Source organism: Aureivirga sp. CE67 (genome assembly GCF_015767245.1).
Taxonomy (GTDB): domain Bacteria; phylum Bacteroidota; class Bacteroidia; order Flavobacteriales; family Flavobacteriaceae; genus Aureivirga.
Genome location: NZ_JADOTV010000004.1, coordinates 1 through 115,343 on the forward strand (window position 1 = coordinate 1; position 115,343 = coordinate 115,343).

Consider the following 115,343-nt stretch of genomic DNA (forward strand, 5'->3'; position numbering starts at 1 on the left):
TAAACCTGCTCGAGTTCCTGCTTTTCTTCGAGGATCTTCTATTTTTGATAAATGGTCAAATAAGGACAATAGTTCTTCTTTTTTGCGAATATAATAAATAATTAAACAAACGTGACAGCCCTGCTCTTGAGAGGGGTTAGGGGTGTGTTAATATTAAATTGCTGAAAATCACACTAAAAAATAACAAACAAACATTTAAAGAATAAATATTTGAATTAGACATAAAAAGAAAACCACAGCTAAAAACTGTGGTTTTTTTACTAACTCAATTTCAAAAATTAACTCTCACTTTTTATTTCTCTACTGGAGTAGCTGGTCTTAGCTTTTCCGCTTTTTTATGTTTGCGGATTTTCTCCATTTTTTTATGTTTTTTAATTTTTGCAGCTTTATGTTTTCTTTCTTTAAACATTTTTTTCTTTACTTTTTTCCACTGCTCGAATTGCTCTTGAGAAAGAATATCTTTCATTTCATTTTGTATAGCAATTTGTTTATCCAACTTTGTGTTGATCAATTCAAATTTTTGATCATCTGTAAGCTTGATACCTTTTGCTTTGTTTTCTTTCCACTTCGCTTTGTTTTCAGCTCTTTCGTGTGCAAGATCCGTGTTGATTTTTAATATTTTGTCTTGCTGACTTTTATTTAAGTCCAAAGCAAGAGTCATTTTTTTAGTTTTAATAATAGCTTGTTGCTCTGGAGTAAAATCCGCTTTTTTGTGTTTATGATGAGGTTTCTTGTCCTGTGCGCTTACTGTTACCGTAACAAGTAAAACGATTATTGCGATTAATTTCTTCATTTTATTCTTATTTAAAGTTTTCTGATTCTATGACCCTATGAAATTAAAAAGGTTTAAATTTGGTTTGATTTTAATATAACTTTAAGAAATCCTATAAATGAAAAAGGCATTATTTTTTTTGTTGTTTTTGGTAACTTTTTCTGTTTTTTCTCAAGAAATAAAAACAGATTTAAGTAGCCCGAGAGCCACTGTTTATAACCATTTACATTATTTACAACCAGAAAATTTTAACGAAGCACAAGCTTCAAAATCTTTTTTGTTAGAAGATTTAAAGAAGGCTGGAGAAAAAGCTGTTAAACTTCAAAAAATTATTGAAGGAAGAGGTTTGCATGTAGACATTCAGAAGATTCCGAACGATGCAAATCATAAAGATACGATTGGGTATAATGTAAAAAATTCCTACACACTTTTTCCTGTTCGAATGCCAGAAATTGGCGTAGAAAAAGTAGATGGAAAATGGTATTATTCCAAAGAAACTATCAATAGTATCGATAAATTATATGACGAAGTTTATCCATGGTATATTGCTTCTGTGCAAAAATTTATTCCTGCAAAATTCGGAAATAAAAAGATTCTTGGCTTAGAACTTTGGCAACATACAATTGGAGGAATACTAACTGTTTTTATCATTTTATTCTATTTTATTTTTAAGAGAATTGCTTATTTATTACTGAGAAAAGGACAAGTTCTTTTAGCCAAAAAAATAAAAGTGCAAGCAAATGATATCTTATTAAAGATTGCTAGAAGTTTTACTTTAATCATGATTATCATTATTTTGAAAAAAGTAATTCCTTCTATACAATTAGCTTTTTCGGTAAACTCGATTCTGTTTATGATTTTGAATATTACAGAAACAGTTTTCTGGATTTATGCTTTCCTGAAAATTGTAAAATACGGAATGTGTGTTTATGAACAAGCAACCTTAGAAAGTAAAAGTAAATTAGATGATCAGTTAGTTCCGATTTTAAATAAATTCTTAAAAGGAATTGTAATTTTTGTTGGAGGTTTAAATCTTTTAACGGTTTTTGGAATTAGTCTTACTACGGTACTTGGAGCTGCTTCTATTGGAGGTCTTGCTTTTGCATTTGCCTCTCAAGATACGGTGAAAAACCTGATAGGTACTTTTATGATTTTCTTGGATAAACCTTTCCAGATTGGTGATTGGATTGAAACAGATGGTGTTGTTGGTAGAGTAGAAGAGGTAGGTTTTCGTTCTTCAAGAATTCGTGCGGCAGATGCTTCTATATTTCAAATTCCGAATAGTAGATTATCGGAAATGATTGTGCAGAATAATAAATTATTGAAAAATTTAAGACGTTACCAAACAGAATTAGGAGTTCGATATGATACACCACCAAAATTATTAGAATCTTTTATTGAAGGAATTCGAGAAATAGCAAGAAAACAAGAAAACGTTCATGATAAATTAATCAATATTGAATTTTCAGGTTTTGGAGATTCTGCATTATTGATTTTGGTAAATGTGTATTTTCACAAAACAGATTGGGGAGAAGTAGAAGCAGAAAAACATGAGTTTCATTTAGCTATTTTGAATTTAGCAAATAACATGGGAGTAGAATTCGCATTTAACTCAACAACATTAATGATTGAACAATTTCCAGAAAAACAAAGCATGTTACCACACTACAAAAGTTTAGCTGAAGTAGAAGAAATCAAAAGAAAAACTTTAGATAAAGAATTAGTAGAATAATAAAATATATAATCAAAACCTGGCGCACTTTTGTAAAGTGTGCCCATTGTTTCTAGAATTTGTGTGGTCACGAGTTACAAACTCGCGCCAGCGATCATCAAAAATCGATAAATAAAACTAGGACTTAACAGCCCTGCCTCTTGAGAGAGGTTAGGGTGTTTTGAAATCTTAAGTTTTTAAAAATAAGAGGATAATATTTTATAAAGCACAAAAAAAAAGCTTCCAATTAGGAAGCTTTTTTATTTATAATTTTTTCAGAAATTAAACTGTAAAAAGAGCAGAAATTTTTTCTTTCTCTTCAGCAGCTAAATGTGCATCTACTAAAATTCTTCCACTGTGCTCATCGATGATGATTCTCTTTCTAGCTGCAATTTCAGCTTGACGTTGTGGTGGAATTGTAAAGAAAGATCCTGCAGAAGCTCCTCTTTCAATAGAAACTACAGCTAATCCGTTTTTCATTTTCGAACGAATTCTTTTATAAGCAGTTAAAAGCTTCTCGTCGATTAATTGGCTATACTCTTCAGATTTAGAAGCTAATACTTCTTCTTCTTTGTGAGTTTCTGCCATGATTCCATCTAATTCCGATTTTTTGTGGCTTAAATGGTCTTCTAATCTTTTAAGATCGCTTTCTGTTTTCTTAATTACTTCTTTCTTTTGTTCAATTTTCGCTTTGAACTCTTTAATTCTTTTTTGTGCTAATTCAATTTCCAATTCTTGAAACTCAGCCTCTTTAGTTAAAGAATCAAATTCGCGGTTATTACGAACATTTTTTTGTTGTTCTTTGTACTTTTTTACAAGAGCTTTCGATTCTTCAATAGCATTATTCTTATTGCTAATCTCCGTTTGGAAATCAGAAATATCTTCTTTGAATCTAGAAATTCTAGTGTTTAAACCAGTGATTTCATCTTCCAAATCTTCTATTTCTAAAGGAAGTTCTCCACGCATGTTTTTAATTTCATCAATTCTTGAATCAATTAATTGTAAATCATATAGCGCTCTTAATTTTTCCTCAACCGTTACTTCTTTCGTTTTAGCCATGTTTATATATAATAAATTGGATTTGTATTTATATCTGATAAGACAACTGCAAAATTAGGAATTTTTTTTGTAAGATATTCAACTAAAAGGTTTTTTGTGAACTGTTCACTCTCAAAATGTCCAATATCGGCAATTAAAATGCTGTTTTCGGCCTTAAAAAACTCGTGATATTTAAAATCTGCCGAAACATATGCGTCTGCTTTTGCTCTTTTTGCAGCATCTACAGCAAAACTTCCTGCTCCTCCAAGAACTGCTACTCTTTTGATTTTCTTTCCTCTAAGTTTTGTATGACGAACACAAGCAGTGTGCATTTTTTCTTTTAGATAAATCAAAAACTCCATTTCATCCATTTCTTCTTGTAATTCTCCGACCATACCCATTCCGATATGTTGGTGAAGATTTTCTAAAGAAATAATTTCATAAGCTACTTCTTCATATACATGACTTTTTTTCAAAGCTTTGATAATTTTTCCTTCCAAATGCTTTTCAAAAGTTACAGAAATCAAAGTTTCTTTCTCTGTATGTTGTTTTCCTTTCTCTCCAATCTTCGGATTTGAGTTCTCATTTCCTTTAAAAGTTCCTTCTCCATCCATGTTGAAACTACAACAATCATAATTTCCAATTGCTCCAGCTCCAGCATTAAACATCGCATTTCTTACTTTTTCTGCATTTTCAATTGGTGCATATGTTGTAAGTTTTTTGATGGTATTTTTTTGTGGAATTAAGATTTCAGGATTTTGAATTCCGATTACTTCACACATTTTTGCACTTACACCAACAAAAGAATTGTCAAGAGCTGTGTGCATAGAATAAATAGCAATATTGTTTTGAATTGCTTTAATTACCACTCTTTCTACATAATTTTTTCCGTTTAATTTTTTTAAACCAGAAAAAACAATTGGATGAAAACTAACAATTAGATTACAGTTTTTTTCAATTGCTTCGTCCACAACATCTTCTAAAGTATCCAAAGTCACTAAAACTCCAGAAACTTCGGTGTCATAAGAACCAACTAATAAACCTACATTGTCAAAACCTTCTGCGTATGGAAGAGGTGCAATTTCTTCAATAATATTCGTAATTTCTCTTATCGTCATATAACTAATTTTGAAAATCAAATGTAAACTAAAATTACAAAAGATATCTTAGAGCTTGTTTAAATTTATATCAAAAAGTTTTATACACTTCTTAAAAATTCTTTTTTATCTTTTTTTTCGACCATAGCGATGCTATGAACTCTAAAAAAGCTTTCAAAATAGTTTTTTAATAAGCTACAAAACAATTCTGATACAATTTTTAAACAAGCTCTTAACGCTTTCCGTTATTTTGGACTTATTTTTAAATGAATGATTTAAAAAAGAGGAAATTTTGAAAATATTATGAAATGCCGAAAAATGACTGTTCAAAAACAGCCATTTATTCCTAGTATTAAAAATACCAGAGCATATTAAACGTAATTTTTATTCTTCATGAATTTCTTTGTTTAAATTGTTTTGAGATTTAAGATCTAAAAGAATAATTCCGATTCTGGCAATCAAGAAAATTACCAACCCAAAAGTAGGAGCAACCAAAGAAACTTTCAGTCCGCCAGCTAAAATGGAAGTCGATACTTTTCCGACTTTGTCAATAGTGTCAAAAGCCGAAATTAGTCCTAAAAGTTGTCCAAGAAATCCCCAAACAATAGCGAAAGTTCCAAGATTTGAGATTAAACTTCTATTTTTTTGTGTTTTTCCTTTAGGATTTACAAAGCTTTTTACAATTAAAATAATAATTAAGATCAGAATAATTAAAGCTGGATACATGAAAATTGGCCCGCCTACTTCTAAAAAATTTAATATCATGACTTTTTTATTTTTTGATTTCTATTTCAAAAGTAGCTGTCAGTTTCATATTTTTTTTGAAAATGCGACCAACAACCTTTTTTCAACGGATTTTAACAGAAAAAATACTTTGAAACACAAAAACATGGAAAATACGTCAAACTGAAGAAGTTTTCTGTATTTCATCGAAAAATTTACTTTGCAAAAAATAAAATTCAGAACTTGCTAGAATGAAAATTCTAGCAAATAAATTATATTCTTCCATTTTCGGACATCTTCTTTTTTGGATAGCTGTCTATCTTTTTTATGTTTATTTTTTTAGTTACAATGCTTCGGATACAAATTATATTGTTTGGTTTTCAGGTTTTTTATTACCAATTACGATGCTGACAACTTATTTTGTGATTTACTTTTTGATTCCGAAATATTTAATCCTAAAGAAGTATTTCAAATTTGCTTTATATAGTTTATACACACTGATAATTTCTGCATATCTGATTATTTTAAGTATTTATTTTTCACTGATTTTTCTTTCTAATTTAAATATCGGAGCGATGCCACCAATGAGTAAAAATTATATTTTTATTCTGATTTTGGTTTATTTAATTGTTTTTTTCTCAAGTACATTAAAGCTTTTTCAGATTCAGTTTCAAACAACTTCTGAGCATGAAAAATTGAAATCAGAGATGTTAGAAAAAAGTCTTCATTTTAAAGAACAAGAAATGAATTATTTGAAAAAACAGATTCATCCACATTTTATGTTTAATGCTTTAAATGTGATTTATGGTTTTGCTTTAAAACAAGATTTGAAAACTCCTGAAATCATTCTGAAATTCTCAGATTTGTTGGATTACATTTTGTATCAAGTGGATCAAAAAGAAGTTTCGATAGAAAAAGAAATCAGACATATTGAAAATTATATTTTTTTAGAAAAAATGCGTTTTCAAGAGCAGTTGGAAGTTCGTTTTGAAAAAGAAATAGAAAACCCAGATTTTCCGATTCCACCTATGTTGCTTTTACCTTTTATTGAAAATAGCTTTAAGCATGGAAAGTTTGTAAACGGAATTTTAAACATAGAAATATTTTTAAAACTAAAAGAAAATAAATTGTCTTTTCAGATTCGAAATAATCGAAATGTTATACAAAATGAAACTACTGGAATTGGACTTCAAAATATTGAAAAAAGACTAGAACTTTTATACCCTAAACAACATTCTCTGGATATTTTTAAAAATGAAAATATTTTTGAGGTGAATTTAAATTTAAAAACGATTTATGAAAAAGCTTAATTGTATTATAGTTGATGACGAACCGATTGCAAGAGAAATTATTCAAACTTATTTATCGAAATTTCCAGATATAGAATTAATTGCGTCTTGTAATAGTGCGATGGAGGCTTTTCCGATTTTGCAAGAAAAAGAAATTGATTTATTGTTTTTGGATATTCAAATGCCTGAAGTTACAGGTTTGTCTTTTGCTAAACTTTTGAAAGGAAATGTAAAAATTATTTTCACAACTGCTTATAGAGAATATGCACTTGATGGTTTTGACTTGCAAGCCGTAGATTATTTGCTAAAACCAATTTCTTTTGAACGTTTTATGCAAGCAATTCAGAAAGTACAGAAAACATTTTCGGAGAAAAAATCCAATTCCGAAAAAGAAAGAAAACAAAATGTTTTGGATAATTCTATTTTTGTTCGAGTTGACAGAAAAATGCAAAAAGTAGCTTTGGATTCTATTTTATATGTAGAAAGTTTGAGTGATTATATAAAAATTCATTGTGAAAATCAGGTTTTAGTTACGAGAGATACCATGAAAAATGTAGAATCTAAACTTCCAAAACATCTTTTTTTGAAAGTCCATCGTTCCTTTATTATTTCTATTTCTAAAATTGATTCTTACACCAAAGAATATTTAGAAATTAATCAAAAAGCAATTCCAATTAGTAGAAATATGCGAAATGAGGTATTAAGTATTTTAGAGTATTAGGTTTAAATAAAGTGTTGAAATTCACAAAATATTAGAATAAGTTAAATTATTAACAAATAAAACTATATTTGCCACTGAATAATTTTAAAATATAGATTAACAATGAGTAATTTTAAAACAATTATTTTAAGTCTTACAATTGTAGCAGTTTCATTAATTTTTATGAGTAGTAAGAAAGGAACGATTACGCCAACTGTGGAGTACAAACAAATTACGGTGGTAGAATCGATTGTTCCTATGGGGTTAGGTAGATCAAGAATTATCGAACACCAAGAAATTACAGATTATACTCCTTTTACTACAAAAAGAACTTCTGACGGAAAAATCAAAAGTAGCAAGAAAAGAAAGGATGCTAAGATTGATAATTTAGACGAAACTTTATTATTAAATTTTTACAGTGGGGTAGGAATTAATTTTCAAAACATTGCTTCAAACGATGCTTTAATTTCTTCAAAAATCAATGAAATGGTAAAAGAAGGATGGGAAATTGCTTTTGTAAATAGTGGTGTAGAGAGTGATTCTGGTGATAATGACGGAAAAGGAATTTTTATCACAAGATATATTTTTAAGAGAACGATTTAATCATTTTTCATCTGATTATATTTTAAAAGTCCAAAGAGTTTATTCTTTGGGCTTTTTTGGTTTAAAATTTAAAGTTTAATTTCTTCTTTTGGTCTTATTTTTGTTTAAAAAGTCAAAAATTAACTGAAATAAAAATTAAAATGAAAATTGCACAAAAATTATTGTTTTTAATAGTAACCTCAATTTTACTTACTTCTTGTTATGCACCTCTTGCTGTGAGTAATTTGACACCTTTAGAAAAACAAGAAAAAAAATGGCATTTTGGAAAAGAAAAAGTAACTAATTCACACAGTGGAATATCTGTAGAATGTATGTTTCATAGAAGTATAGAAACAAAATTGTTTTTTGAAGTAGAAATCACGAATCAGAGCGATAGTACGATTTTGATTGATCCTTATGATTTTTATTATACTTCTTATACAAAAGATACGCTGACTTTGATACAATTTGTACATGCTAATGATCCAGAATTAGAGCTATTGAAAATTGATAAAGCACTTTCTATAAATTCAGCTAAAGCGAAAAATAATAACTCAGCAGATTTGTTGAATTCTACAATGCATTTGGCTGCTGATGTTGCAGAATTGACTTCGGATAAAAATATGTCAAGAACTAAAAGAAGTCTTTCAAACCAAAAACAAAGTATAGATAATAAACGTGTTTATTTTGCTAATAAAAATATGAGTTTAAATGATCAACGAAATTTTTGGGAAAATAATTTAATCAGAAAAACAGAGCTTCCTCCAGGATATACTTTAAAAGGTTTGGTAGTTTTTAAGAGAAGTCCGAAAGCTAAATTCTACGGATTTAATTTTAAAATAGAAGATAAAACTTATGAGTTTGATTATACACAAGAAATGATTTACCCATAAAAAAAGAAAACATAAAGCTATTTGATTTTTTGAATAGCTTTATGTTTTTATCAAATTTAAAGGTTTTTATAAGAAAGAATCTTTAAAACTTTTTTGAATTCTTATTCTTTCATTGCATTCTTCTTGATTAAGGAATCAGGGATTGAGAAAATAGGTACATCTGTGTGGTTTACCATTTGCTTAGAAATACTGCTCGAAAAGATTTTTTCAATAATATTTTTCTTGTGAGAAAGCATTGCTACAATATTGATGTTTTCTTTCTCACAATATTTTTCTAAACCTTCCTCCATATTATTAGTATCAACAGTTTTGAAAGAAACATTCGCAAAATCTGTGTAATATTCATCTTTCCAGATATTATTCATGTCTGAAACATGATATTCTTCTTTGTCCGTATTGAAATGAATACAATGTACTTCTGCTTTGAAAGCATCGGCGAAATAAACTACTTCGTCTAAGGCTAGAGTATCTTCTTCTGTGTAATTTGTTGTAAAAACAATTTTCTGAATTTTATCTAAAAGCGTCGCTTCTTCAGGAATAGAAATTACAGGAATATCTAAAATATCCATGACACCAGTAGCGTTTGAACCTAAGAAAAGTTCTTTTAATCCAGTAGCACCTTTGGTACCCATTACTACAAAATCAGCTTTTTCACCTTCGGCTACACGTTTTACAGTAGGAACAATTTCTCCTTGAATTAATAATTTTGAAATAGGAATATGCTCTTTACCGTCTTTTTTTGCTATCTCATTTAGAATTTCAATAGACTTGTCGAAAGCTTCTTTTTCTTCTCGTTTTCTTTCTTCAAAGATTCCTTGTACAGTTACTCTCAAGCTAGAACCTCTCAGGTCTGGCTGGTCATAAACGTGTAAAAGAATTATCTCACCTTGAATTCTATTTGCTAACCTTAAAGCATAGATAAAAGCATTCTCTGCTATTTTCGAAAAATCAGTAGGGAAGAGTATTTTTTTCATAATATATAGTTCTTTATTCGATTGTTTAAATATAATTAATCAAAATAAGAGAATAGCTGATTTTTGTCATGTTGTATGTTTTCTTAATAAAATGATAACAATTTTCAATGTTTTTTAATGTTTTAATTAAGGGTTTTTATGATTTATTTTAATTGTTTAAATATTGTTTAGGTGATATAGTGGAGTTTCTTTTAATCTTTTAATAGATGAATTGTAAGTGAAATTGTTTCAAAAATGATTAATATGTGACTAGATAATATTCTATAATTAAAAATATAAAGTATTGGTTTGGTTTCTTAGGTAATTGGTATTGTAACAGATATAATCGATTATTAGCGTCTTTCGTTATTCATTCGAAGACGAGCGAGGCCCTCACGCCAACTAGATATATTCCTTGAAAATAAAAGAACGCTAGCATTTTCCATTTTTAATAAATCACAACTAATTCCAAGATCTTCTATAAATTTTAAATAATATGATATAAAACTATTATCATATAAGTATAAAGCAAAAGTATCTTTCGTTGTAGTAGGTGTTGTTTCTCCTAAAATATCATCTAAATTAGTAAATCTAATTTTAGCTTTATTTAATTTAAATAATTCAGCTATTTTTAAAATTACCTGCATACTCAAATAACCAACTTCAATTGTAAAATCGATTAAAATTTCATAGGTAATTTCCTCCATAAATTCTGATGTATCAGTAAAAATAATTTTTTGACTTAATTTTTTTTTCATTTCGGAACTTAAACCTGATACTTCATTATAATTTAAAGCTTTATACTCATTTGTATTCTTATCAATTAGAATCACACCTTTATCTAAAACTCTTGAATAGTTTTCATTAATTAATGGATAAAATAATCTATGATTGTAACAAAATAAATAACTTTTAGAAATTGTTTCAAATTTCTCATAATATATGAATTCACGATTAGGAAATAAATCTCTAACTATTGAATCATATAATTTCTCTGTTTTTATTCTTTTTTTCATTCTATTGGTTTTTTTACATCATAAAGCTTAGCTGTAATAGACATATAATTGATTCTTTGTGGAAGTTTTAAATATAATCTAGCTGGTAATCCCCCGCTAGCGCTCGAATTTTTTCGAGTGTCACACAACAGTACTACATAATATTTTAAGCATAAAAAACAGTACTTAAAATTAATAAAATACTAGTTTTGTTTTCTTGAAAAGCTGGTACGGTACTCGATACAATCGAGCGCTAGCGATTATTTATTCTTGCGCCATCTGGGGAGGGGATAAATATATTGAAGTAAAGTTGTAATCAATTCCTGATACTTGCTTTTCTTTTAGATAAAGAAAAAATTTCTCAGACAAATAGAACCTATTATTATAAGATATTATATCGTTCATATTCAAATTATTTATTAAAAACAAAGGACTTTGAATTACAATTTTTTCAAGAGCTCTCAAATCTAATTTTAAATCAGTAAATGCTGCTTTATTTTTTATTGTAACTTTCTTAATATCTTTAGTTAAAATATTTTTAACAGCCCACAAAGTGAGGTTATAATCAATCTCTAATTCAGCTTTGTCAAGATTACAATAAAAATAATCAAACACAGCCTTATTATCATCGAATAATTTTACTTTCCGTATTTTAAATAGGTTTTCAACGCCGTAAGAAATAAGTATTTTATAAAAATATTCACTTATCAATAAACCTCTGCTTTTGTCAAGACCCTCAGAAACTAAATCAGTTCTAGGAACTCCTTTTTTCAATTTAAAATTTTCAACTACATCTTGTAAAACACTACTATAGTTTAGAATTTCCACCTGAGGATATTTTTCTCCGATTAACTCGACTAGTTTATAATACTTAATCATAGCAATAATATATAAATTTAAAAAGCAGCATTTTTTAGTCTAAAATGCTGCTTTTTAATTGTTTTTTGATTTATTCAATCGTAACAACTTTCAGTTTTTTGTTGTCAATTCTAGTTTTTAGCCAATCTCTAAGTTTGATTTCTTTCGTTTCTAAATTCGTTACATTTTTATGCCATTTGATAGAAATCACAGGGAAAGTATCCACATGTTGAAAGTTCGACTGAATCACTTTTGAATAAGAAATTTCATCCAAACCTTCATAGTTGATTTTCGCTTCTTTACTAATTTGACTAAAAGGAAACTCTTGTGCTCGATATACTTTAAGTTCCTTTCTCAGTTCTTTAATTTTATTTTCTTTAGCTCGAATTTCTTCATCTCTTGTAGAAATAATTTTCTGATTTTGTTTATACAAATCGGTCAAATTTTCTACCTGCTTACGAATATCCGAGTTATCTTCTCCTTGTCTAAAATTTAGCTTCACACCATGTAAACCACGATTTTCCAAAGCTTTTTCCCATCTTTCTTGCTCTTCTTCTGTGATGATTTTACCAAGAATCGCTAAGTTTATTTCTTTATTTGTGTAATCAATACTTTTTTCATCTTCTCCTAAAATATTGATTCCATCACTTTTTAATTCTTTGATAAAAGCCATCGCGCTTTGTTTGAATTTATTTTCAACTAATAATTCGTAGAACAAATAAATACTAAAAGAAAAAACCACAATTGCTACAATCGAAGCAGTTTGTGCAATCATTTTTCTCTTAGAAGAATTGAAATAACGAACTACTGGGAAATTCAAGAACTTAATCGTTACGAAAGTTGCTAAAGCAATGAAAATTGTATTAATCATGAACAAGAACATCGCTCCTCCAAAATATGCAAAATTCCAAGTTGCTAAACCATAACCTGCCGTACAAAGTGGCGGCATTAAGGCTGTAGCAATCGCGATTCCTGCAATAGTATTTGTTAACTCTTTATGTCTTGTCAATGCAATAATCAATGCCAAACCTCCGGCTATTGCAATAAATACATCACGAACATCTGGTTTTGTTCTTGCCAAAATTTCAGGAGTTTCTTCTTGGAAAATCGGGAAACTGAAAAGTAAAAATGAAGTTACCAAACTCAGTCCGATCATCACTCCCAAATTGGTCATCGAGCGTTTTAAAGTATCAATATCATTAATAGCAAGCGAAAGTCCAACTCCGACAATCGGTCCCATTAAAGGGGAAACAAGCATGGCTCCAATCACAACTGCGGTAGAACTTACGTTTAGACCAATCGAGGCAATCAGGATAGACATAATCAAAATCCAGGCTGTGTGACCTTTCATTGAAATGTTTCCTTTAATATCTTCAATGGTTCTTTCTCGGTTCGTACCTTCTCGAATGTCCAGAAGTTCTATTAAAAATTGTTTTACACTTGCCCATAAACCTTTAAAGTCGTTTTTAACATCCGAGGCAGAAACTTTTTCTTTTTCGGTCGTATTTTCATCATTATTTGTTTGACTTTCAGAGTTGGTAGTGTCTTTTGGTTTTTCGTTCTCTGCTTTATTATTTTGCTTATTGTTTTCTCCAGAATTCCCGTTATCAGGATTTTGGTTAGGATCGTCTATGTTTTGATTATCTTCCATATTACTTTTTTGCCTATGCTCTAAGGCTTTAAAAATATATATTTTTTTGTGTTATTCACATTTTTTTAAAAATAAAAGTAAAATTAGCAATGTTTTTTGATTATGGAATTCTGTTAATATTGTTTTTTTGTTTAAAAATTGAAAAGAAATGTAAAATTTATTGATTGGAAGCAAACCGAAATTCTTGCGAAAGAGATTGGAGTGGATAGCTTTTGTTTTTTCAGAAATTTAGAAAATCTTTAAAAACGGAGGCGACCTTAGAAGCCCACGGATTTTTTTAGATTTCTTTTTCTGAAAAACAAAACTAGGAACGAAAAGCTCGACCCTGTTCCCGAAGCGGAGTCGGAGGGCAGGGATTCGCCCAAATAATATTAAAAAATAAAATGCTTCCCCATTTCTGAGAAAGCATTTTAAAACTACATTAATAAACTTACTTTATGTTAAAAAATTATGATTGCAATTTGTTTATTGCTTTTTGAATTTTTTCTTTTTCTTCTTTAGAAGCGTATTTCAATGCTTTTTTATAATATTTTAAAGCATTTTTGTTGTCTTCAATTTTTGTGTATCCCCAAGCTACAGCATTATATGCACTAGCGTTTTTAGGATAATTTTTGATTCCAACTTTTAGAGCATCCATACCTTCTTTGTTGTTTTTCTTTAAAAACTCGTAGTATGCAAATCTTGTTAAATCGTTAACAGTTGCTAAAGAAAATGCTTTTTCTTTCTCTGTTTTTGCTTCTTCTGTTTTACCTAAAGTTTTTAATAATTTCGACTTTAAAAGTGTGTTCGAAAAGTTTTCTTGATTTCTGATCGATCTGTTTACCCATTCTAAAGCTTGGTCTAAATTCACATTGTTATCATAACAATATTCTGCTGCTTTATAAGGTCCAGTCCATCCCCACCAAGGTCTGCTGTTCAGTTGTTTTCTGAAAGATTCAACAGCAAGTTTGTCCGTATCTGCCTCGATTTTGAATGAAACTTCTGTAGTTTCCCAAGACATGTTTAAAACAGCGCTGTTTTTCTGAACATCTGTAAAATCATAAGTAACTTGTTCTGTAAATGGAATCTCTTTTGGACTCACTTTGAAACGAATTACATCTTTTCCTTCTTCATAAAAATAACTTCCCCATGCAGAATTTTCTTGGTTTAAAATCATTGTCCACTCATTTTCTGTAGGAATGATGTGTAGACCATATTTTCCCGCTGGAACCGTTTTTCCGTCAATTTTTACTTCTGTAGTGAAACTAATCGTTGTGTTTGCGTTAGCTCCAGCTCTCCATACTTGTCCGTAAGGGACTAATTTTCCAAAAATCTTTCTTCCTCTTACTGAAGGACGGCTATATTCTACATCAACTCCAGTAACTCCAACTGTTTGAAACACGGATGCTAACTGACTTTGTTGTGGAACTTCTACAGGAAATTCGAATTGTGCGTAAGTTTTAGCAGAACCGAAGAAAAGAAAAGCTGCTACTAAGGGTAAAAATTTAATCTTCATAATTTGGTTTTTATATTCAATTATTAGTCGATATGAGGAAGTCAAATTACAAAGAATGACTGCTAGAAATATTAATGTTTTGTTAAAATGTTAATGTTTTGATAATGAAGTTGTAATGATTGGTTCCTGTGTAGAGAATAACAAGTTCCCCTCTTGAGAGGGGCTAGGGGTGTGTTTAGTTAAAAACAAAATTCCATTCTAAAATTTGACCAAAATTATGTTCTATAAGTTAATAAAAAAAGAGCAACATTTCTGCTGCTCTTTCTGTTTTTATATTTTTTCAAAAGTTGGTCTTTCAAATTTATCCCAAAACTCTTTGTTGTATTTTATTTTTTTAAGATTTATTTCACTTCCTCTTTCCTTATTTCGATGCCTAATTTTTGTTACGTTTTCAAATTCATAATCATAAAAAGCTATTTCTGCAAAAATATTTCCAGGATGAATTTTTTCATTTATATCTTTATATTTAAAAGAGTTTTTTACAATTTTTTTATCCATTACATATTTACCTTTGACTTTTTTAAATTCTACTACCAATTTTTCTGAATCATAAAAATAGGATAGATATTCACTTTGATCTTCTAATTCAATTATGGTAGGATTATTAAATTTCCAAAAATATTCTATTCTGATAATAGCAAGATCTTTTTTATTAATAAAAATATTTCCATAAAAATTGCAGTCAACCCATTGTTCCGTATATTTTCTATTTTTTCTGTCTGTTTGAAATGAGATTTTATATATTTCTTCATTATTTATTAAAGTATCATTTTCAAGTTTTAAAGAGTATTTTTTCATTCTACTTCTTTTTAAAACTTTTGAATCTAAAGTGAAATATTGCCACAAAAAATAACTAGGAACATATTCAGGTTTTTCCTTTCCTTTATTAAAATGAAACTCTTTTATATTAATTGAAGAACGAAAAGTAGAATTAGGTTTATTTACATAAGAGTCCATTACAACTTCATAATCTATATATTTTTTTTCTTTAAATTCAGTGTAACAATGCATATAGTTTTTTACATTATGTTTTTTTGTTGCATTGTTGTAATTTATTTTTCGAAGTGCTTTTTTTAATATTTTATAAGGATTCTGTTTTGCCATAATAACAACTTCACTAAGCTGATTAGGAGCTTCTTCAAGTTTGATTTTCGCACTATTTCTAATTGCTACTTTTTTAAATTTAAAACCTGTTGCATCTACTTGAATAGAATCTGTTTTTCTTAAATAATTAGGTTTTTCTAAAGTATATTTTCCATCCTTATCACTAAAACTTACATTATTTCCTAATCGAACTTCTGCCAAAGAAATTGGTTTTTTAGATTCTTTATTCAATATTTTTCCTGAAATAAATTCAATTTCTTTTTCCAATTTAGAACTAAAAGTTTCTCTATTCGTTGTAGATTCTTTAAACACATCAAAATATAAATAACCATCAAAAGCATTTTTCAAATTACTTTTTACAAAGTGTAGATCAGATAAAAAACGAGTTTGCATCACGGTATCCATAACTTTTTGATTAGATGAAATAAAGAAGTGTTTTTTCTTCTGGTTTCTCATAAATCTCTCAAAAGATTCTGGATGCAATGGAGTAGGGAAAATAGTATCGAAAACCCTATGTTTATGCTCTTCAAAAGCAGTAACAGCAGCAAGAGAGTACGCTTTTTTTCCAAGTTTTTCTTTTACATAAGTTCCCATCGAACGAATTCCAACCAAATCAGGAACATGAGATTCTGGCATATTATTGATGAAATGCGCATTTGCTCCCCAACATATTATTTTTTCATCCGGATGTTTTTCAATGTATTCTAAAAGGTTTTCAGCCATTTTTTTGTCTCTTTGAATATCATTATTTCTAATATGAAATTCAGATCTAGATTTTTTAATTGATTTTTGATAAAAATCAAATTCCGCCAGAATACTTTCAATAGTTTGTTTCCAAATTAAATTTTCCTCGTTTTCAGGTAATTTTCCTATTTGAGAAAGAAGTTTTTCAAAAGCATTTTTAAATTCAGAATATGAAATATCTTCATCATGGTATTTATAATTTGAGGTATAAGTGTCAATTATGATTTCTAAATCATTAAAATTTAGGTTTAGCTTAAGTTTGTTTTTATTACAAAATTTAAATAAATCTTGAACCAAATATTCTGGAGTATAACTCGATGTAATTTGACAGTCAAAACCGTAAAGCTTCAAATCTTTCTTGTTTTTAGTATAGAATTTTTTAAATCCATCAAATTCTTCTACTTCTCCCCAGCAGCCAAAAAGACTTTCTTGAAAAGCATAATCTATAGATTCTCCTTTCTGAATTTGCTGTTCAGCTTTGTAAATATCATATACGCTTCCTTCAAAAGCAATCGTTTTATAACCAAGTTCTTCATACAAATATTCTGCAATTTTTGCTTTATAAATAAAAACATCTCCGTTGAAATGTGAAAATTCTCCAAGCATTACCACGTTTGCATCTTTCAATTCTTCTTTCAGAAAAGAAAAATCTTCTGCTTTCGGATTTTCTGGGATATCAATTATTTTCGGATTGAATTCTTGTGAAAATACGGAAAGAATAAAAAATAGAGATAAAAATGTAAATAGATTAATTTTTTTCATATTATGTTTTTAGGGTTCAAAAAGGTAAGAATACCTCAATGTTTAGCTAATTTTTTAGAGGCGTGAAGATATAAAAAACGAGTAATATTACAATTACTCGCTTTAAGTTTATATTTTTTCAAAAGTTGGTCTTTCAAATTTATCCCAAAACTCTTTGTTGTATTTTATTTTTTTAAGATTTATTTCATCTCCTCTTTTCATATTTAGATATTTGATTTTTGTAACGTTTTCAAATTCATAATCATAAAAAGCTATTTTAGTAACATGGTCTTTTGGATGAAGTACATTCTCTTTATCTAAATACATATAAATACCTTTTACAATTTTTTTATCCATCACATATTTATCATTTACTTTTTTAAAGGTAATTATTGCTTGTTCCGTGTCTAAAAAATAAGATAGATATTCATTTTGATCAAGTAATATATTAGGTTCTGGATCAATGGTTTTCCAAAAATATTCTACTCGAACTATAGCATAGTCTTTTTTGTTTATATATAAGTTTCCATAAAAATCACATGGAATCCATTTTTCAGTGTATTTACTGCTTTTTCTGTCAGTTTTAAAAGTGATCTTATATGTTTCTTTATTATCAATTAAAGTATCATTTTCAAGTTTTAAAGAGTATTTTTTTAATCTACTTTTTTTCAGAACTTTTGAATTTAAAGTTATATGATACCATAAAGAACTATAATCAATATATTCAGGTTTTTTCTTTCCTTCATTTAATTGGAATTCTTGAATATTAATAGCAGAACGAAAAGAAGAGTTAGGTTTATTTACATAGGAGTCAATTACAGTTTCATAATCTACAGATGTTTGTCCTTTAAAATTAGAGTGATAATGCATGTAATTTTTTACATTATATTTTTTCGTAGCGTAGTTATAATTTATTTTACGAAGTGCTTTTCTGACTATTTTATATGGACTTTTATTTGCCATAATAACTACTTCACTTAATTGATTTGGAGCTATTTTAAGTTTGATTTTTGCACTATTTCCAATTGCTGTTTTTTTAAATTTAAAACCTGAAGCATCCACTTGAATAGAATCTGTTTTTTTAAAATACTTAGGTTTTTCTAAAATATATTTTCCATCTCCATCACTAAAAGTTGCATTATTTCCTAAACGAACTTCTGCTAAAGGAATTGGTTCATTAGATTCTTCATCCAAAATTATTCCTGAAATATATTCGATTTCTTTTTCTAATTTAGAATTAAAAGTTGTTCTATAAGCTGTAGATTCTTTGAACTTATCAAAATACAAATAACCATCAAAAGCATTTTTCAAATTATTTTTTACAAAACTGGTATCAGATAAAAAACGAGTTTGTATCATGGTATCCATAACTTTTTGATTAGAAGAAATGAAAAAGTGTTTCTTCTTTTGATTTCTCATAAACCTTTCAAAAGATTCTGGATGCAGCGGTGTTGGAACAATTGTATCAAATACTCTGTGTTCATGTTCTTCAAAAGCAGTTGCTGCAGCAAGAGAATACACTTTTTTACCAAGTTTTTCTTTTACATAAGTTCCCATCGAACGAACTCCAACCAAATTAGGAACATGAGATTCTGGCATATTATTCATAAAATGTGCATTTGCTCCCCAGCATATTATTTTTTCATCTGGATGTTTTTCAATGTATTCTAAAAGGTTTTCAGCCATTTTTTTGTCTCGATAAACATCATTACTACTAAGAAAAAAAGTAGTTTTTATTTCTTTAGGAGGTTTTTGACAATCCTCAAGTTCTACGAGAATACTCTCAATGGTTTGTTTCCAAATAAAAACCTCCTCATTTTCTGATAATTTTTCTATTTGAGAAAGAAGTTTTTCAAAAGCATTTTTAAACTCAGAATAAGAAATATCTTCATTATGATATTTATAGCTTGATGTATAAATGTCAATAATAATCTCTAAATCGTTAAAATCTAGATCTAGTTTCAGTTTATTTTTTTTACAAAATTTAAATAGATCTTGAACAAAATATTCTGGAGTATAACTCGAAACAATTTGACAATCAAAACCATAAAGCTTTAAGCTTTCTTTATTTTTATCATAGAATTTTTTAAATAAATTAAACTCTTCGACTCCTCCCCAAACACCATAAAGACTTTCTTGAAAAGCATAATCTACCGATTCTCCTTTCTGAATTTGCTGTTCAGCTTTATAAATGTCATATACGCTTCCTTCAAAAGCAATCGTTTTATAGCCGAGTTCTTCATATAAATATTCTGCAATTTTTGCTTTATAAATAAAAACATCTCCGTTGAAATGTGAAAATTCTCCAAGCATTACCACGTTTGCATCTTTCAACTCTTCCTTCAGAAAAGAAAAATCTTCTGGCTTCGGATTTTCTGGGATGTCAATTATTTTCGGATTGAATTCTTGTGAGAAAACAGAAAGGATAATGAATAGAGATAGCTGTATAGATAAGTTAATTTTTTTCATATAATATTTTTTAACGATTAAAAAGATGAGAATATTATAATTTATAGCAAATTTTGATGAAGTGGAGATATAAAAAAAGAGCAACATTTCTGCTGCTCTTCCTGAATTTCAATATAAATCGACGTTATTCTTATAAAGTCTCATTTAATATTTTAGCCAAACGAATTCCTCCTTTTTGTAATTGCGTTCTTACAACTGGGAAATATTGGTACATGTACTCATATTTTAAGTTTTCTCCTTCTTTTGCAGAAGCATAAACATTTTCAGCTAATTCTTTGCTTTCATACATCCAATCGATTACAGATCCTTTTTGAATTGCATCAATTTGCTCAGAAGTCAATCTTTTTTGGTTTTTAGCCAATTCCGTATAACTCATTTGGTAGCTATCAATCATTTCTGAATCCCAAACTCTGTGTAAATTTGATTTATCCCAGAACCAATCCACTTTAATAGCATTTCCACCTCTGTCATGAGAATGTCCTACGTGTAAAGGTTGGTGTAAATCTCCAACTAAATGCACTAACATTTTTAAATGAAAAGCTTTGTCTGCTTTAGAAGCATTTTCATCTTTTAAAACTTCTACACACTTGTTGATTCCAACAACTAAATCTCCTTTCGGATTTTTCTTAGATGCTTCGTAAGTATCGCTATCATCAAAGTTTATATAATGCCAAGGCTTATAATCATCATATTTTCTGTCCGATTTGATTTCATCACTATAAGTAGAAACTAAAGCCAATCCATCACCATCCAAAATCTCTTTGATGTGTTTTTTTGTAGATTTTTTCAAATATCCTTCTGCAATCTGACCAACAGTTCTGTGCCCTGTTTGTCCCCAATAAGGCTTATAAGCCAGGAAACTAGAAATAGCAATAACTCCTAATAATCCTAAAATTGTCTTTTTAAACATGTTTTATATTATTTTTTACAAAAATAAACATAGTAGAATAAAATTATTTGTTTTTTAACATTTTTATTTTATATCTTTACGATATCAAAATGATATCAAATTAAAAGAAAAGATTATGGAACAAGAAAAAGTTATCAAACCATCGAACGGATACATGATGTTATTCGTCTTTTTAGTATTATTATTCGGAAGTGCATATGCAGCATTTAAAGTAAATCCATTTTTTGCTTTAGGAATTATCGTAGCACTTTTCATCTCAGGAGGATTTATCTTAATCAATCCAAACAATTCAAAAGTTTTACTTCTTTTCGGAAAATATGTAGGAACTGTAAAAACTAACGGATTCTATTGGGCAAACCCATTTTATTCCAAAAAAAGTATTTCACTAAGAGCAAGAAACTTCGACAGTGAAAGAGTGAAGGTAAACGACAAACTAGGAAATCCAATTATGATTAGTACCATTTTAGTTTGGCGAGTAGAAGATACTTTCAAAGCAGCTTTTGATGTAGATAATTACGAAAACTTCGTAAGAGTTCAGACAGATGCAGCCGTAAGAAAATTAGCAAGTTTATATCCGTATGACAATTTCGAAGATGACGGATTGGAAGAAGAAATCACGCTTCGTGCAAGTGTAAATGAAGTAAGTGAAACTCTAGAAAAAGCATTAGCAGAAAGACTAGCAATGGCAGGAATTCATGTGTTGGAAGCAAGAATCGGTTATTTAGCTTATGCACAAGAAATCGCAAATGCGATGTTGAAACGTCAGCAAGCTACAGCTGTGATTGCCGCTCGTCACAAAATCGTAGAAGGAGCAGTGAGCATGGTAGAAATGGCTCTAGATCATTTAAGCAAAAACGAAGTTGTAGAAATGGATGAAGAAAGAAAAGCAGCAATGGTCAGCAATCTGATGGTTGTTCTTTGTTCGGACAAAGATACTTCACCAGTAATCAATACCGGAACTTTGAACCATTAAAAAAATGTTGATTTTGTAAAGTTCCCCTCTCGAGAGGGGCTAGGGGTGTGTAAATTTTTCAGATTAGAACTCCTTTACAAAATTAAGCTAAACGTTCATTATAAATATTTGGAGCTTCCCTTTTCCTTCGTTTCAAAAAACTCAGGAAAAGGTCGGGCTTTCCGCTATATCTTTTTTGCTAATTAACTAAATGAAGAAAAGCAAAAAAGGATGCCGCTGCAATCCCTAAGCCAGAAAAAAGGAAAGTTTCAAATAAAAAGTAAAATTTAAATTAAGAAGTTTTATTGTAATTAGTTCCCCTCTCGAGTGGGGCTAGGGGTGTGTTTTAAAATAATTAAAATTCTCTCATATGATTTCAAACGTGATAATATTTAATAAATCAGAACTTAATTTAAACGATCACTTTCTAAAAAAAAGTTAATTATTATAAATAAAACGGAGTAGTATTTTGAAATCTTGGTCTAAAATGTATATTTGCGAACCTAGATATTTCTTAAGAATAATTTATCCTAAACAATTGATTATTCTGTAAAATTCTAAATAACTTTATTTATACATCAATAAAAACTTTTTAAAAAATGAAAGAATACAAGTTTATAAAACAAAAAGGTACTGCTATCAAAAAAGACGAAGATTTTGAAGCTTTGCTAAATAGTTATGCAAAAACAGGTTGGAGAGTTGTAAATGCTTTCGTACACCGAGGAAGCGTAAAAGCTATTTTAGAAAGAGACAAAAAAGAAGAATAGACTTTTTTGATAGAAGGTTCTTTTTGACAGGAAATAAACTTTGAGGATATATCATTGGATTTGTGCGATTGCTTGCATTTTCAGAAATCCAATTTTAAGCATTTTTACTTCAATTTACCGTGAATTACGAATTCACAAAAAATAAAAATCATGAATCAAAGACCTAGAATTAAAATAGAGCCTTCTCTTTTTGATAAAATTATCATTTTTTCAAGTTGGAGTATTATCATACTCCTAATTTTTTTTACTTTTCATTATTACTCAGAGTTACCTGAAAAAATTCCTACAAATTTTAATTCTACTGGGAATGCTACCGGTTATAGAGGAAAGATGACACTTTGGTATATGGTTATTGTACTAACTTTAATTAATATACTTTTTCAATCACTTTCTAGAATACCTGAAAAATTCAATTACATCGTAAAAATCACAAAAGAGAACGCAAAAAAACAATATACACTAAACATCAGGATTCTTTATATAACATCTCTTTTGGTAAGTATTTTATTCGCATATATTTTCTATCAAATAATTGCAGTTGCTCTAAACTATATTCCTAAATCATTTGAATATAGTGGCGAAATAATTGTTGGTATTTCAATTCTTTATGTAATTGCAATTATCTATTTAATAATTAAAAATAAATGATAAAATGAAAAACTCAATAATATTATTATTAGTCATGGTAGTCTTCGGAACCGCTGCTTTTGCTCAAAAGGATTTTAAAGAAATAGAACTAAATATTCCATCAAAAGTAATTGATGTACATGGATCGTTATTATACAATCCTGAAAATCAAAATATGCCTTTAGCAATTATGATTCAAGGTTCTGGACCAATGGATAGAAATGCAAATAGTTCTGTAGTAAATGTTCATTCAAATGCTGGTAAATATTTAGCAGAAGATTTGGCAAAGCAAAATATCGCAACATATCGATATGACAAAAGTGCCATTACAGATTTAACAGAAAAGAAAATAGATTATACTACTTATACTTTTGATGAATTTATAACAGATGCAAAAAATGTTGTTGCTTATTTTAAGAAGAACTATAAGTTTTCAAAAATATACATTATTGGTCACAGTCAAGGAAGTTTGGTTGGAATGTTAGCTTCGGATAAAGATGTTGACGGATTTATTTCTATTGCAGGAGCTGCGGATTCAATAGATATAGTTTTGACAGAACAAATTTCTTCACAAGCTCCAGTTTTTAGAGAGATTTTGGTTACTTCATTTGAAAAATTAAAAAAAGGAGAAAAAGTAACAGAATATCCACCTGCTTTGGCTTCTATTTTTAATCCATCAGTTCAAGGATTTTTAGCAAGTTATGCAAAGTATAATCCAACAGAAGAAATTAAAAAAGTAAAAGTTCCAATCTTATTAATTAATGGAACAAAAGATATACAAGTTGATGAAAAACAAGCTGAAAAATTACACAAAGCTGCACCAGAATCAAAAATTGTAATTATCGAAAACATGAATCATTTGTTTAAAGACATAAAAGGAGATAGAGCTGAAAACTTAGCTTCATACAAGAAAGAAAATCCAGATCCAAACTCAAAACAGTTAGCAGAAGAAATAATCAAATTTATTCATGATACTGAATAAAATATTTTTATTGAAGTTAGATGCTCCCCTCTCGAGAGGGGCTAGAGGTGTGTATTTAAATAAAAATTCGCTCTTATATTTTCATCGTAATAATTGATTAGTCTTTAAAAGATTTATCTCTTATAAATTTCGAATAAGAAAAATATTAGAATTACTAAAAATCGCTTATATATTTAGTAGAATACTGACTATATTCGCACTCTAAAAATCTTATGCAATTATGGCAAAGAAAAAAGCGTTTGCGCTGCGTATTGATGAGGAAATGTTGAAAGCAGTAGAGAAGTGGGCAGCAGATGAGTTTCGTTCTACAAACGGGCAAATTGAATGGATGCTAAATAAATGTTTGAAAGAAGCGAAACGACTGAAACCTAAAAAGGAAGACAACACAACAAACAACGAATAAAATGAAATTTAAAATCGCTTTCACAGATATTGATGGAACTCTTTTAAACAAAGAAAGAGAAATAGATATTGTGACCAAAGAACAAGTAAAACGTATTTCTCCAGAGATTCCTTTTATTTTGATTTCTTCGAGAATGCCTAGTGCTATGTATCATCTTCAAAGAGATCTAGAAATCGAAGGTTTACCGATTATTTGTTATAACGGAGGTTTGATTTTAGTAGATAATAAACCAATTCATAGTACAGAAATTCCTATTGAATTGCATAAAGTTATTTCGAATATTGCTAAAGAAACTCCTTTTCATATCAGTTTATATAATAATGATGATTGGTATGTTCCTTCAATGGACTTTTGGGCAAAAAGAGAAGAAAATAATACGAAAGTTACTCCAACTGTTGCAGAAACAGATGCAGTAATTGAAAAATGGGAGCAAGAAGAAAAAGGTGCGCATAAAATTATGTGTATGGGAGAAGAAGAAGCAATTGATGTTATTTTCAATTTTTTAAAAGAAAACCATTCTGATGTTCTTCATTTATATCGTTCTAAACCAACTTATCTGGAAATTGCGAACAAAGAAATTTCTAAACTAACAGCTATTAAAACACTTTTAAAACATAGTTATCCTGAGTTTTCTTTAGAAGAAAGCATTGCTTTTGGAGATAATTATAACGACATGGAAATGTTAGAAGCTGTAGGATTTGGAGTTGCTGTACAAAATGCAAAACCAGAAGTTTTAGAAATAGCAGATGCTGTGGTAGACACAAACCATAATCATGGTGTAGCACAGGCTATTGAGAAATTTTTATAGAAAATATTTAAAAAAAAAAGCTAGGAGCTTATCTATAAAAAAAATCTTAGTTTTAATACAAAAAGAGGTTATTTCAATAATAAGAGATACCCTCTTTTTTTTATTCCTTCTTGAGAATGACTAGAGGTGTGTTATTTATATGTTACTGACTTTTAAGTTTAAAAAAATGCTTTACTATTGTTTATAGATGAATACTAAATGAATTGTTAAAGTGATATTATTTTATCCGTTTTATAATATAATATTAACTAATATATTATTTTTTAACAATATATGTTTAATTTTATTTGTTATTATTATTGTGTCGAATTCAATTGCTTTTAAAAGTGAAAATTATTTTAGAATAAATCTAGAGTATTCTAAAAAGAGAAAATTTGCAAATTTTTTAAATTAAGTAGTAAAACTCGAAGACTACTTTAAAGAAAAAGAGAGTTTCAATTTTACAAAAATTAAAACAAATTATGAAAAAAATACTTTTTAGTATTGCTTTTTTAGCATTAGGATTTACAAGTTTTGCAAATAGTGAAATTTCAAATAAACAATTTTCGAATATAGAAGTAAGTGAGTTTTTTAAACTAAGAACTTGGACTGGAACTGTAATAATTGCAGGTCATGAAGTTTCAGGTACTTTTACTTCAGAAGACGGTATTCATATGATATTTGAAGGTACTATTGATGGTGATCCTGTTCGTTATGGAGGAACTATAAGTGGTTTTCCTGATGCAGTAGGTGCTTATTGTAATATAAACCCTGAAAATGTTAAAGATGTTATTCGTATTATTGGGGAAAGCCATTTAAATGATTTTCAAGAAGAATTAGGAACGTTTCTAAAAGATAAACTATAGAATTTTAATTTATTTAGACCTATTACATTTTAGTATGTAATAGGTTTTTTTATAAAAAACATATATACGATGAAAAAACTTACATTATTAATTTTAGTATTAAATATTTCAATAGCTTTTGCTCAAAATAAAGTTTACCGATTTGAATATAAACAAAAGATAGAAGGAGGAACAGATGAAACATGTGAGACAGGACAGGCATTTATAGATGTGATGAACGAAGCAATGTTAAAAAAGATGGTATGTATATATTATAGTGATAAAGATTTTAACTATGCGGATTCATGGGATGATATAGAAAGTACGAATCCTTTTATTAAAATTGAAATTCAAAATGGTTCAAATAAACACGAAGAATATCCAAGAACTTCAGAAATGGTTTATATTGATTATAATAAAAATATAAAATTTTTAGAGTTGGATGAGAAAAAAGCATATACTAATAAACCTTTTGTGTTTTTAAAAGATAAAGAGTATAGTGGGGTAATAAATGGATATAAAGTATCTAAATATGTTTCTTCTGATGGAATAATAGAAGTTTTTACTTCAAAAGAGTTACCATGGAATATTCAACCTACAATATTTTTAAGAAATTATTTTAAGGAAGGTATTGTAAAAATTAACACTTCTGAAATCGGTTTAAGTTGGATTATTGAAGATGTAAAAGAAGTAGAAAATACAGAAGATTTTGAAAATAAAAAACAACAATTACTAAGACAATCAAAAATCGCTAAAGTAGAAACCTTAAAAAGTTTATTATATAAAGATGAAAATGATCCTAAACCAGTTTTTGAAAAACTTTAGAATTATAAAAACAAAAAACAGCGTTTCAATTTAACTGAAACGCTGTTTTTTTATTTTAAATAATTTTAAACTAATATTACTTTATCTGTTTTATGATGTAATATTAACTAATATGTTGTTTTTTAACAATATATGTTTAATTTTATTTGCTATTATTATTGTATCGAATTCAATTGCTTTTAAAAGTGAAAATTAAATAACGAATTATGAATAAAACAATCATCATTGGATTAATTATTATTTTAATTTTTTCAATAAATACAAGTGCTCAAAACAAAGTATATACTTTTTCTTATAATAAAACACTGATAGTTCCAGATGAAGCCCTTGAAGGACAATGTGCTAATAAAGAAGCTTTAATTAAGGGATTTCAAGAAATTATAAAAGATTATACTTTCAAATTTTTGGCAGATAATGAAATGGTATGTACTGATGGAGTGGAAAATATATTTTCTGATTCAAATAATAATTTTTTAAACAATTCAACCGAGTCAATACCAGTTAAGGAGGATGAAAGAGTATACAAAGATCATTTAGGTGGCTATTTAGATTTAAAAAATCAAAAAAAATATCTTGAGAAAAATTCAAATTCAGCTATTACTTATAAAGAAATAATTTTTATAAAAGACGAAAATTTTAAGGAAAAAGTTAAAGGTTATCAAGTGACAAAATATGTTTCTTCGAAAGGAGATATAACAGTGTATACATCAAAGGAAATACCTTGGTATATACAACCAAACTTATTTCTGAAAAATTATTTTAATGAGGGAATTGTTAAAATTGAATCAACTAAAGTTAGTATGGGTTGGGATTTGATTGAGTATAAGGAGTTAAAGAACACAAAGCAATTTCTAAAAAATAAAAAGGAAATTCTAAATAAAAATAATATATCAACCAATTTATTTAAACATATATTACTAAAAACAGACGATGAATTATAAAAATATATAAACAGCGTTTCAATTATACTGAAACGCTGTTTTTTTTATTAATAAGAGATACTAAATCAATTCATCTTCCTCAGTTAATTGATAACCAATTTCAATAGCCCATTTTCCATCTACATCACTAGAAAATTGCCAATTCATTACACCACCAATTCCGAATGATTCTTTTAAAGGATTTACAATTTCTGAAACAATCGTTTCTGCAGGTAAATATCCAGAACCAGCATCTTTTTCTGTTACAGGAAATCCAAGAACGTGTTTTTCAGCACTCATTCCAGCAAGTGAATTAAATTCAGAATACGTTTCGATAATTTTTGCAGGATTGCTACTCCATGGTGTATTATTGTAATATTGCACATTTACAAAATCAATCGCATGACCAGCTTTTTCCATCACAGCAACATAACCATCAATTTCAGTTCCTTTTCTAAAATAAGGAGGTTGAGGTGCGTGCGCAATTTCTTTATCCGAATCCATACGTTTTTTCAACTCTAAAGTTAAATCAATTAAAAACTGACGACCATCATAAGTTGCAGTATTTTTAAAAGCTGAAGTATCTTCAAAATCTAGATCAATTCCATCTAAATTATTTTCATTCATAAAACCTACAAGTAACTCTGCCATTTCAGCTTCTTTACCTACAATTCCTTTATAAGCATCCGAGTGCATAGCTCCTCCACCAAAAGAAATCATTACTTTTTTTCCTGCATTTTGTAAGTCCTTGATTGCTTCTTTAGTAGAATTCGTAAAAGTAGGTGGAATGTTTTTTAAAGCAGTTCCTCCATCCAATACTAATTCCATCGGACTTGCTTCTTTTGTAAATAAAAATGCAATAATAATATGAGTATATGGTAAAGAAATCGCTTCTTTTAACGCTATTTGATTACCACAATAATAGCTTATAAATCTTGATGTGTTTTGCATAACAAATCTTTTGTTTTTGTTAATTCTTTTTTGATATGCTAAAATAATGTTTTTAATTTTGATTAAGATATGTGTTGTAAAATTAATTTTTTAATTAAATTACATTATTATTTTACAGTAGTTTAACTCTGTATAGTGTTAAAAGCCTAAAAGTAACTTTACATTTATCTTATAAGAAATTGCAATTTTTGATCTATTAAGTGGGAAATCTCGAAAATCACTTGAAAATAAAAGAGAGGTAATTTTAACATAATTAAAAACATGAAAAAAATTTTATTCATTACAGCTATTTTAGCTTCAACTTTTTACACATTCGCTTCAACTGAAAACTTGAACAAGTTTCAAAATTCATTAACTAAATTTGCAACTGATCCAATAGCTGTTGATTATATCATAGGAACAGATAGCGGAGATGTTCGTGTAGAAGGGATGTTATTTGAATATGGAGGAATTATTTATTTTAAAGGAACTGTTGGTGGTGAACCTTTCCAATATGCAGGCTCTGCAGGAGGTTTTGATAATGCAACTGCCAATCACTGTTCAAGACTTCAAGAGATATTAATCAAACTTCTTATTGTTGATGAAGAATCTCAAAATCAATTTTATGATGATTTTGTAGAGAATCTAAATTCAAGTCTTTTGAGATAAACAAAATATAAATGGAAGGTGGGAGTTATCGAATATAATTCCCATCTTTTTTTCAAAAAAATGATCAGATTTCAAAGCGAATTAAAATAAAATCTATTCACAAGTATAACCACCATCTATAGTCATCAAAGACCCAGTAATAAAATCAGATTTATCAGAAAGCAAATAAGAAACTAAAGAAGCGATTTCTTCTGGTTTAGCCATTCGTTTTATAAGTTGCGCATTTTCTAGAAAAGAAACTTTTTCTTGTTTATCTTTTTCATTGATACAATATTTTTTTAAAAACTTGTCTACAAGAGGCGTATTCGTGGTTCCAGGACAAACCGCATTTACTTGAATATTAAAAGGAGCACAATCTATCGCAGTACTTTTAGTTAATTGCCCTACAGCACCTTTTGTTGCACCATAAATAGCAGAATTAGCTTTTCCAATAAAACATTGCTCAGAACCATTTAAAACAATTTTTCCAAACTTCTGTTTTTTCATAAATGGAAGTACAGATTTCAATAAATAAAAAGTTCCACAAAAATTGACAGATAATACTTTATGAAAATCTTCCAGCGTAGTTTCTTCTAGATTAGACATTAGATGAATCCCCGCATTGCTAAACACAGCATCTATTCGATTTTCATTTTCAATAATTTCTCCAATAGCATTTTTTACATTTTCATAGTTCGAAATATCACAAAAAACATATTCAGAATAAGAATGCTTTTGTTCTAAAATATCCAAATTATAAACTTTCCAATTTTCTTTATGAAGTGTTTTACAAACTGCTTCACCAATTCCATTCGTTCCTCCAGATACGATCACTATTTTTTGTAATTCCATATGATTTACTTTTAATCAATAAATTACAAAAAAAAATCCCATGAAAATAATTCACAGGATTCTATATTTCTTAAAAATAGTTTCTAAATTAATACCAGCGTTTCTTCTTTTTTCTAGAAGCTTCTGATTTTCTATTTTTTCTATGTTTACTATTCGATTTTTTGGTATGAACCTGAGGTTTTAAATCCGGATCTAATGGAAAAGGATGCTCATTATCCACCGGGATTTTTTTCCCAATCAATGTTTCAATAGTTGCAACATATTCTTTCTCATCTTCACAACAGAAAGAATAAGATTCTCCATTAATTCCAGCTCTACCAGTTCTTCCAATTCGATGTACATAAGTTTCTGCAATATTCGGAAGGTCAAAATTAATCACAGCATCTACTGCCGAAATATCAATTCCTCTTGCAGCTACATCCGTTGCGATTAAAATTCTAGCATCTCCATTTTTAAAACGATTCAAAGCTTTTTGTCTTGCATTCTGAGATTTATTCCCATGCAAACAAGTAACATTAAATCCTTTTTTAGTCAATGATTTTTCCAGTTTATCCGCTCCAAACTTAGTTCTTCTAAAAATAATCGTACTTCCTTTACATTCTCTTTCTAATAAATGAACACAAAGCGCTACTTTTTCACTTTTAGGAACATACATTAGCTTCTGAACAATCGTATCTGCGGTGCTTGAAGTTTTTGCAATAGTCACACGAGTAGGTTGAAACATAATCGTTTTAGCTAATTCCTCAATTGCATCAGGCATTGTAGCAGAAAACAACAAAGTCTGTCTATCTTTTGGACACAATCTTTCAATTTTTCGAATATCATTGATGAATCCCATGTCTAACATCAAATCTGCTTCATCCAAAACAAGTTGCTCTACTTTATCCAAACGGAAAACATCTTGTTTATGCAAATCCAACAATCTACCAGGAGTTGCAATCAAAATATCCACACCTCTTTCTAAAATCTCTTGCTGAGGTACTGCAGAAACTCCACCAAAAATAGCTGTAGAAACCAAATTTGTATATTTCCCATATTGCTTGAAGTTTTCCTGTACCTGAATTGCCAATTCTCTAGTCGGATTCACCACCAAAGCACGGATTTTCTTTCCTTTTTTCGGAGCATCCTGTCTATCAAACAACATTCTCAAAATCGGAAGAGCAAACGAAGCCGTTTTTCCAGTTCCAGTTTGCGCTGTCACAATCACATCATTTTGCTCAATAATTTGCGGAATTACTTTATGTTGTACCTCTGTCGGAGTCGTATAATTCTTCTCCGTAATCGCTCTTAAAATAGGTTTGTTAAGTTTTAAATCTTTAAACTGCATCTTTCATTTTTACTAAACCACAAAAGTACTCTATTTAAAGTGAATAAAATCATAATATTTAAATAGTTTCCAATTTCACATAATAGAATTACCTCAATTCATTTTGTATAATTTTTAAATGAAAACTCTGGCGCACTTTTGTAAAGTGTGTTCATTAGACATTATCATGTTTGGTTTTGTATAAAACATATAGATTATTAAGTTCCCCTCTTTAGAGGGGCTAGGGGTGTGTTTAAAATAATATAAAACGATCTTATAAGATTTTAATCGTGATAATCTTTATTGTAAAAATAAAATTCAAAATATTCTAAATATAATAAGGAGCTTCCCATTTTTCTTCGTTTCTAAAAACTCAGAAAAAGGTCGGGTTTTTCGTTTTTAGTTTTGTTTTTCCAAAAAAGTTTTTCTAAAGAAATCCGTGGGCTTCTAAGGTCGCCTCCGTTTTCTAAGAAAAAACTAATTTTTGCAAAAACAAAAGCTAACCACTTCAATCCCTAAGCCAGAAAAAACAGAAAACAAAAAAGCACTAACAGATTGTTGGTGCTTTTCAGTTTTATATAAATTCAGATATATTCTCAGTTATAATGTCTTTGAAAGATAGAAATCAATACTTCAGTCGGAACAATTTTATCCTCATATCGATGCATTGTTTCTAAAACTTTATCCGTCGCTATAGGACTTAATCCCATTTTCAGACCAATATTTCGAATCATTTCCAATTCTTTAGATTTATTCGTATCATCAATATTCATCAATAAAACCAAACGGTGAAACTGAACAATACGATCACTTTCTTCTTTCGGAATCTCAATAGAAACTTTTTTTACTAATAAAGAATTTAATTCGGGCTTTTCCACGCCTAGTTGTTCAGCAATATTTACAATAAAATTATATTCTTCTGCATTAAGTGGCGCATCACTTTTTGCAAACTGTATCAATTGAGAGAGTAAACTAAGTTTTTCAGCGTGTGACTGCATATTTCATCAAGGTTTTAGCACTTAAAGATAAAAAAAAATACTGATTCGATAATAAGGAAGAATCAATTTAAGATTAATTTAATCAAAAGCTACCTAAAAAATAAATATTTATTAAAGTAAACGAAGAAATAAAAGAAAATAAGTGTAAAAAATAAAAAGCAATAACGGACTGTTATTGCTTTTCTATTTGTAGATTATTAAAAAATTCAAATGAAAAATTTTTCAACTTTTTTAAAAAGATATATGAAAAAAAAAGCTTCACGAAAAAGTGAAGCTTAGTGACCGGGCTGGGGCTCGAACCCAGGACCCTCTCCTTAAAAGGGAGATGCTCTACCAACTGAGCTACCCGGTCATTAAAATTTGTTTTGTGGTGAGAGGAGGATTCGAACCTCCGAAGCTTGCGCAGCAGATTTACAGTCTGCCCTCGTTGGCCACTTGAGTATCTCACCGATATTTTCATAAAAATAAATTTGTGACCGGGCTGGGGCTCGAACCCAGGACCCTCTCCTTAAAAGGGAGATGCTCTACCAACTGAGCTACCCGGTCATAATTTTGTTTGTGGTGAGAGGAGGATTCGAACCTCCGAAGCTTGCGCAGCAGATTTACAGTCTGCCCTCGTTGGCCACTTGAGTATCTCACCAAGATTTTTATGAAAATAAATTTGTGACCGGGCTGGGGCTCGAACCCAGGACCCTCTCCTTAAAAGGGAGATGCTCTACCAACTGAGCTACCCGGTCATTAATTCGCTACTGTTATTCCTTGTTAGCGGCTGCAAATATATGAGCTTATTTTTAAACTAACAAAACAATTTCTAAAAAAAATGTAAAGTTTTTTTTAGAAAACTAAATATCAAATATTTAAAAAATGAAAAAAAATAAACTTTTTTTAAAGTTGCTAATTTTTTATTTAAAATGGAAGTTTCGATGTGTAAAAACTTACTTAAAAATCGCGATTTTAAGGTGGGAATTTGAAGTGTTTTTGAGAAGATTTTCTTTTTGAAAGGGGATTTTAACATTTTTGAACCTGAATTTTTATAATTGATTGTAGAGTTTGGTAGGTTTTAAGAATGAAAATACTTGAAGATTCTTTGAAAGTTTATTGATAATAGAGTTTTTCTTAGATGCAAATGGATTTAGAATTCGAGATTTTAAGGTGAAATTTTGAAGATGTCTCTAGATTGAAGTCATTTTTTTCTTGTGGATGCTTATTCATGAATTACAAATTTATTCCTGTTAACCTTAAAAATTGATAAATAATAATAGAACTTAATAATTATACATCTCAATAGAAGAATTTATTTATTGTTTAAGTTTTTTACTTAATTACATTTGTAAATTAATTTTAAACTTTATTTGTTGAACTAGTATTTTTTTCGGCTTAGGGATTGTAGTGGCATCCTTTTGCGGAGGTACGGAGCAAAAGATATAATGGAAAGCCCGACCCGTAGGGGAAGCTCCAAATAATATTGTAGTTGGTAATAAATTTAGAGGATAGTGGAGCAGTTCTGAGAAATAAAAAAAGCTATGAAAGAATCATAGCTTTGTGTTTTATTTTTCGTTTAGTAGTGCTTTTCGTACTTTTTTGAATAGGTTGGACGAATAAACAAAATCGGTGATTACTTTATTATCGGTTCTGAAAATGTCTTCGTGAGTTCCTTCCCATGCTTTGAATCCATCTTTTAGGAAAATAATTTTTTCTCCAATTTCCATCACAGAGTTCATATCATGTGTGTTGATGATGGTAATCATTTGGTATTCGTCTGTGATTTCTTGAATCAAATTATCGATAAGAATCGAAGTGGTTGGATCTAGTCCTGAATTTGGTTCATCACAAAAAAGATAACGTGGATTCATCACAATCGCTCTTGCAATGGCAACACGTTTTTGCATTCCTCCTGAAAGTTGTGCAGGGAATTTATTATTTACGTTTTCAAGGTTTACTCTTTTTAATACAAAATTTACACGATCTCTCATTTCGTCCAATGGTTGATTTGTAAACATTTTAAGTGGAAACATTACATTTGATTCGATTGTTTCGGAATCAAAAAGTGCACTTCCTTGAAAAACCATTCCCATTTCTTTTCGTAGGTTTCTCTTTTCTTTTATGGATAAGTCGGAATAAATTCTTCCGTCATATGCGATGGTTCCTTTTTCTGGTTCATGTAGTCCTAATAAAGATTTCAGGAATACTGTTTTTCCAGATCCACTCTGTCCAATGATAAGATTGGTTTTACCTTCTTCAAAAGTTGCTGAAATACCTTTTAGAACAGGTGTACCGTTGAATTCTTTATATAAATCTTTTACTTCTATCATTTATCCTAAAAGCATTTGAGTTAAGAAATAGTTTAATAAAATAATTACAACACTTGTCCATACTACAGCTCTTGTACTTGCTCTACCAACTTCGATAGATCCTCCTTTTACGAAATATCCATGATAAGCTGGGATTGTTGCGATGGCAAATGCGAAAACAGTAGATTTTATCATTGCGTAGGTAATTAAGAAAGGGTTGAAATCTTCTTGAATACCTATTACGAAATCTTCAGTATAAAATAAATCTGTTAGTAAACCTGCAGCCCAACCTCCAAAAATACCAAGTGTCATTGAAAATAGAACTAGAATTGGGTAGAAAAATAGTGCAGCAATAATTTTTGGTAACACTAAATAGTTTAAAGAATTTACTCCCATCACTTCTAGCGCATCGATTTGTTCTGTTACACGCATTGTTCCGATACTAGAGGTAATATAAGAACCTACTTTTCCAGCTAAGATTACAGAAGTAAACGTAGGTGCGAATTCTAGAATTACGGATCGTTTTGTGGCAAATCCGATTAGATATTTTGGGATAAAGGGACTGTCAACATTTAAAGCAGTTTGAATAGCTACAACTCCTCCAATAAAAAAGGAGATAAATGTTATTATTCCGATTGACTTTAACCCTAAATCTTCGATTTCCTTAAAAAGGGTTTCTCTGAAGACAGACCATTTTTGAGGTTTTCTGAATGTCTGCTTCAACATTAAGTAATACTTTCCTATATGCTCGATATAATTCATCTCAGCTATTTTTGCGCTAAAATATTAATAAATGGTAAAATACGGCATTTTATATTAAAAATTAAACTTTTAAGAAACAAAAAGTAGTAATTTTGACCATTATAAATTTAAGATTTTATCATGAGAAAGTTTTTATTTTTATTTTTTGCAGGGCTTTTTTTAACACAAGCACAAGTAAATGAGCAAACTACTGCAAAAAATCATGAGAATAAACCAAAATTGGTTGTTGGAATTGTTGTAGATCAAATGCGTTATGATTATTTAACTCGCTTCTACAGTAAATATGGAGAAGGTGGTTTTAAAAGAATCATGAATGATGGTTTCAACATGAAAAATGCACATTATAACTACATTCCGACATATACGGCAGTTGGACATACGTCAATTTATGCTGGAACGACACCTACAAATCATGGAATTATTTCTAATTCTTGGTATGATAAATATGCTAAAGAAGGTATTTATTGTGTAGATGATTCAAACTATAATACAGTTGGAACAAATTCTGACGAAGGGAAAAAATCTCCTCACAGATTACAAACTACAACTGTTACGGATCAAGTTCATTTAGGACAAAATAATAATGGAAAAGTAATTAGTGTTGCTATTAAAGATCGTTCGGCGATTTTACCTGGGGGACACACAGCAAACGGAGCTTTCTGGTTTGATGGTGGAGATCAAGGGAAATGGGTAACAAGTACTTTTTATATGGATAAGCTTCCTTCTTGGGTAGCGAAATACAATACTTCAGGAGATGTGGATAAATTAATGAGCAAACCTTGGGAAACTTATTATCCAATTGAAACTTACACAGAAAGTATTGCAGATGATAATCCTTATGAAAGAAAATTTAAAGGAGAAGAAAAACCAACTTTTCCACATGATGTTCCTAATTTAAGAAAGACAAACAAAAATTATAGTCTGATAAAAGCAATTCCTGCTGGAAATACTATGACTAAAAACTTTGCAGAAGCTGCGATTCTTGGAGAGAATTTAGGAAAAAGCGAATTTGTAGATTTCTTAGCAGTGAGTTTTTCTAGTACAGATTATGTTGGACATCAGTTTGGTGTAGATTCAAAAGAGATTGAAGATACTTACATTCGTTTGGATAAAGATTTAGAAGAATTTTTTAATTTCTTAGATAAAGAAGTAGGAAAAGGAAATTATACTTTATTCTTAACTGCGGATCATGCTGCGGTGCAAGTTCCTTCTTACTTAAATTCTTTAAAAATTCCTGGAGGATATTTTGATGATGAAGTTTTTGCAAATTATGTAAACGATATCACGGAGAATTATTTTGGATCAAGAGAAATAGTAGAGAATATTTCTAATTTCCAGATTTTCTTAAATGCTGAAGAAGTAAGAGAATTAAAATTAAACAAAGCTTATGTACAACAAGTAATTGCTGATGAAATTATCAACTTCAAAGGAGTTTATAAATCAGTGACTGCACAAGCTTTACAAAGTTCTAGTTTTGATTATGGAATTTTAGATTTATTACAAAAAGGATATAATCAAAAGTTTTCTGGAGATATTTTATTTGTTCCAACTCCAGCAACAATTAGCTATCCAAAACACGGATCTACACATGGATCAGGTTATAGTTATGATACACACGTTCCAATGATTTTCTACGGAGTAGGTATTAACCAAGGAACTTCTATGAATTATTATCCAATTATTGATATTGCTCCAACAATTTCTACATTAATCGGAGTGGAATATCCAAATGGAAATACGGGACAACCAATTTCTGAAGTTTTAGAATAATATAAGAATTGATATAAAACAAAAAAGCTGTCGTAATTGACAGCTTTTTTTATGAATTATTTTTTGTTTTCATATTTAGTTTATTCATTTTACTCATTTCTTTTATATTTTTTAATTTGGAATTCGTGAATCTCATACTTCGATTTGTTCTTGATAAAAAAACGAACCAAAAAAATCAAGACTTTATTTTTAAAATCAAAAATCTACGAAATTTGAAAAAGACGAAAAAACTCGCTGTCGCTCAAACAGCTTTTCATCTATTTTTTTCAAAATTCTTGATTTTTACAATTTTAAAAATAGGTCAATAAATTTCTCGTAAATGAGTTTAAAATTAGATTTTAAAGGAAAAATTTATTGTTCTCTAGAAGAGGAATCAAGTGTTTTGCGTTTTTCTTTGTCGCTACTTTTTTAAGTAATTCCAAATGACCTTTATGATGTGTATCTGTTCCTGCAAAATTGTACATTCCTTCTTTTAAAAGTTTCTTTGCAGTGATTGTTACATTAGAACCATATTGTGGTGTTAGTGAAAGTAAATTCAATTGAAATTTACATCCAAGCTGTTTTAATTTTATATACATTCCATAGTTGTCATGATAATAAGCATATCGTTCAGGATGTGCTAAAACAGGAATATAACCAGCCATTTTTATTTCAAAAATAATATCTAAAAGATTAATAGGAGGATTCATATAAGAAAGCTCCACCAAAATATAATTATCTTTCAGCGTCAAAATTTCTTTTTTGTCTAAAAGTTCTAAAAACTGATCATCTAACATGTATTCAGCCGCAGCTCGAATTTTTACATCGATATTATTATGGATCAATTCTTGTTGTACTTCTTTTAATTTTCTCAGAATAATATCCGGATTATTCTTCCAAACATCTCCTAAAATATGTGGTGTTGTAATGATGTTTTTAATTCCATAAGAAGCCATTTTTTCAATTAAATTTAAGGAATCTTCCATGTCCTTTGCGCCATCATCTATACCTGGTAACAAATGAGAGTGAATATCAACATACTCATTTGGGAAAAAATCTTTTGGATCTAATTCTTTATTTAAAAACCACATTTTGTCTAAAAATTTAAAAACGAAGCGAAACTAATTAATAAAATGCACTTTTTGAGAAAAAATTGTATTAAATTGGAAAAGCTATTTCTTTCGTAGTAATTTTTGAAAAAAATAGATTGAGATTTTTAAAAAAAAGTTAGATTGCAAATTCAATTTTAGAACAAAAAAATGAAAAATATAGTAGTTACAGGAGCGAGTAGAGGAATTGGTTTTGAGCTAATTCAGTTATTTGCAGCAGAAGGAAACAAAGTTTTGGCTTTGTCAAGAAATATTTCTCCAATAGAAAAATTAGAAAACGAAAATATACAAGCAATTTCTGTAGATCTGACAAATGAAGCAGATATTCACACAGTTCATGATTATATCCAAAACAATTGGGAAAAAGTAGATATTCTAGTAAATAATGCTGGAAGTTTGGTAAACAAACCATTTTTAGAAATTACACAAGAAGATTTCTTAAAAGTGTATCAAGTAAATGTTTTTGGAGTTGCTAAAATGACACAATTGATGATTCCTTTTATGAAAGAAGGAAGTCATGTAGTGAATATCAGTAGTATGGGAGGAATTCAAGGAAGTATGAAATTCCCAGGATTGGCAGCTTATAGTTCAGCTAAAGGAGCAGTAATTACTTTGACAGAACTTTTAGCAGAAGAATACAAAGATTCAGGAATTTCATTTAATGTTTTAGCTTTAGGAGCTGTACAGACAGAAATGTTAGAAGAAGCTTTTCCAGGATATCAAGCGCCAGTAAATGCTTTAGAAATGGCAACTTATATCAAGAATTTTGCAGAAAATAGTGGAAAATTCTATAATGGGAAAGTTTTACAAGTTTCAGCTTCAACGCCATAGCTTTGGAAAATATTGAAGTTTTAAAAGAATTTATACCAGAGGGTGCTTTTTCAGAAATAAAAAATCTTTTGAAAAAGTACCCTATTTCTATTGAAATTGTGAAACAACGAAAAACACGTCATGGTGATTTTCGGAGAATGCCAAATGGAAAAGTAAAAATCACGATTAACAATAGTTTAAATAAATATCAATTTCTTCTTACTTTGGTTCATGAAATTGCGCATTTTGTGGTGTTTTTAAATTATAAAAATGTAAAACCACACGGAAAAGAGTGGAAACAAACTTTTCAACATTTGATGCTTCCTTTTTTAAAACCAGAGATTTATCCAGATACAATTCTTTCTCCTTTGGCCAATTATCTTAAAAATCCGAAGGCGAGTACAGACTCTGATATTAATTTATCTTTAGCTTTAAAGAATAAAACTAAAAACTCCGAAAAGAATTTTATCTTTGAGCTTTCGTTTGGAAGTGAATTTCTTTATCAAAATCGAAATTTTATTGTAGAGAATAAAAAAAGAAAACGACTAGTATGTTTAGAAATTCAGACGCAAAAGCGATTTTTATTTAATCCATTAGTAGAAGTAGAGTTTATAAAATAAGCTTTTTGTAAGTTTTTTTATAAAATTGAAGATAAAATACAACGATATGCAAAGTAACTATTACGCTATTATTATGGCAGGTGGAATTGGTTCACGATTTTGGCCAGTGAGTACAAAAAAGTTTCCAAAACAATTCCACGATATGTTAGGAACAGGAGAGACGTTGATTCAGAAGACTTTTTCGAGATTGGAAAAGTTGATCCCAGCAGAAAATATTTTGATTTCAACAAATGAGGAGTACAAAGATTTAGTTCTTGAGCAGTTGCCAAAAATAGACGAAACACAATTGATTTTAGAGCCAACAATGCGAAATACGGCACCATGTATTTTGTATGCAGCAAAGAAGGTTTATGCTAAAAACCAAGATGCTGTAATGTTAGTTGCTCCTTCAGATCATTGGATTGAAGATGAAGATACTTTTATTAAATCAATTGAAACTTCTTTTAAAGCTACTGAAAAATCGGATATTTTGATGACTTTAGGAATCCAACCTTCCTATCCAAACACAGGATATGGTTATATTCAATTTAACGAAGAGGAGGCAGAAATAAAGAAAGTAAAACAATTTACAGAAAAGCCAAATCTAGAAAAAGCAAAAGAATTTTTAGCAAGTGGTGAATATCTTTGGAATGCAGGAATTTTCATCTGGAGTGCAGCACATATTCTAAACTCTTTTGAGAAGTTTTTACCAGAAATGTCAGCACTTTTTGCAAAAGGAAATGAAGCTTATAATACAGAAAATGAAACTACTTTTATTGAAGAAAACTATCCTTTAGCAGAAAATATTTCTATTGATTTCGGAATCATGGAAAAAGCACAAAATGTGTATGTTTTACCAGTTGATTTCGGATGGAATGATCTTGGAACTTGGGGGTCTATTTACAATAAATTACCAAAAGATTCGCAAGAAAATGCTGTAGTAGGAGATAAGACAGTTTGTATTGATTCGAAGAAAAATATCATTCGATCTTCTGGAGAAAAGCGAATTGTAGTTTGTGGTTTAGAAGATTTTATCGTTGTTGAAGATAAGGATACAATCTTAATTTGTCCGAAAGATAAAGAGCAAGAAATTAAAAATATTAGTGCTGAGGTAAACGAGAAGTTTCCTTTGAACTAAAATATTTTACATAAAAAAAACAAAAACCCGAGATTGTAATAATCTTGGGTTTTTTCATAAACAAACTTAAATGCAAAAAACTCTTTTATATGATTCTTAAAAGAGAATTACTTTATTTTCCAAGAATAAGTTAGGTTGAAACCATTTGCATTATATGAAGGATTTTTCTCCCACCAGTCGTTGTTCGATTGGTGAAATTGTCCATAACTTAATCGCCATTTACTTCCTTTTTTTGAAGTGTACTCCAATCCTAAATGACTAGAATGTGTAAAGGTGAAATTTGTTCCATTATGTGGAAATTTTGAAAACCCTTGATAAAAACCTGTTCCATATTCCAAATAAGGACTCAAACGTTTTTTACCAAAAATATGCCATCTGAAATAAGGTTGTAAACCCACTCCAAATCCTGTTTTTTGTGTTTTGCTTAAATAATTTCTTTCATCAAACCATTGTTGGAAACTTACTTCTAGCGCTACTGCAAACCATGGAGAAATTCTTCTTTCTACTCCAAAATGTTCTTTTATAACCGTTTTATATTCCCCAATAGCGTAACTTCCCCTTACTTGCCAATAATCTCCTTGTTTTTCAGATTTGAAAACAAATTTTGCCAAAATATAGGAAACAGTAGCTGCTCCAGCAACACGAAGAAATATTTTTTCATTTGTTAATGTAATTCCTCCGCCATGATGTAAACCAGGAATTTCTGGCCATTCTTTTGCTTCTTTATAAGCTATTACCTTTGAATCTGTTTTTTGTGAAAATACTTTTGTATTTGTAAGTAAAATCAAAGCGAAAATCAGAAGGTTTTGAATTTTATATTTTTGAAATAAATTCATGTTTTTTTAGTTTAAATTTTTGCTGATAAATTATTTACCAATAAAATATCCGATAGAAAATGTGAAGTAATTATTCGAAATATTTTGATCAATTGCGTTGATAACCACTTTCGAATTTGGCATAAAATGGTAACTAAAACTCAAGCGAACTTGATCATATTCAATTCCTGTTTTTAGCATTCCTCCCCAAGTAGGGTCAAAAGAAAAAGGCTTGTCTTCCCAAATAATATCTCTGGAATAATTATTTACGATATCAGAAGAAATATCTGCAAGCTCATAATAACCAAAACCAGCTTCTATAAAAGGAAAAAGCTTTTCGGTTTCAAAAAGATAATATTGTGCAGTTGCGGTGTAGTTTAAGTTCAACCTAGAACTTCCTGTAATATAATTTCCTTCTGCATTTTTAATTTTTTTAGCTAAACCAGCACCTTCAATTCTCGCACCGATTTTCAATTTGTCAGAAATAGTATATTTTATTTCACTTCCAACGATTACATCTGTTTTTCCATGTGGAAATATTAAACCAAAATCTACTCCAAGACGAAATTTTTTCAAGATTTGCGCAGAACTATCTGTGAAAGAAAATAGAAGTATGATTGTACAAAAACTCGTAAGAATAGATTGTTTGGTTTTAAGTCTTTTTAATTTCATTTAATTTCTTCGTTTTGTTCTTTGGCAAAAGAAGAAAATGAAAAGGAAATAAAAATTGACCTGAAGTCAAGTAATCGGCTTTTTCATTAAAAACCCTAGATTAAACGATCTTTTTTCGGATTCTACTTAATGTTTCTGGACGAATATTGAAATAGTTTGCAATCTTGTTTAAAGGAATGTTTTTTAAAATTTCTGGATTGCTTTTTACCATTTCTAAGTACATTTCTTCTTTAGATTTTAAAAGTAAATCTCGTTCGCGATTGTATTTTTTTACATAATAATTTTCCACTTCTTTTCGGCCAATTTTATTAGCTAAAATAGATCTCTCACAGATTTTTTGATAATCGGAATAATTTAATTCTTCATAAACACAGTCAGTAATCGCAGTTCCTTGAATCTCTGAAGGAGTTTTTGTTAATATTGAAGCAAAAGAACAGAAGAAGTTTCCTTTGAAGATGAAACTCAAAGTTTTTTCAATTTCACCAAAACCTATAGAAGTTTCAATAATTCCTTGGTTTAAGAAATAAATTTTATCACCAATCTTACTATACGGATAAATGATTGTTCCTTTTTTTACTGTTTTTTGTACAATGTCAAATGGAATTTTGTCTTGATCAAATCGTTTGTCGTAGTGTTCTTTTATATAATCACTTAAAGTTATCATATAGTAAATTTTATCTGTCAAATTTTAAATTATAAACCCAGAAAAATATTCTTTTTTGAGTTTGAGATTCTGAAAAAATGTTAAAACAAAGAAAAATTATTTTTGTTCCGTTTTGTTTTAATTTTCGCAAATATATCTCAAAATAGCGTACAGACTAAAAAGACAACAACGAATTAACATTTAAAAAAATCTAAAAAGAAAACAGTAAAACCTCTACTTATTCTAAATTTTTGAAAATACTTAAAGTAAAGTTTTAAATCTTATTAAAGCTTTGGTTTTATGATAAATATCATTGGGATACTAAAATAAAATGCTAATTTTTGTAACTTATTGCTAATAAAATTAGTTGTTTTATTAGTGGTTTTTTTGTTAAAATTAAATAGGTAGGCGATGTTGAAGGATTTGAGAGGAAACTTATTTGGAGGAATTACAGCAGGGATTGTTGCGATGCCTCTTGCTCTAGCTTTTGGAGAGCAATCAGGATTAGGACCACAAGCAGGATTAATTGGAGCATTAATGATTGGTTTTTTTGCTGCACTTTTAGGAGGAACAGCAACACAAATTAGTGGGCCAACAGCACCAATGACTTCTTTAGCCATTGTACTAATTGCAACTTTTAGTGCGATGGAAGGAGGAATTTTATTAACACTTTTTACATTTTTTGTAGCGGGGATTATTCAGATTTTAATGGGAGTATTCGGAATCGGAAAGTATGTGAAATACATTCCGTATCCCGCACTTTCTGGGTTTATGACAGCAATTGGAGTTTTGATTATTTTAGGTCAAATTTACCCGATTTCTGGACTAAAATCACCAGCAGGAGCTTTGAATCAAGTTCTGGAATTTCCCACATTATTTGATACTTTAGATATTTATGAACTTGGGATAGGAATTGCAACTATTGCTGTGATTTATCTTTTTCCGAAAATAACGAAAGCAGTTCCTAGTACATTAGTTGCTTTGATTGTAGTTTCTGCAATAGTTTATTTTTTACCTTTTAAAGATCGAGTTTTATTTATTAATTCTATCGAATCTCATATTCCAACACCACAATTAACACAGATTCCGCCTTTAAATAAAGAAACGATTCTTCTAGTACTAGAATATGGAGGAATGTTAGCAGCACTTGGAGCCATTGATTCTTTGTTGACTTCAGTAATTGCAGATAATATTACCAAAACAAAACATAACAGTAAACGAGAATTAATCGGGCAGGGAATCGGAAATGCTATTTCAGGAATTTTCGGAGGATTGCCAGGAGCTGGAGCTACGATTCGTACAGTTGTAAATATAAATTCTGGAGGAACAACAAGACTTTCAGGAGTTGTTCATGCAATTGTTTTGTTGTTAATTCTTTTGATTTTTGGAGAATATGTTTCGTTTATTCCTAAATCTGTATTGGCAGGTATTTTATTTACAGTAGGTATCGGAGTGATAGATTATAAAGGTTTAAGACATTTAAGACATGTGCCAAGAGCAGAAGCTTTTGTTTTGATTTTGGTATTGATTCTTGCTGTTTTCATGGGATTGGTAGAAGCAATTGTCGTAGGTGTAGTGTTGTCATCTTTATTATTTATGCGTCAAGCAGAGGAGATTGGAGTCGCAAAAACCGAAGTTACAAGTTTGGAAAACTTCAAAAAAGAAATGCCTTGGATGGATGAAAAAGATTTGTTTAAAGATATCCCAGAAGATGCAGTTTATGTGAAGCATTTATATGGTTTTTTATTCTTCGGTATTTCTTCAGAATTTCAAAAAATGATTAAAAATCTGCCTGATGTAAAAATTGTAATTATTCGTTTTGAGCGAGTTCCATATATAGATCAAACAGGATTGTATGCTTTGGAAGATTCTATTTTAGATTTAGAAAGAAGAGGAATTGAAGTTTATCTGACAGGAGTAAAAGGGCAACCACTTTCGATGTTGAAAGCTTTAAAAGTTGTACCAGAATTGATTGGAACTGGGCATATTTTTAAGAACATTGAGGATTGTGCGATTCACGTTTCTAATGTTTTAGAGAAAAGTCAAAAAAAGGAATAGAAAATAAGATCCTTTGTATAAAAAATAAAAAGTCTAGAGTTTTTAATGCTAGACTTTTTTCATGTTAATTCGAAATATAATTTATCTATGAAAAATCTTTTAATACATACCTGAAATTAATGTTGCAATAGCAATTATAATCCAAATAATAGTTACCAGCCAATAAGTGATAGGTTCATATTTTCTATAAATTGGTCTGAATGTCCACGTTACACCAATATATAAATCGTAAAGTTGCCAAAGAATTAAACCTATTCCAACATAAAACCAAATACTCATCTTTTTCTTTTTTAATTGTTAAACATATATTTTATTCTCTCTAAAATACCAAGGTTTTCATACCAAAACCACCAAAGTCCATCTTCCAATTCTTTTGGAGTCATTTGCTTAGGCTGAAAAACAGCATGACTCCCTTCATAAAGTGACCAATCTTTTGTAATGATTCTATTTTCTTTATCCAATCTTTCGAAAGTCTCCGAACCAGGGAAAGGAATCATTAAATGTGGATAAGCTTTATCCACTTCAATATCTTTTACAAAATCAAGAGTTTCTTGAAAGATATTCGTGTCATGCGCATCAAAACCAAAAAGAAAATCACCAACTACTTCAATTCCGTAACTTTTAATTATTTGTACGTATTCTTTAATTTTATTTGGCTTTACGAAAGCTTTTCCTTGTTCTTTTAAAGCAGTTTCAGAAGGAGTTTCGATACCAAAAAGAAGTGATTTTACTCCAGCTTTTTGTGCTGCTGCAAGTAATTTTTCGTCACGTGCAATCATTATTGTTGTTTCTCCAAAGAAATTCATATTCAGAGGAGCTAATGCTTCAAAAAGTTCGATTGTATATTCTTTATTTTGTGTCAAATTATCAGAATGAAGCTCTACCCATTCAACACCAAGTTCTTTTAGAGCTCTAACTTCATTTACAATAGCATCAATAGGTCTTAGTTGAAATTTTTTGAAAAATTTGTGTACCAAACAAAAATCACATTTAAAAGGGCAACCTCGTGAAACAACAACAGACCATGTGTAATCATACTTTTCAGGAGTCAGGATATGAGTAGGGTAGGGCTTAAGATCTTTCAAATCGAAAGCTGTTTTTCTCTGATAAGATTTTTTTAGAAATCCATTACAATAATCTTCTAATAATTCTTCCCAAATTCCTTCAATTTCACCAATAAGAATTGTATCCGCATATTCTTTTGCTTCTTCAGGCATAAAATGCGTGTGTAATCCACCTAAAACAATAGTTTTTCCTTTTTTGCTAAACTTTTCAGCAATTTCATATGCACGATAAGCATCCGGAGTGGACATAAAAATAGCAACAATATCTGCTGTAGAATCAAAATCTGTTTTCATTCCAATAGTTTCATCACACATTTCAATTTCTACATAATCTGGTGTTGTTGCAGCAGCTGAAAAAATATTTTGTGGTGGTCCACCAGTTTCAGCTTTATACTTAGAGTATTCGCTACCAGCAGAAGCTTTAATCAAATATACTTTCATCATTCTTAGGTTTTAAAATTAAAAGAATTGAAAAAGGGTTTTCGAATACTATTTTAGATTATGAACTCATTTAAACTTTTTAATTCAAAATTCGTTTTAAGCATGTTCATTACTGGTTTGTAAAAATTTTTAACCATAGCTAAGGCTATGCTGAAAAATTATTCCTACACCATTAATAAACATCAGATAAAACTCTTTGTTTTGACAAAAAAGTCTAATTGAGTTCTATTGTAGAAATAATGGGGAAAGCATAAAATATAAATTACCTCTACCAAAATTAATCATTAAAAATAGTATTCTAATCACCTTTAACTTTTAGTTAATAATGTAGGATAAAGAAGTTTTAAAGGAATACGAATGAGAAAGGTACTCGGTTTTGTAAATCGTTCTTTAAACCTACATGACAAAATTCTTTGTTTTGAGGCTTTATTTCTTTGATTTAAATCAAAAAATGGTTTTTTGAGTTGAATTTTCACGAAAATGAGCTTTTTTGACCTAAATCAAAAAGCAGGAAATGAGATGTGATTTTGATTTAAGTCAAAAGTCTTTAATGTGTAATGTAAGAGCTTTGCTGTATCAATTAATTAAAACTTTGAGGTATGAAAAAATTAGTGATTATTACATTGACATTAATGATGAGTTTATCGGCTTTTGCTCAAGATCATAAGAAAATTGTTGGAATTTCTGGAGCTATTCCTTTAGGAAATACAAGTGATGTTTCGAAAGTTGGATTTGGAGTTGATTTGGGATATTTAATTGAAGCTTCTGATAGGTTTGAAGTAGGATTTGTATCAGGTATATCTTTTTTCAAAGGGAAAGAAGTCGATTATATAGAAGAGTCACAAACTAAAAAGTTTAAATATTCAGATGCAAAATATATTTCTTTGGCTGGTGTATTTAGATATAATCTTTTGGACAATGTTTATATAGGAACAGATTTGGGCTATGCTATTGGAATTGGTAAAGATGTGAAAAACGGACTGTATTACAGACCAAGATTAGGTTTGAAACTAACTGAATTTGTTGGTTTGAATGCTTCATATACTGGTTTAAATGTCAAAGGAGGAACTTGGAAATCTATGAATTTAGGAGTTGAGTTTTCATTATAACAGTTTTTATAATTTTTTAAGATCTAAGGTGTAGCTACATCTTAGATCTTCTATGTTTTTAAAGGTATAATATTATGAGTTATTCAATAAAATCAATTTTTAAAAGATATAAGTGGAAGATTTCGATTACTTTTTTTCTTTTAACAACAGAAAATATTTTAAAAATTATTCAACCATTTGTTTTAGGAATTGCAATTAATGATTTGATCCAAAAGAAAAATAATGGAATATTGTTGTTCTGCCTTTTATATGGTTTGAGTTTTATTACAGGTGTCATACGAAGATATTACGATACTAGAGCTTACACTTTTATTTATACAAATATTGCAACAGAAATAGCTGAGAAACAACATGAAAATAACGTTTCAGTTTCGTCTATTTCTGCAAGAAGTTCTTTGGTGAAAGAACTAGTTGATTTTTTTGAACACGATGTAACTCAGATATTTTCTTCTGTTATCAGTGTTGTTGGAGCGCTTTTTATGTTGACATTTTTTAGTTGGTCAATTTTTTGGATTTCTATAGGGGTGATTTTCTTAATATTTCTGATTTATAGTTTTAGTAATAACACGATTTATAAATACAATTTAGGTTTAAATGATGAACTTGAGCATCGAATTAATATTTTAGAAAGTAAAAAAACGACAAATACCTACAATCATTTTAATAATATCTCGAAATGGCTTGTGAAACTTTCAGATTTAGAAACATTGAATTTTGGAATTATTGAAGTCATTTTATTCGGTTTAGTAATTTTTAGTTTATATATCGCAGCTGGAACTATGACTGCAACAGCAGGAGGGATTTTTTCTATTGTCACCTATGTGATTGAGTTTTCTACTGGTATTTATATGTTACCTTTTGTTTTTCAACAATTAATTAGGTTAAAAGAAATAAGTAGTAGAATACAAAAAGTCTAAAAATATTAAACGCTGTTTTTATGAGAAAACAGCGTTTTGATTATTTATGTCTTAGTACTTTAATTTTATTTCAAGCTATAATAGTAATTAAGGACTGCTATTGCATCTAAAGGTTTTTTACAGTTTAATTTGTTCTCTTTAATATATTTTTTTAAACTATTTTTTTTATCAGAATAAAGTTTTAAAATTTTAGAATTTGAAAGTTTTGTTCTAACATACTTTTCATTGTGTAGCACATAATATTTTACATATTTCTTTAATACAACTCCACTTTCAGCGGGTCTTGCTCCTGAGTAACCTCTTGCAGCGCTTTTTTTAATTGTAGTTTTGACTTTATATATTTCCTTTACAAGTTTAGGCTTTTCTACATTTGGTTCAAAAGTTTCAAAAAATACAGCATTAATACTATTTGGTTTTTCAAAATAAGACTTATCTATTTTTAGAAAATCTCTTGGGGTATTATTTTTTGAATCAAAAATTCTAAAACCTCTAATTGTTGAGTTATCTAGTTGGTAAAACATACCATCAACCTCTTCATTGTCGTCGTCATAGCTAACTAGATTGATTGTTCCGTTTTCAAGATTATAATGCATACGATCTTTAGAGATAATTGTGTTATCATCAATTTCAATGTGACCAATGGACCAATTTTTTTTTAGAAATGGATTTAATTCTTTTGAACGTGTAATTTCTTGAACAGCTCTAGCGCTCCCTGTTTCATTAAAAGTTAATTGTTGTGATTGAATATTTTTCATTGTACCAGGAGACACTTGTCCGAACGATGTTGAAAAATTAAAAGATGCGGCTAGCGCCATTGAGAAAAGTAAATGGTTTTTCATAATTTATCATTTTTAAGATTTTTTGAAATAATTTTAGGTAAATTTAGTTAAAAAATGTTAAAAAAATAATAATGATTTACATTTAGCTAATTTATTTTAATAGTATTATGCATAAATAATTATATATTTTTATGAAAAGTCGTGTAATATAAAATAAATGTAATGATATAAAAAAAGCAACCATATGAGGTTACTTTTAAGTTTTTTTGAAAAAGATTATTCTTTTTTATATCGTTTTAGTTCTAATAAAATAGTGTCACTATTAAGTTCAGGAACGGAACCATCATAGTATAATTTCATTTTAACATCAGTCAGTTCCTGAATTTCTAATTTTAAGTCAGGAGTATTTTCTCCCATTTTAGAAATAATGTATTTACCTTCAACTTTCCATGTTCCAATTTCTTCCTCGCGTTCAATTTTACAATCTTTCATAACAATACTTTTAAACGTACCATCTGAAAGATATTCTGTTAATTCTTCTTGACATTTTTTATTAGGAAGATCTGTTTGTGGTTTTCCATTAAATTCAGCATGATTAATTGTCCAAACCCCAATGATTTTAGATTTGTCAATTTTACTTTCTTCAATTTTTGTAAATGCTGCAAAAACTAGACTTAATACTAGAATTACTAATAAGGTTTTTTTCATATTTGTCTTTTATTTAAAAAACCCTGAAAATATTATTTTTCAGGGTTTTGTTTTTTTTGATTTATTCTGCTCTTTCGTAGGTAATAATTGTCTCAATACTATTTATTATATGAACATCATTAATATTTTCATCTTGTTCAATTACAGTTTGAAGTTTCAATGTAGTATCTGTAAGTTCAACAATAGTTGCCGCTCCTTCTGAACTATTAGTTGTTCCGTCTCCAGTTCCACCTTCTCCAATCATATATAAAGTATTTTCATCATCATAATACCAAGTTCCTGAAGATTCAAAAGTAGTTGGTGAAGTCTGTATGTCTTCAAGCCCATTACTATAATTAGTAGTTAATTTAGTAACAACAGTTCCTGAAGTTTCAAATTCTTTAGGATTGTCCGTTAAGTTTAAAACTACATTTGTTTCTAAAGTTTCTCCAACATAAGTATAAGAAGTAGTAATTCCATTTGCAGTTGTAGAACCTTCTCCTGTGTAGTCTTGACTAAGCATATTCCAAGTACCAGTTAATAAAGCTTCATCTACTTCATTCTGTTCATTTTGTTCATTGTTATCACCATTTTGGTCATTGTTGTCATTTTGCTCTTGATTGTTGTTCTCAACATTGATTCCATCATCATCAGAGTTACAAGAAACTAAAGATATAACAGAGAATACAGCAATGATAATACTAATTTTTTTCATTTCATTAAATTTTTGTTATTAAAATATTACAATATTAATAAAATTTAATAAAATGATGAAATAAAAAAACCGATGTTTTATTTAAAACATCGGTCTATATAATTCAAAAAACTACTAAAATTATTTTTCTTCTTTTTTAGGTAAATCTAGAATTACAGGATTTTTTACTGTTTCTTTTGTTACAGCTAAATCGATTACTTCTTTCATTTCTTTCACATAGTGGAAAGTTAAGCCTTTTAAATATTCAGCTTTAATTTCCTGGATATCTTTTCTGTTTGCATCCGAAAGAATAATTTCTTTAATATTTGCTCTCTTCGCTGCAAGAATTTTCTCCTTAATTCCACCAACAGGAAGTACTTTTCCTCTTAAAGTAATTTCTCCTGTCATTGCAACATGAGCTTTTACTTTTTTCTGTGTAAATACAGAAACTAAAGAAGTTAACATTGTAATTCCGGCACTTGGTCCATCTTTTGGAGTTGCACCTTCAGGAACGTGAATATGCACTTTATAATTATCAAAAACTCTGTGATCAATTCCGAAATCTGCTGCATTTGCTTTGATATATTCCATCGCAATTGTTGCAGATTCTTTCATTACTTTACCTAAGTTTCCAGTAATTGTTAATCCACCTTTTCCTTTAGAAAGAATAGATTCGATGAATAAAATATCTCCTCCAACGCTTGTCCATGCTAAACCTGTAACAACTCCAGCAACATCATTATTCTCGTATTTATCTCTATCTAAATGAGAAACTCCAAGAACATCTGAAACATCTTGATTTGTTACTTTGATATTGTATTCGTCTTCCATTGCGATTGATTTCGCTGCATGACGAACCATTTTTGCTATTTGCTTTTCTAAAGTACGAACTCCAGATTCTCTAGTATATCCAGAAACAATTTTTTCTAATTGTGGTTTTGCGATTTTTAATTGATCTGCGTTTAAACCGTGTTCTTTTAATTGTTTCGGTAATAAATGCTTTTTCGCAATTTCTACCTTTTCTTCAACAGTATATCCAGTTACATTAATTATCTCCATTCTATCACGAAGTGGAGCAGGAATTGCACCTAGATTATTTGCTGTTGCAATGAAAAGAACTTTTGATAAATCATAACCAACTTCTAAGAAATTATCATAGAAAGTTGTGTTTTGCTCAGGATCTAAAACTTCCAACATTGCAGAAGAAGGATCTCCTTGGTTTGCTGAAGCCAATTTATCAATCTCATCTAAAACAAAAACAGGATTTGAAGTTCCTCCTTTTTTGATTCCTTGGATAATTCTTCCTGGCATCGCTCCAATATATGTTTTTCTGTGTCCACGGATTTCTGCTTCGTCACGTAAACCACCTAAAGACATACGAACATATTTTCTACCAACTGCTTCTGCAATAGATTTTCCAAGAGAAGTTTTTCCAACTCCAGGAGGTCCATATAAACAAATAATTGGCGATTTCATATCTCCTTTTAGTTTTAATACAGCTAAATACTCGATGATTCTTTCTTTAACTTTATCTAAACCAAAATGATCTCTATCTAAAATCTTTTGTGCTTTCTTTAAATCAAATTTATCTTGAGAATATTCTCCCCAAGGTAATTCTAACATTAAATCTAAATAATTTCTTTGCACAGAATATTCAGCCATTTGAGGATTCATTCTTTGAAGTCTTCCAATTTCTTTTTCAAAAATTTTCTTTACTTCATCAGACCATTTTTTTCCTTTGGCCTTCATTTTCATTTCCTCAATCTCTTCTTCAAAAGATACTCCACCTAATTCTTCTTGAATTGTCTTCAATTGTTGGTGTAAGTAATATTCTCTTTGTTGCTGATCCATATCCGTACGAGTTTTCGATTGGATATCATTTCGCAACTCAAGCCTTTGAAGCTCTAAGTCCATTCTACTTAAAGTTTGAAGAGCTCTATCTTTTAAGTTGTCAATCTTTAATAAATTTTGTTTTTCTTCAACATTTAAATTCATGTTTGAAGAAACAAAATTGATTAAGAAAGAATTACTTTCAATATTTTTTATTGCAAAACTAGCTTCAGAAGGTAAATTCGGGTTTTCACGAATAATCTTTAAAGCTAATTCACGGATCGATTCGATAATTGCATCAAATTCTTTATCCTCTGTTTCTGGACGATGCTCTGGAACTGGAACTGCTGTAGCTTTCATAAAAGGTTCTTCTTGGATGATTTCCTTTACTTCAAACCTCTTTTTTCCTTGAATAATTACAGTCGTATTTCCGTCAGGCATTTTAAGAACTCTTAAAATTCGAGCAACTGTACCTACTGTATGAATATCTTCTAATGTTGGATTTTCAACATTCTCATTTTTCTGTGCTACAACACCAATTACCTTATTACCTTTATTCGCTTCTTTGATTAAAGCAATCGACTTATCTCTTCCTGCTGTAATAGGAATTACAACACCAGGGAAAAGAACAGTGTTTCTTAATGGTAAAATCGGTAAAACTTCAGGAAGTTCCTCATTATTAATCCTTTCTTCGTCCTCTGGAGTCATTAATGGAATTAATTCAGCATCTTCATCAAATATATTTTCTAATGACATTTTGTCAAGTCTTATAAATTTAGAATCACTCATAGTGTATTTTTAGTCATTTTGTCATGTAAACATTTTAACTTTCTTGCTTAAATACAAGAAAATCAGATTAAAAAAACACTGATTTTTAAATATTTACATATATTCTACAAGAATTATAGTAGTATTAAGTCAATTGTTATGCCATTGTATTTTGGCGTTTTAGACTATTATCCCGTAAAGTTATTCATTTAGAAATAAAATAAATTTGATTTTCTATTATTTTATGAAAACATTATATCGTAAAAATATGATTTACAGTAGATAAGATTAAAATATTTAATTTTTCATAATTAATTTTCAATTCATTTAAAAAGAGGAAGTTGTAAAGATGATTTTTGTTTAAAAAGTATATTGTATCTTTGCAAAATTATGGATACGAAGACGAAAGAGTTAATCGAAATAGGTAAAATGTTACCTATGATGGAAGAATTTTATACAATTCAGGGAGAAGGTTTTTATACAGGAACCGCAGCATATTTTGTAAGAATTGGAGGTTGTGATGTAGGATGTCATTGGTGTGATGTAAAAGAAAGTTGGAATGCAGAACTTCATCCGCCTACGCTTGTAGATTCTATTGTAAAAAACTGCGAAAACAATTCAGATACTGTTGTAATTACAGGAGGAGAACCATTAATGTGGGATTTAACTTATTTCACTGAAAGTTTACAAGAAAGAAAGATTCGTACACATATTGAAACTTCAGGAGCTTATCCTTTAACAGGTGTTTGGGATTGGATTTGTCTTTCTCCAAAGAAAACAAAATTACCTTTAGATGAAGTTGCAGAAAAAGCACATGAATTAAAAGTAATTATCTATAATAATAGTGATTTCAAATTCGCTGAAGAACAAGCAAAAAGAGTTTCAAAAGATTGTAGATTATATTTGCAAGCAGAGTGGAGTAATCGAGAAAAAATGACTCCAAAAATTATAGATTATGTAATGAAGAATCCGAAATGGAAAATTTCCTTACAAACTCATAAATATTTAAACATTCCTTAACCTTTTTACATTTTTTTTATATATTGCAGCATCATTAATACAAAATTAATAATTTACTCTTATGAAAAAAATATTACTTTTATTTGTATTTGCATGTTTCACGATGTTGCAAGCAAATGCTCAAAAATCAAGCTCTTTTGATCAAGATATTCAAAGCTTGTTAGAATTAAATAAAGGAACTGATTTTTACAAAAATGGAATCGAGTCTTTAAAGAAAGTTGCAAAAGATAAAGCAGATTTTGCTTCAGTACAAAAAGATTTAATGAGTCATAAAAACGAAATCATGTCTACAATGAAGAAATATGTAAAATCTACATTTTCTCATCAAGATGTGAAGGATATGATTAAAAACATTAAATCTGGAGAAAAATTATCTCAGAATTCAACAGATTTTTCTAGAAGATGGAGAGCAATTAAAGGAAACTTTGATAGAGCTGTTAAGAAAGCTTACCAACAATATATCCAATAAGAAAAACTTATTTTTAAAAAGGGCTTAATTGAAATTTTCAATTAAGCCCTTTTTTTTATTCTATTTTTTTTGTACTTTAAATAAAGTATTAACAATCATATAAGTATAAAAAAAGATTTTTTTTGAATAGTTTGTAATTTTTGAAAATGATTACGTCTATCCTAAAAATTAAAATTTATTACTATTAATTGATAAAATATGAATAAGTACATATCATTATTATTTAGAATTGTTGTTGCAGTTATTTTAGTTCAAACTTTAAGATTCAAATTTGCTGCGCATCCAGATAGTATCTACATTTTTGAAAAAGTAGGTCTTGGAGCTCCAGGGAGAATTGGAACAGGTATTGCAGAACTTATAGCAGCAATTTTAATTTTGATTCCAAGAACAGTTTGGTTAGGTTCTTTGATGACAGTAGGAATTATCGGAGGAGCAATTTTATTTCATCTAACAATTTTAGGAATCGAAATCAATGGGGATGGAGGAACTGTATTTTATCTTGCTTTAGTAAGTTTTATTTTAAGCCTTATTCTTCTATGGAATGAAAGGAAAAAGATACCAATCATTGGTAAGAAATTTTAACATATCTATAAGAATAAAATAATTTTTTATTGCTCATATTTGGTTGTTTTAATTTATTTATTAACTAATTAACAAATTTTTAAACTTATGGGAAGACCAGCTACTAAACCAGGGAAACTTAGAGACGGATTTTATATTGAAGTAAGAAACAGAGGTGAGAAAACAGGAATTAAGTTAAGAAGAGAAACCAAAAAAGCCATGATGGCGGCAATTGAGCAATATGGTAGAATTAAAGAAATCGTAATCCTGGGGGAGTCTAAAAATGGTAAGTGGATTGATAATCAGAATAAAGTTTATAGTATATCCTAATTTACTTAATTATGACTCCAAAGAAAAACCCAAATTTTACTGAAAAGTATATTAAAAGCGTCTAAAATTACACTCAAAGTATTTTAGACGCTTTCTTATTTTAATTTATTTTTTCTAAAAATTCATCTTCTGTTAAGATTTCCACCGTTCCTAAAGCTTCTGCTTTTTTCAATTTTGATCCAGCTTTTTCTCCAACAACTAAGAAATTTAATTTAGAACTAACTCCACTAACTGTTTTACCTCCAAATTTCTCCACCATTTCTTTTGCTTCATCACGTGTGAATTTTGTCAATTTTCCAGTGAATAAAAATGTTTTTCCTTCTAAAAGATTATTTTCTACAACATTTTCAGTAGCATCCATTTCTAATTGCACACCTACTTGACGAAGTTTCTCTATAATTTCTAGATTTCTTTCTTCGGCAAAATAAGCAATAACACTGTCTGCGATTTTATCTCCAATTTCATCAACGTTGACAAGTTCATCTCTTGTAGCTTTTGCTAAATTGTCAATTGATAAATAATGTTTGGCTAATTTTTTAGCAACGGTTTCTCCTACAAAACGAATTCCTAAACCAAATAAAACTTTCTCAAAAGGAGCTTTTTTAGAAGCTTCAATTCCGTTTACAATATTTTTCGCAGATTTTTCCGCCATTCTTTCTAATGGCATGATTTCCTCCACTTTTAAATCATATAAATCCGCATAGGTTTTTACTAAGTCTTCTTTGACAAAAAGCGCAACTGTTTCTCCTCCAATTCCATCAATATTCAATGCTTTTCTAGAAATATAATGTTGAATTCTTCCAACAATTTGTGGAGGACACCCTAATTCGTTTGGACAATAGTGTTTTGCATCTCCTTCTTTACGAACTAATTCTGTATCACATTCTGGGCAATTTGTAATATACTTTACAACTTCTGCATCTTCTTTTCTTTTCGTTGTGTCTACACCAACAATTTTTGGAATAATTTCTCCTCCTTTTTCTACAAATACGGTGTCTTTTAGATGTAAGTCTAATTTCTCCATCTGATCCGCATTATGCAGAGAAGCTCTTTTTACAGTAGTTCCTGCTAATTGTACAGGTTTTAGATTTGCAACAGGAGTTATTGCACCAGTTCTTCCAACTTGATAAGTTACTTCTTCTAAAATAGTACTTTCTTGTTCAGCTTTGAATTTATAAGCAATTGCCCAACGTGGGAATTTTGAAGTAAATCCTAATTCATTTTGAAGTTCTAAACTATTTACTTTGATTACAACTCCATCTGTTTCGTAAGGTAAATCATGTCTTTTTGTGTCCCATTTTTCTACGAAAGCTAAAACTTCATCAACATTTTTACAAACTTCGATTGTTTCAGGAACTTTAAAACCTACTTTTTTAGCTGCTTCTAAAATTTCAAAATGTGTTTTATATTTATCTTGATCAGCAACAACTTGGTATAATAAACAATCCAAAGGACGTTTTGCTGTTTCTGAACTATCTTGAAGTTTTAAACTTCCACTTGCAGTATTTCTTGGGTTTGCATAAGGATCTTCACCTGCTTCAATTCTTTCTTTATTCATTTTTTCAAAACCATCAAATGGTAGGATGATTTCTCCACGAATATCGAAGTTTTCTAAAAATTCTGAAGTTTTAATTTTTAAAGGAAGTGACTTAATCGTTTTTACGTTTGTAGAAACATTATCTCCTTGAAAACCATCTCCTCTTGTTACAGCTGTTTCGAAGTTTCCATTTTCGAAAGTTAAATTAATGGAAGCACCATCATATTTTAATTCACAAGTATATTCAATATTCTCTGCACCTGTTAATTTATGTAATCGCTTTTCCCAGTCTAAAACATCTTCTTTTGAATACGAATTATCCAAAGAATACATTCTTTGTTTGTGTGTAATTGTTTCGAAGTTTTTTGTGATTTGTCCTCCAACTCTCTGGCTTGGCGAATTTGGATCGAAATATTCTGGGTTTTCAGCTTCTAATTTTTCCAGTTCTTTTAGTTTGATATCAAAATCATAATCTGAAATTTCTGGAGTATCTAAAACATAATATTTATAATTATGTTCGTTTAATTCTTTTCTTAACGTCTCTATTCTTTCTTGAATTTCCTTGCTCATAATTTTTGTGTGTGAAAGGATAAAAATAAGAAACTTCTTGATATTTGAACTAAAGATTCTAGGTTTAATATTTTCTAAATTTTTGATGGATTTTTTTTGCGAAAGGGATTGTAGTGGAAAGCTTTTCTTTTGAAAAAATTAGAAATTCTTTGCAAACGGAGGCGACCTTAGAAGCCAACGTATTGCTTAGAAGTTCTTTTTTTGAAAATGAAAACTTGAAATGGAAAGCCCGACCTTTTTCTGAGTTTTTTGTAAACGAAGAAAAATGGTTTCGCCCAAATTTTAATGTGAGGGAAAATTTGTTGATAAAAAAATCCTTCAATTCTATGTTTAACCAATTAAAACATAAAAAAGAAGGATTAGACAAGTGTTGAAATTATATGAATAAAACAAGAAATCAGAAAGGAAAAATTTGAGAACTAAAGTGAACTTCAATCAAAGGGATTCGATTGAAGTTCGAACGCTATGCAAGTAAATTGTAGAGTCTGTTTAAATTTATATCAAAACAATTTATATGCTTCTTAAAAGCTCTTTTTTGTATTTTTTCTCCTCCATAGCGATGCTATGTACTCCAAAAAATACTTCAAAATAGCATTTTAATAAACTATAAAATAAATTCCGATACAATTTTAAACAGACTCATTATGAAAAAAATTTAATCTCTTGTTTCTTCAAAAATTCAAAACTCTTATTGTAAAACATGTGTAATATTTCTTGTTTCTGTTACCCTAAAATATCCTAAAGGTCTATTTTCTGGATTTGTTTGATTGTAACAATTTCCGTTTACACCAGCTGGATTTCCTGCAAAAGGATTTCCATTATCAGCTTGTTCTAAAAGTAAATTCATGAAATCGTAATATTGTTTTGAAATGTTTAAAAGCTTAACTTCTAACACATCTCCAATTTCAGAATCTTCAAACGAAACGCTTACATCTAATTGATTTCCTTTTGAAAAATCATTATCAAAAACACTAATATCTTTTAATGGCTTAGCACTTGTTTTTGATTCCAAATAATAGAAATAATCTTTATCTCCTGGGTCTGTAAAATATATTTTTAAACCAAGTTCATCTTGTAAAAAACCTGCATCATCTACTTGTTCTACTTTATCAATAGGAACTGTTGGAGCTAAAGTTTCTTCAGCGATATAATCCTCGTCTTTATAAGTAATGTGTAGCGTGTATTTTTCATTATATTTTGGTAGGAAATTCGTACAGATATAATTTCCTGTCCCAGGCTCTTCAATGAATTCAAAAGTATTTCCGCTTTCATCATTAACAGTTACAATCGCTCCATCTGCATTTGGTACACTTTCGTCATAATAAGGCGCTGTTGTTGTCAATTTAATTGTCTGAATTTCTCCGCTAGTACCAGCTTCCCAATCTAGAGCAGCATCAATTACTAAAACTGGAGGACTTACTGGTAAATCAAGTTCTACAACTTCTTCACAAGCTAAAAATGTTACAGAAATAATAGATAAAAATATATAAATCAGTTTTTTCATTTTTTAAAATTTAAAATTATAAGTAACAGATGGTACAATTCCGAAAATAGATAGCTTTACAGATTCATTTCTTAATGTTTCGTCATTTTGTTGGAATGAAATTGAATTTGCATTTTGTCTTCCATATAAATTATAGATACTAAATACCCATTCTGTTTGCCATTTTCTACCCTTGTTTTTTCTTGGTTTTAAAGTAGCTGAAACATCTAAATGGTGATAACTTGGTAATCTATTACTATTTCTATCCGCATAATTTGGAACTGTAATTCCTTGATATTCATATTGTGCATCAGGATAGGTTACTGGTCTTCCTGTTTGGAAAGCAAAACTTCCGCTAAAGCTCCATTTATCGTTGTATTGATAAGAAGCTGTCATACTAAAATCGTGTGTTTTATCGTATGGAGCATCGTACCATTCTCCATTATTAATTCCTGGCTCATTTGCATTTCTTCCAGGGATTCTCTGTTCCGCTTTAGATAAAGTATAAGCTAAAAGTCCTGTCCATTTTCCAACATTTTTTTGAGCTAAAATTTCTAAACCATAAGCTCTTCCTTCACCAAAAAGGATTTGAGTTTCAATTTGATTTTGCGCAATTAAATCTGCTCCGTCTATGTAATCAATTCTATTTTTTAAATCTTTATAAAAAGCACCAACTTCTAGAGAATAAGCACCATCTTTAAAATTTTGCTGATATTCTACACTATATTGATCTACTTTTTGAGGATCGATAAAAGTACCACTCGGAGCCCAAACATCTAATGGAGTAGGGGAGCTTGCATTTGAAATCAAATGAACATATTGGTACATTCTATTATATCCAGCTTTGATAGATCTGTCTTCTGCAAAATTATAAGAGATTGCTGCTCTAGGTTCTGGATTTGAAAAAGACTTAATCACACCAGAATATTTGATCAATTGATCTTCTTGCCCTGGTTTGTAGATTCCTTGTATAGGATCGTAAACAACAGGCATGTTATTTACATAAGTGTATTGCTCTTGACTTCCGATTCTTTGGAAAAAGCTATAACGTAATCCATATTCTACTTTTACTTTTGGTAATAATTGTTGTTCAATAGAAAGATAAGCAGCTTGTTCGTAAGCATATTTTTCGTCAAGTTTTCTACTATTAATAGAAGATTCAGCATTTAATGGTTCTATTTCTCCAGGATTAAACCAATAATAACCACCATTTGCTCCAAATCTTAATTTGAAATTTTCGCTAGCATTGTATAAGAAATCATATTTTGCATGTGTATTATTTGTAGAAGATTTCCATTTAAACTCCGCAATATCAATTTCTAAATTATATGCATAAGAAGTATAATGAACAGAAAAATCAGCACTTAATTTATCATTCCAATTTTGTTTCCAGTTTAAATTCCCTAATTGATTTCCGTATGTATTATTAAAACTTCCACTTAAATCAATAACATCTCTACCAAAATATCCTGAAAGAGAAAGGTGATGTTTGTCGTTGATTTTATAATTTAATTTTGTGTTTAAATCATAGAAATAAGCAATGTTGTCTTGGTTAGCAAGCTTTAAAAATAAATGTGCATAACTTGCTCTTCCTCCAACCATGAAGTTTAACCTCTTTTGTTTGTCAACAGGACCAAAAAGAGTTAGTTTACTAGAAATTGTTCCGATACTTCCTGTTCCATGAATTTTATCAGAAGTTCCATTTTTTTGATAAACATCTAAAACTGAAGAAACTTTTCCTCCAAATTTCGACGGTATTCCGCCTTTATATAGTTTAATACTATTAACCACATCTGCATTAAATACAGAGAAAAACCCAAATAAATGTGAATCACTATATACAGGTGTTCCGTCTAATAAAATTAAATTTTGATCTGCAGCACCTCCACGAACATTGAATCCTGAACTTCCTTCACCATTATTACTTACACCTGGTAAAAATTGAATCGATTTGATAATATCTGGTTCTCCACCAACAGAAGGAATTTTTTTAATTGTAGAAGCTTTAATACTATAAACACCAAGAGCTGGCTTTTTTACATCTGTTGTAGTTACTCCTTTACTAACAATTTCAACTTCATCAAGACTTTCCACTTCAGGAGTTAATTTGAAGTCTAAATAAGTATTTGAAGAGAAATTAATAGTTTTTGAAACAGTTTGATATCCTAAATATTGAATTTCTAATTTATGATTCCCAGTTGGAATATTAATTTTGAAATTTCCGTCATCATCTGTGGTAGTTCCCAATTTTAACTCTGGAAAACTAACACTTACAGCAAATAATTTTTCATTTGTTTTTTCATCACTTACATTTCCAGAAAAGGTGATTTTCTTTTGAGAAAAAACACTAAAACTTACTAACACAAAAAAGATAGGAATTATTACTTTTTGAATTTTCTTCTTATTCATCAGTTTTTAAATAATTTTTAATTTTTGATAATTTCATTTTTTAAAGGTTTCATTCTATTAACGATTCTCATTAAGTTTTGTAAATCATATAGTGGGTTTAATTTATACTTACTTATTTCCTCTGTTTAATATTAAGATGCATGAATTGAATTTTACCCCTACTCATTTTTCAAAAAAAAATAAAAATTTAAAAAAAGAGGTCGATAGGACCTCTTAATTCATTTATATTCTTGTGTTTAAATTTTATAATATTTTTAATTTTTTTCTGAAACACCCGCAGATTCGAAACTTGCCATTCTATTAAAAAAAGCAATACTTGTTCTTATAATCGGTACAGAAAGTGCTGCTCCAGTTCCTTCTCCAAGTCTTAATCCTAAGTTTAATAATGGTTTTTGGTTTAAAAAAGCCAACATTTTTTCATGTCCTTTTTCTTCAGAATTATGAGTAAAAATACAGTAGTCTAAAATATTTGAATCTATTTTTGCAGCAATTAATAAGGCTGAAGTACAAATAAAGCCGTCTATCAAAATGGTCATTTTTTGTTTTGCAGCTTCTAACATTGCGCCACACATCATTGTAATTTCAAAACCGCCAACAGTTTGTAAAATTTGAAGAGGATTTTCAATTTCCCCATGAAATGAAATTACTTCTTTCAGCGCATTTGTTTTCTTCAAAATTCCTTCAGAAGGTAACCCAGTTCCAGCTCCAACACATTTCTCGATGGAAGTTTTGGTTACATAATGCATAATTAAAGAAGCCGCAGAAGTATTTCCAATTCCCATTTCTCCAAAACCAATTGTGTTTGTTCCTTCTTTTTTTTGTTTTAAAACTAATTCGCTACCCAAAGAAATTGCTTTCTGACATTCTTCATTTGTCATCGCAACTCCTTTTTGATAATTTTTAGTTCCAAAGGCAATTTTAGCATTGATTAGTTCAGAGTGATTTTCAAAATCATGATTTACACCAGCATCCACAATTTTTAAATCCACATTATTTTCTTCACAAAAAACATTAATAGCAGCTCCTTTATTCAAGAAATTATAAACCATTTGCGTAGTAACTTCTTGTGGAAAAGGATTTACAATATTTTCTTTCGCAATACCATGATCTCCAGCAAAAACCAAAATAGCTGGTTTTTCTATTTTTGGCTCTAAAGTCTGTTGGATTTTAGCAATCTTAAAAGCTATATCTTCCAGTTTTCCTAGAGCTCCAAGAGGTTTTGTTTTTGTATCTATTTTATGTTGAATATCTTTATCTAAATCCGTGTTTAGTTTTTCAATACCAAAATTCATGTTCTATAAATTATAATTTTTCGAGAACGAATATATTGTTTTAGCTAGTAAAAAAAGATTAAATTTTTACTTTTAACGAATTGAACTCATTTAAACTTTTTAACTCAAAATTCGTTTCAAGCATGTTCATTACTGGCTTGTGAAAAATTTTAACCATAGCTAAGGCTATGCTGAAATTTTTTCTCTTCACCATCAATAAACATCAGATAAAACTCTTAGTTTTGGCAAAAAAGTTTAAACGAGTTCATTGAAAATTCTACTTTTCTTTTTATTATCTATTCAAAAAAGGATCTTTATTTTTTATTAAAATTTCAATTAGTTCCAAATGTTTTTCATCTTGATATAAGCCTACAATTTCATCTTTATAACAAAATTTGACGAAATCTTCAATCTTATTTTCAGGAATTCCAATTCTATCTGTAAAGAATGTTTTTCCATACCTTTTCAACATTTCACTTGGTAAGTTTTTGGTTAGTTCTTCATATTCTCTTGCTCTTAGATATTCTTTTTCTCTCACTCTTTGTTTAAGATCACTTGGTCCTAATACCTTAACTATTGGAGCTGCAATAAAAGCAGCCATTCCTATGACATCTCCACCAATGTTATTTCCTGGAACGGTGTTAACTATAGGAGCTCCAGAGTTTTTATCGTTTAAATCATAACCAAAATTACCATATGCAGCAGTAAAATCTAAAGCGTCAGGATTTATCTTGGATAAATCACTCTCAGGAACTTTTTCGGAGTCGAAACTTAAAGTACCAGTAAGATCATGACTTTTAATTTCTACTTCTTCTAATTCAATTCTATTTTCTAAATCAATAAAATGAACTTGATAAGTATTGAAATCATCTGGGATTTTTATTTCTTTTTGTTCAAAATTTACAGCAGAAATTATTAAAATATCCCCCACATTACAAAGAATCTGAAAATATCCTTTTTCATCAGAAATAGTTACTGTGTTTTTATTTTTATTCACAATATGAATGTTTGCAACACTTTCACCTTCGTTTAAAAGATAAGCTTTATAATAATCACCTTGAACTAAAATTGAGTTTTGCTGTGCGAATGCATTTGTAACTCCTAAAAAGAGGAACAAAAAAAGTAATTTTATTTTCATATTTATTTTTTGATAATTTATTGTAAAAAATTTAACTAAATAGTTTAAAACAAATAAACTAATTAAAGCAAAGCTAGTTTACATCTCAATATGTAAAATTTTGTTAAAGATTTGAATTGCTTAAATTTGTTCAAAATCAATTTTTGATGAAAAATATTATCATAGCAAGTACATCTACAGTACACGGACAATCTTATTTAGAATATATTTTACCAACTCTTAAAGAATTTTATAAAGGAATCGAAGAAATTGTTTTCGTTCCATATGCAAGACCGGGCGGAATTACACATGACGAATACACTGAAATTGCTAGTAAAGGTTTTGCAACTATCGGTATCAAAGTAAAAGGACTACATACTTTTGAAAATCCGATAGATGCGATTGAAAATGCAAAAGGAATCTTCACTGGAGGAGGTAATACTTTTGTTTTAGTAAATGCTTTGTATGAAAATAATATTATCGAAGCACTTCAAAATGCTGTAAATGGTGGAACACCTTATTTAGGAACAAGTGCGGGAAGTAATATTTGTGGGCAAACAATTAATAATACTAACGATATGCCAATTGTTTATCCGCCAAGTTTTAAAACTTTAGGATTTATTAATTTTAATGTAAACCCGCATTATTTAGACCCAATTCCAGATTCTACACATATGGGAGAAACTCGTGAAACAAGAATTAAAGAATTCCATACATACAATTCATTACCAGTTTTAGGACTTCGAGAAGGAAGTTGGTTAGAGGTGAAAGGAGAAGAAATCATCCTTCGAGGGGAACATTCCGCAAGATTATTTTTACAAGGAGAAGAGCCTAAAGAATTAAATACAAATACACTAGTTAGTTTATAATTGAAGTAGGTTGAGTATTCAACCTACTTTCTTATTTTCTTTAAAAAAAGCTCCAATTTTATTTGCAATTTTTACAGATTTTAAATCTATATATTTTGTGAAAAAGGCCGCTAAAATAAAAGTTGTAGCGATCGTTACAAGTGAGCAAATCAACATATTTTCGATATAACCTACTTTGTCTTTTAAAAATAAAAACAACCAACTTGTAAGCGAACATAGAATCGGAATATGGATTAGATAAAGACTAAATGATATTTTTCCTAACCATAGAAAAAAGGGATTAATAAATAATTTTTGAATAGATTTAGTTCTCATCAAAATTAAAATTAATAAGATACTTGTAAGGAAATTAAAAAATGGTTTAAAATGGAAAATTCCAGATAAAAACACGACTACCATAAAGAAACTTATGTTAATCAATTTTTTAGACAAAACATTTTTCCAAACATTTTCGATAAACGTATTTTTAACAAAAGAATTATTATCAAAATCTGATAACATAAATCCTATCATAAATGTTCCAAGCCAGTAAATCTTAAGAGGAATAGATAGAAGAAAGAATAAGATGTAAATATAATGTCTTAATTTATGCTTTGAGAATACTGCAAAAATAAAGAAACAAGCGAAAGATCCATATAATTCAGGGTTCATGGTCCATAAAACGCCATTATAACTGGAAGAATATTTAAAATCAAAAAAAGTATTCCAAATTCCATCTTTTAGCATCAAAATAAAATTTGGTTCAAAATTATATAAGTCAAACAGCCAATCGTTTCTACTATATTCAATTTCAAAATAAGTTGCTAATTCATTATTAAACATTAATCCAAAACTTAATAGAATGAAAGCAAAAATGATGGAGGAAAAAGCAGGAATCATTAAACGAAAATACCTCTTCATAAAACTTGAGATTAAATAATTTTGATCTCTTAATTGAAAAAGTTTAATTGAAATAACGTAACCACTCATCACCCAAAATAAATGAACTGCTAGATTGCCGTTAGTGAAAAAATGAAAAAAAGGATGGATAAAGTATTTGGAAAAAGGTATGTCTACAAAATTTAAAAGAAGATTTTTATAAATTTCTACATTAAACATCTCTTTAAGATGAGAAATTAGAACAATAAAAGCAGCAATTCCTCTAAAACCTTCAAGATATAATATTTTTTTATTCATTGATTTTCATTTGATTCGGCAAATTTAACAAAAAGACAACGTTTTTTTAGGAAAAAATATTACACTAATTTATTAAAAAGTCTTGCAGATATTAAAAATGATTGTATATTTGCACTCGGCAAGTCCTACACAACTAGCTCCCTTTGAATCCCCCAGGGCGGGAACGCAGCAAGGGTATTAGGTTGAGCAGTGTGATGTAGGTCGCTTGCCGTTTTTTTGTTTATATACTTCACATAAGCTATGGCAAAAACAGTCTTAATCACAGGAGGATCTTCAGGAATTGGAAAGTCAATCGGAGAATACTTATCCTCAAAAAACTACAAAGTTTACGGTACCAGCAGAAATCCAAAACAAGAAAAATTTAACGACAATTTTCATTTAGTAGCATTAGATGTATCTGATGTTGATTCTATTGAAAAAGCAGTAAATTTTATTGTGGAAAAAGAAGGTAAAATCGATATCTTAGTAAATAATGCGGGAATTGGAATAACAGGACCTGTAGAAGAAACACCAATGGAAGAAATCAAAAAAGCATTTGATACTAATTTCTTTGGTTTGTTGAATGTTTGCAAAGGAGTTTTACCAACAATGCGTAAACAAAGAGATGGAATTATCATCAATGTAAGTTCTATCGCTGGATATATGGGACTTCCATATCGTGGCGTGTATTCTGCAACAAAAGGAGCAGTTTCACTAATTACGGAAGCGATGAGCATGGAAGTAAAACAATTTGGAATCAAAATGGTAGATGTTGCTCCAGGTGATTTTGTCACAAATATTGCAGCAGGAAGATATCATACTCCAGTATTTAAAGGTTCGGATTACGAAGAAAAATACGGAGAAGTACTTCGCCAAATTGATGAAGAAGTAGACACTGGATCAGATCCAATTTTGATGGCAAAAGCAGTGCATCATATTATTGAAAACAAGAATCCTAAAATTCATTATAAAGTAGGTGTTTTTATGCAGAAATTTTCTATCGTATTGAAGAGAATTTTACCAGACAGAATGTATGAAAAATTACTAATGAATCATTATAAATTGTAATTTTACAAAAATTTAAAAACAACACAAATGAAATTTTTTATTGACACAGCAAACTTAGAGCAAATTAAAGAAGCGCAAGCTCTAGGAATTTTAGATGGTGTAACAACAAACCCATCATTAATGGCTAAAGAAGGAATCACGGGGCAAGATAATATCTTAAAACACTATGTGGATATTTGTAACCTAGTGGATGGAGATGTAAGTGCGGAAGTTATTTCTACAGATTTCGAAGGAATGATTAAAGAAGGAGAGGCTTTAGCTGCTTTACACCCTCAGATTGTTGTGAAAGTTCCTATGATTAAAGAAGGAATCAAAGCAATAAAATATTTTTCTGACAAAGGAATCCGTACAAATTGTACTTTAATTTTCTCTGCAGGACAAGCACTTTTAGCTGCAAAAGCTGGAGCTACTTATGTTTCTCCATTCATCGGAAGATTAGATGATATTTCTACAGATGGATTAAACTTAATCCAAGAAATTCGTATGATTTTTGATAACTACGGATTTGATACTGAAATCTTAGCTGCTTCTGTTCGTCACACAATGCACATTATTGATTGTGCTAAGATTGGAGCAGACGTAATGACTGGGCCATTAAGTGCTATCGAAGGATTATTAAAGCACCCTTTAACAGATATCGGTTTAGCAAAATTCTTAGAAGATTACAAAAAAGGAAACTAAAATCCTTTTCTGATATAAAATTTAAAAGCTCTGATTTTTTCAGAGCTTTTTTTATGTTTTGAACTTTTATAATAGGTGTTTATGTCTAAAGAAATTTAACATTTTATCGTCTTAAATTTCTCTAAATTTGCAGTCTCTTAATTATTTATAAAAGATGAAAATCAAAACAACATTTTTACTAAGCTTCTTTGCGATTACTTTTTCTTTTTTCGCATGTAGCAAAGACGACTCAAGCCCTTCGAGTCAGAATCCAGATCCAAAACCACCTTATGAGAAACAACATGTTATTTTAGTTTCTGTAGATGGATTTAGATTTGATTATACAGATAAAATTAATACACCAAATTTTGATAGAATTGTAAATGAAGGAATGAAAGCAGAAAGATTAATTCCTGTTTTTCCTTCAAAAACTTTCCCAAATCACTTATCATTAGTGACAGGTCAGCATCCAGAAAATCATGGAATTATTATGAATACTTTTTATGATGAAAATGGAGATAAGTACAGTATTTCTTCAGATGCTGTAAAAGATCCAAAATGGTATCTTGGAGAACCAATTTGGGTAACAGCTGAAAAGCAAAATGTAAAGGCAGCTACTTATTTTTGGCCAGGTTCAGAAGCTCCAATTCAAGGAGTTCGTCCTTCTATTTGGAAAGAATATAATGGAAATATCGCAAATACTACAAGAGTTGATACAGCTTTAGATTGGTTAGATTTACCAGAAGAAGAGCGTCCACAATTTATAAGTTTATATTTCAGTATTGTAGATAGTGCAGGACATAAATATGGGCCAAATTCAGATGAAGTTAAAAATACAATTAGCCAAATTGATTTTCTTTTAGGAAGATTATACGATGGAATAAAAGAACATGAATTAGCAGAAAATGTACAGCTTATCATTGTGTCAGATCATGGAATGTCTGAATTGTCAAGAGATAGAGCGGTTTTCTATGATGATTATATTGATACGGATGAGGTTTCTTTTAATAGTAATTATACACCAGTTGGAACAATTACAGTAAATGATCCAGCTAAAAAAATGGAGATTTATAATCAGTTAAAAGATGCAAATCCTCATATGGATGTTTATTTAAAAGAGGAAGTTCCAGAAAGATTACATTATTCAAATCATCCTTATATCGCAGATATTATTACTGTAGCAGAAGAAGGTTGGACAATGTCAACAAGAAGTTTTTTTGAAAATAATCCTAATAGTGCAAACGGAACAGGAACGCATGGATATGATCCTTTCAAAGGGGAAGATATGCATGGAATTTTCATAGCGAACGGAACGAAATTTAAAAAAGAAAATATAGATTCTTTTAATACTGTTGATTTGTATGAATTAATGTGTTCAATTATCGGAATTGAACCGTCATCAAACGATGGAGATAAAGAAAAAGCTTTAGAAGTTTTAAAATAATATTTTTTAAAATGTGAATTTAAAAGACTATCTATTTTTAGATAGTCTTTTTTTGTTTTATAAAATACTGATAGATAGTGTTAGTACAATATTTGTCATAATAAGTTTTATAATTTTTATTTTTTTGGCACATGAATTGTAAATGCTGATTCAAAATTTAATTATAAATCAAAATTATTTAAATTATTATGAAAAAAGTATTACTAGGAGTATTAGCATTAGGTTTATCATTTACTTCATGTTCAAGCGATGACGATAATGGATCAGTAGCTACTGTAGTAGGAAAATGGGATCCAGATTATAATATTGTCAATGGTGTTAAGTTTCTTGATCCAGATCAGGATTGTGATAATCTTTATATTGAGTTTTTAAATAATGGAAACATTGTATCTCATGATTATACAGATTGTGAATTAGAAGAATCTTATGAAGAAGGAACTTGGAAAGTTGATGGTAATACGCTTTCTCTATCTTATGTTTATGGAGAAGATGTAGAAACTGATGTGTTTGAGATTCGAAAATTGACAAATTCTGAAATAGAATTGTTTATTAAAGCAGATTTTGATGAAAATGGAGTAGAGGATGAAATCGGATCTCACTTAACTAGAGTTAACTAATTAGTAAATCTTCAAAAAATGAAAAAGGTAAGTTGAAAAACTTACCTTTTTTTATTCTGATTCAATGCTTTTATAAGCTTTGATAATTTCTTTTACTAATTTATGACGAACAACGTCTTTATCATCTAAAAATAGCATCCCAATTCCTTTTACATCTTTCAGACTCAGTAATGCTTCTTTTAATCCAGAAACTTGTTTTCTAGGTAAATCAATCTGTCCTGGATCTCCTGTAATGATGAACTTTGCATTTTTTCCCATACGTGTCAAAAACATTTTCATCTGCGCATGTGTTGTATTTTGAGCTTCATCTAAAATTACAAAAGCATTATCCAAAGTACGCCCACGCATAAATGCTAGTGGTGCAATCTGAATGACACCTTTTTCAATATAAGAGTCTAATTTTTCAAACGGAATCATATCACGTAGCGCATCATATAGTGGTTGCATATACGGATCTAATTTCTCTTTTAAATCTCCAGGAAGGAAACCTAAATTTTCTCCAGATTCTACAGCAGGTCTCGTTAAAATGATTCTACGAACCGTTTTTTCTTTTAAAGCTCTTACAGCTAAAGCTACTGCAGTGTACGTTTTTCCAGTTCCAGCAGGACCTGTAGCAAATAACATATCATTCTTTTCCATCAATTTTACCATCAAACGCTGATTTTCTGTTTGTGGCTTGATTTGATTTCCTCCAACGCCATGTACAAGAACTTCACTACGAAGTTGCATATTTTTTTGCTCTTTCCCTGTAGAAGTTAGAATTCTTTCAATACTATTTTCATCAAGTTTATTATACTTGTTCAAGTATTTGACTAGCATAGAGATACGTTTTTCAAATTCATCAAGTATCTCAGGAGAACCATAAGCTTTTAACTTATTACCTCTAGCAATTATTTTAAGTTTTGGAAAATATGTCTTTAATATGGTAACGTTTGAATTTTCCGCACCATATAAGTCCATAGGGTTAATTTCCAAAAGTTCTATTATTCTTTCGTTCAAATGTTAATAATTTTAAGTTATTAATCTAAAATTCAGCTTAAAAGTACTAAATTATAATATATAATTATATACCTTTGCGCTTGGATTATCAATTTAATAACAAAACAAAGTAATAATCAATTATTTATAAGTCAAAAATTGTCAATGTCCCTAATTACACTTACTACAGATTTTGGAATAAAAGACCATTTTGTTGGAGCTTTAAAAGGAATGATATTTAAACAATTACCTGATGTAAATATCGTGGATATTTCACACCATATATCTCCTTTTAATATTACAGAAGCGTCCTATGTTGTGAAGAATGCTTATAAAAGCTTTCCGGAAGGAAGTGTGCACATGATTGGAGTGGACTGTGAACCAAATCCTGAAAATAAACATATAGCTTTAAAACTAGACGGGCATTATTTTGTTTGTCCAGATAATGGAGTGATTTCTATGATTGTTTCTGATATTAAACCAGAGCAAATTGTAGAAATTAATGTTCCTGAGTTTCAAAAAACTTCTAATCATATGTTGACAGACTTTGTACAAGTTGCTTGTCATATTTTAAGAGGAGGAAAGTTAGAAGTAGTTGGGAAACCATTGGAGAATTACAAAGAATTGACAGAGCTACAACCTGTAGTTCAGAAAGGAAATAATCAAATTACTGGAAGTGTTATTTATATTGATAATTACGGAAATGTAGTGACAAATATTAGTAGAAAACTTTTCGAGAAAATCGGAAATGGAAGACTATATGAGATTGTTGCAAAGAAATATAAGTTTAAAAAAATCTTTGAAAAATATAGTGATATTGTTGATTTTTCTCTTCCTGCAGAACAACAATATAAAGACGGAAGTCGATTAGCGATATTTAATTCTGGAAATTTCTTGGAACTTGCCATCTATAAAAGTAATTTAGCGACCGTCGGAGGAGCAAACAGTCTTTTAGGGCTGCGATACCGAGATCATATAGTCGTTAATTTTTTAGAAGAATAAAGCATGTTTGTACGTATTGTCAAAATGACTTTTCAAGAAGATAAAATTGAAGAATTTTTATCAAGATTTGAAAAAAATAGAAATAAAATACGAAATTCAGAAGGTTGTCGTTTTTTAGAATTGTATAGAGATAAGAAAAATCCAAATATATTTTTTACTTATAGCTATTGGGAAAGTGAGTTTTATTTAGACCAATATCGAAATTCAGAGCTTTTCAAAGGAGTTTGGGCAGGAGTAAAACCTCTTTTTGATGCCAAACCTGAAGCTTGGAGCGTTGATAAAGTTTTTAGTTCAGAACCTATTTTTGTTTAATAAATATTTTTAATTTTCTATGGTTGCAATTTTAAAAAAGGAAATAAATTCTTTTTTTTCTAGCCCAATAGGATACCTCGTTATTGCGATATATTTAATAATGAGCGGTCTTTTTCTTTGGGTGTTTAACGATAATTTTAATATCCTAAATGCAGGATTTGCAGATTTGACCAGCTATTTTTTCTTAGCACCTTGGTTTTTAATATTTTTAATTCCTGCAATAACAATGCGAAGCTTTTCAGATGAGTATAACGCTGGAACAATTGAGATTTTAAAAACGAAACCAATTTCAGATTGGGGAATTATTTTAGGGAAATATCTAGCATCGCTTATTTTAATTATTACTGCAATTCTTCCAACAATTGTATATGTATACAGTATTTATGAATTAAGTAATCCTATTGGAAATATCGATTTCGGAAGTATTATCGGATCTTATATTGGACTTCTGTTTTTAGCAAGTTCTTTTTCTGCAATAGGTATTTATACTTCTACTTTAACAAAAAATCAAATTGTTTCTTTTATAATAAGTATTTTCATTTCGTTCTTTTTGTTTTATGGTTTCGAAGGATTAGCAAATTATAATCTTTTTGGAAATATGGATTATGTGATCCAGCAAATTGGAATGAATGAGCACTTTAAGAGCATTAGTCGTGGTGTGATTGATTCTCGTGATTTGATTTATTTTATCAGTATCACACTTTTCTTTTTAGTATTAACAAACTTTAGATTGAAAAATGAATAAGAAACAAACCCCTATAAAAATTGTCATTCTATTAGTTGCTGTTATTCTTATCAATGTTGTAGGAAGTAAAATTCATGAAAGATGGGATTTGACACATGATAAAAGATACACACTTTCAGAAGCATCAGAAAATATAATTGCTGAGGTAAAAGAACCAATTCAAATCAATGTTTACTTACAAGGAGATTTTCCTGCGGAGTTTAAAAGATTACAGATTGAAACAAAACAACTTCTGGAAGAGTTAAAATCTGAAAACTCTAACATTCATTTTCGTTTTGTAAATCCAACAGGGCATGAAAAAGATTTGATTGCAAAAGGATTGGAACCAAGTAATCTTCAAGTGCAGGAAGACGGAAAAATGACTCAGGCTATTATTTTTCCTTGGGCAATTGTAAAGTTTGGAAACAAATCGGAGAATGTAAATTTATTACAAACTGCAATTATCAATGCAGAAGAAGATCAGATAGAAAATTCAATTCAGGCTTTGGAATATAATTTTATGAATGCAATTCATAGAATAATAAATACGAAAGTAAAGAAAATTGCCATTTTAAAAGGGAATGGAGAATTGGATGATGTTTACATTGCAGATATGCTTCGAAAAGTAAAAAACTATTATCATTTAGGAGTTTTTACTCTAGATTCAGTTCAAGCAAATCCGCAAAAAACCGCAAAAGATATTCAAGGGTACGATTTAGCAATTATTGCAAAACCATCAGAGAAATTTACAGAAGCCGAAAAATATACAATGGATCAATACATCATGAATGGTGGAAACACATTGTGGATGGTTGATAATGCTTATGCGGAATTGGATAGTTTAATGCAAACAGGAGAATCGATGCTTTATCCAAGAGATTTAGGGTTAACGGATTTATTTTTCAATTACGGAGTTCGAATCAACGCAGATGTTGTAAAAGATCTTTATGGTTCAAAAATATTATTACAGACAGGAACTAAAGGAGGGCAACCTCAGTTTAGTCAGTTTCCTTGGAAATACCATCCTTTGGTGCTTCCAAACGGAGATAATCCAATTTCTAAGAATACAGAACCAGTTCGCCTACGTTTTCCAAATAGTATGGATACTTTGAAAAATGGAATTTCTAAAAGAGTTTTATTACAAAGTTCGAAGCTTTCAAAGATTGTAGGTTTACCAAAGATTATTTCTTTAACTGAACTTTCTAAAAAACCAAATCCAAAACAATTTGAAGGTGAAAAATCTAAAATATTTGGAGTTTTATTAGAAGGAGAGTTTAAATCTGCTTATGCAGATAGAGTAAAACCTTTCTCGTTCGAAAATGCAAAAGATAAGGGAGTAAATTCTAAAATGGTTGTAATCTCGGATGGTGATTTTATTCGAAACCAAGTACGAAATAACCAGCCTACACCATTAGAAGTAGATAAATGGACGAAAGAACGTTTTGGAAATAAAGAGTTTTTGATGAATTCGATTAATTATCTTTTAGATGATTCTGGATTGATAAATATTCGTTCGAAAACAATAGATTTAAAACTCTTAGATAAAGAAAAAGCTTTTAAAGAAAGATCAAAATGGCAAATTATAAATATTGTATTGCCACTTGTTTTACTAGCCATTTTCGGTTTCCTTTTCTATTTTATTCGAAAGAAAAAATATCAATAAAAAATACCAAAGCACTTCAAAAAGAAGTGCTTTTTTGTTTTAAAAAAGATGTTTATTTCATTTCTAAATTTGTAGAACGATCTTATATATTGTTAAATAGTTCTATCCAAATTTTATCATCATCCGTTTTATGAATGATAAAATAGTTTACATGTTTTATAGTTTTCCCATCTTTTATACTTGAAATATAAAGTAAAGGCGATTTATTTAGCTGAAAGAAATCTAAAGTCGTTAGATATCGTTTAAAAAAGTAGTGACTCCTGGTGTATAATTTTTTCCATTTAATTCTAAGTAAACTATGTCAGATTTTATTTTAAATGCTTTTAGTTGTCCGAACATTTCTAAAGAAATTTCAGGATCCCCTTCTCCATAAAACTCAAAGGATGTTTCACCATAAATATAATGAATAGAGTGATTAGGTTTTTCTCCATAATTTGATCCTATAACATCCCAACTCTCTTCAGTCTCATCAGGATTTTCTAATAGTTCAACAATATTTGTAGTGGTAACATTATGAATTTTGTGTTGCCTATTAAGTTTAATATTGTTATAATCACAATGGTTTTGTGCAAATGTTGTAAAAGTGCTTACGACTAGTGTTAGTGTAAAAAGTATTTTTTTATTTATTTAAATTATAGTTTTTGTTATAGTTAAAATAAATCTTTTTTTATGTAAATAGTTGTATTTTAAACCGATGGAAGAGCTCTATTAATAAATAGATAGGATTGTGAATAAATGGTATATTAAGGCAATAAAATATAATACCTTATATATTACTTATATTATCAATATTAGAAAAATAATTCACCTTATAATATAAAAAAAGCCTACTTAATTAAGTAGGCTTTTCAATTTGTATAAATTAAAATTAATAATCTAAAGTTCTTATATAAGCTAATTTCTTTTTCCAAATAGCTAAATAATCTTCTTGTTTTGCAATGTTTCTTCTAACATTTTTGATTAATGGATTATCTTCAGAAGCATTTGAAATAAAATTGATATTATTATCTAATTGTTGAATTTCCTTCACAATTTCATCAATTTTCTTTCTGATGAACATTATTTCATTATTAAGTTTTCTAGTGTCATTTTGTTCTAAATAACTATCCACCATATTCTTAAACTTAACCATTTCAAATTCATTTCTATCTTCAGAAATTTCGTTGAATACTTTATCTAAAAGCTTGTTAAATTTAATATCAATATGACGTAAGTTTTGAGGAACTCTTCCAAATTGACGCCAATCATTAATGATTTCTTTAGCTCTATTTAAATCAATTTTTTCTGAAGAAGTAACTTCCTCTTTAATTTTCTCTAAATATTCTTTCTTTTGGTTAAAAACTTCTAATTGCTTCTTGTTATCCTCATCCTGATTATCTCTTAATCTATCAAAGAAATGGTTACAGGCATTTTTAAAATCTTTCCAGATTTTGTCAGATTGACTTCTTGGTACGTGTCCGATTTTCTTCCAATCCATTTGGATTTTCTTCATCTTCTCCGTTGTAGATTGCCACTCTTCGCTATCTTTTAACGACTCTGCTAAAGCAATTAATTCTAATTTTTTAGCCAAGTTGTTTTGTTGCTCCGATTTTACATTTTTGTAGAATGCATTCTTTGCATGGTTAAAAGATTTTGTAGCTGTTTTGAAAAGATTCCAGATTTCTTCATTTCTAGCTTTAGGTACATTTCCAATTTTAAAGAAATCCTCTCTTAAACTCTCTAATTTTTTGATATTTTCTTGCCAATCAGAGTGCGAAGTAGGTTTTTCTTCTGCTAGAAGTTTAATATCGTTAATTACAGCAAGTTTCTTTTCAATATTTTGCTCAAAAGACTCTTTTAAGTTTTTATAATACTCGTGTCTTTTATCATGAATTGCTTTTGTGATATCACTAAATTCTTGCCAGATTTCTTCTCTGTGCTCTCTAGAAACAGGTCCAATATCTTCTTTCCAAATTCTGTGAAGATCTTGTAAGTTTTTAAACGCTTCGTTAATATCTTCTAGCTGAGAAAGCTCTCTAGCTCTTTCAATTAATTTCCTTTTTTCATCAAGGTTGTGTTTAAAGTCTAAATCTCTTAAGTCATTTGAGATGTGAAGTAAATCGTAGAAACGCTCTACATGGAAGTGGTAAGTTTGCCAAGTATTGTTATACTTATCTTTTGGTACAGGTCCAATTGCTTTCCATTTTTCTTGAATCTTCTGGAAATCGTTAAACATGTTTTTCTCACCATGTGCTTCTTCTACTAAGTTTTTCAACTCTTCGATAGTCTCCAAGCGAAGCTTTAAATTATCATTTAATCTTTTCTCGATCGCTTGATAATGAGCATCTCTTTTTTCTCTATAGCTCCCATAAGCTACATTGAAATTCATCTTGATAGGACTAGAATAATGGAAATCAATAATGTTTCCACCTTCAGCAAGAAACTCCTCTTTTTTCTTCTCAACTAAAGCATTAAATTTAGAATTAAACGAATTTTTAATTGCATTTACGTGCTTACTAATCAATTGAACAGGATGATTTTTGACAAGCTCTTCTAATGCCGAAACAAGTTCTTCTTGTGACATTGCATCGTAATCTTGCATTTCGATTTCTTGCTTTTCTTCAGTATCCTGAGATTCTTCAGCCAAGTTTTGGCTTATTTCTTCTACTGCAGCATTTGTTTCCGCTTCTGCTTCTGACACTTTTTCTTCTACTTGTTCGTTATTCATCATAGTATTTTCCTGTTCTTTTTCGTTAGAAGTATTTTCTACTTCGTTTGATAAGTTTTCATTTTTTTCGTCTAACATCTTTTATAATGTTTAAGTTCCTTACTGTAATATTGTTTGAAAGATAACAATAGCACCGAAATTAACAAAAATATCTTACATCAGAAGATTTTTTTTGAAATTATCTTTTTTTTGAAGAATGCTAAATAATCTCTCTTACAAGTATTGTTTTTTGTTTATGTTTTAAAGAATGAAGCGTTAATTTACTGATTCCAAATCTCCCACGATTTTTCAGCTTGTAAAATCAACATATCATGTCCGTTTTTTATAATTGAATTCTTTGATTTTCCTTCTTTTAAAAAGGCAGTTTCTTCTGGATTGTAGACCAAATCATATAATAAGTGATTTTCTGTCAGGTATTTATAAGGTAAATTCGGTTTTTCTTCAATGTTTGGAAAAGTTCCAATTGGAGTACAATTTATAATTATTTCGAATTCTTCCATAATTTTTTGGTCAATCTCTTCATAAATAAAATTGTTCTCAGATTTATTTCTAGAAACAAATTTGTGAGAAATTCCCATTTTATTCAAAGCAAAAACTACAGCCTTCGAAGCTCCACCAGTACCAAGAATCAAAGCTTTTTTCTGATTTTTAATTAAAGGTTTTATAGAATTTTCAAACCCATATGCATCTGTGTTAAAACCAAATAATTTTCCATCTTTGACTTTAATTGTATTTACAGCACCAATTTCTTTCGAAACTTCATCTAAAGCATCCAAATATGGAATTATTTCTTGTTTGTAAGGAATTGTCACATTACAACCTACTAACTTTTTATTTTCTTCTATTATGGAAGGAAAAAGTTCAATTTGCTCAATATCAAAATTTCTATAAGAGAAATCATTTTCCAAATGTAGCTTTTCAAATTTCTCCTTAAAATATCCTCTTGAAAATGAATAAGAAATATTTCTTCCTACTAAACCTAACAATTTCATTTATTTCGTTTTTCTATTTCCTAAATAATCAATTAAAAGTACCACACCGATTCCTACTAAAATATAGAAAATTGCAAGCCAAGTTTGTCCTTCTCCCAAGTTCGGTAAAAAACGCTCATAATTTTCTACAACATAATTTCCTTTAGCATCAATCATTGGTTCTCCGTTCTGAGTTCTATAAATCTCATTTTTCCATGGCCAAACAATTCCAAGCGAACCAGTAATAAATCCTATAATCACAGAAATAACGATTCCGTGCCAACGTTTTAAAACATAACCTAAAATATGAGAAAGAGAAACCAAACCAAAAGCAGAACCAGCGGTGAACATTCCAGCAATTTTTAAATATTTAATTAAATGAGGATCATTAAAAGCTTCCCAATTTGCTGTAAATACTGCCGAAATAGCTTTAGACAAGGCATTTACAGAATCTACTAAAAGAAGTACATAATTTCCTAAAAGAATTAAAATAAAAGAACCTGAAAGTCCAGGAAGTGTCATCCCAGAAACTCCAATAATACCACAGAAAAATACAAACCAAAGATTGTCATTTTCCTTTGCTGGGTTCATAAAACTAATTGCAATACCAATTCCAACTCCAATTAACATCGAAATAATATTGACGACATTCCAATCCTTAAAACCTTTACTTATGTAAATTATAGAACCGATAATTAAACCAAAAAACCAGCTCCAAACATATAGTTCGAAATGTGTGATAAAATAATCTAAAACCAGAGAGACACTGAAGTAACTAAAAGTACTTCCTCCCATGATTAATAAAAGGAAAGGTGCATTTATATATTGAAAAAAGCTCTTAAACCTTCTACTTAGAAGTAATTTAAGAGCTTTTCCGTTAAATTTTTTGAATGAATATATTAGTTCTTCATAAAAGCCAAGCACAAATGAAACTGTTCCCCCAGAAACTCCAGGAACTTTGTTTGCTGCTCCCATTGATAATCCTTTTATGAATAATCCGAAATAGTCTAAAAATTTTCGTTCTTTTCTAGCCATGATTACGCTGCTGTTGCTTCTTTTTTAACTGAAATTCTTTCTAAAAGAAGAATTACTAAAAACCCGACGAAAGCCAAACCGATTGCAAACAGCAACTGATTGTCACCTTCAAAATGGAAAGGAGAAATACTTTCTTCCAAAAATGGAACTTTTTCACCTTTAGAGTTCTCTCTCCAAGATAATACTTTTTTCCAAGGCCAAATTTTATTTAACGAACCAATAATAAAACCAGTTAAGATTGCTAAAGTTGCATTTCTTTGATGGTTAAAACACCATTTTAAAACTCTTGAAAAAGTTAGTAAACCAAAAATTGCACCAGATCCTACGATTGCTATAATTTTAAGATTTCTTTCATGAATTGCTTCTAATATAGGTTTGTAAGCTCCAAGAAGAACTAAAATAAAAGAACCAGAAATACCTGGAAGAATCATAGCGCAAATAGCCAAAGCTCCTGCAAAGAATAAAAATATTGTAGAATGCGCATCACTTGCTACAGGTTCTAATGTTGTAATAAAATACGCCAAAAACCCACTGATAAGTGCTAGAGGAATAGTTACAGCATTCCATTTTTTTACTTGTTTTCCTACAAAAAGAATACTTGCAAGTACTAATCCGAAAAAGAAAGACCAAACTAAAACGGGTTTATTTTCTAAAAGCCATGAAATTGTTTTAGCCAAAGAAACCACACTAATTCCAATTCCTAATAAAAGCGCAACTAAGAAATTTCCGTTCACGGCTTTCCAAGCACTTTTGATTCCTTCTTCTTTTAATGTTTTTAAAAGATTTAGATTTATACTATTTATAGATGAAAGAAGTTCTTCGTAAATTCCTGAAATAAAAGCAATTGTTCCTCCTGAAACTCCAGGAACTACATCTGAAGCTCCCATTGCAATTCCTTTAAGAGAAATAATTACATATTGTAAAAAAGTCCTGTTTTGCATGTATTTATTAATTGTTACGGACAAATGTACTATTTTCTAGGTACAATAAATACGGATAAGAAATTAAAAATGTTATAGATTTTTAAAAACAAAAAGAATCTTCTTTAGGATTCATAATATTATAACTACCACAATTAAAATCTTTCTTATCTTTGCCGACTATGAAGTTTGATTTAAAAATTAAAGATCCGTTAAGTAAGGCAAGAGCAGGAGTTGTAACTACTGATCATGGTGAAATAGAAACACCTATTTTTATGCCTGTAGGAACAGTAGGTACCGTAAAAGGAGTACATCAAAGAGAATTAAAAGATGATATCAATCCTGATATTATTCTTGGAAATACATATCATTTATATTTACGTCCAAAAACTGATATTTTAGAGCAAGCAGGAGGTTTGCATAAATTTATGGGTTGGGATAGAAATATTTTGACAGATAGTGGAGGATTTCAAGTATATTCTTTATCTGGAAGAAGAAAAATTAATGAAGAAGGTGTGAAGTTTAAGAGTCACATTGATGGATCTTATCATTTCTTTTCTCCTGAGAGTGTAATGGAAGTTCAGCGTTCTATCGGAGCAGATATTATTATGGCTTTTGACGAATGTACACCTTATCCTTGTGATTATAATTATGCAAAACGTTCAATGCATATGACACATCGTTGGTTAAAAAGATGTATCAATCACTTGGAGAAAGTTCCGCCAAAATATGATTATAATCAAACACTTTTTCCAATTGTTCAAGGAAGTACTTTTAAAGACTTAAGAAAACGATCTGCAGAGTTTATTGCTTCTGTAGAGGCAGAAGGAAATGCAATTGGAGGATTGTCAGTAGGAGAGCCAGCTGAAGAATTATATGAAATGACAGATATCGTTTGTGGTATTCTTCCAGAAGACAAGCCAAGATATTTAATGGGAGTTGGAACGCCAATCAATATTTTAGAAAATATTGCGTTAGGAGTGGATATGTTTGATTGTGTAATGCCAACTAGAAACGCTAGAAATGGTATGTTATTTACAGCACACGGAACAATTAATATCAAAAATAAGAAGTGGGAAAATGATTTTTCTCCAATTGATGATATGGGAATTACGTATGTAGATACACAATATTCGAAAGCATATTTACGTCATCTATTTGTTGCAAATGAATTATTAGGAAAACAAATTGCAACTATTCATAATTTAGGTTTCTATCTTTGGTTAGTAAGAGAAGCTAGAAAACATATTATTGCTGGTGACTTTACGACTTGGAAAAATAGAATGGTTCAACAAATGAATAAACGATTATAGTTAGGTGAAAATACTTGATAAATATATATTAAAGAGATATCTAGGGTCTTTTATCTTTACACTTTTGATTTTAATTCCAATTGCAATTGCGATTGATATTTCACAAAAAGTAGATAAATTTTTACGCTGGCCAGAGTTAACAACAATGCAGATAATAGAGGAATATTATTTGAATTTCACTATTTATTATGCAAATACTTTTATGCCACTGGCACTGTTTATTTCTATTATATTTTTCACCTCAAAACTAGCAGCAAATACAGAAATTATTGCTATAAATAGTGCAAAAATATCTTTTACTCGTATGCTTCGTCCATATATGATTGGGGCAACGATTGTGACAATTTTTGCACTATCTATGAATCATTATATAGTACCGAAAAGTAGAAAAGTTTTCGAAGAATTTAATGATAAATATATGCGTAGTAAAAAGAAACGCGCAGGAGCTGATTATGTAAGAAATGGAACACTTCAACTATCAGACGGAGATTACGTATTTATCAAAAATTTTAATTTAAAAAATAATAGAGGGCAAAGTTTTACATTTGAACATTTTGATGGTCATAAATTAAAATATAAAATTTTTGCTGATGCTATTCGTTGGAATACAAAAGATAGTACTTATGAGCTAACAAATTATCGAAAAAGAACACTTTTAGCAAAAAAAGATCTTATTGAAGTAAAGAAAAAGTTTGATACAGTTTTTGATTTCAAACCTTCAGATTTATTAGTAATGGATTATATTTCCATGGAAAAATCAACACCAGACTTGGTAGATTTTATTGATAAGTCAAAAGCAAGAGGAGTGAAGAACTTAAATACACATTTAGTAGAGTTATATAAACGAACTAGTTTACCATTGTCATCTTATATATTGACAATTATTGCAGTAGCACTTTCTTCTAGAAAGAAAAGAGGAGGAACAGGAGTGAATCTTGCAATTGGTATTTCGTTAATGTTTACCTATGTATTCTTTATCAGAATTGCAGAAGTATTAGGTTCTGTTTCTGGTGCAAATTCTTTATTATATGTTTGGTTCCCAAATATTGTTTTTGGAGCCGTAGCAATATACCTTTATATCAATGCCAAAAAGTAACTTAAAACATTTTCTTCACCTTCATTTAATTGTTTTTATTTGGGGATTTACAGCTTTATTAGGTGATTTAATAAGTTTAGAAGCACTGCCATTAGTATGGTTTCGAATGTTTCTAGCTGTAGGATTTATTTATATATATTTTTTATATAAGAAGAAAAAAATTGCGATTGATAAAAAAGCTTGGATTAAATTTTTAATTGGGGGAATTATTATTGCCCTTCATTGGATTACTTTCTTCCATGCTATAAAGGTTTCAAATATTTCAGTTGTATTAGTTACACTTAGTACCGGAGCATTTTTTGCCTCTATTTTAGAACCCATTTTTTTTAAGAGAAAAATACAACCCTTAGAATTATTCTTCGGATCGGTTGTGATTTTGGGTCTGTATGTGATTTTTAATTTAGATACAGATTATACTTTAGGAATTATTTACGCTTTGATTTCTGCATTTCTTTCCGCTTTGTTTTCAGTAATAAATGGTTTATACGTTAAAAAATACGAACCATCGATCATTTCTTTCTATCAATTATTGTTAGGAGTAGGGTTTGTAACCATATTTCTAGGTGTTACAGGTGGATTTCATTCAGAATTTTTTGCATTAGAAGTATCAGATTGGATATATTTGTTCATTCTAAGTAGTGTATGTACTGCTTATGCATTTATCGGATCTGTAAAAGTGATGCAATTTTTAACTCCTTACACAGTAATGCTAACTATTAATTTAGAACCTGTATATGGAATTATATTAGCTGTATTAGTTTTTCCAGAAAAAGAAAAAATGGACGCTTCGTTTTATATTGGAGCAGCAATTATTATATTAGTCGTTTTATTAAACGGAATTATTAAGAATCGAAAAGAAAAGGCGATACAAAAAAAGCAAATAAGTTTATGATACTTTTTCAAAGTTGCTATATTTGTATTTCCACTCAAATATTATAGTATGGAATATTTAGATTTTGAATTACCTATAAAAGAACTTGAAGATCAATTAGAAAAGTGCGTTGTTATTGGAGAAGAAAGCAATGTAGATGTTTCTGAAACATGTAAAAATATTGAAGAAAAACTACAAAAAACTCGTGAAGAGATTTATAAAGACTTGACTCCTTGGCAAAAAGTTCAATTATCACGTCATCCTAATAGACCATATACATTAAACTACATTAATGCATTTGCAGGAGATACTTTCATGGAACTTCACGGAGATAGAAATGTAAGTGATGACAAAGCAATGGTAGGTGGTTTAGGTAAAATTGGGGACCAGAGCTTCATGTTCATAGGACAACAAAAAGGACACAACACAAAAACTCGTCAATATAGAAACTTCGGGATGGCAAATCCGGAAGGATACCGTAAAGCTTTACGTTTAATGAAAATGGCTGAAAAGTTCGGTATTCCTGTAGTAACATTCTTAGATACACCTGGAGCATTCCCAGGATTAGAAGCCGAAGAAAGAGGACAAGGAGAAGCTATTGCAAGAAATATTTTCGAAATGGCTCGTTTAAAAACTCCTATTATTTCAATCGTTATTGGAGAAGGAGCTTCAGGAGGAGCAATCGGAATTGGAGTTGGAGATAGAGTTTACATGATGGAAAATACTTGGTATACAGTAATTTCTCCAGAATCATGTTCTTCAATCTTATGGAGAAGCTGGGAGCACAAAGAAAAAGCTGCTGAAGCATTAAAATTAACTGCTGAAGATATGCTTGATCTTAAGATTATTGACGGAATCATTAAAGAACCAGTTGGAGGAGCTCACTACAATAGAGAAGAAGCTTACAACGCAGTTCAAGAGCAAATCTTAAAAGCATTTGATGAGTTAAAAGATTTATCTGATGAAGAGTTAGTAGCTCAAAGAATGGATAAATACTCTAAAATGGGAGTTTACGAAGAATAAGATTTTTCAAAAATATAGAACAAAAAAATCGCACTTAGTAAAGTGCGATTTTTTTATATTATAATTTCTGATTTTAAACGAAATAATTAATCTCTTTGATTAACAGTATACGTTCTCCATTTTTCTAAACATTGCTGAATATCTTCTGGAATTTCAGAATTAAATTGCATTTTTTCTCCAGTAACTGGATGAATAAAACCTAAAGTTTTTGCATGTAGCGCTTGTCTTGGTAAAACTTTGAAACAGTTTTCTACAAATTGTTTGTATTTTGTAAAAGTTGTTCCTTTTAAGATAGCATCTCCACCATATCTTTCATCATTAAATAATGTATGTCCAATATGCTTCATATGCGCTCTAATTTGATGCGTTCTACCAGTTTCTAGTCTACATTCAACAAGTGTCACATAAGTTAATCTTTCAAGAACTTTATAATGTGTAACAGCTGGTTTTCCAAATTCTCCATCAGGGAAAACAGACATTTGAAGTCTATTTTTTAAACTTCTTCCGATATGTCCTTCAATAGTTCCAGAATCTTCTTCAATATTTCCCCAAACTAAAGCATAGTACAATCTTTCTGTTGATTTATCAAAAAATTGTTTTGCCAAATGAGTCATTGCAGATTCTGTTTTTGCAACTACTAATAATCCACTTGTATCTTTATCAATACGGTGAACTAAACCAGGACGTTCATTACTATTTGTTGGTAAGTTTTCAATATGATGAATTAAACCATTAACTAAAGTTCCGCTGTAGTTTCCATGTCCCGGGTGTACAACCATTCCTGCTGGTTTGTTTACAACTAATAAACTATCATCTTCAAAAACAATATCAATAGGAATGTCTTCTGCTACTAATAAATTCTCATGTGGAGGATGCTCTAAAACAACTCTTACAACATCATGAGGTTTTACTTTATAATTTGATTTAACAGCAATTTCATTCACTAAAATGTTTCCAGATTTTGCTGCTTGTTGAATTTTATTTCTTGTAGCATTTTCAATAAAATTCATTAAAAATTTATCTACACGTAAAGGCTCTTGCCCATCTGACGCTACAAATCTATAATGTTCGTATAACTCTTCGTTATCTATTTCTTCTACTATACTCATTTTTTACTGCACTTCATTTTCATTTCCCTCAGAATCTGTGTCAGAGTTTTGTTTTACCTCTTGCTCACTAGATTTTCCATTTCCTTTTCCGTCTCCTAATTTCAACTCAATTACAGAGTTTTTAGGTAACAAATCTCCAACATTAATTGGCTTTCCATCATAATAAACCCCTCTTACAACATCTTTTGCAATATCGTAAACATACACAGGTTTATTTCCTACTTGCAATCCTCTAGCTTTTAAAAGAGCCAAAGCATTTCTCTTTGAAATTCCAACAATCGGAGGTAATTCCACATTTCTATACCCTGAAGGATTTACTGTCAGATATATTTGTCTGTTTTCTTTTACATTGTCATAAGCTTCAGGCGTTTGCTCAATGATAGAATATGGAGGATATTTTGGATTAAAGTTCGCTGTATCACGAATCTTAAATCTTAAATTTCTTTCTGTTAATAATTTTTCAGCTTCCTCTAACGACTTCTTTTCAAGATTTGGTACCTGAATTTTTTGATCATGATTTGTAGTGAAATCTAACCACTTCAAAACGATGAAAATTAATAAAATAACCCCCACAATTGCGATTGCAAGGTGTTTAAAAAAAGTTTTTGATTTTAAAAAATTTACTAAACTCATATAAATTTTATTTTCAGCAAAGATATAAAACGTATTTTTATGCATTGAATTATTTTAAAAAATTCTGAAATACAATGCAAAAGAACAACAAAATAAGTGTTGGGATCCTTATGGGAGGGTATTCTTCTGAATATCAGATCTCTTTAAAAAGTGGTAATGTTGTTTATGAACATTTAGATAAAGAAAAATTTAACGTTTATAAAGTTCATATTTTAAAAGAAAAATGGGTTGCTGTCATAGATTCGGAAGAATATCCGATAGATCGAACAGATTTTTCGTTTGAAATGAACGGTGAAAAAATAAATTTTGATATAGTTTTCAATGCAATTCATGGAACTCCAGGAGAAGACGGAAAGATTTTGGCATATTTAGAACTTTTAAATATTCCTCATACTTCTGCTCCTTTTTACCAGATGGCATTGACTTTTAATAAACGAGATACACTTGCAGTATTAAAAGCACACGGAATTAAAACTGCGACTTCTTGTTATATTTATGAAAATGAAAATTATTCTATTGATGAAATTTTAGAAACTGTTGGTTTACCTTGTTTTGTGAAGCCAAATAGAGCTGGTTCTAGTTTTGGAATTTCGAAAGTGAATAAAAAAGAAGAAATGCAGAAAGCTTTAGAAGTTGCTTTTAAAGAAGATCATGAAGTAATTGTTGAAGCATTTTTGGACGGACCTGAAGTTTCTGTTGGAGTAATTGAATATAAAGGAGAAGTAAAAGTATTGCCTTTTACAGAAATTGTTTCAGAAAATGATTTCTTTGATTATGAAGCAAAATATTTAGGAAAATCTCAGGAGATAACTCCGGCAAGAATTTCGAAAGAAATAGAAGCTGTAACTTCTGAAATTGCCAAAAAAGCTTATCAGATATTGAATATGAAAGGATTTTCTCGTTCGGAATTTATTATTGTAAACGATGAACCTTTCTTTTTAGAAATGAATACAGTTCCAGGTTTGACAGCAGAAAGTATCTTGCCACAACAAGCAAATTGTGCAGGAATTTCGTTGAAAGAATTATTTGGAAATGCTATTGAAATGAATTTAAACCCTAAGAAATGAGAAAAGCAATCTTCCCAGGATCATTTGATCCAATTACCGTAGGACACATTGATGTTATTGAAAGAGCAATTCCGCTTTTTGATGAGATAATTATTGCTATCGGAACGAATTCTACAAAAAAATACATGTTTTCTCTTGAAGAAAGAAAAATGTTTATTGAAGAAGCTTTTAAAAATGCTCCGAGTGTAAAAGTGAAAACTTATGAAGGTTTGACAATAGATTTTTGCAAAGAAGAAAATGCAGAATTTTTATTGAGAGGTTTAAGAAATCCTGCTGATTTTGAGTTTGAAAAAGGAATTGCACAAACAAATAGAAAGCTTTCAGGAATTGAAACAGTGTTTTTATTGACTAGTGCGGAAACTTCTTTTATCAGTTCAAGTATTGTAAGAGATTTAATCAAAAATGGAGGAGATGTAAAATTGTTTACTCCAGAAATTATTTCAAAAACACTGAAAGAGAAGAAAAATATTTAACAAATTAAAAGCTTTTTAGAAGTATTATTTTTTCTTATCTTTTATAACCTTAAAAGAATGTAACCATGAAAATCGTAATATCTCCAGCAAAGTCTTTGGATTTTGAAACAGAAACACCATCGGATTTCTATTCAGATCCAATTTTTATACAAAAATCAGAAAGAATCCAGAATACTTTAAAACAAAAAAGTCCGAAGGAACTTTCAGATTTAATGAATATATCTGCCAATTTAGCAAACCTAAATTGGCAAAGAAATCAAGATTGGTCTTATCCTTTTACATTAGAAAATTCTCGTCAAGCTCTTTATGCTTTTAAAGGAGATGTGTATCAAGGATTGGATGCATATACTATTGCAACTACCAAAATTCCGATGCTTCAAGATAAAGTAAGAATTCTTTCTGGGCTTTATGGAATTTTAAAACCTTTTGATTTAATCCAGCCATATCGTTTGGAAATGGGAACAAAATTAGAAGTGGGAACGCATAAGAATTTATATGATTTTTGGGGAAATTATATCACAGAATCTTTAAATCATGAATTAAATGATGGAGATGTGTTGATAAATTTGGCAAGTAATGAATATTTTAAAGCGATTAAACCAAAAGAATTAAAAGCAGAAATCATTACTCCAGTTTTTAAAGATTATAAAAACGGAAAGCTTAAAGTGATTAGTTTTAATGCTAAAAAAGCTAGAGGAATGATGGTGAGATATATTATTGAAAATCATGTAGAACAACCTTGTGATTTGAAAAACTTCACAGAAGGAGGTTATGCTTATGATGAAAATTTATCTTCAGACAAAGAATTTGTTTTTACAAAATAAATTAAAGAAAAAGCGAAGGCAAAGTATATTTCTACTCAAGTTATTGATGACTTCTACTTCGCTCAGTCTTTAAAAAAATTATAGAAATTGTGCGAATTTGATTTGCTTTAATTCAAATTCGTACAGTTTTTCATCTTCTTTTTCCAATTGTAGAATTCCATCTTCAGAAACTCCAACAATTTTACCCATAAAACGCTCTTCATTTGAAATAAACATGGAAGGTTTTTGATATCTGAATAATAAGTTCAAATAATCGTTGGTAATTTGTTCTTCTTCTTGATTATAGATTTGTTGTATTCTTTTCTCTATATTTTCTACTATTTTTTCAAGCAAAACATCTTTATCTATTTTCTCTTTTTTTAATAAAATACTCAGAGAAGAAGCGTGTTTTAAATCAGAATCAAAGACTTTTTGGTTGACATTTAAACCAATTCCGATAATACTAGAATGAATTTTTCCTTTTCTGAAAATATTTTCAATTAGAATTCCTGCTATTTTCTTATTCTGTGACAAAATGTCGTTTGGCCATTTGATGGAATTTTTAAGTCCAAAATACTGTGAAATTGTGTCAGAAACTGCCAAAGAAACTGCTTTACTAATGACAAAAAGATGTTTAATATTTAACTCGGAAAAATCAACGTATGTGCTAAAAGTCAAGTTTTTACCCTCTTCTACTTCCCATGTAGTGCCCATTTGCCCTTTACCTGCGTACTGATGCTCTGCTACAACGGTTGTGAAATTTTTCAAATTATCCGACTGACACAAATTTTTTAGAAAAATGTTAGTAGAATCGATGGCATTAAGTTTGATTATATTCATAACTTTACATTCATATTAACTAAGTTATTAACTTAGGGTGAAATACTCATAAAAAAACAATAACTTTGCAAAAAAACTAAATAATTTTTAATGGTTAAAGATAATATTAGTACGGACGAACTTATTGCTGTGATTTTAAAAGGAATCGAAGAAGTTAAAGGAGAAGATATTCAAATACTAGATTTACGTGACATCGAAAATACAGTATGCGATTACTTTATCATCTGTAGTGGAACTTCTAATACACATGTAAGCGCACTTTCTGGTTCAATACAAAAAATGGTAAGTAAAGAGTTAAAAGACAAACCATGGCACGTGGAGGGAGAAAATAATGCAGAATGGATTTTGATGGACTATGTAAACCTAGCTGTACATATATTCCAAAAGCAAACAAGAGAATTCTATGATTTAGAGAATTTATGGGGTGATGCAAAAATCACAAAAATCTCTACAGATTACTAGAATTTGATTATTTTTAAGTAACACAATGAAATTTGTATAAATGAACCAAGATAAAAATCAAAAAAAAGATAATAATCCATTTAACAATAAAGGAAAAGGTGGTGGTTCAAAATTTAATTATTTTTGGATTTACGGTATTCTTTTCGCTTTACTGATTGGATATCAATTGCTAAACGGTAACGGAGCATACTCTTCTAAAGAGTTGACTTATAATGAATTTTCTGAGATTTTAAAAGATAATGATATCAAAACGATTCTTATCGTAAATAAAAATGAAGCAGAAATTTTTATTAAAGAAGATGCTCTTAAAAAAGATAAGTATAAAGATGTAAAATCGGACAACTTCTTCAGTAAGAATGCTCCAGTTTATACATTTAACATTGGAGACTTACAAAATTTTGAGAAGCATATAGCAGAGGAAAAAAAGGCTCATAACCTTGAGTTTGATGTTAGAAACGAACCAAGAACAAGTATTTTTGATACGCTTATAACATTATTACCTTTCATTTTCATTATTGGACTTTGGATTTTCTTCATGAGAAGAATGTCTGGAGGTGGTGGAGGAGGCCCAGGTGGTCAAATTTTCAATATTGGAAAATCGAAGGCAAAACTTTTTGATAATGACCAAAAAGTAAAAGTAAACTTTAAAGATGTTGCTGGGTTAGAAGGAGCAAAAGAGGAAGTAACAGAGATTGTAGATTTCCTTAAAAATCCTAAAAAATATACTTCATTAGGAGGTAAAATTCCAAAAGGAGCATTATTAGTAGGACCTCCAGGAACAGGTAAAACATTATTAGCAAAAGCAGTTGCTGGTGAGGCAGGAGTACCATTCTTCTCTCTTTCAGGATCTGATTTCGTAGAAATGTTTGTTGGAGTTGGAGCATCTCGTGTTAGAGATTTATTTAAACAAGCACAACAAAAATCACCTTCTATTATTTTCATCGATGAGATTGATGCAATTGGTAGAGCTAGAGGGAAAAATAATTTTACAGGAGGAAATGACGAACGTGAGAATACATTAAACCAGTTATTAACTGAAATGGATGGTTTCGGAACAGATACTAACGTAATTGTTATTGCTGCAACAAACCGTGCAGATGTATTGGATAAAGCGTTAATGCGTGCTGGACGTTTTGATCGTCAAATCTATGTGGATTTACCAGATTTAAATGAGCGAAAGCAAATATTCAAAGTTCACATTAAGCCATTAAAAATGGATTCAGATGTGGATATTGATTTCTTATCACAACAAACTCCAGGATTCTCAGGAGCTGATATTGCAAACTTATGTAATGAAGCTGCTTTGATTGCTGCAAGAAATGGTAAGAAAGCTGTTCATCATCAAGATTTCATGAGTGCTGTTGATAGAATTATTGGTGGTCTTGAGAAGAAGAATAAAATTATTACACCTCTTGAGAAAAGAACAATTGCTTTCCACGAAGCTGGTCACGCTACTGCAAGTTGGTTATTAAGACATGCTGCACCTTTAGTAAAAGTAACAATTGTACCTAGAGGGCAATCTTTAGGAGCTGCTTGGTATCTTCCAGAAGAGAGAATGATTGTGAAAACAGACCAAATGCTAGACGAAATGTGTGCTGCATTGGCTGGTAGAGCTGCTGAGAAAATCATTTTTAATGAAATTTCAACTGGTGCATTAAGCGATTTAGAAAAAGTAACAAAACAAGCAAAATCAATGGTAAGTATCTATGGTTTAAATGATACTATTGGAAATATTACTTACTATGATTCTTCTGGTCAGAGTGAATTCTCTAAACCTTATAGTGAGCAAACAGCTCAGAAAATTGATGAAGAGATTTCTAAAATTGTAGAATCTCAATATCAGAGAGCAATCCAAATTTTAACAGATAACAAAGATAAATTAACATCTTTAGCTGAAAAGTTATTAGAAAAAGAAGTAATTTATAAGGACGATTTGGTACACATTTTTGGAAAAAGACCATTCGAAGACAAAGCAGAAGAAATTATCGAGAGTTCATCTAACGAAATAGAAAACAATTCTACTTCTGAGGATGAGAAATCAGAATAGTTTGAACATTATTTTTGAATAAATTCAATCACTTATTACATAATGAATTTTTTTAAAAAATTATTTAATACAAAAGAATCATCATCAAAGGAAAATTTTTCAGAAGAACCTGAAGAAAAATTATCCTTGGATGATTTTTTTGTTAAAAATTTTATTGAAAAAGGTGGAAAGTTTATATACTGTACACACGCAAATGAAGTTCGTGAGAACTTGGGAAATATTTTAGCAGAAAATAATTGGGAGAGAATAACTTGTATGGATAACCATTTGGTATCCCTTATTCCAGAAAAAGAAATAAATTTTGAATATCATAAAGACTCACCTATCTTTACAGCTTGTGAGCAATTAATTGCACATGATGGTAGTATTCTTTTATCTTCAAATCAATTGAAGGATAATAAAATAGATCAACTACCAAATAATTTTATCGTCTATGCAAGAACTAGTCAAATAGTACAGAATAGCGGTGAAAGCTTAACAAGTATCAAAAACAAATATAAAAACAACATCCCTTCAAACATTAGTGCTATAAAAAATTATAAGCCTATTGATGTAAATGAAGACGATTTAACAAGAAGTAATAACTCTAAGAATCTTTATTTGTTATTATTTGAAGACCTTTAATTTATGAATAATATGATAACACGAGCTATTTCAGGGCTCGTTTTTGTAGTTCTTTTAATTTCACTGATTTTATTAAATAGATATACGCTTTTTGGACTTTTATTGGTTTTAATGCTTTTTTGTATCTATGAATTTAAGAATCTTGTTAAACTAAAAAATAATTGGATTTATGTTTCTTCAATATCTCTTTTATTGACTGTAAGTTCTCCAATTATCAATTTTGAGAAAAGTGAAACTATCTTCAGATCTATTTTCTTTATTTCTTTATTTATACCACTACTTCAGCATTTATTTTCAGAAAAAAACATTCAAGATGTTCTTGGTAAATATTTTTTAACCATTGTTTATATTGCAATTCCATTTTGTAGTTTAATGTTGATTCCTTTTGTGAATCTTGGTATTGATTCTAATGAAACATTTATTCCAGAGTTAGTTTTAGGATTATTTATTCTTATTTGGTCAAATGATACTTTTGCTTATTTGGTTGGAAGAACTTTTGGTAAACATAAATTATTCGAAAGAGTTTCGCCAAAGAAAACAATCGAAGGATTTTTAGGAGGATTTATATTTACAATTATTGCAGGAATAATATTATCATATTCATTTGATACTATTAATGTTTTTCACTGGATTGTAATTTCAATCATAACTAGTTTTACAGGAGTTTTAGGAGATTTAATAGAATCTAAGTTTAAAAGAGAAGCAAATATCAAGGATAGTTCTAATTTTATTCCAGGGCATGGAGGCTTTTTAGATCGTCTTGATAGTATCATATTTACTGCTCCATTTATTTATATTTACTTACAAATATTTTAAAAAATGTTTCATAAAGAAGGATATACAACAATAGTAATCTCCATGTTTATTATTGGGATTTCTATATTGGCATTAGATAAATTTGTTACAAATGAAATAGTAAACCGTATTATTTCTTTTTGTCTACTAGTAGTTTTTTTACTTATTTTATTTATTTACAAAATACCTAAAAGAAGATTTAGACGAGATGACACCACTGTTTTAGCTCCTTTTGATGGAAAAGTTGTGAAAATTTCTGAAAATGAATATTCAGAAGAACTAGGAGAGAAAGTTAATAAGATTACAATTCAAAGAGGTTTTTGGGATTATAGAATGATTTTATATCCAATATCTGGAGAAATTGAAGAAAATCAAAATGAAAAAGGAAAAATAGGGTTGAAAATCAATAATATAAATATAATCATAGATAATGAACAAGATGTAATTTTTTATGATAATGTAGGAAAAAACATCAAACAAGGAGAGGATGCTGGTTTTATAAAAAAATGTAGAAAAATTGATATTTATTTACCGTTAAATTCAAAAATTAATGTACATTTATATAGTAAAATAAAAGGAGGTCAAGACTCTATTGCTTCATTATCAATATAGTAAAAAATGTAAAAATGACAGATTTAGATAGAAGATTTAATGAGGCATACAAAATAGCAAGTGAGACAAAATCAAAATTACCTGCTGATGTAATGTTAGAGTTCTATGCATATTATAAACAAGCTACGGAAGGAGACGCAGGAACAGAAGAGGAGGTTATGACAAAGGGAGTGAGAAATGCTTTTAAGTTTAATGCTTGGCTTCAATTAAAGACCATTAGCAAGGAAGAGGCTAAAATTGGTTACATTAATTTAGTTGAAAAGTATATAACAAAAATTAAATAACAATGAACAAAAAAGTACTCTTGAATTTACTACTAGTTGTAGTAACTCTTTTTTTCGCCTCATGTGAAGAGGAAAATACATCACAAGAAAATTCAAAACAAATTTCTCATCGTGAAGATGGTGAATTTTTACAACCAAGGATTACAAATATAACTTGGACAGCTTTTAAAACAGAAGAAAATATTCCATTATCTGGAATTTTTAAAAAAAGTTGTATTTCTAATTCAAATACTGTGACTGACATAAAAAGTGCAGTAAATGGTTCAAAATTTAGTGTTCCAGTATCTAGTTTATTTACAGATCATGAAGTTCGTGATTTTAGAATTGTAAATTATTTCTTCAAAATGCTTGATGATACAGAAGCTTTAAGTGGATATATTTATCTTGATGATGACACTACTGGTTTTATTGAATTAAAAGCAAATGGTGTTACAAAAGATTTACCATTTACATACGAAATTCAAGATTCTAAATTTAAATTGACAGCGATGATGAATGTATCAGATTGGGGAATGAAATCTTCACTTGATTACTTTATCAGTAGAACTTACCGTGAGCATAGCAAATATGGTGTTAGTGGTGTTGATGAAGAAGTAGAAGTAGAAGTAGAGATTACAGCAGATCCAGGTGTTCCTCAAGATGAGGATGAAGATGACTGTAATACTCAAGAAGAAGGGGAAGGAAATTAAATCTTAAACAATAATTTTTAAAATAATCAAAATGAAAAAACGAATACTAATCGGTTGTCTTTTTGCTGCTACATTAACTTCATTTGTTGCTTGTAAAAACGAAGTAACAAAAAAAGTTGAAGGAGAAAACACAGAACAAAGAGAAGAATCAAATGTTCAACTAGATCCTTCGAAAACTAAAATTACTTGGACAGCTTATAAGACTACAGAAAAAAAACCTGTTTCAGGAACATTTAAAGAAATTACGATTAGTAATAACAATAAAGCAACAAATGTTCGTGAAGCTTTAAATGGTGCTCATTTTAGTATTCCGGTGAGTAGTATTTATAGTAAAGATAGTATACGTGATAGTAAATTACAGAAATTCTTTTTCAATGTAATGGAAAATACAGAATTATTAAGTGGAGATATCACTGTAGAAAATGATTCAATGGGTTACATTGCTTTAAAAATGAATGGGATGTCTGAAAAATTACCATTTCATTATGTTGCAGAAAATAAAGATAATGCTGAATTACATGCGACATTAGATTTAAATAAATGGAATGCTCAAGCTGCTGTTGAAGCTTTAAATAAAGCTTGTTTTGATTTACATAAAGGTGCAGACGGAGTTAGTAAAACTTGGTCTGAAGTAACAATCAAAGCTTCAACATCAATTAAATAGAACTTATAAAATTTAAGGATAAAAAAAGAGGATTAAATTATTTTTAATCCTCTTTTTGCTTTTTATTGTTTGGTAAGCTTAAATATATCAGTATGATCACCATTAGCATCATCTGTAAATTTCCCTGGATGCTTGTCTACATTAAAGAAAAATTCTAGTTTAATTTCATTGTCAGAAACAAATTCTACTAAACCAAATACTTTCATTTCACTTCCTTCGATTGTAGCACTTAAATCAATCCAATGTGGATTTTTTTCATCATCAACAACAAAAGTAAATTCTGGAAAATCTGGTAGAATCTTTACTTTATTATCTTGTGTAAATTCAAATTCAGTTGGTAAATTATTTTTATCTTTTCCTGCCCATTTTCCTACTATTTTTGATTGAGAAAATGCAGATATTCCCATTAGAAAGAATAGAAATACAAATAAATTTTTTGTCATGTGTTAGTAATTTTAGGTAGCCAAAAATATTTATTAGATAAAAAATAAAGAATGATAAATATCAATGTAAAACTCAAAAAAAATACATATGTTAACATAAATGTTTAATAATTAACTTGAAAAAGATGTTAATATTAAGTATTGTGTAAGATATTGTTTTAAAAAATGTTTTTATCTTATTCTAAGATTGTTTTAGATGAAGATTTTTCTGTTTAACAAATAGACGGATTTTTATTTAAAATTTATTTATACTATTTTGATTACATTTGCTTCTTATTTATAGAAACATGTTGATAGAAGATAGATTTGTACAGAGTATTAGAGTAGGTGTGGAGGATTTAGACGATTTGAATCACGTGAATAATGTTAGATATGTAAAATGGATGCAAGACGTTGCAATTGCACATTGGGATTATCTAGTTGCTATTAATAACTTTAAATCAGAATATATTTGGGTGGTGATGAATCATTCTATCGATTATAAAAGAGCAGCTTTTTTGGGTGATGAAATTTCATTAGAAACACATATCGAAGGTTTTGATAAATTTACATGCTATCGAATCATTGAAATTAAGAATGCTAAAACAGGAAAACTAATCACAAAATCAAAATCAAAATGGTGTCTTATTGATCCTGAAACACACAGACCAATGATGATTCCTAGTGAAATCAAGAATATTATTTTAGAAGAAAATGCAGTTTATTCGTAATTAGTTTTTAAAGTTATATTCGTTTATTAATATTATTTAAACTACCTGTTTTTCTTTTTTTAATTCTTCCAAAGCTTGTTTTGCTTCTGCAACTAAGTTTTCATTCAATTTTTGTTCAATTTCTTCTAAACTTAAATTTTGAAAATTAGATTTGAATCGGTTTACTTGTTTCTTCGTGTAATTTGATTTCACTTCCTCCTTTTCTTTTTTAGAAATTTCAAATAATTTCATGAATTTCTCATGCTTTTTATAGAATAGTATAATCAAAAATAAGAAGGAAACGAAGTTGAAATTAAATCCATTAAAGCTTAAATGCAAGTCAAATATTCCTGTAAAAGATATTAAACCAAAAGAAGAAAGTAATAGAACTATTCCAAGAGCCAGATAAGATTTTTCAGGTTTGAAAAAAATGAAAAAATAAATTACTACAAAAAAAATTAAAGGGATAACAATATTAAAAAGATATGTTTTCTGGTACCCTCCTAAAAGAAAGAAAAATAAGAATATTCCAAATAAAATATTGGTTAAAATAAATTCTGATTTGATTGTTTTGTTTATTGATTTAAGGTTCAAGGTTAGGTTGTATTTTTTAGTTTTTAAATGTATCTCAGATTTATGTTATTTTAAATCCAAACGATTTTTTGAATAAGTTTTAATTTTCATTTCTTCCCAATCAATTCCAATTAGAGAATCCCAAAAAACATCTGAATTTGGAACAAAAGAAAAAGAAACAAAAATATCTTCATTCTGTTTATTCACAGGAACTGTTATTAATCTATTATATGTAAAATCATTTATTAAAGAATCGACTGGCTGATGATTTTTTAGTAAATAAAATCGAAAACTATAGTTTTTTTCATATCTAGGAAAGTAAGTTAAAATTGAAATAGTGTCTTTACCTTTTACAGCTCTTGAGTGAAAACTGATATAATTAGAATCAAATGAAAGTTTTTTTGCTGTTTTTGTCATGTAAAGAGAGTCTTTTTCAAACTGCATAGAATTCTTTTGAAATAGATCATTTTTACTCATTACAATATAATTTTCTTCCGAATTAATTTTATCTGATTTATTATAAATAGCAATAAAATCTTCATCTAAAGGATTTTGATAATGGGCATATTTCTCCCTATAAATTGTATCAATTAAAACCTGATTTTCATTAAAAACTAACAAAGTATCTAAACCATTTGTATTAAAATATTTTGAAACATATGATTCTTCTAAATTTGTGATAATTTCCTCATCAACTACAGTAATATCTGATGAAATTTTAGCTACATTAGAACAAACTTTCTTTACAATCGAATCAGGAATTGATTCTTTAAAAAATAAAGAAACTGATAATTTATTTTGTACCCTAGATGAGTTTAATTTATTGATATAGATTTTAGAATCTAATTTTTCTTTAGGAATTTGAACTTTTTTTATTTCAGATATCTTTTCTTTTTCAGCAGAATTTATGTGTTTTTTTATTTGCTCTTTAACTTCTTTTTTTTCTTCAGTTTTACATGAAAAAAATACTATTGAAATTAAAATAATACTTAATTTCAATAAATGATTTTTGTTTATTCTTTTTGGTAGCATAATTATAGGGTTGAAAACTTTTTATATTTTTATTTGATTTTAAAGAAGTGAAAACATTTTCCAATAATAATTTGATGTTCAATATCTGTACTTAGATTCACATTAACTAAATATCGTATCTTAAAATCACGAACTCCTATTTTATATTTTTCATTTAACTCTTTAAACTTTTCTATAATTTCTTTATTACAATTGTATTCATTGAAAAAAGAATCTAATTCAGAATTTTCTATAGAAATAATTTCATCTCCTTCAGCAAAATGAACCATATTAATAATTCCTAAATTTTCATTTGAATCACTCTTAAACTCATACCTTTTTCTAAACTCATTATAAATATCTGTTTCATTTAACCATGTTTTTTTGGTAAATAAAGTGTAGATTTCATTTTTAAATTCTGATTGTTCTTCTTCAGAAATAGGGTAATTTTTATTTAAGTCTTCTACAGTTATTGAAGGAATATCTTTTTCAATAAAATAAATTGAATAGGAATCATTTGATATATTTTTGAATTCTTCAATAATTTTATCATCACATACAGATTTTTTAGGTAAGTAACCTTCAGTAAAACTACATGAGATTAAACAAAATATTAGAATAAAATAATAAATAATCTTTTTCATATTTTTTTAAACTAATTATTTCTTCTCCGCTTTCAGCATTCGATCATTCTGAAAAATATCTTTATGAAGTTCCACATTTTTAAATCCTAATTTTTCAACCAATTTAATTGTTTCTTTTCCTAAATATTGATTGATTTCGTAGTATAAAAATCCATTTTCTTTCAAATTATCTTTTGCTAATTCTGCAATTTTTCTATAAAAAATCAAAGGATCATCATCTGAAACAAACAAAGCTAAATGTGGTTCGTACTCTAAAACATTCTTTTTAATTTCCACTTTTTCAAGATTTCGAACATAAGGTGGATTACTGATGATAATGTCAAAATCAGTATCTAATTTTTCTGTTTCTAAAATATTTACTTTCTGAAAATGTACAGTTACTTCATTTCTTTCTGCATTTTTCTTCGCCATTTTTAAAGCTTCTTCCGAAATATCATAAGCATGAATTTCTGCATTTGGAAGATTTTTCGCTAAAGAAATTGGAATACAACCAGTTCCTGTTCCGATGTCTAAAATTTTTAGTTTTTTCGTAGAATCTTGAAAATCATTTAAAATCCATTGTACTAATTCTTCTGTTTCTGGACGAGGAATCAAAGTGTTTTCATTCACAAAAAAATCTAAACCAAAAAAAGAAGTTTCTCCAATAATATATTGTACAGGAAATTCAGTTTTCAGTTTTTCAATACTTTCTTTAAATAGATTTAATTTTTCTTTTGCAATTTCAAAATTTGGATCTAGAGCAATGTCAATTCTACGAAGTTGTAAAAAATGTTCTGTCAATAAATAAAAAAAGGATTGTATTTCTGTTTCTGGATAAACAGATTTTAATTCATCAAAAAAATATTTTTTAAAAACAGAAATCTCCATACTTAATTGTATTTTTATTTAAAGGACAAAATTAGTTTTAATATTTGAATATTCTGAGAGAATAAAGAGAAAATCGATTAAAATAGATCTTATCTAAAACATCTAATTGTAACTCAGAATAAGAAATATTTATAGAAAAAAATAATTTTATTGTTTTTCATAATATAAGTACTTTTACGCCGTGAAAAATCAAGAGAAATATATCAGACGCTGCATAGAGCTTGCGAAAAATGGTTTAGGAAAAACATATCCAAATCCAATGGTTGGAAGTGTTATTGTACATAATGGAAGAATTATAGGAGAAGGCTGGCACAAAAAAGCAGGGCAACCACACGCAGAAGTAAATGCTGTGAACTCTGTAAAGGAAGAATATAGACATCTTCTGAAAGATTCTACGATTTTTGTGAGCTTAGAGCCTTGTTCTCATTTTGGAAAAACGCCACCTTGTGCGAATTTAATTGTCAATCATGGAATAAAAAAAGTGGTGATTGGAATTATTGATTCTAATAGTTTGGTAAGTGGAAGAGGAGTTTCGATTTTAGAAGAAAATGGCCATGAAGTTGAATTTGGTTCTTTACAAGAAGAATGTTATGATTTGAACAAGCGATTTTTCACGTTTCAAAATAAAAAACGTCCATACATTATTTTAAAATGGGCTGCTTCAGAAGATGGATTTTTAGACCAAAACAGAGAAGTTAATTCGAAAGAAGAAGCAAAACCAAATTGGATTACAAATGCTTATTCTCGTCAGCTAGTTCACAAATGGCGAACAGAAGAACAAGCGATTTTAGTTGGAACAACAACAGTTTTGAAAGATAATCCTTCTTTAACTTCTAGAGATTGGAAAGGAAATAATCCAGTTCGTGTGGTTTTAGATAGAAGTTTGAAAATTCCACAGGATTATCAGGTTTATAACCGAGAAGTGAAAACAATTATTTTGACTGAAAAAGAAAAAGAATCGGATGAAATACTTTGTTTTGAAAAAATAGATTTTGATCAACCAATTGCAAAACAAATTTGCGATATTTTATATAAGCACAATTTACAATCCTTAATTGTAGAAGGAGGAAAACGAACTTTAGAAACTTTTGCAAAAGAAAATCTTTGGGATGAAACAAGAATTTTTCATGGGGAAGTACAGTTTTTTGATGGTGTAAAAGAAATTGAAATTAAAGGAAAATTGATGGAGGAGAGAATGATTGATGAAGATAACCTTAAAATTTATTATAATAAATGATACACTTATTACTTAGTATTATTCTTAGCAGTTTTTTGTTTGTAATTTTTAAATATTTTGAAAAATTCAGAATTGATAATTTACAAGCAATTGTTGTAAACTATTTTGTTGCATTTTCGATTGGATATGCAACAACAACAGAAAATGTACATTTTACAGAAATTCCTGCGCAACCTTGGTTTTATGGTGTATTGTTTTTAGGTTTTCTGTTTATTTTCTTATTTAATGTAATGGCATTAACTGCTCAAAAAGCTGGGATGTCAGTGGTTTCTGTAGCAGGAAAAATGAGTGTTGTGATTCCAATTACTTTTGGAATTATTGTTTACAATGAATCTTATGGAGTTGTAAAAATTCTAGGAATTTTACTGGCATTACTTTCGGTGTATCTGACTTCTAGAAAAGATAGTTCTGATTTTGATCAAAAATATCTTTATTTACCAATAATTCTTTTTGTTGGTTCCGGAATTTTAGATACAACAATTAAATATGTAGAAAATAATTATGTTTCAGATGGTGGATTAGAGCTATATTCCGCTTCGATATTTTTAGTAGCAGGAATGCTTGGTGTTTTACTTCTATCTATTTTGTTTATTATGGGTAAAGTAAAGTTTCAATTCAAAAATATTATTGGAGGAATTGTACTAGGAATACCAAACTATTATACGATTTTCTATCTTTTAAAAGCTTTAGAAATGGACCATATGGAAACTTCTACTATTTTTACAGTCAATAATGTTGCTACGGTTTCCTTTTCAACACTTCTTGGAATTATGATTTTTAAAGAAAGATTGAACAAAAGAAATTGGATTGGAGTAGTACTTTCCATTATTGCAATTATTTTAGTTACCCTATAAATCTGAGTTAAAAAATTGGAAATAAAAGATACTTATAAAACAATAGAAGGACCTTCAGAAGAAACATTGTTTAAAGATAGAGGAAGTAAATTTTTCGGTTATGCTTTCCCTGTTTCAAATGAAGATGAAATAAAAGAACATCTGCATAGATTAAAAAAAGAACATCATACTGCAAGACATTGGTGTTATGCTTGGCAACTAGGTACGGATAAAATTCGTTTTCGTGCAAATGATGACGGAGAACCGAGTAATAGTGCAGGACAACCAATTTATGGACAAATTCTTTCAAAAGAAATTACAAATGTTTTGATAGTAGTTGTTCGATACTTTGGAGGAACAAAATTAGGAGTTGGAGGATTGATTAATGCTTATCGAACAGGTGCGCAAATGGCTTTAGATGCTTCTTCGATTGTAGAAAGAACGATTGATGTTCATTTTCAACTGACTTTTGATTACCCACATATGAACAAAGTAATGCGAGTAATTAAAGACAGAAAACTCGACATTGTAAATCAAAAAATGGAGTTACAATGTGAGTACATAATTTCTGTTCGAAAAAAAGATGCTGAAAATGTTAAAATTCAGTTTGAAGAGCTAAGATGTTTAAAAATTATTGAGATTTAATTAAAAAAAATTTTTAACTTTATTTAAGAAATAATTAGGAGCTTTTATTGGTCTATTTTTTTTCATATCGATGAAAACTAAAGTAGTACTTCCCGTTGTTAAAAGTTCTTCATTTTCGTTAAATATTTCATACTGAAAAACGATCTTAGCAGTAGGTAATTTCTCTAAAGTTGTTTTTACAGTAAGAAGATCATCATATCTTGCCGGCTTAAGATATTTTACATTTAAATCAAGAACAGGAAGCATTACCCCAGATTCTTCCATGGCTTTGTAGGATATACCTATGTTACGAAGCCATTCGATTCTACCTGTTTCGAAGTATTCGGCGTAATTGCCGTAATATACGTAGCTCATTTGATCCGTTTCGCCATAGCGAACGCGAATCTGTGTTTGATGTGTTATCATGTTTGTTTCAAATATGAGTGGTTTTAGAGAAGTCTAAACTTCCAACAAATGTAATTAGCTTTATTGAAAATTTAGTTATTAAATGAAATGATTTTTTTTGTGATAGAAAGAAATAATTTAAATTTTTAAAACCAAGATTTGATTTAGAATTTAGTTCGAGTAAAAAATAATATATGACATTGAATTTTTAGAAAGTAATTGTCCAAAATTATCGGATATTTTATTGTTAGAAATTCTATACTCCAAAGTTTATTTTTGAAAAAAAAAGATTACGAAAAATTTTAATTAGAGGTTTAAATTATCTTCCAAAATTATACCGAAAAAAATACGTTTAGTAAGTGAAAAAGATACGCAAGTTAATTGCTACAAGTTTTTTAGGCTTCAGTATCAGTTTACGGAAAAAAAAAATAAGAAGCAATAGCAATTCAATTTTTTTATCCTAAAATATATTAGCACTTTTGTAGCCTTAAATCTTTGATAAAAACTTTATTAAGTTGCAATTAAATTTAACTCAAAATACCAGTACAGATAGAATGACTAAAACTGCATCTTCAGTTTGGGAAAAGTGTTTGTCTTTTATTAAAGATAATATTAAACCTCAAGCCTATAAAACATGGTTTGAGCCCATAAAACCTATGAAACTTTCTGGAGTAGCCTTGACAATTCAGGTACCTAGTAAGTTTTTCTATGAATGGTTGGAAGAGCATTATATAAAATTATTGAGAGTAGCTCTTGTAAAGGAGCTTGGGAGAGATGCGAAATTGGTGTATGATGTTAAAATGGAAAATGTATACAGTAGTAATAATCCACATACTGTAAAAATTCCGAGTTCAAACAGAAATCCTTTAAATAGACAACAAGGAGTTACAGTTCCTTTAGAAGTAACTAGAGGAGGAGGGAACATAGCAGCCAATAATTCTATGGGAGATAAAAGAGAATTGAAAAATCCTTTTATTATTCCAGGAATTCAGAAAGTAAAAATTGAATCGCAACTTAATCCTAATTACAATTTCGATTGTTTTATAGAAGGAGAGTCAAATAGATTAGCAAGATCTGCAGGTTTAGCTGTTTCAAACAAACCTGGAGGAACGTCATTTAACCCACTTTTAGTTTATGGAGGTGTAGGTTTAGGAAAGACACATTTAGTTCATGCAATAGGAGTTGATATCAAAGACAAATATCCTGACAAGACAGTTCTTTACTTATCTTCAGAAAAATTTACACAACAATATATTGATTCTGTAAAAGGAAATACAAGAAATGATTTTATTCATTTCTATCAAATGATTGATGTATTGATTATTGATGATGTACAATTTTTATCTGGTAAGACAGGAACGCAGGATGTATTCTTTCATATTTTTAATCATCTTCACCAAAATGGAAAACAAGTAATTCTTACTTCTGATAAAGCGCCAGTAGATATGCAAGATATCGAACAGAGACTTTTGTCTAGGTTTAAATGGGGATTATCAGCAGAATTACAAGTTCCAAATTTTGAAACTCGTATTTCAATTCTTCAAAACAAATTATTTAGAGATGGAGTTGAAATGCCTATCGAAGTTATTGAATACGTTGCAAAGCATGTAAAATCTAATGTACGTGAGTTGGAAGGAGTATTAATCTCAATGATTGCTCAAGCTTCTTTTAACAAAAAAGAATTTTCTTTATCACTTGCTAAAAGTGTTGTAGAAAAATTTGTAAGAAGTACAAAAAGAGAAATTTCCATAGAATATATTCAGAAAATTGTTTCGAATTATTTTGATATTGATGTAGCTACTTTACAATCAAAAACAAGAAAAAGACAAATAGTTCAAGCAAGACAATTAGCAATGTATTTTGCAAAAAGATTGACTAAATCTTCTTTAGCAAGTATCGGAGCTCAAATAGGAAAACGTGATCATGCAACTGTATTACATGCTTGTAAAACTGTTGATAACTTGATAGATACGGATAAGCAATTCAAGAAATACGTGGATGAGCTTACTAAGAAACTTTCATATTAAATTAATACATGATTCGAATATTAATGGTTTGCTTAGGGAACATTTGTAGATCCCCTTTAGCACATGGAATTTTAGAATCCAAAGTTGATAGCTCTAAAATTTTTGTTGATTCAGCAGGAACAAGTGGTTATCATTCTGGAGAATTACCAGATTCTAGATCTATTGATGTTGCCAACAAGAACGGGATTGATATTACTGAGCAAAGATCTAGAAAATTTAGAGAAGAAGATTTTGAAAAGTTTGATATTATTTATGTAATGGATAAATCAAATTATCAAAATGTAATTTCTTTAGCAAATACAAAAAGTCAAGTTGATAAAGTTCGTTTGATTTTAAATGAACTTTATCCTAATGAAAATAAAGAAGTTCCAGACCCTTATTATGGAGGAGCTTCAGGTTTTGATGATGTTTTTGAAATGTTGGATAAATCTTGTGATGTAATTATTTCTAAATTAGAAAACAATGAATAATATTGGTAAACTTTATTTAATTCCTACAACTTTAGGAGAAACAGAACCGTTGGAAGTTTTACCACTTTCTGTGAAAAAAGTTGTTTCTATGATAGATCATTTTATTGTAGAAAATGAGAAAACTTCAAGAAAGTTTATCAAAAAAATTACACCGAGTAAATCACAACCATCCTTAGTGATGATGTCTTTAGGAAAATATGCAGATCCTCTAGAAGTACAACATTATTTAGATGTTTGTATGGAAGGAAAATCTGTAGGTTTAATTTCTGAAGCGGGAGTTCCTGCAATTGCAGATCCTGGAGCTGAGGTAGTAAAGCTTGCACATCAAAAAGGAATTCAAGTAGTTCCTTTAGTTGGTCCTTCATCGATTATTATGTCTATGATGGGATCAGGAATGAATGGACAAAGTTTTGCTTTTAATGGTTATTTACCAATTGATAAATCAGAAAGAAAGAAGAAAATTAAACAATTAGAAAAACTTTCTTTTGATCACGATCAATCGCAGATTTTTATTGAAACTCCTTATCGTAATGACAAAATGTTAGCTGACTTGAAAGAAATTTTATCACCAAAAACTAGATTATGTGTCGCTTGTGATATTACGCTTCCTTCAGAATACATTAAAACATTTACGGTGAAGGAATGGAAATCAAAAACACCAGATTTACATAAAAGACCAGCAATTTTCATTATTCATAAAGAAAATACTTTTTAAAAAATACAAAAGCCAACTAATTTAAGTTGGCTTTTTTTATGAATTTTATTTTTTATCAAGTTTGATCGAAACAGAATTGATACAATATCTAGTTCTAGTTTCAGTAGGACCATCATCGAAAACATGTCCTAGATGTCCTCCACAATTTGCGCAAAGAACTTCTATTCGATACATTCCATGTGATCTATCTTTTTTATATTCAATTGCACCTTCAATCGATTCGTCAAAAGAAGGCCAACCACAATTGGAAGCAAATTTATGTCCTGATTCAAATAATTTTGAATGACAACCAGCACAACAATAGATTCCGTCTTCAAAAGACAGATTGTATTCTCCAGTATTAGGATATTCCGTTCCTTTTTCTCTTAAAATTCGATATTCTTCAGGAGAAAGAATTTTTTTCCATTCTTCTTCTGATTTTCCTTTTGGGTAATTTTCCATTATTTTTTTTCTAAAATAGATTCATCATCTTTTGGTATAAATTGCAGAGCAGCCGAATTGATACAATATCTAATACCTGTAGTGTTTATTGGTCCATCATCAAATACATGACCTAAATGTCCACCACAAGTTGCACAAAGAACTTCATCTCTACTTAAACCATAACTATTATCCTTGGCAATATAAATATCTTTTCGAATTGCTGTATCAAAAGCTGGCCATCCACTTCCTGAATCATATTTATGTTCTGACAGAAATAACTTTGTACTATCTGCAGCACAAACATAGACTCCATCTTTATAGAACTTATCATACTTATTGTTAAAAGGTTTTTCTGTCCCTTTTTGTCTTAACACAAAATATTGTTCAGGAGTTAGTATTTTTTTCCATTCTGCATCGGTTCTTTCTAAAGGGAATTTAGGTTTTGCTTCTTCCTCTTTTTTCTGCTGTGCATTTCCCGAGCAGCCTACTAACATAATCATTGCAAAAAGAACTACTATTTTTCTCATCTCTAAATATTTTAATGTTTTATGAAGTTAGTAAGTTCTTTTTGTATTTATATTTAAAATCTTACTAATCTTCTACTATAAATTTGCTAATTCTTTCAATAACTTGTTTATCTCTTAAGATTTTTCGGTGACCTAGGTTGTTTGTTATTAAAAGTTCTCCATTTTCCAAATTCTGTCGAATGCTATGAGCACAACTTACAGGAACATCATTATCTTCTGTATCATGAACAACTAATGTTGGTATTTTTACAGACTTGGCAGAAACACTACTTGAAAAATCATCTAAGTTTAGGTTGAACTTTTTATCAATTGCTTTTTTCATCAGTGGAGCAATTTTCTTTTTTAGTTTTAATTTATCGATAAACATTTCAATGATATCCGAAATTACATCTCCACTTCCAACAGTAACAAGTTTTTTAATATTCAATCCTTGTTTAACATTATTTAAAAGAGCCATTCCTCCTAAAGAGTGACCAACAGCAGCATCAAAAGGTCCGAATTTTTGTTTCATAAAAGCAATTACATCGATGAACTCTTTCATCATTGTGCTTTTTCCTGGAGATTTTCCGTGTGCAGGAGCATCAAAAGTATATACCATATAGCCTTTTTCTAAAAGTTTATCCGCTACAGCATATAGCTGTGTTCCTCTTCCTGACCAACCATGAACCAAAAGCGCTCTTTTTTTTGAATATCCATAAGTATAAACAGCAACTTCTTTGTTTAAGCCTGGCACCATAATTGTCTCCATTTTTGCACTTTTTCGCATCATTTTCTCTCTGTCAGGAGTTTTGAAGCGAATAGGAGTGAAAAATATTTTTATAGCGAAGTTTACTGCTGCTTTTGTAGAAATAAACTGTAAAAATTTTCCAGTATTTGTAATACTTTTTGGGATATCAAAAACGTTTTTGGATTGATTCTCAACTTTTGTCTCCATTCTTCTATCTAAAATTATTTTAAAACGTAAAGATAGAATTTGTAGATTTAATCTTTTAAAAATTATAGTAAATAATGATGAAGAAAAAAATCTTTGTTTCCATGGCAGCCGTTGGTTTAGCTATTGGATGTTCTACAGTACCGATTACAAATAGGTCAAGAGTAAATTTCGTGAGTGATGCGAAAGTTTTGCCAATGAGTTTTCAACAGTATGATGAATTTTTAGCAAATAATCCTAAATCTAAGGATGTTGCTAAAACAAATGAAATTAAAGAAGTAGGAAGAAGGATTTCTGAAGCAGTAGATAAGTTTATGCGAGCGAATAATATGGCTTCTGAAGCAGATAGTTATCGTTGGGAATTTAATCTTATCGAAGATCAAACAATTAATGCTTGGTGTATGCCAGGTGGAAAAGTTGTATTCTATACAGGAATTTTACCAATTGCTGAAAATACAGATGGAATTGCAGCAATTATGGGGCATGAAGTTGCACATGCTTTTGCAAAACACGGACAAGAAAGAATGACTACAGGACAGTTGCAACAATATGGAGGGTTAGCTGTAGCTTTTGCAACTTCTGGAGAAAGTCAGAAAAAGCAAGAAATGTGGAATATGGCTTATGGAGTAGGTTCTCAATTAGGTGTTTTAAAATATAGTAGAGTACACGAAGATGAAGCGGATAAACTAGGAATGGTTTTTATGATTATGGCAGGGTATGAGCCAGAAGAAGCTGTGCAGGTTTGGGTTCGTATGAAAGAAAAAACAGGAGGAAGTAGTACGCCAGAGTTTATGAGTACGCATCCTTCAAATGATTCTCGAATTAAAGCTTTGCAAGCATATCTTCCAGAAGCAAAACGTTTGGCAGCTCAGTATAAATAATATTATAAACATAGAGTTAAAAAAGAGGTCTTAATTTAAGGTCTCTTTTTTTGTTTTATGAAAAATATGTTTTTAAATAGGTGTTAAAACTATAAGATTTATTCTAGATATTCAGAAAGAAAGAATATAAATTGTAAGTAAATATGGAATAAATTCGTTTTATGTTTAAAGTTTTTATAACTTTAAAACGAGTCGAAAGATTGTTTTTAAAACAAAGCAATTTTAATAGCGTAAAATCTCATTTTTACTTAGAAAATAACTAGAAAATCAGAATATCATAAATGAATTATTTAGCACATACTTTTTTATCTTTTAACAATGAAAATATTTGTATTGGAAATTTTATAGCAGATGCTGTAAAGGGAAAACAGTATTTGGATTTTGAAGAAGAAATTCAGTTAGGAATATTGTTGCATAGAGCTATTGACGAGTTCACTGATGCGAATCCGATATTTAAAAGAAGTAAAAAAAGATTAGATGAAAAGTATAGGCATTATGCTGGAGTAATTATTGATATTTTTTATGATCATTTTTTGGCAAAAAACTGGGAATCTTATTCCTCTATAAAATTGAATGATTATTCACAAAGAGTTTATGATTTATTAGAAAAAAATAAAGAAATTTTACCAGAAAAAGCGCAGCAGTTTTTAGTTTATTTAAAACGAGAAGATATGTTGTTTAATTATCAAAATGTAGATAGTATTGAAAAAGTGCTGATTGGGATGAGTAAGCGTACCAAGCATGATTCTTTAATGGAAGAAGCTATCCAGGATTTAAAAGATAATTATTCTAGTTTTGAAAATGATTTTCATGAGTTTATGACAGATGTAATCCCTTTTTCTAGAGATCGACTGAAATTAATCAAACAGCAACAAAAATTATTAGAATTATAAGAGAAGCCAATCGAAAGATTGGTTTTTTGTTTCCAAAAAGAAGTGAAGTATAGAAACAAAAAATGGCAAGCTATTTACATCACACTGCTACAACCTAATACCCTTGCTGTCTTCCGACCCTGGGGGATTCAAAGGGAGCTAGTTGTGTAAGACTTGCCGCTGCAAATATACGTAGGTTTTCGTTTTTTGCAAGAGTTTTTGCAATAAATTTTAATTTTTCTTTGAGGTTTTGTTTTAAGTTGTTTAAAGTTAGTTTCTTAAAGCTTACATTTTTTTTGTTTTGAAATTAAAATAATATTATTGAAAAAGAATTTGTGGAAGATTTTTAATAAATCCTTTAAATAAAAAAAATAATAATTGAAAAAAAGTATCTTTGCTATCTTTAAATAAAAGATAAAGAATAATGAATAAAGTAATTAAGAAAAAAGGAGTCACTTTTGGTATTATATTAGGAGCTTGCCTATCCTTGTTAACAATTTATAGCTACACAATAAATATTGGGTTATTAGTATCTCAATGGTTGTTTTTATTAACATTTGCAATTGTTTTAGTTGTAGGAATTTTAGCTATTGCATCAACAATTAAAGGGTTAGAAGGATTTATCACATTCAAACAAGCTTTTTCATCTTATTTTATAACAATTGTGATTGGTTTTCTTATTCATATTTTAACTATTTCTTTAGTAGCTAAAATATTTCCAGAAAAAGAAATGGAGGTTATTGAATTGAGAATTTCTAGTTTAGATAAAATCAAAGAAGATAATTTAGCAAATCAAGCAAAGGCTTTGGAAACTGCAAAATCTGACGAAGAGAAAGAGCAAATTAAAGAAAGTTTCGGAAAACAGAGAACTGAAATAGAAACAATGAAAAAGAATAGTAGAAAAAGCCCTGGATTTAAAACATACATTCAAGCTTATGCTTCTTATTTAACTATATATTCTATTTTAGGATTGTTATTATCATTGATTTTAAGAAGAAAAAGACCTGAATTAAACTAATTTTCTATTTATGAATTTATCAATCGTTATTCCACTTCTTAATGAAGACGAATCTTTAAAGGAATTACATGATTGGATTGTGAAAGTAATGCAAGCCAATCAATATTCGTATGAAATTATCTTCATAGATGATGGAAGTACGGATGATTCTTGGGAAGTGATTACGAAGCTTAAAGAAAAAAATCCGAATGTGAGAGCAATTCGCTTTTTACGAAATTTCGGAAAATCTCAAGCTTTGCATGCAGCGTTTAAAGAAACAAGAGGAGATGTGATCATTACTATGGATGCAGATCTTCAAGATAGTCCAGATGAGATTCCAGAACTTTATGATATGATTGTAAAAGATGGGTATGATTTAGTTTCTGGGTGGAAGAAAAAACGTTATGATTCAGTTATTCGAAAAAATTTACCATCTAAGTTATTTAATTGGGCAGCAAGAAAGACTTCAGGAGTACAATTAAATGATTTTAATTGTGGATTGAAATCATATCATAAAGATGTAGTGAAAAATGTTGAGGTTTATGGAGAGATGCATCGATATGTCCCTGTACTTGCCAAAAATGCTGGTTTTTCTAAAATAGGAGAAAAGGTGGTAATTCATCAAGCTAGAAAATACGGAGTTTCTAAATTTGGAATAGATCGTTTTATCAATGGTTTTCTAGATTTAATCTCTATTTGGTTTTTAGCACGCTTTGGAAAAAGACCAATGCATCTTTTTGGATTGATGGGAACAATTATGTTTATTGTAGGTTTGTTTGCAGCAGGTTTTATAGGAGCATTGAAGCTTTATAAACTATTTATAGGAGAAAAAGCAATTCTTATCACTGAGAATCCTTGGTTCTATATTGCATTAACTACAATGATTATAGGAACACAGTTATTCTTAGCAGGATTTATTGGAGAATTAGTGGTGAGAAATAAACCACATGAAACAAGATATAAGATTAAAGAAGTTATTTAATAATAACGTTTAATTAATATTTAAACCGTCTTTTGATTTATTCATAATCAAAAGACGGTTTTTTTATTGTTTTATGTAAGGTTTTCTTGTGTTTTACAACTTTAAGTTATGAAAATGATATTTTAATATAAATAATATTTGTTAAAATATAATAAATAGACATGTATTGTAGTTAATATAGTATTATAACATGTAAAAAAATGTTAAAAAAATAAAAATAACTTTTATTATAAAATATTTTATTCTATATTTGGAATAGAAGAAGAGTAAAAAAAAAGAAATTTTAAAATTGAAATGATAAGACATAAAGCTTCAAGTGTCTTTAAATAAATTGAAGTATAACCAAAAAATTAATATTTTAATTATGAAAAAATTACAAAAATTATCAGGAGCTAAAACGTTAAACAAAAACGCTCAAAAGCAAATTAATGGTGGGAACTCTAACAGATGTATTGGAGGATGGTGTCCATCAACTGGAAATTGTGCACCATGTTTTGGTGAAGATCCAATCGGATAGTATAATTTAAAATATTAAACAAAATCTCTTACTGAAAAGTAAGAGATTTTTTAATTATATAATATTGTTAAAAATACAGTATTGATTTAAGATTAAAACTAAAAAACAATAAATAATGTATTTAAAATGTTAAAATAATTGTTTTTTAATCTTTTTGTTTATATGTTTGTCAATATAAAATTGATTAGAATATCTAATTGCTATAAGACATAAAACACTTCAGGTGTCTTAAAATAAATTGAAGTGAATTTCAAACTATATTTTAATTATGAAAAAATTACAAAAATTATCAGGAGCTAAGACGTTAAACAAAAATGCTCAAAAAGAAATTAATGGTGGGAACTCAAACTACTGTACAGGAGGATGGTGTCCTTCTACTGGAAGATGTTCACCTTGTTTTGGAGAAGACCCAATCGGATAACATAAAATTATTCAATATCCCTTGCTTTTAGTAAGGGATATTTTATTTAACAGTTATATCTAAAATTAAATTGAAAAAATACAAAAATTAGCAGGAGCTAAGACTTTAAGTTGAGATGCTAAGAAAAAAATCGGTGGAGGTTAAACTACAATTTGTAGAAATGGTAAATGTCCTAATGGAGAATGTCAACCATGTTACCTAATGCCAATTGAAGATGTATTCGATTAGTAAAATTTAACTCATTTTTTTATTTCTGAAGGAATTATAAGAGTTCTTAGAAAGAAATGAAATTTGAATTTTAGAGCCTTTTCAAAATTAGAATAAGATATTTTTTTACTTAAGTTTAAATTATTATAATTTTATTTCAAATAGAATTGTATAATTTGCAAATATGTAAAATAGTATGATATTTTAACTTTGGTAAGGCTCTGTGTGATTATTATATACTATATTTTTCAATAATATTTTATTTATTAACAAACAATTTATTTTTAATATAGAAGTGCAAAATGGAAGAAAATATTTTTAATTTGATTTATAAATTTTTAGAAATTTATGACATAAAAGTAGATAAAGAGGAAGTAAAGATGCAATTAATGACACATCCTGACTATCCTTCTTTGTTTTCAATTACAGATTTATTTAATCATTTTAAGATAGAATCCAGTGCTTTTGAAGTTCCTGTGGAGCCAGAAACTCTTGATTATTTTGAAGATTCATTTTTAGCTCAGTTTAACAAAGGTCAAGATAAAATAATTGTACTTGTTAAAATAGAAAATGATGATTGGGAAGTATCAACAGATGGGAAAAAATTTAAAAAAATAACTAAAGAAGTATTCCTAAAAATGTGGACAGGTATCTGTTTATTAATAGAGAAACCTGAATCTTTAGATATTTCTTCAAATAAAAAAAGTCTATTACCACTTTCTATAGCTTCTATTTTAATTCCTTTAGTATTAGTTTTTTCTTTTGGATTTAATTCAGGAATAGAATTTATAAATTTTGCTTTATTACTTCTCGGAACTACACTTTCTGTGCTGATCGTTTTTCAAGAGTTGGAAATCAATTCTTACTTGGGAGATAAAATTTGTAATTCAGAAGATAATGTAGGTTGTAATTCTATTATTAAATCAAATTCAAAATTATTAGGTTTAAAATTAAGTGATCTTACTATTTTATTTTTCTCATCGTATTCACTTTTTTGGATAGCAACGTCTTTTTTAGGTTTTGCTAATTATACTTTTCCACTAATTGTTGCTTTTTTAGGAATTCCTATTTCTCTTTATTCTCTATATGTTCAAAAGTTTGTTTTAAAAGATTGGTGTAAACTGTGTTTAGGAACTGTTGCAATATTATTTGCTCAAGCAGGATTATTTTATTTCATGTTTGGTGAATTTGTTTTTAATAAAGAATTCTTTACATCAACATTAATCTTCGGAGTTTTCGGAATTATAAGTGCGGGAATCTGGTTTCCATTGAAAAAATTAATCAAGGACAAACAAGAATTGAAAAAAGCTTATATCTCAAATGCTAGATTTAAAAGAGATCATGAGGTATTTGATACTATATTTAAGCGTGAAGACGAATTACCAAAAGAAAATATTTCTAATGAAATTGTTTTAGGAAACCCAAATGGTTCTTTTGAGATTATGATGGTTACACATCCATTGTGTAAATATTGTAAGGAAAAACACGAGATTTTAGATAAAATTCTAGAACTAGATAATGAAAACATCAAAATCATTTTAAGATTTAATTCCTCAGCAGAATCTTTAACGCATGTCAGAGATATTATTCCTTTGAGATTGTTAGAAATTTATCATGAGCAACCAAATGATATAATGGAAGCGTTACATGATATTTTTGGTTATGATCATGAGCAAAATTATTGGGTTGAGAAATGGAATAAACCATCAAAACCTCAATATTTACAAGTTTTAAAAGATGAAAAAGCTTGGTGTGATCAAAATGAGATCAACTTTACACCACTTCCAGTTATAAATGGTAGAAAATTTCCTGAAAAATATGAATTTGAAGATATGTTGTACTTCATTGATGAAATGATTGAAGAAAGAGAAAATGAAGTTTCGCAATTATTATTTGTTTCTTAAATTTTTGAAATAATTTTAATAAGTGTGAAAAAATAATAAATTTGTTCTTATATAAAGTTAATTTATATTTTAAAGATAATAAATAAGATTTTTGAAAAGATTTCCCCATTATACACAAGCTGAAAGAAAAGATTGTGGACCTACTTGTTTAAAGATTATCGGAAAACATTATGGTAAAACAATCCAGATTGAAAAACTTAGAGAATTAGCCAAAACAAATCGTGGAGATGGAAGTTTGTTATTTGGTTTAAGTGATGCAGCAGAAAAAATTGGTTTTAAAAGTACAGTTTATCAGCTTGATTTTAATACTTTACTAGATGCACCTTTCCCTTTTATTGTTCATT

General features: G+C 29.1%; 116 protein-coding genes, 5 tRNA genes and 2 other RNA genes (1 of these 123 running past the window's edge). 66 read left to right on the forward strand and 57 right to left on the reverse strand.

Features of this window, described 5'->3' with window-relative positions; all coding sequences use genetic code 11:
* Window positions 1–292: 292 nt before the first annotated feature.
* Window positions 293–793 carry a hypothetical protein gene (locus tag I0K12_RS07010; protein ID WP_196886542.1) on the reverse strand — a complete coding sequence of 167 codons (501 nt, stop codon included), beginning with the start codon at window positions 791–793 and terminating at the stop codon, window positions 293–295.
* Between the two features lie 97 nt (window positions 794–890).
* Here I0K12_RS07010 and I0K12_RS07015 point away from each other — a divergent pair, with 97 nt between their 5' ends.
* On the forward strand, window positions 891–2,504 hold the full coding sequence (locus I0K12_RS07015) for a mechanosensitive ion channel family protein (protein ID WP_196886543.1): 1,614 nt from the start codon (window positions 891–893) through the stop codon (window positions 2,502–2,504).
* Between the two features lie 261 nt (window positions 2,505–2,765).
* Here I0K12_RS07015 and I0K12_RS07020 read toward each other — a convergent pair whose 3' ends face one another.
* The 3 genes from I0K12_RS07020 to I0K12_RS07030 all read right to left on the reverse strand — a co-directional run bounded on the left by I0K12_RS07020 (window position 2,766) and on the right by I0K12_RS07030 (window position 5,383).
* Window positions 2,766–3,542 carry a zinc ribbon domain-containing protein gene (locus tag I0K12_RS07020; RefSeq protein WP_196886544.1) on the reverse strand — a complete coding sequence of 259 codons (777 nt, stop codon included), beginning with the start codon at window positions 3,540–3,542 and terminating at the stop codon, window positions 2,766–2,768.
* 2 nt (window positions 3,543–3,544) lie between these two features.
* Complete coding sequence (locus tag I0K12_RS07025) at window positions 3,545–4,639, reverse strand: Nif3-like dinuclear metal center hexameric protein (protein WP_196886553.1); 1,095 nt, start codon at window positions 4,637–4,639, stop codon at window positions 3,545–3,547.
* A 363-nt stretch (window positions 4,640–5,002) separates the two neighbouring features.
* The gene (locus tag I0K12_RS07030; protein ID WP_196886556.1) at window positions 5,003–5,383 is read right to left on the reverse strand and encodes a MotA/TolQ/ExbB proton channel family protein; all 381 of its coding nucleotides are present in this window, start codon (window positions 5,381–5,383) and stop codon (window positions 5,003–5,005) included.
* A gap of 209 nt (window positions 5,384–5,592) precedes the next feature.
* Between I0K12_RS07030 and I0K12_RS07035 the strand changes: the two genes are divergently transcribed.
* The 4 genes from I0K12_RS07035 to I0K12_RS07050 all read left to right on the forward strand — a co-directional run bounded on the left by I0K12_RS07035 (window position 5,593) and on the right by I0K12_RS07050 (window position 8,805).
* Window positions 5,593–6,651: a sensor histidine kinase gene (locus I0K12_RS07035; RefSeq protein WP_196886557.1), complete on the forward strand. Its 1,059-nt coding sequence runs from the start codon at window positions 5,593–5,595 to the stop codon at window positions 6,649–6,651.
* Window positions 6,638–7,351: a LytR/AlgR family response regulator transcription factor gene (locus I0K12_RS07040; protein WP_196886558.1), complete on the forward strand. Its 714-nt coding sequence runs from the start codon at window positions 6,638–6,640 to the stop codon at window positions 7,349–7,351. The genes I0K12_RS07035 and I0K12_RS07040 overlap by 14 nt, the downstream gene beginning before the upstream one ends.
* A 102-nt stretch (window positions 7,352–7,453) precedes the next feature.
* Window positions 7,454–7,933, forward strand: a complete 480-nt coding sequence (locus I0K12_RS07045; RefSeq protein WP_231372718.1) for a hypothetical protein — start codon at window positions 7,454–7,456, stop codon at window positions 7,931–7,933.
* Window positions 7,934–8,073: 140 nt separating this feature from the next.
* Complete coding sequence (locus I0K12_RS07050; protein WP_196886559.1) at window positions 8,074–8,805, forward strand: hypothetical protein; 732 nt, start codon at window positions 8,074–8,076, stop codon at window positions 8,803–8,805.
* 101 nt (window positions 8,806–8,906) lie between these two features.
* On the opposite strand, the gene I0K12_RS07055 is transcribed toward I0K12_RS07050, so the two are convergent.
* From I0K12_RS07055 to I0K12_RS07090, 8 genes are all read right to left on the reverse strand, one after another.
* The gene (locus tag I0K12_RS07055; RefSeq protein WP_196886560.1) at window positions 8,907–9,779 is read right to left on the reverse strand and encodes a universal stress protein; all 873 of its coding nucleotides are present in this window, start codon (window positions 9,777–9,779) and stop codon (window positions 8,907–8,909) included.
* A gap of 332 nt (window positions 9,780–10,111) precedes the next feature.
* The gene (locus I0K12_RS07060; RefSeq protein ID WP_196886562.1) at window positions 10,112–10,774 is read right to left on the reverse strand and encodes a hypothetical protein; all 663 of its coding nucleotides are present in this window, start codon (window positions 10,772–10,774) and stop codon (window positions 10,112–10,114) included.
* 243 nt (window positions 10,775–11,017) lie between these two features.
* Window positions 11,018–11,527 (reverse strand): hypothetical protein, encoded by a 510-nt coding sequence (locus I0K12_RS07065; RefSeq protein WP_196886564.1) that lies wholly within the window; start codon window positions 11,525–11,527, stop codon window positions 11,018–11,020.
* A 175-nt stretch (window positions 11,528–11,702) separates the two neighbouring features.
* Window positions 11,703–13,262, reverse strand: a complete 1,560-nt coding sequence (locus tag I0K12_RS07070) for a DUF389 domain-containing protein (protein WP_196886566.1) — start codon at window positions 13,260–13,262, stop codon at window positions 11,703–11,705.
* A gap of 448 nt (window positions 13,263–13,710) precedes the next feature.
* The gene (locus I0K12_RS07075; RefSeq protein ID WP_196886568.1) at window positions 13,711–14,757 is read right to left on the reverse strand and encodes a DUF2911 domain-containing protein; all 1,047 of its coding nucleotides are present in this window, start codon (window positions 14,755–14,757) and stop codon (window positions 13,711–13,713) included.
* Between the two features lie 270 nt (window positions 14,758–15,027).
* Window positions 15,028–17,367 carry an erythromycin esterase family protein gene (locus I0K12_RS07080; RefSeq protein ID WP_196886570.1) on the reverse strand — a complete coding sequence of 780 codons (2,340 nt, stop codon included), beginning with the start codon at window positions 17,365–17,367 and terminating at the stop codon, window positions 15,028–15,030.
* A gap of 108 nt (window positions 17,368–17,475) precedes the next feature.
* Window positions 17,476–19,815, reverse strand: coding sequence for an erythromycin esterase family protein (locus tag I0K12_RS07085; RefSeq protein ID WP_196886573.1), 2,340 nt, complete (start codon window positions 19,813–19,815; stop codon window positions 17,476–17,478).
* 130 nt (window positions 19,816–19,945) lie between these two features.
* Complete coding sequence (locus I0K12_RS07090; protein ID WP_196886574.1) at window positions 19,946–20,725, reverse strand: S1/P1 nuclease; 780 nt, start codon at window positions 20,723–20,725, stop codon at window positions 19,946–19,948.
* Between the two features lie 115 nt (window positions 20,726–20,840).
* On the opposite strand from I0K12_RS07090, the gene I0K12_RS07095 reads away from it, so the two are divergent.
* From I0K12_RS07095 to I0K12_RS07135, 9 genes are all read left to right on the forward strand, one after another.
* Window positions 20,841–21,698 carry an SPFH domain-containing protein gene (locus tag I0K12_RS07095; protein WP_196886575.1) on the forward strand — a complete coding sequence of 286 codons (858 nt, stop codon included), beginning with the start codon at window positions 20,841–20,843 and terminating at the stop codon, window positions 21,696–21,698.
* A 578-nt stretch (window positions 21,699–22,276) separates the two neighbouring features.
* Window positions 22,277–22,444 (forward strand): DUF4177 domain-containing protein, encoded by a 168-nt coding sequence (locus tag I0K12_RS07100; RefSeq protein ID WP_196886576.1) that lies wholly within the window; start codon window positions 22,277–22,279, stop codon window positions 22,442–22,444.
* A 150-nt stretch (window positions 22,445–22,594) separates the two neighbouring features.
* A complete protein-coding gene (locus I0K12_RS07105) occupies window positions 22,595–23,092 on the forward strand; it encodes a DUF1648 domain-containing protein (RefSeq protein WP_196886577.1) in 498 nt (165 codons plus the stop codon).
* A gap of 4 nt (window positions 23,093–23,096) precedes the next feature.
* Window positions 23,097–24,053 (forward strand): alpha/beta hydrolase, encoded by a 957-nt coding sequence (locus tag I0K12_RS07110; protein ID WP_196886578.1) that lies wholly within the window; start codon window positions 23,097–23,099, stop codon window positions 24,051–24,053.
* A gap of 220 nt (window positions 24,054–24,273) precedes the next feature.
* Window positions 24,274–24,456, forward strand: a complete 183-nt coding sequence (locus tag I0K12_RS07115) for an Arc family DNA binding domain-containing protein (RefSeq protein WP_196886580.1) — start codon at window positions 24,274–24,276, stop codon at window positions 24,454–24,456.
* Window position 24,457: 1 nt separating this feature from the next.
* Window positions 24,458–25,264, forward strand: coding sequence for an HAD family hydrolase (locus I0K12_RS07120; RefSeq protein ID WP_196886582.1), 807 nt, complete (start codon window positions 24,458–24,460; stop codon window positions 25,262–25,264).
* Between the two features lie 461 nt (window positions 25,265–25,725).
* Entirely contained in the window at window positions 25,726–26,109 is a 384-nt protein-coding gene (locus tag I0K12_RS07125; protein ID WP_196886584.1) for a hypothetical protein, read from the forward strand.
* A gap of 69 nt (window positions 26,110–26,178) precedes the next feature.
* On the forward strand, window positions 26,179–26,913 hold the full coding sequence (locus I0K12_RS07130; protein WP_196886586.1) for a hypothetical protein: 735 nt from the start codon (window positions 26,179–26,181) through the stop codon (window positions 26,911–26,913).
* Window positions 26,914–27,119: 206 nt separating this feature from the next.
* The gene (locus I0K12_RS07135) at window positions 27,120–27,854 is read left to right on the forward strand and encodes a hypothetical protein (protein ID WP_196886588.1); all 735 of its coding nucleotides are present in this window, start codon (window positions 27,120–27,122) and stop codon (window positions 27,852–27,854) included.
* 60 nt (window positions 27,855–27,914) lie between these two features.
* Here I0K12_RS07135 and I0K12_RS07140 read toward each other — a convergent pair whose 3' ends face one another.
* Window positions 27,915–28,784: a glycosyl hydrolase family 18 protein gene (locus I0K12_RS07140; RefSeq protein WP_196886590.1), complete on the reverse strand. Its 870-nt coding sequence runs from the start codon at window positions 28,782–28,784 to the stop codon at window positions 27,915–27,917.
* Window positions 28,785–29,045: 261 nt separating this feature from the next.
* On the opposite strand from I0K12_RS07140, the gene I0K12_RS07145 reads away from it, so the two are divergent.
* Window positions 29,046–29,432, forward strand: a complete 387-nt coding sequence (locus tag I0K12_RS07145; RefSeq protein WP_196886592.1) for a hypothetical protein — start codon at window positions 29,046–29,048, stop codon at window positions 29,430–29,432.
* A gap of 93 nt (window positions 29,433–29,525) precedes the next feature.
* Here the strand turns inward: I0K12_RS07145 and I0K12_RS07150 are convergent, their stop codons facing one another.
* The 10 genes from I0K12_RS07150 to I0K12_RS07195 all read right to left on the reverse strand — a co-directional run bounded on the left by I0K12_RS07150 (window position 29,526) and on the right by I0K12_RS07195 (window position 35,620).
* Window positions 29,526–30,263, reverse strand: coding sequence for an SDR family NAD(P)-dependent oxidoreductase (locus tag I0K12_RS07150; protein ID WP_196886594.1), 738 nt, complete (start codon window positions 30,261–30,263; stop codon window positions 29,526–29,528).
* An 88-nt stretch (window positions 30,264–30,351) separates the two neighbouring features.
* Entirely contained in the window at window positions 30,352–31,590 is a 1,239-nt protein-coding gene (locus I0K12_RS07155; RefSeq protein ID WP_196886596.1) for a DEAD/DEAH box helicase, read from the reverse strand.
* A gap of 575 nt (window positions 31,591–32,165) precedes the next feature.
* A complete protein-coding gene (locus I0K12_RS07160; protein ID WP_196886598.1) occupies window positions 32,166–32,567 on the reverse strand; it encodes a TerB family tellurite resistance protein in 402 nt (133 codons plus the stop codon).
* A 279-nt stretch (window positions 32,568–32,846) separates the two neighbouring features.
* Window positions 32,847–32,919, reverse strand: a tRNA-Lys gene (locus tag I0K12_RS07165).
* Between the two features lie 16 nt (window positions 32,920–32,935).
* A tRNA-Tyr gene (locus I0K12_RS07170) sits at window positions 32,936–33,016 on the reverse strand.
* A 24-nt stretch (window positions 33,017–33,040) separates the two neighbouring features.
* Window positions 33,041–33,113 (reverse strand) — tRNA-Lys (locus tag I0K12_RS07175).
* Between the two features lie 13 nt (window positions 33,114–33,126).
* Window positions 33,127–33,207, reverse strand: a tRNA-Tyr gene (locus I0K12_RS07180).
* Window positions 33,208–33,231: 24 nt separating this feature from the next.
* Window positions 33,232–33,304: transfer RNA gene (locus I0K12_RS07185), tRNA-Lys, on the reverse strand.
* Window positions 33,305–34,114: 810 nt separating this feature from the next.
* Window positions 34,115–34,879 (reverse strand): ABC transporter ATP-binding protein, encoded by a 765-nt coding sequence (locus I0K12_RS07190; protein WP_196886609.1) that lies wholly within the window; start codon window positions 34,877–34,879, stop codon window positions 34,115–34,117.
* Window positions 34,880–35,620, reverse strand: coding sequence for an MlaE family ABC transporter permease (locus I0K12_RS07195; RefSeq protein WP_196886610.1), 741 nt, complete (start codon window positions 35,618–35,620; stop codon window positions 34,880–34,882). It abuts the gene before it with no gap.
* Between the two features lie 120 nt (window positions 35,621–35,740).
* Between I0K12_RS07195 and pafA the strand changes: the two genes are divergently transcribed.
* Window positions 35,741–37,390, forward strand: a complete 1,650-nt coding sequence (gene pafA / locus I0K12_RS07200; protein ID WP_196886611.1) for an alkaline phosphatase PafA — start codon at window positions 35,741–35,743, stop codon at window positions 37,388–37,390.
* A 338-nt stretch (window positions 37,391–37,728) separates the two neighbouring features.
* Here pafA and I0K12_RS07205 read toward each other — a convergent pair whose 3' ends face one another.
* A complete protein-coding gene (locus I0K12_RS07205) occupies window positions 37,729–38,460 on the reverse strand; it encodes a tyrosine-protein phosphatase (RefSeq protein ID WP_196886612.1) in 732 nt (243 codons plus the stop codon).
* A gap of 168 nt (window positions 38,461–38,628) precedes the next feature.
* Here I0K12_RS07205 and I0K12_RS07210 point away from each other — a divergent pair, with 168 nt between their 5' ends.
* From I0K12_RS07210 to I0K12_RS07220, 3 genes are read left to right on the forward strand one after another with little or no spacing between them, the layout of a single operon-like run.
* The gene (locus I0K12_RS07210) at window positions 38,629–39,309 is read left to right on the forward strand and encodes an SDR family NAD(P)-dependent oxidoreductase (RefSeq protein ID WP_196886613.1); all 681 of its coding nucleotides are present in this window, start codon (window positions 38,629–38,631) and stop codon (window positions 39,307–39,309) included.
* A 2-nt stretch (window positions 39,310–39,311) separates the two neighbouring features.
* Window positions 39,312–39,908, forward strand: coding sequence for a SprT-like domain-containing protein (locus tag I0K12_RS07215; RefSeq protein ID WP_196886614.1), 597 nt, complete (start codon window positions 39,312–39,314; stop codon window positions 39,906–39,908).
* A 46-nt stretch (window positions 39,909–39,954) separates the two neighbouring features.
* On the forward strand, window positions 39,955–41,025 hold the full coding sequence (locus tag I0K12_RS07220) for a mannose-1-phosphate guanylyltransferase (protein WP_196886615.1): 1,071 nt from the start codon (window positions 39,955–39,957) through the stop codon (window positions 41,023–41,025).
* Between the two features lie 107 nt (window positions 41,026–41,132).
* Here I0K12_RS07220 and I0K12_RS07225 read toward each other — a convergent pair whose 3' ends face one another.
* The 3 genes from I0K12_RS07225 to I0K12_RS07235 form a co-directional block, all read right to left on the reverse strand.
* The gene (locus I0K12_RS07225) at window positions 41,133–41,861 is read right to left on the reverse strand and encodes an acyloxyacyl hydrolase (RefSeq protein WP_196886616.1); all 729 of its coding nucleotides are present in this window, start codon (window positions 41,859–41,861) and stop codon (window positions 41,133–41,135) included.
* A 30-nt stretch (window positions 41,862–41,891) separates the two neighbouring features.
* Complete coding sequence (locus tag I0K12_RS07230; protein ID WP_196886618.1) at window positions 41,892–42,512, reverse strand: hypothetical protein; 621 nt, start codon at window positions 42,510–42,512, stop codon at window positions 41,892–41,894.
* A gap of 100 nt (window positions 42,513–42,612) precedes the next feature.
* The gene (locus tag I0K12_RS07235; RefSeq protein ID WP_196886620.1) at window positions 42,613–43,176 is read right to left on the reverse strand and encodes a Crp/Fnr family transcriptional regulator; all 564 of its coding nucleotides are present in this window, start codon (window positions 43,174–43,176) and stop codon (window positions 42,613–42,615) included.
* Window positions 43,177–43,566: 390 nt separating this feature from the next.
* On the opposite strand from I0K12_RS07235, the gene I0K12_RS07240 reads away from it, so the two are divergent.
* Entirely contained in the window at window positions 43,567–45,213 is a 1,647-nt protein-coding gene (locus I0K12_RS07240; RefSeq protein WP_196886622.1) for a SulP family inorganic anion transporter, read from the forward strand.
* A 99-nt stretch (window positions 45,214–45,312) separates the two neighbouring features.
* On the opposite strand, the gene I0K12_RS07245 is transcribed toward I0K12_RS07240, so the two are convergent.
* On the reverse strand, window positions 45,313–45,492 hold the full coding sequence (locus tag I0K12_RS07245; protein ID WP_196886624.1) for a hypothetical protein: 180 nt from the start codon (window positions 45,490–45,492) through the stop codon (window positions 45,313–45,315).
* A gap of 11 nt (window positions 45,493–45,503) precedes the next feature.
* Window positions 45,504–46,721 carry a B12-binding domain-containing radical SAM protein gene (locus I0K12_RS07250; protein ID WP_196886626.1) on the reverse strand — a complete coding sequence of 406 codons (1,218 nt, stop codon included), beginning with the start codon at window positions 46,719–46,721 and terminating at the stop codon, window positions 45,504–45,506.
* Window positions 46,722–47,317: 596 nt separating this feature from the next.
* Here I0K12_RS07250 and I0K12_RS07255 point away from each other — a divergent pair.
* Together I0K12_RS07255 and I0K12_RS07260 are read left to right on the forward strand one after the other, a co-directional pair.
* Window positions 47,318–47,827, forward strand: coding sequence for an outer membrane beta-barrel protein (locus I0K12_RS07255; protein ID WP_196886628.1), 510 nt, complete (start codon window positions 47,318–47,320; stop codon window positions 47,825–47,827).
* A gap of 74 nt (window positions 47,828–47,901) precedes the next feature.
* Window positions 47,902–48,744 carry an ABC transporter six-transmembrane domain-containing protein gene (locus I0K12_RS07260; protein ID WP_196886629.1) on the forward strand — a complete coding sequence of 281 codons (843 nt, stop codon included), beginning with the start codon at window positions 47,902–47,904 and terminating at the stop codon, window positions 48,742–48,744.
* 65 nt (window positions 48,745–48,809) lie between these two features.
* On the opposite strand, the gene I0K12_RS07265 is transcribed toward I0K12_RS07260, so the two are convergent.
* The 4 genes from I0K12_RS07265 to lon form a co-directional block, all read right to left on the reverse strand.
* Window positions 48,810–49,583: a hypothetical protein gene (locus tag I0K12_RS07265; protein WP_196886631.1), complete on the reverse strand. Its 774-nt coding sequence runs from the start codon at window positions 49,581–49,583 to the stop codon at window positions 48,810–48,812.
* 216 nt (window positions 49,584–49,799) lie between these two features.
* Window positions 49,800–50,231 carry a lipocalin family protein gene (locus I0K12_RS07270; protein ID WP_196886633.1) on the reverse strand — a complete coding sequence of 144 codons (432 nt, stop codon included), beginning with the start codon at window positions 50,229–50,231 and terminating at the stop codon, window positions 49,800–49,802.
* 61 nt (window positions 50,232–50,292) lie between these two features.
* Window positions 50,293–50,925 (reverse strand): hypothetical protein, encoded by a 633-nt coding sequence (locus tag I0K12_RS07275; RefSeq protein WP_196886635.1) that lies wholly within the window; start codon window positions 50,923–50,925, stop codon window positions 50,293–50,295.
* A 120-nt stretch (window positions 50,926–51,045) separates the two neighbouring features.
* A complete protein-coding gene (gene lon / locus I0K12_RS07280; protein ID WP_196886637.1) occupies window positions 51,046–53,523 on the reverse strand; it encodes an endopeptidase La in 2,478 nt (825 codons plus the stop codon).
* Window positions 53,524–53,892: 369 nt separating this feature from the next.
* Here lon and I0K12_RS07285 point away from each other — a divergent pair, with 369 nt between their 5' ends.
* The 4 genes from I0K12_RS07285 to I0K12_RS07300 all read left to right on the forward strand — a co-directional run bounded on the left by I0K12_RS07285 (window position 53,893) and on the right by I0K12_RS07300 (window position 55,882).
* Complete coding sequence (locus I0K12_RS07285) at window positions 53,893–54,522, forward strand: 7-carboxy-7-deazaguanine synthase QueE (RefSeq protein WP_196886639.1); 630 nt, start codon at window positions 53,893–53,895, stop codon at window positions 54,520–54,522.
* A 61-nt stretch (window positions 54,523–54,583) separates the two neighbouring features.
* A complete protein-coding gene (locus I0K12_RS07290; RefSeq protein WP_196886640.1) occupies window positions 54,584–54,991 on the forward strand; it encodes a hypothetical protein in 408 nt (135 codons plus the stop codon).
* Between the two features lie 198 nt (window positions 54,992–55,189).
* Complete coding sequence (locus tag I0K12_RS07295) at window positions 55,190–55,573, forward strand: DoxX family protein (RefSeq protein WP_196886641.1); 384 nt, start codon at window positions 55,190–55,192, stop codon at window positions 55,571–55,573.
* 87 nt (window positions 55,574–55,660) lie between these two features.
* Window positions 55,661–55,882 carry a hypothetical protein gene (locus I0K12_RS07300; protein WP_196886642.1) on the forward strand — a complete coding sequence of 74 codons (222 nt, stop codon included), beginning with the start codon at window positions 55,661–55,663 and terminating at the stop codon, window positions 55,880–55,882.
* 100 nt (window positions 55,883–55,982) lie between these two features.
* On the opposite strand, the gene ligA is transcribed toward I0K12_RS07300, so the two are convergent.
* The 5 genes from ligA to I0K12_RS07325 all read right to left on the reverse strand — a co-directional run bounded on the left by ligA (window position 55,983) and on the right by I0K12_RS07325 (window position 64,290).
* Complete coding sequence (ligA, locus tag I0K12_RS07305; protein ID WP_196886643.1) at window positions 55,983–57,989, reverse strand: NAD-dependent DNA ligase LigA; 2,007 nt, start codon at window positions 57,987–57,989, stop codon at window positions 55,983–55,985.
* 688 nt (window positions 57,990–58,677) lie between these two features.
* Entirely contained in the window at window positions 58,678–59,493 is an 816-nt protein-coding gene (locus I0K12_RS07310; RefSeq protein WP_196886644.1) for a DUF4249 domain-containing protein, read from the reverse strand.
* 3 nt (window positions 59,494–59,496) lie between these two features.
* Entirely contained in the window at window positions 59,497–61,881 is a 2,385-nt protein-coding gene (locus I0K12_RS07315; RefSeq protein ID WP_196886645.1) for a TonB-dependent receptor, read from the reverse strand.
* Window positions 61,882–62,135: 254 nt separating this feature from the next.
* Window positions 62,136–63,173 carry a nicotinate-nucleotide--dimethylbenzimidazole phosphoribosyltransferase gene (cobT, locus tag I0K12_RS07320; protein WP_196886646.1) on the reverse strand — a complete coding sequence of 346 codons (1,038 nt, stop codon included), beginning with the start codon at window positions 63,171–63,173 and terminating at the stop codon, window positions 62,136–62,138.
* A 271-nt stretch (window positions 63,174–63,444) separates the two neighbouring features.
* Complete coding sequence (locus I0K12_RS07325) at window positions 63,445–64,290, reverse strand: carboxypeptidase-like regulatory domain-containing protein (protein WP_196886647.1); 846 nt, start codon at window positions 64,288–64,290, stop codon at window positions 63,445–63,447.
* 146 nt (window positions 64,291–64,436) lie between these two features.
* On the opposite strand from I0K12_RS07325, the gene pepE reads away from it, so the two are divergent.
* Complete coding sequence (gene pepE / locus I0K12_RS07330; protein WP_196886648.1) at window positions 64,437–65,138, forward strand: dipeptidase PepE; 702 nt, start codon at window positions 64,437–64,439, stop codon at window positions 65,136–65,138.
* An 18-nt stretch (window positions 65,139–65,156) separates the two neighbouring features.
* Here pepE and I0K12_RS07335 read toward each other — a convergent pair whose 3' ends face one another.
* A complete protein-coding gene (locus I0K12_RS07335; protein ID WP_196886649.1) occupies window positions 65,157–66,314 on the reverse strand; it encodes an acyltransferase family protein in 1,158 nt (385 codons plus the stop codon).
* 116 nt (window positions 66,315–66,430) lie between these two features.
* Between I0K12_RS07335 and ffs (I0K12_RS07340) the strand changes: the two genes are divergently transcribed.
* From ffs (I0K12_RS07340) to I0K12_RS07360, 5 genes are all read left to right on the forward strand, one after another.
* An RNA gene (ffs, locus tag I0K12_RS07340) (signal recognition particle sRNA small type) lies at window positions 66,431–66,528 on the forward strand.
* Between the two features lie 26 nt (window positions 66,529–66,554).
* Window positions 66,555–67,361: an SDR family oxidoreductase gene (locus tag I0K12_RS07345; protein ID WP_196886650.1), complete on the forward strand. Its 807-nt coding sequence runs from the start codon at window positions 66,555–66,557 to the stop codon at window positions 67,359–67,361.
* A gap of 27 nt (window positions 67,362–67,388) precedes the next feature.
* Window positions 67,389–68,042: a fructose-6-phosphate aldolase gene (fsa, locus tag I0K12_RS07350; protein WP_196886652.1), complete on the forward strand. Its 654-nt coding sequence runs from the start codon at window positions 67,389–67,391 to the stop codon at window positions 68,040–68,042.
* 154 nt (window positions 68,043–68,196) lie between these two features.
* Window positions 68,197–69,465 (forward strand): ectonucleotide pyrophosphatase/phosphodiesterase, encoded by a 1,269-nt coding sequence (locus I0K12_RS07355; RefSeq protein WP_196886654.1) that lies wholly within the window; start codon window positions 68,197–68,199, stop codon window positions 69,463–69,465.
* 188 nt (window positions 69,466–69,653) lie between these two features.
* Window positions 69,654–70,082: a lipocalin family protein gene (locus I0K12_RS07360; protein WP_196886656.1), complete on the forward strand. Its 429-nt coding sequence runs from the start codon at window positions 69,654–69,656 to the stop codon at window positions 70,080–70,082.
* 51 nt (window positions 70,083–70,133) lie between these two features.
* Here I0K12_RS07360 and I0K12_RS07365 read toward each other — a convergent pair whose 3' ends face one another.
* Window positions 70,134–71,081, reverse strand: coding sequence for a PhoH family protein (locus tag I0K12_RS07365; protein ID WP_196886658.1), 948 nt, complete (start codon window positions 71,079–71,081; stop codon window positions 70,134–70,136).
* 144 nt (window positions 71,082–71,225) lie between these two features.
* Here I0K12_RS07365 and I0K12_RS07370 point away from each other — a divergent pair, with 144 nt between their 5' ends.
* Genes I0K12_RS07370 through gldG form a run of 4 tightly spaced genes read left to right on the forward strand, consistent with a single transcriptional unit; the run spans window position 71,226 to window position 74,761 of the window.
* Window positions 71,226–72,062, forward strand: coding sequence for an S-adenosyl-l-methionine hydroxide adenosyltransferase family protein (locus I0K12_RS07370; protein ID WP_196886660.1), 837 nt, complete (start codon window positions 71,226–71,228; stop codon window positions 72,060–72,062).
* 3 nt (window positions 72,063–72,065) lie between these two features.
* The gene (locus I0K12_RS07375; protein WP_196886662.1) at window positions 72,066–72,374 is read left to right on the forward strand and encodes a putative quinol monooxygenase; all 309 of its coding nucleotides are present in this window, start codon (window positions 72,066–72,068) and stop codon (window positions 72,372–72,374) included.
* Between the two features lie 19 nt (window positions 72,375–72,393).
* Window positions 72,394–73,119 carry a gliding motility-associated ABC transporter permease subunit GldF gene (gene gldF / locus I0K12_RS07380; protein WP_196886664.1) on the forward strand — a complete coding sequence of 242 codons (726 nt, stop codon included), beginning with the start codon at window positions 72,394–72,396 and terminating at the stop codon, window positions 73,117–73,119.
* Window positions 73,112–74,761: a gliding motility-associated ABC transporter substrate-binding protein GldG gene (gene gldG, locus I0K12_RS07385; protein ID WP_196886666.1), complete on the forward strand. Its 1,650-nt coding sequence runs from the start codon at window positions 73,112–73,114 to the stop codon at window positions 74,759–74,761. The genes gldF and gldG overlap by 8 nt, the downstream gene beginning before the upstream one ends.
* Before the next feature lie 868 nt (window positions 74,762–75,629).
* On the opposite strand, the gene I0K12_RS07390 is transcribed toward gldG, so the two are convergent.
* The 4 genes from I0K12_RS07390 to I0K12_RS07405 form a co-directional block, all read right to left on the reverse strand.
* Window positions 75,630–77,546, reverse strand: coding sequence for a DUF349 domain-containing protein (locus I0K12_RS07390; protein WP_196886668.1), 1,917 nt, complete (start codon window positions 77,544–77,546; stop codon window positions 75,630–75,632).
* Between the two features lie 182 nt (window positions 77,547–77,728).
* Window positions 77,729–78,460, reverse strand: a complete 732-nt coding sequence (locus tag I0K12_RS07395; RefSeq protein WP_196886670.1) for a shikimate dehydrogenase family protein — start codon at window positions 78,458–78,460, stop codon at window positions 77,729–77,731.
* Window positions 78,461–79,474 (reverse strand): DUF368 domain-containing protein, encoded by a 1,014-nt coding sequence (locus tag I0K12_RS07400; RefSeq protein ID WP_196886672.1) that lies wholly within the window; start codon window positions 79,472–79,474, stop codon window positions 78,461–78,463.
* Between the two features lie 2 nt (window positions 79,475–79,476).
* Entirely contained in the window at window positions 79,477–80,415 is a 939-nt protein-coding gene (locus tag I0K12_RS07405) for a DUF368 domain-containing protein (protein ID WP_196886674.1), read from the reverse strand.
* A gap of 161 nt (window positions 80,416–80,576) precedes the next feature.
* Between I0K12_RS07405 and tgt the strand changes: the two genes are divergently transcribed.
* The 4 genes from tgt to I0K12_RS07425 are packed head-to-tail and all read left to right on the forward strand — an operon-like array spanning window position 80,577 to window position 84,697.
* The gene (tgt, locus tag I0K12_RS07410) at window positions 80,577–81,707 is read left to right on the forward strand and encodes a tRNA guanosine(34) transglycosylase Tgt (RefSeq protein ID WP_196886676.1); all 1,131 of its coding nucleotides are present in this window, start codon (window positions 80,577–80,579) and stop codon (window positions 81,705–81,707) included.
* A 4-nt stretch (window positions 81,708–81,711) separates the two neighbouring features.
* Window positions 81,712–82,803, forward strand: coding sequence for an LptF/LptG family permease (locus tag I0K12_RS07415; protein WP_196886678.1), 1,092 nt, complete (start codon window positions 81,712–81,714; stop codon window positions 82,801–82,803).
* On the forward strand, window positions 82,790–83,695 hold the full coding sequence (locus tag I0K12_RS07420; RefSeq protein ID WP_196886679.1) for a DMT family transporter: 906 nt from the start codon (window positions 82,790–82,792) through the stop codon (window positions 83,693–83,695). Before I0K12_RS07415 ends, I0K12_RS07420 begins: the two co-directional genes overlap by 14 nt.
* A 48-nt stretch (window positions 83,696–83,743) precedes the next feature.
* Window positions 83,744–84,697, forward strand: coding sequence for an acetyl-CoA carboxylase carboxyltransferase subunit alpha (locus tag I0K12_RS07425; protein ID WP_196886681.1), 954 nt, complete (start codon window positions 83,744–83,746; stop codon window positions 84,695–84,697).
* Between the two features lie 86 nt (window positions 84,698–84,783).
* Here I0K12_RS07425 and I0K12_RS07430 read toward each other — a convergent pair whose 3' ends face one another.
* Both I0K12_RS07430 and I0K12_RS07435 read right to left on the reverse strand, forming a co-directional pair.
* The gene (locus I0K12_RS07430) at window positions 84,784–85,806 is read right to left on the reverse strand and encodes an RluA family pseudouridine synthase (protein ID WP_196886683.1); all 1,023 of its coding nucleotides are present in this window, start codon (window positions 85,804–85,806) and stop codon (window positions 84,784–84,786) included.
* A gap of 3 nt (window positions 85,807–85,809) precedes the next feature.
* The gene (locus tag I0K12_RS07435) at window positions 85,810–86,439 is read right to left on the reverse strand and encodes a PASTA domain-containing protein (RefSeq protein WP_196886685.1); all 630 of its coding nucleotides are present in this window, start codon (window positions 86,437–86,439) and stop codon (window positions 85,810–85,812) included.
* Between the two features lie 74 nt (window positions 86,440–86,513).
* Between I0K12_RS07435 and I0K12_RS07440 the strand changes: the two genes are divergently transcribed.
* The 3 genes from I0K12_RS07440 to yaaA all read left to right on the forward strand — a co-directional run bounded on the left by I0K12_RS07440 (window position 86,514) and on the right by yaaA (window position 88,803).
* On the forward strand, window positions 86,514–87,506 hold the full coding sequence (locus I0K12_RS07440) for a D-alanine--D-alanine ligase (RefSeq protein ID WP_196886687.1): 993 nt from the start codon (window positions 86,514–86,516) through the stop codon (window positions 87,504–87,506).
* Complete coding sequence (coaD, locus tag I0K12_RS07445; protein ID WP_196886689.1) at window positions 87,503–87,979, forward strand: pantetheine-phosphate adenylyltransferase; 477 nt, start codon at window positions 87,503–87,505, stop codon at window positions 87,977–87,979. The genes I0K12_RS07440 and coaD overlap by 4 nt, the downstream gene beginning before the upstream one ends.
* Window positions 87,980–88,044: 65 nt before the next feature.
* Window positions 88,045–88,803, forward strand: a complete 759-nt coding sequence (yaaA, locus tag I0K12_RS07450; RefSeq protein ID WP_196886691.1) for a peroxide stress protein YaaA — start codon at window positions 88,045–88,047, stop codon at window positions 88,801–88,803.
* A gap of 78 nt (window positions 88,804–88,881) precedes the next feature.
* On the opposite strand, the gene I0K12_RS07455 is transcribed toward yaaA, so the two are convergent.
* Complete coding sequence (locus I0K12_RS07455; protein WP_196886693.1) at window positions 88,882–89,622, reverse strand: biotin--[acetyl-CoA-carboxylase] ligase; 741 nt, start codon at window positions 89,620–89,622, stop codon at window positions 88,882–88,884.
* A gap of 90 nt (window positions 89,623–89,712) precedes the next feature.
* On the opposite strand from I0K12_RS07455, the gene rsfS reads away from it, so the two are divergent.
* From rsfS to I0K12_RS07495, 8 genes are read left to right on the forward strand one after another with little or no spacing between them, the layout of a single operon-like run.
* The gene (gene rsfS / locus I0K12_RS07460; RefSeq protein WP_196886697.1) at window positions 89,713–90,084 is read left to right on the forward strand and encodes a ribosome silencing factor; all 372 of its coding nucleotides are present in this window, start codon (window positions 89,713–89,715) and stop codon (window positions 90,082–90,084) included.
* A gap of 40 nt (window positions 90,085–90,124) precedes the next feature.
* Window positions 90,125–92,131 (forward strand): ATP-dependent zinc metalloprotease FtsH, encoded by a 2,007-nt coding sequence (gene ftsH, locus I0K12_RS07465; RefSeq protein ID WP_196886702.1) that lies wholly within the window; start codon window positions 90,125–90,127, stop codon window positions 92,129–92,131.
* Window positions 92,132–92,173: 42 nt separating this feature from the next.
* Complete coding sequence (locus tag I0K12_RS07470) at window positions 92,174–92,755, forward strand: hypothetical protein (RefSeq protein ID WP_196886704.1); 582 nt, start codon at window positions 92,174–92,176, stop codon at window positions 92,753–92,755.
* Window positions 92,756–92,758: 3 nt separating this feature from the next.
* Window positions 92,759–93,571 carry a phosphatidate cytidylyltransferase gene (locus tag I0K12_RS07475; RefSeq protein ID WP_196886707.1) on the forward strand — a complete coding sequence of 271 codons (813 nt, stop codon included), beginning with the start codon at window positions 92,759–92,761 and terminating at the stop codon, window positions 93,569–93,571.
* Window positions 93,572–93,574: 3 nt separating this feature from the next.
* Window positions 93,575–94,162 (forward strand): hypothetical protein, encoded by a 588-nt coding sequence (locus I0K12_RS07480; protein WP_196886708.1) that lies wholly within the window; start codon window positions 93,575–93,577, stop codon window positions 94,160–94,162.
* A 14-nt stretch (window positions 94,163–94,176) separates the two neighbouring features.
* Window positions 94,177–94,446: an acyl-CoA-binding protein gene (locus tag I0K12_RS07485; protein WP_196886709.1), complete on the forward strand. Its 270-nt coding sequence runs from the start codon at window positions 94,177–94,179 to the stop codon at window positions 94,444–94,446.
* A gap of 2 nt (window positions 94,447–94,448) precedes the next feature.
* Window positions 94,449–95,135: a YceI family protein gene (locus tag I0K12_RS07490; RefSeq protein WP_196886710.1), complete on the forward strand. Its 687-nt coding sequence runs from the start codon at window positions 94,449–94,451 to the stop codon at window positions 95,133–95,135.
* 31 nt (window positions 95,136–95,166) lie between these two features.
* Window positions 95,167–95,799 carry a YceI family protein gene (locus I0K12_RS07495; RefSeq protein ID WP_196886711.1) on the forward strand — a complete coding sequence of 211 codons (633 nt, stop codon included), beginning with the start codon at window positions 95,167–95,169 and terminating at the stop codon, window positions 95,797–95,799.
* A gap of 62 nt (window positions 95,800–95,861) precedes the next feature.
* On the opposite strand, the gene I0K12_RS07500 is transcribed toward I0K12_RS07495, so the two are convergent.
* Window positions 95,862–96,242: a hypothetical protein gene (locus I0K12_RS07500; RefSeq protein ID WP_196886712.1), complete on the reverse strand. Its 381-nt coding sequence runs from the start codon at window positions 96,240–96,242 to the stop codon at window positions 95,862–95,864.
* Window positions 96,243–96,529: 287 nt separating this feature from the next.
* Here I0K12_RS07500 and I0K12_RS07505 point away from each other — a divergent pair, with 287 nt between their 5' ends.
* Window positions 96,530–96,952: an acyl-CoA thioesterase gene (locus tag I0K12_RS07505; protein ID WP_196886713.1), complete on the forward strand. Its 423-nt coding sequence runs from the start codon at window positions 96,530–96,532 to the stop codon at window positions 96,950–96,952.
* A gap of 36 nt (window positions 96,953–96,988) precedes the next feature.
* On the opposite strand, the gene I0K12_RS07510 is transcribed toward I0K12_RS07505, so the two are convergent.
* From I0K12_RS07510 to prmC, 4 genes are all read right to left on the reverse strand, one after another.
* On the reverse strand, window positions 96,989–97,183 hold the full coding sequence (locus I0K12_RS07510; RefSeq protein WP_196886714.1) for a hypothetical protein: 195 nt from the start codon (window positions 97,181–97,183) through the stop codon (window positions 96,989–96,991).
* 387 nt (window positions 97,184–97,570) lie between these two features.
* Entirely contained in the window at window positions 97,571–98,536 is a 966-nt protein-coding gene (locus tag I0K12_RS07515) for a hypothetical protein (RefSeq protein WP_196886715.1), read from the reverse strand.
* A 29-nt stretch (window positions 98,537–98,565) separates the two neighbouring features.
* A complete protein-coding gene (locus I0K12_RS07520; protein ID WP_196886717.1) occupies window positions 98,566–99,159 on the reverse strand; it encodes a hypothetical protein in 594 nt (197 codons plus the stop codon).
* Between the two features lie 15 nt (window positions 99,160–99,174).
* On the reverse strand, window positions 99,175–100,026 hold the full coding sequence (prmC, locus tag I0K12_RS07525; protein ID WP_196886718.1) for a peptide chain release factor N(5)-glutamine methyltransferase: 852 nt from the start codon (window positions 100,024–100,026) through the stop codon (window positions 99,175–99,177).
* A gap of 181 nt (window positions 100,027–100,207) precedes the next feature.
* Here prmC and ribD point away from each other — a divergent pair, with 181 nt between their 5' ends.
* Genes ribD through I0K12_RS07540 form a run of 3 tightly spaced genes read left to right on the forward strand, consistent with a single transcriptional unit; the run spans window position 100,208 to window position 102,741 of the window.
* Complete coding sequence (gene ribD / locus I0K12_RS07530; protein WP_196886720.1) at window positions 100,208–101,263, forward strand: bifunctional diaminohydroxyphosphoribosylaminopyrimidine deaminase/5-amino-6-(5-phosphoribosylamino)uracil reductase RibD; 1,056 nt, start codon at window positions 100,208–100,210, stop codon at window positions 101,261–101,263.
* Window positions 101,260–102,117: an EamA family transporter gene (locus I0K12_RS07535; RefSeq protein ID WP_196886723.1), complete on the forward strand. Its 858-nt coding sequence runs from the start codon at window positions 101,260–101,262 to the stop codon at window positions 102,115–102,117. The genes ribD and I0K12_RS07535 overlap by 4 nt, the downstream gene beginning before the upstream one ends.
* Window positions 102,118–102,132: 15 nt before the next feature.
* On the forward strand, window positions 102,133–102,741 hold the full coding sequence (locus I0K12_RS07540) for an IMPACT family protein (protein WP_196886725.1): 609 nt from the start codon (window positions 102,133–102,135) through the stop codon (window positions 102,739–102,741).
* Here I0K12_RS07540 and I0K12_RS07545 read toward each other — a convergent pair whose 3' ends face one another.
* Window positions 102,742–103,146: an acyl-CoA thioesterase gene (locus tag I0K12_RS07545; protein WP_196886726.1), complete on the reverse strand. Its 405-nt coding sequence runs from the start codon at window positions 103,144–103,146 to the stop codon at window positions 102,742–102,744. It abuts the gene before it with no gap.
* A 533-nt stretch (window positions 103,147–103,679) separates the two neighbouring features.
* Between I0K12_RS07545 and dnaA the strand changes: the two genes are divergently transcribed.
* From dnaA to I0K12_RS07560, 3 genes are read left to right on the forward strand one after another with little or no spacing between them, the layout of a single operon-like run.
* Window positions 103,680–105,152, forward strand: a complete 1,473-nt coding sequence (gene dnaA / locus I0K12_RS07550; protein WP_196886880.1) for a chromosomal replication initiator protein DnaA — start codon at window positions 103,680–103,682, stop codon at window positions 105,150–105,152.
* A gap of 8 nt (window positions 105,153–105,160) precedes the next feature.
* On the forward strand, window positions 105,161–105,622 hold the full coding sequence (locus I0K12_RS07555) for a low molecular weight protein-tyrosine-phosphatase (RefSeq protein ID WP_196886727.1): 462 nt from the start codon (window positions 105,161–105,163) through the stop codon (window positions 105,620–105,622).
* A complete protein-coding gene (locus tag I0K12_RS07560; RefSeq protein ID WP_196886728.1) occupies window positions 105,615–106,337 on the forward strand; it encodes an SAM-dependent methyltransferase in 723 nt (240 codons plus the stop codon). Before I0K12_RS07555 ends, I0K12_RS07560 begins: the two co-directional genes overlap by 8 nt.
* Before the next feature lie 45 nt (window positions 106,338–106,382).
* On the opposite strand, the gene msrB (I0K12_RS07565) is transcribed toward I0K12_RS07560, so the two are convergent.
* The 3 genes from msrB (I0K12_RS07565) to I0K12_RS07575 form a co-directional block, all read right to left on the reverse strand.
* Window positions 106,383–106,778 (reverse strand): peptide-methionine (R)-S-oxide reductase MsrB, encoded by a 396-nt coding sequence (gene msrB / locus I0K12_RS07565; RefSeq protein ID WP_196886729.1) that lies wholly within the window; start codon window positions 106,776–106,778, stop codon window positions 106,383–106,385.
* The gene (gene msrB / locus I0K12_RS07570; protein ID WP_196886730.1) at window positions 106,778–107,287 is read right to left on the reverse strand and encodes a peptide-methionine (R)-S-oxide reductase MsrB; all 510 of its coding nucleotides are present in this window, start codon (window positions 107,285–107,287) and stop codon (window positions 106,778–106,780) included. Before msrB (I0K12_RS07570) ends, msrB (I0K12_RS07565) begins: the two co-directional genes overlap by 1 nt.
* 64 nt (window positions 107,288–107,351) lie before the next feature.
* The gene (locus tag I0K12_RS07575) at window positions 107,352–108,221 is read right to left on the reverse strand and encodes an alpha/beta fold hydrolase (RefSeq protein WP_196886731.1); all 870 of its coding nucleotides are present in this window, start codon (window positions 108,219–108,221) and stop codon (window positions 107,352–107,354) included.
* A 74-nt stretch (window positions 108,222–108,295) separates the two neighbouring features.
* On the opposite strand from I0K12_RS07575, the gene I0K12_RS07580 reads away from it, so the two are divergent.
* Together I0K12_RS07580 and I0K12_RS07585 are read left to right on the forward strand one after the other, a co-directional pair.
* Complete coding sequence (locus I0K12_RS07580) at window positions 108,296–109,099, forward strand: M48 family metallopeptidase (protein WP_317194424.1); 804 nt, start codon at window positions 108,296–108,298, stop codon at window positions 109,097–109,099.
* A gap of 281 nt (window positions 109,100–109,380) precedes the next feature.
* Window positions 109,381–109,992, forward strand: a complete 612-nt coding sequence (locus I0K12_RS07585; protein ID WP_196886732.1) for an ACP phosphodiesterase — start codon at window positions 109,381–109,383, stop codon at window positions 109,990–109,992.
* Between the two features lie 60 nt (window positions 109,993–110,052).
* Here the strand turns inward: I0K12_RS07585 and ffs (I0K12_RS07590) are convergent.
* Window positions 110,053–110,151: signal recognition particle sRNA small type (ffs, locus tag I0K12_RS07590), an RNA gene on the reverse strand.
* Between the two features lie 244 nt (window positions 110,152–110,395).
* On the opposite strand from ffs (I0K12_RS07590), the gene I0K12_RS07595 reads away from it, so the two are divergent.
* The 6 genes from I0K12_RS07595 to I0K12_RS07620 form a co-directional block, all read left to right on the forward strand.
* Window positions 110,396–110,989, forward strand: a complete 594-nt coding sequence (locus tag I0K12_RS07595; protein ID WP_196886733.1) for a DUF4199 domain-containing protein — start codon at window positions 110,396–110,398, stop codon at window positions 110,987–110,989.
* 10 nt (window positions 110,990–110,999) lie between these two features.
* Entirely contained in the window at window positions 111,000–111,950 is a 951-nt protein-coding gene (locus tag I0K12_RS07600; protein WP_196886735.1) for a glycosyltransferase family 2 protein, read from the forward strand.
* A 364-nt stretch (window positions 111,951–112,314) separates the two neighbouring features.
* Complete coding sequence (locus I0K12_RS07605) at window positions 112,315–112,467, forward strand: hypothetical protein (protein WP_196886737.1); 153 nt, start codon at window positions 112,315–112,317, stop codon at window positions 112,465–112,467.
* A 268-nt stretch (window positions 112,468–112,735) separates the two neighbouring features.
* Window positions 112,736–112,888 (forward strand): hypothetical protein, encoded by a 153-nt coding sequence (locus I0K12_RS07610; protein WP_196886739.1) that lies wholly within the window; start codon window positions 112,736–112,738, stop codon window positions 112,886–112,888.
* 509 nt (window positions 112,889–113,397) lie between these two features.
* Window positions 113,398–114,999, forward strand: a complete 1,602-nt coding sequence (locus tag I0K12_RS07615; protein ID WP_196886741.1) for a vitamin K epoxide reductase family protein — start codon at window positions 113,398–113,400, stop codon at window positions 114,997–114,999.
* Between the two features lie 91 nt (window positions 115,000–115,090).
* Window positions 115,091–115,343, forward strand: partial view of a peptidase domain-containing ABC transporter gene (locus tag I0K12_RS07620; protein WP_196886743.1) — the beginning only. 1,955 nt of this gene lie beyond the right edge of the window; the window shows 253 of its 2,208 coding nt (coding positions 1–253); its start codon is at window positions 115,091–115,093; the stop codon falls past the right edge of the window.

Coding starts and splice junctions, on each gene's coding strand:
- I0K12_RS07010 (WP_196886542.1), bottom strand. CDS start 793: ATGAAGAAATTAATCGCAATAATCGTTTTACTTGTTACGGTAACAGTA.
- I0K12_RS07015 (WP_196886543.1), top strand. CDS start 891: ATGAAAAAGGCATTATTTTTTTTGTTGTTTTTGGTAACTTTTTCTGTT.
- I0K12_RS07020 (WP_196886544.1), bottom strand. CDS start 3,542: ATGGCTAAAACGAAAGAAGTAACGGTTGAGGAAAAATTAAGAGCGCTA.
- I0K12_RS07025 (WP_196886553.1), bottom strand. CDS start 4,639: ATGACGATAAGAGAAATTACGAATATTATTGAAGAAATTGCACCTCTT.
- I0K12_RS07030 (WP_196886556.1), bottom strand. CDS start 5,383: ATGATATTAAATTTTTTAGAAGTAGGCGGGCCAATTTTCATGTATCCA.
- I0K12_RS07035 (WP_196886557.1), top strand. CDS start 5,593: ATGAAAATTCTAGCAAATAAATTATATTCTTCCATTTTCGGACATCTT.
- I0K12_RS07040 (WP_196886558.1), top strand. CDS start 6,638: ATGAAAAAGCTTAATTGTATTATAGTTGATGACGAACCGATTGCAAGA.
- I0K12_RS07045 (WP_231372718.1), top strand. CDS start 7,454: ATGAGTAATTTTAAAACAATTATTTTAAGTCTTACAATTGTAGCAGTT.
- I0K12_RS07050 (WP_196886559.1), top strand. CDS start 8,074: ATGAAAATTGCACAAAAATTATTGTTTTTAATAGTAACCTCAATTTTA.
- I0K12_RS07055 (WP_196886560.1), bottom strand. CDS start 9,779: ATGAAAAAAATACTCTTCCCTACTGATTTTTCGAAAATAGCAGAGAAT.
- I0K12_RS07060 (WP_196886562.1), bottom strand. CDS start 10,774: ATGAAAAAAAGAATAAAAACAGAGAAATTATATGATTCAATAGTTAGA.
- I0K12_RS07070 (WP_196886566.1), bottom strand. CDS start 13,262: ATGGAAGATAATCAAAACATAGACGATCCTAACCAAAATCCTGATAAC.
- I0K12_RS07075 (WP_196886568.1), bottom strand. CDS start 14,757: ATGAAGATTAAATTTTTACCCTTAGTAGCAGCTTTTCTTTTCTTCGGT.
- I0K12_RS07080 (WP_196886570.1), bottom strand. CDS start 17,367: ATGAAAAAAATTAATCTATTTACATTTTTATCTCTATTTTTTATTCTT.
- I0K12_RS07085 (WP_196886573.1), bottom strand. CDS start 19,815: ATGAAAAAAATTAACTTATCTATACAGCTATCTCTATTCATTATCCTT.
- I0K12_RS07090 (WP_196886574.1), bottom strand. CDS start 20,725: ATGTTTAAAAAGACAATTTTAGGATTATTAGGAGTTATTGCTATTTCT.
- I0K12_RS07095 (WP_196886575.1), top strand. CDS start 20,841: ATGGAACAAGAAAAAGTTATCAAACCATCGAACGGATACATGATGTTA.
- I0K12_RS07100 (WP_196886576.1), top strand. CDS start 22,277: ATGAAAGAATACAAGTTTATAAAACAAAAAGGTACTGCTATCAAAAAA.
- I0K12_RS07105 (WP_196886577.1), top strand. CDS start 22,595: ATGAATCAAAGACCTAGAATTAAAATAGAGCCTTCTCTTTTTGATAAA.
- I0K12_RS07110 (WP_196886578.1), top strand. CDS start 23,097: ATGAAAAACTCAATAATATTATTATTAGTCATGGTAGTCTTCGGAACC.
- I0K12_RS07115 (WP_196886580.1), top strand. CDS start 24,274: ATGGCAAAGAAAAAAGCGTTTGCGCTGCGTATTGATGAGGAAATGTTG.
- I0K12_RS07120 (WP_196886582.1), top strand. CDS start 24,458: ATGAAATTTAAAATCGCTTTCACAGATATTGATGGAACTCTTTTAAAC.
- I0K12_RS07125 (WP_196886584.1), top strand. CDS start 25,726: ATGAAAAAAATACTTTTTAGTATTGCTTTTTTAGCATTAGGATTTACA.
- I0K12_RS07130 (WP_196886586.1), top strand. CDS start 26,179: ATGAAAAAACTTACATTATTAATTTTAGTATTAAATATTTCAATAGCT.
- I0K12_RS07135 (WP_196886588.1), top strand. CDS start 27,120: ATGAATAAAACAATCATCATTGGATTAATTATTATTTTAATTTTTTCA.
- I0K12_RS07140 (WP_196886590.1), bottom strand. CDS start 28,784: ATGCAAAACACATCAAGATTTATAAGCTATTATTGTGGTAATCAAATA.
- I0K12_RS07145 (WP_196886592.1), top strand. CDS start 29,046: ATGAAAAAAATTTTATTCATTACAGCTATTTTAGCTTCAACTTTTTAC.
- I0K12_RS07150 (WP_196886594.1), bottom strand. CDS start 30,263: ATGGAATTACAAAAAATAGTGATCGTATCTGGAGGAACGAATGGAATT.
- I0K12_RS07155 (WP_196886596.1), bottom strand. CDS start 31,590: ATGCAGTTTAAAGATTTAAAACTTAACAAACCTATTTTAAGAGCGATT.
- I0K12_RS07160 (WP_196886598.1), bottom strand. CDS start 32,567: ATGCAGTCACACGCTGAAAAACTTAGTTTACTCTCTCAATTGATACAG.
- I0K12_RS07190 (WP_196886609.1), bottom strand. CDS start 34,879: ATGATAGAAGTAAAAGATTTATATAAAGAATTCAACGGTACACCTGTT.
- I0K12_RS07195 (WP_196886610.1), bottom strand. CDS start 35,620: ATGAATTATATCGAGCATATAGGAAAGTATTACTTAATGTTGAAGCAG.
- pafA (WP_196886611.1), top strand. CDS start 35,741: ATGAGAAAGTTTTTATTTTTATTTTTTGCAGGGCTTTTTTTAACACAA.
- I0K12_RS07205 (WP_196886612.1), bottom strand. CDS start 38,460: ATGTGGTTTTTAAATAAAGAATTAGATCCAAAAGATTTTTTCCCAAAT.
- I0K12_RS07210 (WP_196886613.1), top strand. CDS start 38,629: ATGAAAAATATAGTAGTTACAGGAGCGAGTAGAGGAATTGGTTTTGAG.
- I0K12_RS07220 (WP_196886615.1), top strand. CDS start 39,955: ATGCAAAGTAACTATTACGCTATTATTATGGCAGGTGGAATTGGTTCA.
- I0K12_RS07225 (WP_196886616.1), bottom strand. CDS start 41,861: ATGAATTTATTTCAAAAATATAAAATTCAAAACCTTCTGATTTTCGCT.
- I0K12_RS07230 (WP_196886618.1), bottom strand. CDS start 42,512: ATGAAATTAAAAAGACTTAAAACCAAACAATCTATTCTTACGAGTTTT.
- I0K12_RS07235 (WP_196886620.1), bottom strand. CDS start 43,176: ATGATAACTTTAAGTGATTATATAAAAGAACACTACGACAAACGATTT.
- I0K12_RS07240 (WP_196886622.1), top strand. CDS start 43,567: ATGTTGAAGGATTTGAGAGGAAACTTATTTGGAGGAATTACAGCAGGG.
- I0K12_RS07245 (WP_196886624.1), bottom strand. CDS start 45,492: ATGAGTATTTGGTTTTATGTTGGAATAGGTTTAATTCTTTGGCAACTT.
- I0K12_RS07250 (WP_196886626.1), bottom strand. CDS start 46,721: ATGATGAAAGTATATTTGATTAAAGCTTCTGCTGGTAGCGAATACTCT.
- I0K12_RS07255 (WP_196886628.1), top strand. CDS start 47,318: ATGAAAAAATTAGTGATTATTACATTGACATTAATGATGAGTTTATCG.
- I0K12_RS07260 (WP_196886629.1), top strand. CDS start 47,902: ATGAGTTATTCAATAAAATCAATTTTTAAAAGATATAAGTGGAAGATT.
- I0K12_RS07265 (WP_196886631.1), bottom strand. CDS start 49,583: ATGAAAAACCATTTACTTTTCTCAATGGCGCTAGCCGCATCTTTTAAT.
- I0K12_RS07270 (WP_196886633.1), bottom strand. CDS start 50,231: ATGAAAAAAACCTTATTAGTAATTCTAGTATTAAGTCTAGTTTTTGCA.
- I0K12_RS07275 (WP_196886635.1), bottom strand. CDS start 50,925: ATGAAAAAAATTAGTATTATCATTGCTGTATTCTCTGTTATATCTTTA.
- lon (WP_196886637.1), bottom strand. CDS start 53,523: ATGAGTGATTCTAAATTTATAAGACTTGACAAAATGTCATTAGAAAAT.
- I0K12_RS07285 (WP_196886639.1), top strand. CDS start 53,893: ATGGATACGAAGACGAAAGAGTTAATCGAAATAGGTAAAATGTTACCT.
- I0K12_RS07290 (WP_196886640.1), top strand. CDS start 54,584: ATGAAAAAAATATTACTTTTATTTGTATTTGCATGTTTCACGATGTTG.
- I0K12_RS07295 (WP_196886641.1), top strand. CDS start 55,190: ATGAATAAGTACATATCATTATTATTTAGAATTGTTGTTGCAGTTATT.
- I0K12_RS07300 (WP_196886642.1), top strand. CDS start 55,661: ATGGGAAGACCAGCTACTAAACCAGGGAAACTTAGAGACGGATTTTAT.
- ligA (WP_196886643.1), bottom strand. CDS start 57,989: ATGAGCAAGGAAATTCAAGAAAGAATAGAGACGTTAAGAAAAGAATTA.
- I0K12_RS07310 (WP_196886644.1), bottom strand. CDS start 59,493: ATGAAAAAACTGATTTATATATTTTTATCTATTATTTCTGTAACATTT.
- I0K12_RS07315 (WP_196886645.1), bottom strand. CDS start 61,881: ATGAATAAGAAGAAAATTCAAAAAGTAATAATTCCTATCTTTTTTGTG.
- cobT (WP_196886646.1), bottom strand. CDS start 63,173: ATGAATTTTGGTATTGAAAAACTAAACACGGATTTAGATAAAGATATT.
- I0K12_RS07325 (WP_196886647.1), bottom strand. CDS start 64,290: ATGAAAATAAAATTACTTTTTTTGTTCCTCTTTTTAGGAGTTACAAAT.
- pepE (WP_196886648.1), top strand. CDS start 64,437: ATGAAAAATATTATCATAGCAAGTACATCTACAGTACACGGACAATCT.
- I0K12_RS07335 (WP_196886649.1), bottom strand. CDS start 66,314: ATGAATAAAAAAATATTATATCTTGAAGGTTTTAGAGGAATTGCTGCT.
- I0K12_RS07345 (WP_196886650.1), top strand. CDS start 66,555: ATGGCAAAAACAGTCTTAATCACAGGAGGATCTTCAGGAATTGGAAAG.
- fsa (WP_196886652.1), top strand. CDS start 67,389: ATGAAATTTTTTATTGACACAGCAAACTTAGAGCAAATTAAAGAAGCG.
- I0K12_RS07355 (WP_196886654.1), top strand. CDS start 68,197: ATGAAAATCAAAACAACATTTTTACTAAGCTTCTTTGCGATTACTTTT.
- I0K12_RS07360 (WP_196886656.1), top strand. CDS start 69,654: ATGAAAAAAGTATTACTAGGAGTATTAGCATTAGGTTTATCATTTACT.
- I0K12_RS07370 (WP_196886660.1), top strand. CDS start 71,226: ATGTCCCTAATTACACTTACTACAGATTTTGGAATAAAAGACCATTTT.
- I0K12_RS07375 (WP_196886662.1), top strand. CDS start 72,066: ATGTTTGTACGTATTGTCAAAATGACTTTTCAAGAAGATAAAATTGAA.
- gldF (WP_196886664.1), top strand. CDS start 72,394: ATGGTTGCAATTTTAAAAAAGGAAATAAATTCTTTTTTTTCTAGCCCA.
- gldG (WP_196886666.1), top strand. CDS start 73,112: ATGAATAAGAAACAAACCCCTATAAAAATTGTCATTCTATTAGTTGCT.
- I0K12_RS07390 (WP_196886668.1), bottom strand. CDS start 77,546: ATGTTAGACGAAAAAAATGAAAACTTATCAAACGAAGTAGAAAATACT.
- I0K12_RS07395 (WP_196886670.1), bottom strand. CDS start 78,460: ATGAAATTGTTAGGTTTAGTAGGAAGAAATATTTCTTATTCATTTTCA.
- I0K12_RS07400 (WP_196886672.1), bottom strand. CDS start 79,474: ATGGCTAGAAAAGAACGAAAATTTTTAGACTATTTCGGATTATTCATA.
- I0K12_RS07405 (WP_196886674.1), bottom strand. CDS start 80,415: ATGCAAAACAGGACTTTTTTACAATATGTAATTATTTCTCTTAAAGGA.
- tgt (WP_196886676.1), top strand. CDS start 80,577: ATGAAGTTTGATTTAAAAATTAAAGATCCGTTAAGTAAGGCAAGAGCA.
- I0K12_RS07420 (WP_196886679.1), top strand. CDS start 82,790: ATGCCAAAAAGTAACTTAAAACATTTTCTTCACCTTCATTTAATTGTT.
- I0K12_RS07425 (WP_196886681.1), top strand. CDS start 83,744: ATGGAATATTTAGATTTTGAATTACCTATAAAAGAACTTGAAGATCAA.
- I0K12_RS07430 (WP_196886683.1), bottom strand. CDS start 85,806: ATGAGTATAGTAGAAGAAATAGATAACGAAGAGTTATACGAACATTAT.
- I0K12_RS07435 (WP_196886685.1), bottom strand. CDS start 86,439: ATGAGTTTAGTAAATTTTTTAAAATCAAAAACTTTTTTTAAACACCTT.
- I0K12_RS07440 (WP_196886687.1), top strand. CDS start 86,514: ATGCAAAAGAACAACAAAATAAGTGTTGGGATCCTTATGGGAGGGTAT.
- coaD (WP_196886689.1), top strand. CDS start 87,503: ATGAGAAAAGCAATCTTCCCAGGATCATTTGATCCAATTACCGTAGGA.
- yaaA (WP_196886691.1), top strand. CDS start 88,045: ATGAAAATCGTAATATCTCCAGCAAAGTCTTTGGATTTTGAAACAGAA.
- I0K12_RS07455 (WP_196886693.1), bottom strand. CDS start 89,622: ATGAATATAATCAAACTTAATGCCATCGATTCTACTAACATTTTTCTA.
- rsfS (WP_196886697.1), top strand. CDS start 89,713: ATGGTTAAAGATAATATTAGTACGGACGAACTTATTGCTGTGATTTTA.
- ftsH (WP_196886702.1), top strand. CDS start 90,125: ATGAACCAAGATAAAAATCAAAAAAAAGATAATAATCCATTTAACAAT.
- I0K12_RS07470 (WP_196886704.1), top strand. CDS start 92,174: ATGAATTTTTTTAAAAAATTATTTAATACAAAAGAATCATCATCAAAG.
- I0K12_RS07475 (WP_196886707.1), top strand. CDS start 92,759: ATGAATAATATGATAACACGAGCTATTTCAGGGCTCGTTTTTGTAGTT.
- I0K12_RS07480 (WP_196886708.1), top strand. CDS start 93,575: ATGTTTCATAAAGAAGGATATACAACAATAGTAATCTCCATGTTTATT.
- I0K12_RS07485 (WP_196886709.1), top strand. CDS start 94,177: ATGACAGATTTAGATAGAAGATTTAATGAGGCATACAAAATAGCAAGT.
- I0K12_RS07490 (WP_196886710.1), top strand. CDS start 94,449: ATGAACAAAAAAGTACTCTTGAATTTACTACTAGTTGTAGTAACTCTT.
- I0K12_RS07495 (WP_196886711.1), top strand. CDS start 95,167: ATGAAAAAACGAATACTAATCGGTTGTCTTTTTGCTGCTACATTAACT.
- I0K12_RS07500 (WP_196886712.1), bottom strand. CDS start 96,242: ATGACAAAAAATTTATTTGTATTTCTATTCTTTCTAATGGGAATATCT.
- I0K12_RS07505 (WP_196886713.1), top strand. CDS start 96,530: ATGTTGATAGAAGATAGATTTGTACAGAGTATTAGAGTAGGTGTGGAG.
- I0K12_RS07510 (WP_196886714.1), bottom strand. CDS start 97,183: ATGAAATTATTTGAAATTTCTAAAAAAGAAAAGGAGGAAGTGAAATCA.
- I0K12_RS07515 (WP_196886715.1), bottom strand. CDS start 98,536: ATGCTACCAAAAAGAATAAACAAAAATCATTTATTGAAATTAAGTATT.
- I0K12_RS07520 (WP_196886717.1), bottom strand. CDS start 99,159: ATGAAAAAGATTATTTATTATTTTATTCTAATATTTTGTTTAATCTCA.
- prmC (WP_196886718.1), bottom strand. CDS start 100,026: ATGGAGATTTCTGTTTTTAAAAAATATTTTTTTGATGAATTAAAATCT.
- I0K12_RS07535 (WP_196886723.1), top strand. CDS start 101,260: ATGATACACTTATTACTTAGTATTATTCTTAGCAGTTTTTTGTTTGTA.
- I0K12_RS07545 (WP_196886726.1), bottom strand. CDS start 103,146: ATGATAACACATCAAACACAGATTCGCGTTCGCTATGGCGAAACGGAT.
- dnaA (WP_196886880.1), top strand. CDS start 103,680: ATGACTAAAACTGCATCTTCAGTTTGGGAAAAGTGTTTGTCTTTTATT.
- I0K12_RS07555 (WP_196886727.1), top strand. CDS start 105,161: ATGATTCGAATATTAATGGTTTGCTTAGGGAACATTTGTAGATCCCCT.
- I0K12_RS07560 (WP_196886728.1), top strand. CDS start 105,615: ATGAATAATATTGGTAAACTTTATTTAATTCCTACAACTTTAGGAGAA.
- msrB (WP_196886729.1), bottom strand. CDS start 106,778: ATGGAAAATTACCCAAAAGGAAAATCAGAAGAAGAATGGAAAAAAATT.
- msrB (WP_196886730.1), bottom strand. CDS start 107,287: ATGAGAAAAATAGTAGTTCTTTTTGCAATGATTATGTTAGTAGGCTGC.
- I0K12_RS07575 (WP_196886731.1), bottom strand. CDS start 108,221: ATGGAGACAAAAGTTGAGAATCAATCCAAAAACGTTTTTGATATCCCA.
- I0K12_RS07580 (WP_317194424.1), top strand. CDS start 108,296: ATGATGAAGAAAAAAATCTTTGTTTCCATGGCAGCCGTTGGTTTAGCT.
- I0K12_RS07585 (WP_196886732.1), top strand. CDS start 109,381: ATGAATTATTTAGCACATACTTTTTTATCTTTTAACAATGAAAATATT.
- I0K12_RS07595 (WP_196886733.1), top strand. CDS start 110,396: ATGAATAAAGTAATTAAGAAAAAAGGAGTCACTTTTGGTATTATATTA.
- I0K12_RS07600 (WP_196886735.1), top strand. CDS start 111,000: ATGAATTTATCAATCGTTATTCCACTTCTTAATGAAGACGAATCTTTA.
- I0K12_RS07605 (WP_196886737.1), top strand. CDS start 112,315: ATGAAAAAATTACAAAAATTATCAGGAGCTAAAACGTTAAACAAAAAC.
- I0K12_RS07610 (WP_196886739.1), top strand. CDS start 112,736: ATGAAAAAATTACAAAAATTATCAGGAGCTAAGACGTTAAACAAAAAT.
- I0K12_RS07615 (WP_196886741.1), top strand. CDS start 113,398: ATGGAAGAAAATATTTTTAATTTGATTTATAAATTTTTAGAAATTTAT.